Here is a 111,502-nt window from a genome sequence, read left to right on the forward strand (position 1 = left end):
GGCGCGCCGGCGAGCGGTGGCTGCGGGCGGGCGCGTCGGTGCCGCAGCAGCAGACCATCCGGGACTTCGCCAGGTCCCGGGCCAAGGCGCTCAAGGACATCGCTGCGGGCCTGCCGGTGCGGCGGCGGGCGGGGATGCCCGGTTCAAGAAGCGCGGTCTGGCCGATCCGACGCTGAATTACACCCGCCGCGGGTTCCGTCTCAGGGACGGGCGGCTGCATCTGGCCGGGGGTATCGCGGTGAGGGTGGTGTGGTCGCGGGATCTGCCCGCCGGCCCGTCCTCGGTGCGGGTCTACCGCGATTCGCTCGGGCACTGGTACGCCTCCTTCGTCGTCGCGGCGCAGGTGCAACTGCTGCCGGCCACCGGGCGGGTGATCGGCGTGGACTGGGGTGTAAGTGAGATCGCGACCACCACCAGCGACGAGCACGACCTCGCCGCACTCCGGGCACGGGGAGAAGGCCGCTGCACGGATCGGCCGGTACCAGCGGCAGATGGCCCGGCGCCGCGCTCCAAAGGGCAAGGCCCAGTCCAGGGGGTACCGGCGGGCGCAGAAGCGGGCGGCCAAGGCGCATAAGAAGGCCGCGCGGCAGCGGACCGACGACACCCGTAAATGGGCCAAGAAGGTCGCCCGCGACTTCGATGCGATCGCGGTCGAGGACTTCCGCCCCAAGTTCCTGGCCCGCTCCACGATGGCGCGCAAGGCCGCCGACGCCGCGATCGGCGCCACCAAGCGGGCCCTGGTCGAGATGGGCCGCAAGCATGGCCGGGACGTCCGGCTGGTGGACCCGGCGTACACCACGATGGACTGCGGTGACTGCGGTGCGAGAGCCAAGCATCGCCTCCCGCTGTCCGAACGCACATACACCTGCACCGCGTGCGGAGTCTCCCGGCCCCGGGACAAGAACTCCGCGCGTGTGATGCTGGTCCGGGCGGGTCTGGACCCGGACGGTGCCGATGGCGCAAGACCTCCCGCCCCGCCGGGGCGGAAGGCTGCCTGAGCCGTGAATCCCCGCCTTTCTCATGGCGGGAGGGGACATCGAGAATCCCCTCCCTTCAGAGAGGGGAGCAGTCAAATCTTGTTCGCCATCCCGCTGGCGCTCCGGACGCGGAACGTGAATGTTGGGAACCCCCTGCCGAGGAGAATCCAGGGTGATCATGAACATCGCCTTCCCCGTGTGCGGCGTCATGCTCACGATCGTCTTCCTCTACAAGCTGCGCTACCTGCGGCAACGCTGGAGCAGCGCCCGGGTGTGGGCACTGTGCGCCACCGTCTTCTGCTTCGCCGTCACCATGTGGTCCGCATTTCCGGCCAGCGTTAAGGTCATTAATCGCGCCACCGGAATTCCGAACGTCGCGGAACTGGTGGCCGCGGTCGGCCTGGCGGCGCTCGGCGGGCTGTTCCTCGTCCTGGCGCTGCTGTGGCGCTACTCGACGGCGCGGGCGTGGCCGCGGATCCGCTGGGTGATCCCGGCCTATTCCCTCGTGATCGCCAGCATGGTCGTGCTGTTCGCGTTGTCGGACGTGCCGGAGGAGCGGCCCGTCGACTTCACGTTCCACTACGCCGGGCAGCCGACCATCGCCGCGATGTACACGATCTACTACGCGGCGACGGTCACCGGGTCGACGATCCTGACCCGCTGGTGCCTCACCTGGGCGCGGCAGCCCGACTACGCCGACCTGCCCTACCTGCGCCGGGGCCTGCGGCTCTACGGCGGCGCCAGCCTCGTCCTGGTCGTCTACGCGCTGCTCCGCCTGCTGACGATGGCCGCGAACTGGCTGGGCTCGTCCGCACTGGACCCGATGGGCAACCTGGTGCCGGTCATCGCGTCGCTCACCGGCTGCTTCCTGCTGACCGCCGCCCTGGTGATCCCCGTCTGGGGGCCGCGCTGGTCCGCCGCCCGCCGCGCCCTCGGCCTGTGGTCGGCGTACTGGACGCTGCGGCCGCTGCACCGCGACCTGCGCGACGTCAACCCGAACGCCGTGTTCGTCGCGCCCGGCAGGCGGCTGGACGTCCAGCACCGGATCCGCCGGACGCTGATCGAGCTGAGCGACTGGCGGTGGACGCTGAGCCCGCTGTTCGACCCCGCCGTCCAGGAGGACGCCTGCCGGCTGGGCGAGCGCCACGGGCTCGCCGGGGAGCGCCTCACCACCACGGTCGAGGCCGCCCAGATCAAGGCCGCCCTGCACGCCTGGCGGGACGGCGTCCGCGCCGGCGACGCCACCGCCGCCGACCGGTACGGCGACGAGCGCGACGGCACCGACCTGCACTGCGAGCTCGCCTGGTGGCGCGAGGTGGCCGCCGCCTACCGGTCCGCCGCGGTGGCCGGGGTGCTCGCGCGGACCCGCCGGCCGGCCACCGCCCCTCCCTCCTGACGCACCACGGGCGGAGGCCGATCACCCCACGTCAACGCCCCTGCGTGCATGGAATGTCCTGAATAGGGCATATGGCCGCCCGTCCGGTGCGGAGAGGAGCGACATGAGGCTGCTGGGACGTTTCAGACGGCGGGGGACGAGGCACGCCGTGAAGCCGGCGCGGACGGGACGCCGCGTGCCGACCTTCCGGGAGATGCACGCCCGGATGCGGACCGAGCGCGCCGAGGCGGATCTCATGGCGACCGAGGCGCGCATCCACCAGGAGGCGGAACGCTACCGCCGCGGTATGCACCGTGCCGGCTGACGGCGAGCGGCGGCACCGCCCGGAGATCCGGAGGAGGACCCGATGGGGCTGTTCGACAAGCTGAAGAACAGGACGCAGCGCGGCAAGGGGCGCGCCAAGGAGGCCGCGGGGCGCGAGTCGCGCGATCCGTACCTGGAGGCCGAGGGCCGCAAGGACCGCATGGCCGGCGGCGCCAAGCAGGTCGGCGAGAAGGCCAAGGACGCGGTCCGCGAGGTTCGGCGCTCCGGCAGGCGGTGACGGATCCCGCTCCTGGGATCCGATTGGGGCTTGGCCCGGAGAAGCGGTCGGAAAGTGGCCGCTTCTCCGGGCATCGTTGGTTCCGGCCTGATCACGAGGAACCAGGGAGCCGACCATGCCCGTCCTGGACGACCGGGCGCTCAACCGCGCCGCGCTCGCCCGGCAACTGCTGCTCGACCGTTCGGACCTGCCGGCGTCCGACGCCGTCGCGCACCTCTGCGGCCTGCAGGCGCAGGAGCCGCAGGAGCCGTTCGTCGGGCTCTGGTCACGGCTCCGCGCGTTCGACCCGGCGGAGCTGTCGGACCTGCTGACCGGGCGGCGCGTCGTGCGCACGCACCTCATGCGCCGCACCGTCCACCTCGTCACCGCCGACGACGTCCTCGCGTGGCGGGCGCGGCACACCGCCATGCTGCGCCAGAAGGCACTCGGGGTCTACCGCCGCGACCTCGACGGCGTCGACCTCGACGAACTCGCCGCGGCGGGCCTGGCGGTGCTGGGCGACGGCCGCCCCCGCACGATGGCCGAGATGGTCGACGCGGTCGCCGGGCGCTGGCCGGACGTGCCGCGCCGGGCCCTGGGGGAGATGCTCGTCTCCGCGCTCCCCACGGCGCAGGCGCCGCCGCGCGGGGTGTGGCGGGAGAAGGCGGGGGTCCGCAACGTCCTGCTGACGTCCTGGCTCGGCCGGGAGATCGACCCGCTGCCCGAGGACGACACGGACCCGGTCGGCCAGGCGATGGTGCGGCGCTACCTCGCCGCGTACGGCCCCGCCACCACGGCCGACCTGCGCGCCTGGTGCGGGCTCGCCGGGCTGCGGGCCGCGGTCGCCGCCGTGCGCGGGGAACTGGTCGCCTTCCGGGACGAGCGGGGCCGCGAGCTGCTCGACCTCCCCGGCGCCCCGCGCCCCGACCCGGACACGCCCGCCCCCGTACGGTTCCTCCCCGCGTTCGACAACGCGATCCTCGGCTACAACGACCGCAGCCGCATCATCGACGACGCCCATCGCGGGATCTCCGTCGCCGGTGAACGCGCCGTCCTGGTCGACGGCCGGGTCTGCGCCACCTGGACCGTCGAAGCGGACACCGTCGTGGTCAGCCCCCTGAACCGCATCGCCAAGACCGACCGGCACGCCGTCGAGGAGGAGGGTGCCCGGCTGGCCTCCCTCCTCACCGGCGGGGACCGGGTGGAGATCATCAAGTCGCCGGAGCGGTAACCCGTTCATGGTCATCGAGCGTCACATCTGAGAAACGAGCTTCACCGCAAAGCCCCGCAGGGAAGGCGTTCATGACCAGATCTAGAAAGATCATGGGAGTGGTGGCGGCGGCCGCGCTCATCGTGCCGGTGCCAGCCGGGACGGCCGGCGCGGCCGCGGACTGCGACCTCGCGGCGGCGGTGGGCGACCCCGCCGCGACCGTGGACGGGAAGGCCGGCGCCGGTGCGGTCCACGTCCGGTGCGGCGACCGGTGGCTGACCCTGACGCAGGGCGCCGCCGGCATCGGCGACGAGCCCGAGGCGGGCGACTCGTTCGGCGCGGCGGTCGCCGTGGCCGACGTCAACGGGAACGGCGCCAAGGACCTGATCGTCGGCGTGCCGGGAGAGAACGCGGGCGGCGGCCTGGCGCACGTGGTCTTCGATCCGGGCCGGGACGCGCGGCCCGCGCCGCTCACGCTGGGCCAGGGCGCCGGCGGAGCGGGCGACAGGACCGAGGCGGGCGACGGCTTCGGCACGGCCGTGAGCGGGATGCGCGGCACGGTGCTCGTCGGCGCCCCCGGCGAGGACCTGGGAGACGGCGAGAGCAAGACCGACGCGGGCCTCGTCCACGTCCTGGGGGTCTACGGCGGCGAGGTCGAGGGCGTCACGCTGCTGCACCAGGACGTCCAGGACTTCGCCGGCACCGTCGAGGCGGGCGACCGGTTCGGCGCGTCGCTGGCGGGCGGCGACTTCGACAAGCCGACCGCGGTGATCGGGGTGCCCGGCGAGGACGTCGGCACCAAGAAGGACGCCGGGATGGTCCACATCGTCGAGGACCCGCAGGTCGCGATCGAGTCGGCCGGGATCGGCCAGGACTCCGCCGGCATCAGCGGCGCGTCCGAGGCGGGCGACCGGTTCGGCGCGAGCGTCTCCGCCGCCTGGCACCCGGCCCTGCCGATGCGCGTGGCGGTCGGGGTGCCCGGCGAGGACATCGGCGACGCGTCCGACGCCGGGATGGTGACCGTCCTCGGCTACGACGGCAGGCAGGTCAGCGAGGTGCTGGCCGTGCACCAGGGCGTCGCCGGGGTTCCGGGGGCCAACGAGTCCGGCGACGGGTTCGGCACCAGCGTGGCCGCCGGCGTCGTCGAGTCGGCCTCGGCGCCCCCGGAGGTGTCGGTGGCGATCGGCTCGCCCGGCGAGGACGTGGGCGGCCTGGCCGACGCGGGCCGGGTGCACGGGGCGCAGGTCGGGTCCGCCCCGCGGGTGGACGGCACCGTCAGCCAGGGGACCGACGGGTTCGGCGGCGAGCCGCTGGCCGGAGCGCGGTTCGGCGCCGCGGTGGCGTTCGGGCCCGGCGCCGCGGGCATCGTGGCCGGCGCTCCCGGGCACGACGGCAAGGGCGCCGCGCACGCGACGCCCTGGCGGGCGCTGTTCGGCACGCCGGTGGTGGCGGACAACTGGTTCGCCGGCCAGGACGGCGTGCCCACGGGCAGCCGGTTCGGCGCGAGCGTGGCCGGGAACACGGCCGGGTGACCCCGGCCTGATCCGCGATCGAGGACGGACCGCCGCCCCACGGGCGGCGGTCCGTTCCCGTCCGCGGCCGGATCTCCGCGAGATCGCTATTGCCGCGGTACGTGGCCAACTCTAGGGTGGACAGGTGTCCAGTCAGGTGCACAGCCTCCGTGCGGCACCGCCCCGGCCCGCGCGCCCCACCCGTCCAGGAGCACCCGTCCAGGAGAACCATGGCCATCCGCGTCCTCCACGTGGCGACCGGCAACGTCGGCCGCATCGCCCTGTCCCAGCTGATCGAGGATCCCCGCTTCGACCTGGCCGGGCTCGTCGTGTCGAACCCCGACAAGATCGGCCGGGACGCCGGTGAGCTCGCGGGCCTCGACGTGGTCACGGGCGTGCAGGCCACCGGCGACCTGGAGGCGGCGCTGGCCGCGCGGCCCGAGTGCACGGTGTACTGCGCCCTCGGCGAGATCCGGCTCACCAAGGCCCTCGGCGACATCCGGACGATCCTCGCCTCGGGCAGCAACGTCGTCGCCTCCTCACCGGTCCCCCTGATCTACCCGTGGGGCGTCCTGCCGGACGGCATGATCGACCCGGTCGAGGACGCCTGCCGGGCCGGCGGCACGAGCCTCTTCGTCACCGGGGTGGACCCAGGGTGGGCCAACGACCTGCTGCCCTTCGCGATCGCGAGCACCTGCCAGCGGGTGGAGCAGGTGCGCTGCCTGGAGATCGCCGACTACGCGAGCTACGACGGCAGCCCGGTCATCCTCGACTTCATGGGCTTCGGCCGGCCGGTGGGGGACCTGCCGAAGATGTTCCGGCCGGGCATGCTGGCGGCGTCCTGGGGCGTCAGCCTCCGGATGCTGGCCCGCGGCTTCGGCTTCGAGCTGGACGAGATCACCGAGTGGTTCGAGCAGGAGCCGGCGCCGGAGGCGTTCGACGTCGCCGCCGGGCACATCCCCGCGGGCGGGGTGGCGGCCGTGCGGTTCCAGATCCGCGGCGTCGTCGGCGGCAAGGAGGTCCTCGTCATCGACCACACGAACCGGCTCCGCGGCGACCTGCGCCCCGACTGGCCGCAGCCCGCGCAGGACGGCGGCTCCTACCGCGTCGAGATCGACGGCGAGCCCTCGTACCGCGTGGACGTCTGCCCGTCCAGCGCCCGCGGCGACCACAACTACTCCGCGATCGCCTCGGGCGCCGGGCGGATCGTCAACGCGATCCCCGACGTCGTCGCGGCGCCGCCGGGGCTCCGGACCCCGCTCGACCTGCCGTTCAACACCGCCCGCGGCGTCTTCGCGACGACCCTGCCCCGCTGACCGCCCCGCTGAAAACGCCTGACCGCTGATACCGAGCCGCTGAAAACGAGGAGGACCGGAACGATGGGACGTGTGGCCGGGAAGGTCGCCCTGATCAGCGGCGGCGCACGGGGCATCGGAGCGGCCGCCGCCCGCGCGCTCGCCGCCGAGGGCGCCGAGGTCGTGATCGGCGACATCCTCGACGAGGAGGGCGCGGCCGTCGCGGACGAGCTGGGCGCCGCCGCCCGCTACGTGCACCTGGACGTGACCCGCGCCGAGGACTGGACGGCCGCCGTCGAGACCGCCGTCCGCGAGTTCGGCCGCCTCAACGTGCTCTTCAACAACGCCGGGATCGTCAACGGCGGCGCCATCGGCCGCTTCAAGGAGGCGAAGTGGCGGGAGATCATCGACGTCAACCTCACCGGTCCCTTCCTCGGCATCCGCGCGTCCGCCGACGCGCTGATCGCGGCCGGCGGCGGCTCGATCATCAACAACTCCTCCATCGAGGGGCTGCGCGGCACCTCCGGCGTGCACGGCTACGTGGCCTCGAAGTGGGGCCTGCGCGGCCTGACCAAGTCGGTCGCCATCGAGCTGGCCCCGCACGGCGTCCGGGTGAACTCGTTGCACCCCGGCCTGATCCGGACACCGATCACCGAGGGCATCCCCGACGACATGATCCCGATCCCGCTGGGCCGTCCCGGGCAGCCGGAGGAGGTCGCCGCGTTCGTGGTCTTCCTGGCCAGCGACGAGTCCTCGTACGCCACCGGGACCGAGTTCACGATGGACGGCGGAGCCGTCAACCAGATCCCGCACAAGGGCTGACCGGCGCACCTTCCGCGTTGGTAGAACCTGTTCTACTATTGCCGGAACGCTGACTGGACAGGTGTCCGGAGGGAGTGAGCGAGCCGATGCTCCTGATCGAGGACGCCGACCGCGTCCGGACGTTGACGCTCGACCGCCCGGCGGCCCTCAACGCGTTCAACGAGGCCCTCTACGACGCGCTCACGGACGCGCTCCAGGAGGCCGCCGAGGACCCCTCGGTCGCGGTGGTGCTGCTGACCGGCGCCGGCCGGGCGTTCAGCTCCGGAACCGACCTGCTGGAGATGGGCGAGCGCATCGCGAACCCGGACTTCAAGCCCGGCCGGCACGGGTTCCTCGGCCTCGTCGACGCGCTGCGGGACTTCGACAAGCCGCTGATCCTCGCGATCAACGGGCTCGGCCTCGGCATCGGACTGACGATCATCGGCTTCGCGGACCTCGTGTTCATGTCCAGCGACGCGCGGCTCAAGACGCCCTTCACCAGCCTCGGCGTCGCGCCGGAGGCCGCGTCGAGCTACCTGCTGCCCCTCCTGATCGGCCGGCAGAACGCCGCCTGGGTCCTGCTCTCCTCCGAGTGGATCTCGGCGGCCGAGGCCAAGGAGATGGGACTGGTCTGGCGGATCTGCGAGCCCGGCGACCTGATGGCGGAGGCCCGGCGCGCCGCGGCCACGCTGGCGAGCCGCCCGATCTCCAGCCTGCGCGAGGTCAAGCGCGACATGACCGCCCCCCTGCGCGAGGAGATACGGCGGGCGCGGGAGCGGGAGAACGACGGTTTCGTCCGCCTCATGGGCGGCCCCGCCAACGCCGAGGCGCTGGCGGCGTTCGCGGAGGGCCGCGAGCCCGACTTCACATCGCTGCCGCCGGGCTGGTGACGCCCGGCGGGGACAGGAGGCTGTCGTGGACGCACCGACCACGACCCGGGACGAGCAACCGGTCAACGACACGATCAACCTGGTCAGCGGCGCGTTCTGGGGCCGCGACCCGCACGCCGAGCTCCGCTGGATAAGGGAGAACGCGCCCGTCTACTGGGACCCCCACGGCGAGGTCTGGGGCGTGTCCACCTACGCGGCGGTCAAGTACGCCTCCCGGCACCCCGAGCAGTTCTGCAGCAACCGGGGCATCCGCCCCGACGCCGACCCGCTGCCGATGATGATCGACATGGACGACCCCGAGCACAAGCTGCGCCGCAAGCTGGTCAGCGCGGGCTTCACCCCGCGACGGGTCGCCGGGCGCCGCGCGTACCTCGAACGGGTCTGCGACGAGATCATCGACGCGGTCTGCGAGCGCGGCGAGTGCGACTTCGTCGCCGACCTGGCCGCCCAGCTCCCGCTGATCGTGATCGGCGACGCCCTCGGCTTCGCGCCCGCGGACCGGCAGAGGCTGCTGGCCTGGTCCGACGACATGCTCCGGGCGCTGACCGGCGGCGACGACCCCGGCCTCCTCGTCCGCGCCACCGAGGCGTTCGAGGGCTTCAACGACTACGCCGCCGCCGTGGTGGCCGACCGCCGCCAGTGCCCCCGCGACGACCTCATCAGCGCCCTCACCCACGCGACCGTCGACGGCCACCGGCTCGACCACGACTCCCTGCTGCAGGAGTCCCTCCTCATCCTCATCGGCGGCGACGAGACGACGCGCCACGTCATCTCCGGCGGGATGTGGCAGCTGTTCCAGCACCCCGACCAGCGCGACGCCCTGATCGCGGACCCGTCCGGGATCCCCGCCGCGGTGGAGGAGATGCTGCGCTGGGTGTCCCCGATCAAGAACATGGCCCGCACCGCCACCCGCGACACCGTCCTCGACGGCCGGCGCATCGCCGCCGGCGACACGCTCCTGCTGCTGTACCCGTCCGCCAACCGGGACGCGAGCGTGTTCACCGACCCCGACACCTTCGACATCACCCGCCACCCCAACGACCACCTGGCCTTCGGCAACGGCCCCCACTTCTGCCTGGGCAACAGCCTGGCCCGCCTGGAACTCCAGGTGATGTTCACCAAACTCCTGACCCGCCTCCCCGACCTGCACCCCGTGACCCCCGACGAACCCTCCCACCGCCCCGCCAACTTCGTCTCCGGCTACGAATCGATGCCCGTCCGCTTCACCCCCACCCGCCCCAGCCGGCCGTAACACCGGCACTCGTCCGGCGGGCGAGTGATCGCCGCCGGGTGGGGTAGTCGGTGGGGGCGTTCAGTTGGCTTTGCCGTGGAGTTGGGCGACTATGAGTGGTTCTTCCGTGCCTGCGGGTGGACGGTCCGAGGTGCGGCCGGGGCGGTCGCTGGGGGCCGCCGCCCTGATCGGGGTGGCGCTGATGGCGGCGGTCGACGAGATCGTCTTTCACCAGTTGCTCGGCTGGCACCACTTCTACGACCGCTCCACTCCGGCGATCGGCCTGCTCACCGACGGGCTGCTGCACACGGCCGAACTGCTGGGTCTCGTGATCGGTTTCGTGTGGTGGGCCGATCTCCGGCGCGGCCGGGCATTGTCGGCGGCGCACGCCTGGGCCGGGCTGTTCCTCGGGCTGGGCGGCTTTCAATTGTTCGACGGCCTGATCGACCACAAGGTGCTTCGCGTCCACCAGGTGCGTTATGACATTCCCGATCTCCTGCCCTATGACCTGGCCTGGAATGGTGCCGGGCTGATGCTGCTGGCCATCGGCGCGGTCCTGGCCGTGCGTGCGCGCCGATCGGTCGGCCGGGAGCGGTGATGCACCACGAGCATGGCCCGGCCCTCGACGTCGGGCCGCCCTTGGCCGGGGCGTGCGCGTTGCTGGCCGTGGCCGTCTATCTTGTCGCCGCGCGGAGGCTGCGGAGCCGTGGAGACGCTTGGCCGTGGCGGCGGGACGCCTGCTTCGCCGCCGGTGGCGCCGCGTTGTTCGTCGCGGTCGCCGGGCCGCTGCCGGGCGGGGCGTTCACCGTCCACATGGCGCAGCACCTGCTGGCCGGGATGGTCGCGCCGCTGCTGCTGGTGCTCGCCCGGCCGCTGACGCTGGCGCTGCGGGTCCTGCGCCCCGGACGGCCGCGCCGGGCGCTGCTGGCGGCGGCGCACTGGCGCGTGTCCGGCTGGCTGCTGTTCCCGCCGGTCGCGGCCGTGCTCGACATGGGCGGGCTGTGGGTGCTGTACCGGACGCCGCTGCTGGCCGCCGCCCACGACCGGCCCGTCCTGAACGCGTTGGTACACGTGCACGTGGTGGCCGCCGGCGTGCTGTTCACCGCCGCGATCTGCCAGCTGGATCCGGTGCGGCGGCGCTGGGGCCTGCCGCTTCGCGGGGCGACGCTGCTGGCCGCCGGGGCGGCGCATGCCGTCCTCGCCAAGACCCTTTACGCCCTGCCCCCGCCCGGGACGGCCTTCGCGCCGGGTGACCTGCACGTCGCCGCCCAGTTGATGTACTACGGCGGCGACCTGGTCGAGGTCGCGCTGGCGGTGGTCATCGCCGTCCAGTGGTACGCCGCCGCCGGGCGCCGGCGGCGGACGCCGCGCACGCTCATGGGCGCATCGCACATTCCATAACCCACTCGGACAAATCGCTTCACCATCGGCATATCGGATCTTGCATTTCGGGGCAGATGTCGGGCTTTTTGTAGGTTGTCAACAGGCGGGTTTCCGGCTCGCCGCCTTTCTTCGCCCCGTCAGGTTTCGAGGTGACGACGGAGGTAAAAGCAGTTCTCGCGGCCTCGGTAAGAGGTGCCGTAAGACGTCGGCTCGATCATGTGTCTCCCCGCTGATCGCGCAGGCAGCACACGAAAAGGAGCGCCATGAGGGCGGGGGAGTGATGCCGATGGGTTTGTCCGAGTACGAGCGGACGGTGCTGCGGCAACTCGACGCCGAACTCCACCGGGAGGACCCGCGGTTGAGGCGGCGGCTGACCGAGTTCACCGCGCCGCCCGAGGACGCGCCCGAGGACGGGGACGTCACCTGGCGGCCGCCCCGGGCCGCGGTGGCCCTCGCGGCGGTGATGCTCGCCGCGGTCACCTTCATGATGGTGATGATCCCGCTGGTCATGCGGCAGCCCTGCCGCGTCCCCGCCACCGGTTCGCAGACCACCGCCGGCACCGTGGCGCCTTCGTCTGCGGGACCGCATCCCGGCTACCCCGCACGGGACGCCGGGGATCGTGCCGCCGAGCCCGGAGCCGGCCGGCCGTCCCCTTCGCCGACGTGCTGACACGGGGGGCGGCCCGTGTCCCGGCCGATCGCCTGATTCAAGGAGTGTTCTCGTGACCGACGTGCAACGGCCGGCCGGCGAGCCGACGACCTCACTGTCCGCGCCGGTACACGGCCAGAAGGGCAGGGTGCTGGTCGAGTGGCTGACCACCACCGACCACAAGAAGATCGGGTACCTGTACCTGATCGCCTCGTTCGGGTTCTTCTCGCTCGCCGGGCTGATGGCCATGGTCGTCCGCGGGGAACTGGCGCAGCCGGGGCTGCAGGTGGTGAGCAACGAGCAGTACAACCAGATGTTCACCATGCACGGCACGATCATGATGTTCTTCTTCGCGACCCCGCTGTTCGCGGGCTTCGCCAACGTCATCATGCCGCTGCAGATCGGGGCGCCGGACGTGGCGTTCCCGCGGCTGAACGCGCTGAGCTTCTGGCTGTTCTTCTTCGGCGCCCTGGTCGCCATCTCCGGTTTCCTGACCCCGGACGGCGGCCCCAGCTTCGGGTGGACCGCCTATGCGAACCTCTCGGACGACGCGCGTTCCCCGGGGGTGGGCGGGAACCTGTGGGTGGGCGGACTGATCATGTCGGGGTTCGGGACGATCCTGGGCGCCGTCAACTTCGTCACCACCGTCCTCACCATGCGCGCCCCCGGCATGACCATGTTCCGGATGCCGATCTTCACGTGGAACGTGCTGTTCACCTCGATCCTGGTCCTGCTGGCCTTCCCCGTTCTGGCGGCGGCCCTGGCCGCCCTGTGGGCGGACCGCATCCTGGACGCCCACATCTACGACCCCTCGCACGGCGGCCCGCTGATGTACCAGCACCTGTTCTGGTTCTTCGGGCATCCCGAGGTCTACATCGTCGCGCTGCCGTTCTTCGGGATCGTCACCGAGGTCATTCCCGTCTTCAGCCGCAAGCCCCTGTTCGGCTACGTCGGCATGGTCTTCGCCACCATCACCATCACCGGCCTGTCCATGACGGTCTGGGCGCACCACATGTTCGCCACCGGACGGGTGCTGCTGCCGTTCTTCTCCTTCCTGTCCTTCCTGATCGCCGTCCCGACCGGAATCAAGTTCTTCAACTGGGTCGGGACGATGTGGCGCGGGCAGATCGTGCTGCAGTCCCCGATGCTGTGGGCGCTGGGGTTCCTGGTCACCTTCCTGTTCGGCGGCCTCACGGGCGTCATCCTCGCCTCGCCGCCGCTCGACTTCCACACCCACGACTCGTACTTCGTCGTCGCGCACTTCCACTACGTGCTGTTCGGCACCGTGGTGTTCGCCATGTTCGCCGGATTCTCCTTCTGGTGGCCGAAGATGACCGGCAGGATGCTGGACGAAAGGCTGTCGAAGATCCATTTCTGGATGCTGTTCATCGGCTTCCACACGACCTTCCTCGTCCAGCACTGGCTCGGCGCCGAAGGCATGCCGCGCCGCTACGCGGACTACGCCGACGAGTTCTCCACCCTGAACCTGGTCTCGTCCGCCGGCGCCGCGCTGCTGGGCCTGTCGACCTTCCCGTTCCTGTGGAACGTCTGGCGCACCGCGCGCAAGGGCCGGGACGTGAACGTCGACGACCCCTGGGGCTACGGCAACTCCCTGGAATGGGTCACGTCCTGCCCGCCGCCGCGCCACAACTTCAACGCCGTCCCGAGCATCCGCTCCGAACGTCCCGCCTTCGACCTCCACCATCCCCACATCGGCGTCGGCCCCGCTCAGCCGGATCGACCGGCCGGCGACTGAGGCAAGGGCAGCCCGTCCTGACGTGCGAAAACGTTCGGCCGCCGATGGCCGCGACCGGGCCAAAGCGGAATAAAGATCTTGAAGTCTGCCCGCCGGAGATGTGCGGAGCGGGTCCTGACGGGTAGGCGCACCGAGCGTCATGGCGACGTGCAAGCGAGAGGAAGGACGAGCCTGGTGGCGTTCAATCCGTTCGAACACCGCGGTATCCCGATCGACGACCAGTTCCGCAACTGGGGCCAGCTCGACGTGGCCCCGGTCGACCCCGACAACTCCGACCCGTACACGAAGTGCCGCATCATCGCGCTGAACGGCCTCGAGGTGGAGGCCATCATGTACAGCCACCACTTCGCGCGGATGTGTCCCGACATCGAGACCAAGCGGCAGCTGGCCAAGGTCCGCTACGTCGAACAGCAGCAGCAGAAGGTCGTCAACTGGCTGCTGCCCGGCCAGGCGTCCGTCCTGGAGACCACCATCTCCTACGAGCAGGTCGCCACCGACCTGACCGGCTGGGTGGCCCGGATGGAGCCCGACCCGTACCTCAAGGCGTGCTACGAGTTCGGCCTCCTGGAGGACTTCGACCACCTGTACCGGTACGCCAACCTCTACGAGATGATCGAGCACCGCAAGGCGGAGAAGATCGTCGACGGGCTCACCGAGGTGATGCCGGGCCGCCCCACCTACCAGCAGCACCGCAACCCGGTCGACAACGTCCGCGAGCCCTACGACCGCGACGCCGCCGCGCCGCTGTCGAAGCTGCACGCGCTGACCATCATGGCGGCCGAGCAGCAGACGATGAACTTCTACATGAACATGGGCCCGCTCTACATGGAGCCCATCGCCCGGCAGCTCTACCAGGAGATCGGGATGGTGGAGGAGGAGCACGTCACCCACTACGAGTCCATGCTGGACCCGAACGAGACCTGGTACGAGCGCCTCGTCAACCACGAGTACAACGAGTGCTATCTGTACTACTCGTTCATGCAGACCGAGAGCGACCCGCGCGTCAAGGGCATCTGGGAGCTGCACCTGAACATGGAGCTGGAGCACCTGCGCCTCGCGTGCGACATGATGCGCCAGGCGGAGGGCCGCGACCCGGAGGCGATGCTGCCGCGGGAGCTGCCCGAGCCGGTCACGTTCGAGCCGAACAAGGCGTACATCCGCGAGCTGCTCGCCACGCAGATCGACTACACCACGCTCGGCACCGGCATCGTCTGGGAGGCCCACGAGCGGTTCGAGGCGATGCAGGACAAGATCAACGCCGAGCGGCCGTCGACCGAGGTCGTCATCGACGAGCACCGGCACAAGTTCGGCGACGAGTACCGCCTGCAGACCGAGGGCGCGCACCCGGTCCCGCGCCTGCGCGACAAGCCGTACGAGTAACGCCCGCGGCCCCCGGTACATCGCACCCCTGGCGGGTGGTCACGAACGACGAAGCGAGGGAACGGCAGTGAGCACCACCGAGAAGCAGTACTCGTCCACCGAGGATCTGATCGACCTGCTGAAGGCGCAGCACGGCCAGATCCGCGACCTGTTCGACGAAGTCATGCACTCCCAAGGGCAGGAGCGCAAGGAGGCGTTCCGCGCCCTGGTACGGCTGCTGGCCGTGCACGAGACCGCGGAAGAGGAGATCGTCCACCCGATGGCCCGCCGCATTCCGGGCGGGGACGGGATCGTGGACGACCGGCTCGCCGAGGAGCGCGCCGCCAAGGAGACGCTGTCCGAGCTGGACGGCATGGACACCGACGACCCCGCGTTCCTCAAGACGCTCGACAAGCTGCGGATGGATGTGCTGACCCACGCTCGTGCCGAGGAGCGCTACGAGTTCGAGCGGATCCAGGACGAGTTCAGCCCGGCGCAGCTGAAGGGGTTCGCGGCCGCGGTCCGCGCCGCCCAGGCGACCGCCCCCACCCGCCCGCACCCCGGGACCGAGAGCGCGACCAAGAACATGCTGATGGGCCCGCCCGTCGCGATCATGGACCGCGTCCGCGACATGATCCGCGAGGCCCGCGACAAGGGCTGACCGACCGCACCGCCGAGCCGGCCGGGCCCCGCCCGGCCGGCTCGCCACGTCCCCGGGTCTATGTCCGGGCGCCGTCCGGGCGGATCACCGCTCGCACGCAGTCGTCCTTCTTGTTCTTGAACATGTCGTAGGCGTGGGGCGCGTCGTCCAGGGACACCTCATGGGTGGCCAGGTGGCGGGTGCTCAGCTCGCCTTTCGCGACGCGCTCCAGCAGCATCGGGATGTAGCGCTGGCCGTGCATCTGCGCGCCGCGCAGGGTGAGGCCCTTGTTCATCACGGCTCCCAGCGGGAACTTGTCGACGACGCCGCCGAAGACCCCCAGGACGAACACCGAGCCGGCCTTGCGGCAGGCGTAGATGGCCTCCCGGACGGCGGTCGGCCGGTCCGTCTGCAGCCGGAGCTGCTGCTTGACCTGGTCGTAGGCGTACTCGGGGCCGGGGCTGTGCGCCTCCATGCCGACCGCCTCGATGCACACGTCCGGTCCGCGCCCGCCGGTCCGCTCGCGGAGCTCGGCGCCGACGTCGGTCTCGGTGTAGTCGATGGTCTCGGAGCCGATGTGCTCGCGGGTCATCGCCAGGCGCTCGGGGAACCGGTCGATGGAGATGACGCGTTCGGCGCCCAGCAGCATCGCGGCGCGGGCCGCCATCTGCCCGACGGCCCCGCAGCCCCACACCGCCACCACGTCACCCGGCCGGACGCCGCCCAGATCGGCGCCCATCCAGCCGGTGGGCGCGGAGTCGGACACGAACAGCGCGCTGTCGTCGTCCACGCCCTCGGGGATGGTGAAGGCGCCGTAGTCGGCGAACGGGACGCGGACGTACTCGGCGTGGCTGCCGCGCAGCCCCGTCGCGGCGTGGGAGTAGCCGAACACCGTGCCCGGCTCGTAGCCCCACATCGCCTGGGTGATACCGGGGTTGGTGTTGGAGTTGTCGCACAGCGACCACAGGTCGTTGGCGCAGTACCAGCAGCGTCCGCAGCCGACGAACGAGCTCACCACGACCCGGTCGCCGACCCGGTGCCGCCGGACGGCCGGACCGGTCTCGACGACCTCGCCGATGAACTCGTGGCCGATGACGTCGCCGGCGCGCATCGCGGGGATGTAGCCGCCGATCAGGTGCAGGTCCGAGCCGCAGGTGGTGCCGGCGGTGACCTTGGCGATGACGTCCTGGTCGTTGCGGAGCTCCGGCTCCGGGACGTCCTCGACCGCCAGCTTGTTGACGCCTTCCCAGCACAGTGCCTTCACAGCCGTCCCTCCCCTCCGGCGCGGCGGGTCGCCAGCCCTACCAGCTTCCCGCCCGGCGTGTCCCGGACGGTGGGCGGCGCGTCCGGCTTCATGACCTCGCCGGTCTCGACCAGCGACTTGGCCTCGCGCAGCGCCCGCCGGACGCGCTGCCGCGGATCGTCGCCGGTCAGCCGCTTGAGCGTGCCGGTCGCGTCGGTCTCGCGCAGCCGCGCGGCGAGTTCGGTGCCCTTGCCGCCGGGCGCCGGGGCGGTCCTGATCTCGACGTGGTCGGCGAGCCCGACCAGCGGGGCCGGGATCTCGCGGAGCCGCTCCGGCGGGCAGTTGACGGTGACCACCAGCCAGCGGTTCGGCTCGGTGCCGGACCCGGAGGCCCGGGACTTCAGGCGCCGGATGGCGACACCGGCGCCGACGAGCGCGGCGGCCGTTCCCAGGGCGCGTTTCATGGTCTCTCTCCAGTCGTGGTCGGGGCGCGCCGCTTCGGTCAGCCGCCGTCGCGGGCGCTACGGATCATGTCCCGGACGCGGTCCAGCACCGCGACGGGCGGGCCGAGCAGCATGTTCTTGGCGGCGCTCTCGGTGCCGGGGTGCGGGCGCGTCGGGGCGATGGCCTCGGCGGCGCGGACCGCGGCGGCGAATCCCCTGAGCTGGGTGGGGCTGAACTGGTCCCTGAGCCGGTCGAACTCGTAGCGCTCCTCGGCGCGGGCGTGGCTCAGGACGTCCATGCGCAGCTTGTCGAGCGATTTCAGGAACGCCGGGTCGTCGGTGTCCATGCCGTGCAGCTCGGACAGCAGCTCCTTGGCGGCACGCTCCTCGGCGAGCCGGTCCGCCACGATCCCCTTCCCGCCGGGGAGCCGCCGGGCCACCGGGTGGACGATCTCCTCTTCGGCGGTCTCGTGCACGGCGAGCAGCCTGACCAGCTCCCGGAAGGCGTCCCGCCGCTCGGTGCCCGCGGAGTGCATGACCTCGTCGAACAGGTCCCGGATCCGGCCGTGCTGCGCGCGCAGCAGGTCGATGACGTCCTCGGTCTTCGCGGCGTCGGTCTTCGCGGCGTCGGTCTTCGCGGCGTCGGTCTTCGCGGCGTCGGTCTTCGCGGCGTCGGTCTTTCGGGCCTCGGTCTTCTCGGTGGCGGCCTTCTCGGTGTTGGCGGCTGTGGTCCGCATGAGCCCTCCTCGCTTCCACGCCGGCCCCCGGCGGGCGGTGCGGGCGTCCCGTACCCGGGGCCGCGGGGGTTAAGCGAGGCCGCCGGGGGCACCGGACCGGACGCGCCGTGCCGTTTACGGGGGCATCCCCGGGTACGTGGGGGAGATGGCGACAAGTGAGACCCGAACGTTCCTGGCGATCTACCTGAACGATCATCTGGCCGGGGCCGCAGCCGGGGTCGAACTGGCCCGGCGGACCGCGCACGCGCGCCGGAACTCGGCCGACGCGGAACGGCTGGAGCGGCTCGCCGAGGACATCGCGGCCGACCGGGGCGCCCTGCTGGCGATCCTGCGGTCGCTGGAGATGCCGGTCCGCCGGTACAAGAGCGTGGCGACGTGGGCGGCCGAGAAGGCGGCGCGGCTCAAGCTCAACGGACGGCTGCGCAGCCGCTCGCCGCTGAGCGACCTCGTGGAGCTGGAGGCGCTGCGCCTCGCGGTCGAGGGCAAGGCCGCCGGATGGCGCACCCTGCTCTCCCTCGTCGATCGCGAACCGGCGCTGGACGTCGAGAAGCTGCGCACTTTGCTGGAACGCGCCGAAGCCCAGATCACCGTCCTCGAAGAGCTCCGCGTGAAGACGGTCGAGGAGGTGTTCGGCGACAGGACCGTCCGCGCCGCCACCGTGACGACGCCTTAGCGGCGCCGCGGCGCCGGCCGGCAGGGCTCCTGGCCGCAACAGGTCACGCGGTGGATCCGAAGATCGTGCCACTAAATACTGGCATTTGATCATCCGCCGGTCGAGGAGCCACCGTGACACACCGCCCCGCGAACCCCTCCCTGTCCCGCCGCGCGTTCACCCTCGGCGGCGCCGCACTGCTCGGCGCCGCCGCCACCGGTTCGCTGACCGGCACCGCGCGCGCCGCCGCCCCGCCGCCGGGCGGATGGGCCGACGTGCCCGTCCCGCCGCTCTCGGGCCCGGCCCAGCTGTTCGGCATCGCCGCGCCGGACCCCTGGCACGTCATCGCCGGCGGCACCGAGAACGCGTTCCAGCCGGACGCCGCCGCCGTGCTGCTGCACCGGGGCCTGCGCGGCTGGACGCGGGCACCGCTGCCCGAAGGGCTGGCCGTCGTCAACGACGTCCGCGCCCGGCACTTCGCCGACGCGTGGGCCGTCGCCTCTGGCCCGGACGCCTCGGCGCGCACCGACCTGCTGCACTGGAACGGCCGCCGCTGGAGCACGGCCGCGGGCCCCGCCGACCAGCAGCTCTACGCGATCGAGCTGGACGGCACCGGCGCGCTGTGGGCGACCGGGACCGGCGCGGACGGCGCGACGGTGTCGGTGCGGCGGCACGACCAGTGGACGAACACGCTCACCCTGCCCGACTCCCCGGGGCTGAACGCCATCGCCGCCGGAAGCCCCCAGGACGTATGGGTCGGCGGGTTCGGCGAGTCGACCGGCCCGACCCCGCTGTGGCACTTCGACGGCACCGAGTGGACGCGCATGCCGTGGGGGACGACCTACGCCCACTGGATCCTGCAGATCGAGCACGTCGCCCCCGACGACGTCTGGTTCTACGCGCTGGAGCAGCACCCGCTGTTCCCGCCGCCGACTTTGCACCACTGGAACGGCTCCGAGTTCACCGTGCACCGGCTCCCGGGCCCGTCGGACCCGGCGGGCGGGGTGCGCCCGATGTCCGCGATCGGCTTCCTCGGCTCGATCGCCTCCGACGGGCGGGGCGGCGTGTGGGTCTCCACCCCGTACGACACGTCCCACCTGCTGCACTTCGACGGCGCGTCCTGGACCCGCGAGACCCCGCCCATCGGGGTGACCGCGTACGCGATGACCCGCGTGCCGTACACCACCACCGTCTGGGCCGGCACCCAGGTCGGCACGGTCTGGCGCCGGTCCGCCCATCCCCTCCCGAGCGACCCGCTCACCGGCACGAAGTAGGCGCTACTAGAGGGTCAGGGCCAGGTCGCGGCGGCGGAAGAGCCACAGGCCGGCAGCCGCCAGGCCAGGCCCAGCGGGCTGAGCAGGGCGCGCGGGGCGGTGGCCGGCCCGCGGCGGACCGGCAGCATCCCGGTGCCCACTACGTGGTCATGCAGGACCTCACCACGCTGGCGCACGACCGCACGTTCCAGCACTACATCGCGCTGATCCAGCGGGTCCACGACGCGTTCACCGGCCCGTACCCGGACGTCGCCGTCCGGGTCCGCACGGTGCAGATCTTCGCGATGCTCGGCGACCCGGTGTTCCTGTGCCGCGACGTCCCGATCGACCGGCTGCGCGCGGAGATCCTGGCCGGCGTGTGGACGCTGCTGGACGATCCCGCGACGTCCGGCCTGGTCACGCGGGACGAGCCGGAGCGGCCCGCGCCCCGGACCGGCGCCCGGCGGCCCGGCCGCCCCCGCGCGCTGGGCGAGGCGAAGGCCGAGGCCGCCCGCCGCATGTACGAGGAGGGCGACCGCACCGTCGGCGAGATCGCCGAGCGCCTCGGCGTCTCCCGCGCCACGCTCTACCGCCACCTGACCGGCCGCGCACCCTCCGCGTAGTTCTGAGACATTTACGAGACAGTTGTGAGAGGGTTTTCGAGACACTGCCGCCGGTGGTCAGCCGTCGTCCCGGGACGTGCCGTCGAGGTCTAGGAGGCGTCCCCAGATGGCCTGCGCGGCGTCCTGGTAGTCCCTGGTCAAGGCCACCAGGCGCTCGTGGGGCCCGGGGTCGCAGAGGTCCTCGGGGAGCAGGGGGTCGTGCAGGATCGTCGCGATCGCCCGGCTGCCGAGCAGGAGGGACTCGCGGGCGAACTCCTCCGGGGTGAGGGTGCCGAGGCGTTCCCGGCTCCGGGTGAGTTCCTCCGCCGTCCGGTCCAGCCCGGCGGCGAGGTCGGCCGCGTCCCAGAGGCGGCGCAGTTCCCGGTCGGTGTCCGGGTCGAGCCGGTCGATCGCGAACACGACGGCGTCCGGGGCCATGCCCGTGTCGCGGAGGGTCCGGCGCAGCGCGTCCACGCCGCCGCGGAGGTTGTCGGGCCGGACGTGCAGCGCGCCGCGCCAGGCGTGGAACCCGAGGAGCCGAACGGCCCGGTCGTGGTGGCGCAAGACCGCGCGGTCGGTGCGGGCGGTGGCGGAGTTCTCGACCGCGGCCCAGCGTCCCGTCCACGGCACGCGGGAGCGGTGGCGGGTCGTCCACTGCTCGACGTGCGGGTAGGTGCGCAGCCGGGCGGGCCGCGGGAGGTAGACGCCGCGGCCGGCCCGCTCCAGCACCCCCTCCTCGTGGAGGCGCTGCGCGGCCATCCGGATGCTCGGCGCGCTCAGCCCCACGATCTCCCCGGCCCGGCACAGCGCGGCGATCGAGAACCGGGCGCGCGGACGTGCCGTGACCAGGTCCAGCAGGAGCTTGCGGGCGGTCGGCTCCGACATTTGTAACGGCTCCTAGACATATTCTTCCAAGGTACGTTATATGTGTAGCGGTCGTTGGGGCAGGACGCGGAGGTGACGATGGCCGACGTGCGAGTCGAGAAGACGGGCACGACCACCACGATCTGGATGGACCGGCCCGACCGGCGCAACGCCGTCGACGGGCCGATGGCCGCCGAACTCCGCGAGGCCTTCGCGGCGTTCGAGGCCGACCCGGGACAGCGCGTGGCGGTGCTCGCCGGGGCCGGCGGGACGTTCTGCGCCGGAGCCGACCTTACTGCGGTGGGCGACCCCGCCCGCCGCAACGAACTCGATCCCGAAGGCGGCGGCAGCGGCCCCATGGGCCCGTCCCGGATGGCGCTCGGCAAGCCGCTCATCGCGGCGGTGAGCGGCTACGCCGTGGCGGGCGGCCTGGAGCTCGCCCTGCTCGCCGACCTGCGGATCGTGGAGCGCGACGCGGTGATGGGGGTCTTCTGCCGCCGCTGGGGCGTGCCGCTCATCGACGGCGGCACGGTCCGGCTGCCGAGGATCGTCGGCCTGGGCCGGGCCCTGGACCTGATCATGACCGGACGGCCCGTCGAGGCCGACGAGGCGCTCGCGATGGGCCTGGCCAACCGGGTCGTCGAGCCAGGGCAGGCGGTGGACGCCGCCCGGGAACTGGCCGAGCAGATCGCGGCCTTCCCGTTCGAGTGCGTCCTGACCGACCGCGCCTCGACCTACGCCGGCCTCGATCTTCCCCTCGCCGAGGCGCTGCGCGCGGAAGGGGCCGCGGGGGTCCCCGTCGTGGCGCGCGAGGGCGCGGCCGGCGCTTCCAGATTCGTGGCCGGCGAGGGCCGCCACGGACGTTTCACCGGAGAGGACACCGCATGAGTCCCACCACCCGTGAGCTGATCGTCCGGGGTGCGCGGCAGCACACCGGCCGGATCGCCTTGGTGTTCGGCGAGCAGGAGCTGACGTTCGGCGAGGTGGACGAGCTGAGCAACCGGCTCGCCCACGCGCTGGCCCGGGAGGGTGCGGGCCACCACCGGCGCGTCGGCCTCCTGGTGAACAACGGCCTGCTGAGCGTGCCGCTCGACTTCGCCTGCGTGAAGGGCGGGATCAACCGGGTGCCGCTCAACTCCCGGCTGTCGGTCGCCGAGCACGTCACCATGCTCACCGACACCCGCTGCGAGCTCGTGGTGTTCGGCGCCGACCTGACCGACCGGGCCCGCGAGCTCGCCGCCGCACTTCCCGACGTGACGTTCCTTGGCCTGGAGACCAGCCTGGACGGCGAACCGTCCCTCATGGAGCGGGCGAAGGGCGTCCCCACCACCCTGCCCGAGGTCGAGGTCAGTCCCGAGGACGTGATCCTGACCCTGTACACGTCCGGCACCACGGGCACGTTGAAGGCGGCCCAGCACACTCAGGCGTCCTACGCGGGGATCTGCCGGAACGTGCTGCTCAACCTCCTCCCGGCCACGCGCGACGACGTCATGCTGCACGCGGCGAGCCTCATCCACGCGAGCGGGGTGTTCGTGCTGCCGCTGTGGCTGCGCGGCGGCCGCACCGTGATCCTGCCCGGCTTCGCGCCGGAGCAGTTCCTCGACGCCGTCACCCGGCACGGGGCCACGGCGATCAACCTGGTGCCGACCATGATCCAGATGCTGGTCGAGCACCCGGCCTTCGCGACCACCGACGTCTCCGCGCTGCGCCGCGTCATCTACGGGGCGTCGCCGATGCCGCGTCCCGTCATCGAGCGCGCGATGGACGCCTGGGGCCGGGAGCGCTTCTGGCAGTACTACGGGCAGACCGAGATCCCGCTGTGCATCGCGGTGCTCCGCCCTGAGGACCACACCGGTGACCGGCTCGCCGCGTGCGGTCAGGTCGCCGCCGACATCGACCTCCGGCTGCTGGACGAGGACGGCCGCCCGGCCCGCCCCGGCGAGCCGGGCGAGATCGTGGTGCGCGGGCCGTCGGGGTGCGCCGGGTACTTCAACGCCCCGGAGCTGACGGCGGACACCTTCCGCGACGGCTGGGTCCACACCCGCGACGTCGGCGTCCTCGACGAGGACGGCTTCCTGTTCCTCAAGGACCGGACGTCCGACATGATCATCAGTGGCGGCTACAACGTCTACCCGCGCGAGGTCGAGGACGTCCTGCTGGAGCACCCGGCGGTGCGCGAGGCCGCGGTCGTCGGCACGCCCGACGAGCGCTGGGTGGAGGCGGTCACCGCCGTCGTCGTCCTCGCCGAGGGCGCCGCGCCCGATGACGACCTGCGCGAGCGGCTGATCGCGCACGTGACCGAGCGGGTGGCCTCCTACAAGAAGCCACGCAAGATCATCTTCGCGGACGCCGTCCCGAAGACCGCCGTGGGCAAGCTCGACCGCAAGACCCTGCGCGCGAAGTTCGCCGACACCGCGACCACGTCCTGACCCAGGCGGGCGGTACCCGTCGCGGCCTGATCTACTTGGAACCAGACGTCCTCCGTTCCAAGGGGTGAGGCCGGTGCCGCGCCGTCCATCGCGCAGACCGCTGGGCCAGCTGGAGGCCGAGGTCCTCGCGGCGCTGGCGGGCCTCGGCGGCTCCGCGCGCACGGCCGAGCTGGTCGAGCGGCTGGACGGCGAACCCGCCTACACCACGGTGAACACCATCCTGCACCGGCTGCACGAGAAGGGCCTCGTCTCCCGGACCCGGGCCGGGCGGCACTACCACTACCGGCTCGCCGTGGACGAGTCCGAGCTGGTGGCGGGCCGGATGCGCGACCACCTCCGGCACGCGAGCGACCCGGTGAGCGTGCTGAACCGGTTCGTCCGGACGCTCAGCAGCGAGGAGGCGCGCCACCTGCGCGAGATGCTCGAAGGCCCCGGAGACCGCGGGTGACCTGGTTCACCCTCGCGCCGCCGGCCGTCATGCTGGCGCTCGGCACGCTGCTCGGCCGGGCGCCGCTGCCGCTGCACCCGTCCTGGACGGCGCGGCTGCTGGCCACCACCTGCGCCATGACGGTGGTGACGGCGCTGGGCACCGGGGTCTTCATGTCGATCAACTACGCGGCGACGCTGGCGCCGGCCGCCGCCGCGCTGGTCCCCGAATGGACGCTGTTCGGGGACGACCGGCCGGTCCCGCACCCGGTGGGCGTGCCCGCCGCGCTGCTGACGGCCGCCGGGGCACTGGTCGCCGGGCGGACGGCCGCCCGCTGGGCGGCGGAGCTGCGGACCGCGCGGATCCAGGTCCGCGAGCCGCTGGAGACCGACGTCCCGATCGCCGTCGCGGTCCCGGGCCGGCACGGCGGCGTCCTGCTGTCGCGGGGGATGCTCCGCGGGTTCACGGCGGGCGAGCTCCACGTGGTGCTCCAGCACGAGACGTCGCACCTGCGGCACCGCCACCACCGGTACACGGCGTCCGGCGCCATGGCCGGGGCGCTCCTGCCGCCGCTGCGGCCGCTGAGCGAGCGGCTGCGGCTCGCGGTCGAGCGGTGGGCGGACGAGGACGCCGCCGAGGCCGTCGGGGACCGGGCGTTCGTCGCCCGCACGATCGCGAAGGCCGCCCTCGCGCACCCGCCCGCCGCGGGCCCGCCCGCCGCGTTCGCCGAGTCGGGGGTCGTGCGGCGCGTCGAGGCGCTGCTGGACTCGGCGCCGGACAGGAACACGGTGACGGGTCCGCTGCTGTTCATGGGCAACGGCTTCGTCACCAGTTCACTGACCGGCGCGACCCTCCACCTGGACCACGCCGCCGCGGCCTTCCTGCTGTACCTGCTGTCACTGCGCTGACGGCCGGGCGGGCGGCCGAGCGCACGCGGTCAGAGCTCGAACTCGGCGGGCGCCAGCCCCACGGCGAGGCACGCCTCCCGGACGACGGCCTTCTCGTTCTCGTCGAAGTTCCCGTCGGCGCCGCCGATGACGATGCCGATCTGGATGACGGCGCGGGCCTCGGCGGGCTTCTTCTTCACCTTGGCGATGTCCTGCAGCACGCTGATCTTGCCGAAGGCGAAGTCGGCGGTGAGCTTGTCGACGTAGCCGTTGAACCGCCGCTGCAGGTCGTCGGCCGGGAAGTTCTGCAGGACCTCGTTCGAGGCGATCAGCGACGCGGTCCGCTGCCGCTCGGCCGGATCGACCGAGCCGTCGGCGGCGGCGACCAGCGCGCACATCGCCATGCTCGCGTCCCGGAAGGCACCGCTCTTGAGGTCGTTCTTCTTCGCCATGAGCTGGGTCTGCATGTTCTGGCTGGACTCGCGAAGCTTGTCCCAGAACGCCATCGAAGATCTCCCTTGCTGCCGCCGTACCCGGACGCCTGACTTCTACAAATGTAATAGTAGGCCCCCGCCCGGCGGCGGCAAGGCGCCCGCCGGAGCGCGCCTGCCTCAGATCCTCGTGAAGCGGGCGGACTGGGTGTCGTCGTGGGCGTAGCCGAGGGTGTCGACGACGTCCACCACGCCGTCCACGCGGCCGACCAGCCGGACGACGATCGGGATGAGGCTCTTGGTCTCGACGCGGCCGGTGAGATGGACGACGCCGTTCTCGACCCGGACGCCGAGCATGTCGGGGTCGTGCCAGAGCTGCTTGATCAGGACGTCCTTGACGACCTCGTCGCGGATCTCCGCGTCGAGACGCCGGAACACGCGCAGCAGGTCGCGGCGGGCCACGATGCCGGCGAGGCGGCCGTCCCCGCCGACGACGGGCAGGGCCCTGAACCCGTGCGCGGTCAGCAGCCGGGCGGCCTCGGCGGTCGGGGCGTCCGGGGCGACGCTGACGGCCGGGGCGGTCATCAGCCCGCGGGCGTCGACGGCCGCGGCCTTGGCCTCGGCCTGCGCGTCGCGCCGCAGCAGGGCCCGCAGCGCCCGGCGGCCGCTGTCGCCCGCCTTGTACTCCTCCTTGTGCAGCAGGTCCGACTCGGTGACGATGCCGGCGACGCCGCCCGCGTCGTCCAGGACGGGCAGCGCGCTGATGCGGTGCTCGGCCAGTACCTCGGCGATCTCGGCGAACGGGGTCTGCGGGGTCACCGTCACCACGTCCCTGGTCATCACGTCCTGGACAGTGCGGCGCTTCATGGTCTCCTCCTCGTGCTCGTCCTCGGGCTCAGGGAGGACACCGTGCAAGGCCCGTAACCCGTATCGGCGCCGCTCCCCGAGCCACTTCCAGCCTCCCGCGCGCGCGGGTGCGCGGATCAGAGCCGGCGGTCCCCGAACCTCGGGACCTTCGGCCTTTTCCGCGCGCCCGAACCGGCGCGGACGGGACGAGGAGCCCCGCGGTCAGCGGTAGTCGTTCTCCTTCAGCTCGACGACCCAGGCGCGGCGCTCGGCGATCTTGCCGTCGCGCATGACGAACACCTCCGCCATGGACATGCGCATCTCGCCGCCCGCGGCCCGCCGCACCGTCCCGGTCATCTCGGCCATGACGACGTCGTCCTGCTCGACCATGCGCACGACCTCCAGGTGCGGCGGGTTGAGCAGCTCCGGCGGCCCGTCGATGGCCTTGTCGTAGGCGTCCTTGCCGGTCAGGTGGAACCCGCCGAAGACGGTCCACTCGATGTCGTCGGTCAGGCAGGACAGGATCTGCGCGTGGTCGTTCTTGCGGAAGCCGTCCAGGTAGGTGGTGACGGTCTCGGTATTGCGTGACATGTCCGCTCCTTCGGATCGCGTGCCGTCCATCCGGAGCCGCCGCGCGAACCGGCGGCCCCGGATAGGTCGGAGCACCCGAAGCGTTCTCGACATCCCGCCGCGAAGAATCCAGCCCGGGGCGGTCACGCGGGCGAGGGCCTCGCGGCCGTCAGCGCGGGCGGCGGCGGTAGTCGAGGTCGGCGTAGTCGGGGTGCTTGGCCATCCAGCCCTGGACGAAGGGGCAGGTCGGCAGCACCGGGAGCCCCTGGGTGCGGACGTCGTCGAGGGCCGCGCGCACCAGCCGTCCGCCGAGGCCCTGCCCCTCGTACTCCGGATCGATCTCCGTATGGGTGAAGACGATCAGGTCCTTCGCCTTCTGGTAGGCGGCGAAGCCGAGCACGGCGCCGTCCCGGACGATCTCGTACCGGCTGCGTTCGGAAGCGTCGACGACCCTGTCGCCTGCCCTGCCGTCGCCTGCCCTGCCGTCGCCTGCCCTGCCGTCGCCTGCTCCGCTGTCGTCACTGGTCATGGCCGACGCTCACCTCCACGGGTACGACCGTACCGACCGGACGCTCATCGCGACAGCTCGCGCCCCTCCGCGCGGCCCGCGCCCGGCCGGTCGCGGTGCTCGCGCAGCCGGGCGGTCAGCTCGGCGGAGAACTGCTCGGCGTCCGACAGGCGGGCGCGGATCTTCGCGCACCGCTCCTCGACCAGCGAGCGGTAGACGGCGAGGCGCTTGACGAGGTCGTCGCGGGCGGGCTCGCCGGTGCCGGGGTGCTGGAGGCGGTCCAGGACGTCCAGCAGGTCGCGCATCTCTTCGAGGGTGAAGCCGAGCGGCTTCATGCGCTTGACGACCAGGAGGCGCGCGACGTCCTCGTCGGTGTAGAGGCGGAACCCGCCGCGGGTGCGGGCCGTGGGGAGGGCGACGCCGACCTCCTCGTAGTGGCGGATGGTGCGCAGGCTCAGGCCGGTCCGGTCGGCGACCTCGCCGATCCGCATGTGCCTGCCGTCCATCGGGTGCCTCCTCACGCCGCCCGGCCCGGGGCGAGCCGTCCCTAATCTTACGTAAGGGGAGAGTTCGGGGCTGTGCGGGCGACGTACACGGTGTTGGCCGAGGTGCCGCCCTGGACGGCGTTGGGGAACTCGACGACGTGCGCCGCGGCCTCGGCGAAGGCGCTGCCGAGCACGGCGGTGAAGTCGTCGTCGGGCGGGTCGTTCGACCACAGCGCGAAGACGCCGCCGGGGTGCAGGCGGGCGGCGAGCCGGCTCAGCGCTTCCTGCCGGTAGAACGCCTCGTGGGCCGGGTTGAGGACGTGGCTCGGCGAGTGGTCGATGTCCAGCAGCACCGCGTGGAAGCGGCCTTCGGACTCCTCCGCGGCCATGGCGAAGAAGTCGCCGTGGACCAACTGGCAGCGGTCGTCCCCGGCCAGCCGCTCCCCGAGCGGGACGAGCTTCGCCCGGTGCCACTCGATCACCTCGGCGAGCGTCTCGACCACGACCAGCGAGCGCACCCTGGGGTCGTCCAGGACGGCGCCGGCGGTGTAGCCGAGCCCGAGGCCCCCGACGACGACGTCGAGCTCGCCGCCGTCCACCGCGGCCAGGCCGAGCCGGGCGAGTTCGACCTCGCCGGCCGTCCACAGGCTGGACATGAGGAAGTCGTCATCGAGCTTGATCTCGTAGACGTCGACGCGGAGCGCGGGGTCCCGGCGCCGCCGCAGGCTGATGGCGCCCATCGGCGTCAGACGCCAGTCGAGCTCTTCGAACAACGCGCCCATGCGTTCCGTCCCCGTGGTCGGTGGCGGCCGGCGACCCGCGGCCTCGCGCCAAAGTACCCTAACGTGACGTCAGATCGGTCGGCCCACGTCGACCACGGGAGGGGGGCCGCGGTGAGCGGTGGCACGGGCACGGCGCCGGACGTGGCGGCGGAGGCGGCGCGGCGGCGGACGTTCGCGGTGATCAGTCACCCGGACGCGGGCAAGTCCACGCTGACCGAGGCGCTGGCCCTGCACGCGGCGGCGATCGAGCAGGCCGGGGCGGTGCACGGCAAGTCGGGGCGGCGCGGGGTGCGGTCCGACTGGATGGACATGGAGCGGGCGCGCGGGATCTCCATCACCTCGTCGGTGCTGCGGTTCGAGTACGGCGAGGTGCTCCTCAACCTGCTGGACACCCCGGGGCACGCGGACTTTTCCGAGGACACCTACCGGGTGCTGGCCGCGGTGGACGGCGCGATCATGCTGCTGGACTCGGCCCGCGGCCTGGAGGCGCAGACGCTCAAGCTGTTCGACGTCTGCCGGCACCGCGGCATCCCGGTGATCACGTTCGTCAACAAGTGGGACCGGCCCGGCCGCGAACCCCTGGAGCTGCTGGACGAGGTCGAGCAGCGCATCGGCCTGCGCCCGGCGCCGCTGAACTGGCCGGTCGGCGTCGCGGGGGACTTCCGCGGGCTGATCGAGCGCGACGGCGGCGCGTTCACCCGGTTCCGGCGCACCCCGGGCGGGGCCACCCGCGCGATCGCCGAGCACGTCCCCGCCGAGCAGGCCGCCGAGGAGGAGGGCGAGGCGTGGAGCACCGCGGTGGAGGAGCTGGCGCTGCTGGACGAGATCGGCGCCGCCCTCGACCCCGACGCCTTCGCGGCCGGGACGGCCACGCCGGTGCTGTTCGGGGCGGCGCTGCCGAACTTCGGTGTGAGCGCGCTGCTGGACACGGTGTGCCGGCTGGCCCCGGCGCCGTCCGCGCGCGTCGACGACACCGGAACCGAGCGCCCGGTGGCGGCGCCGTTCGCCGGGCAGGTGTTCAAGGTGCAGGCCGGGATGGACAGGGCGCACCGCGACCGGCTGGCCTTCGTCCGGGTCTGCTCGGGGCGCTTCGAGCGGGGCATGTCGCTGACGCACGCCCGGACCGGGCGCCCGCTGGCGACGAAGTACGCCCAGACGGTGTTCGGCCGCGACCGCTCGACCCTGGACGCCGCCTACCCCGGTGACGTGATCGGCCTGCCGAACGCCGCGGGCCTCACCGTGGGCGACACCCTCTACGTCAGGACCCCGGTGGTCTTCCCCCCGATCCCGGCGTTCGCCCCCGAGCACTTCATGGTGGCGCGGGCCACCGACAACAGCCGCGCCAAGCAGTTCCGCCGCGGCATCGACCAGCTCGACGGCGAGGGCGTCGTCCAGGTGCTGCGCAGCGACCTGCGCGGCGACCAGGCACCGGTGCTGGCCGCCGTCGGGCCCCTGCAGTTCGACGTGGTCACCGCCCGGATGGCCGAGGAGTTCGGCGCGCCCGTGGAGCTGACCCGGCTCGACTACAGCACCGCCCGCGTCACCGACAAGGAGTCCGCCGAGACCCTGAGCGGCCGGCGCGGCGTCGAGGTCCTCACCCGCTCCCTGGACGGCGCGCTCATCGCGGTGTTCGTGGACAAGTGGCGGCTCCGCGCCCTCGAACGCGAGCACCCCGGCATCACCCTCACCCGCATGCTCGCCGCGGGCGTCGCCGACTGACTCGTCCCACCGGTCATGCCGCCGCGCAAGACGGGGGCGGCGGGGCGTTGCGTGCGCGCTGAAAAGGGCAGAAGGGCCGTGTGGGAGTGGTCGGCCGCCTGGACGCCTACCAGCGGCGGCATCGCTGGGCGGGCCTGCCGCTGGCGGTCGTGTACAAGTTCGTGGACGACCAGGGCACGTACCTCACGGCGATGATCACCTACTACGGGTTCGTGTCGCTGTTCCCGCTGCTGCTGCTGTTCGTCACCGTGCTGGGCTTCGTGCTGGAGGGCAACCCCGGGCTGCAGCAGCGCGCACTGGATTCGGCGCTCGCGCAGATCCCGGTCATCGGGGACCAGATCGGCGCGAACATCGGGTCCTTCCGCGGCAACGAACTGGCGCTCGCCGCGGGCGTCGTGGGCAGCGTGTACGGCGCCTTGGGCGTCGTGCAGGCCGCGCAGAACGCCCTGAACAAGATGTGGGGGGTGCCGCGCGACTCCCGTCCGAACCCGGTCCTCGCCAGGGTGCGCAGCCTGGCGCTGCTGGCGGTCGGCGGCGTGGTGCTCCTGGGGACGGCGCTGCTGTCGGGGATCATCACGTCCAGCGGCGCCTTCGGTACCGGGGTGCGGGCGATGGCCATCGCGGCGGCGATCGCGATGAACGTCGTGCTGTTCACGGTGACGTTCCGGATGCTGACCGCCCGGCCGCTCACCATCGCGCAGGTGCGGACGGGGGCGATCGTCGCGGCGCTCGTCTGGCAGCTGCTGCAGTGGGCGGGCACCTTCCTGTTCGGTCACTGGCTCCAGGGCGCCAGCGCGACCTACGGCTTGTTCGGCATCGTGCTCGGCCTGCTGACGTGGATCTATCTGGGCGCGCTCACCTTCGTGCTGAGCGCCGAGATCAACGTCGTCCGGGAGCGGCGGCTGTGGCCCCGCAGCCTCCTGACGCCCTTCACCGACAAGGTCGAGCTGACCTCCGCGGACCGGCGCGCCTACACCTCCTACGCCGAGACCGAGCGCCACAAGGGCTTCGAGAACGTCGACGTCGACTTCGACCCGCCCCCGCGCGACGACCCGGACTGACACCCCGGACTGACACCCCGGGACGGCACCGCCGATCCAGGGCCGTCCGGTCTCGGGGAGGAGTGGACGGCCCTGGGCCACACCGGCGCAGCCCCCGAAGTGACCGGCCATCGGCAGTTTCCCGCCGACGACCCGATTGCGGACACAGGCGATCCATGCACACGCCATCACCTGCGCCGATGACCGCCCGGCCGGCAGGCGAAATATCCGTTCCGCACCGTTCACTCCGCTCATGACCTCCGCGCCGAGCTCGCCGCCTGACCGCCCCGCCCGGGCCCGGAGGCCGGCTCGGTCAGACCTGGCGTTCGTGGACGTAGCACCATCGCCAGGTGGGCCCCGATCCCACCGTGGCGGTGATCGGATGGTCGGTCTCCCGGTAATGCGCTCTCGCGTGCCGGTGCGGCGAGTCGTCGGAGCACGCCACCCAACCGCAGGTCAAACAGACCCGGAGGGCCTTCCAGCCTGCTCTCAGCGCTTCGCACACCCGGCAGCCGCGCGAGCGGGGCTCGACGGGAGTCAGCCCGTCCGCATGCTCGCAACGCGGTGCCGATCCGTTCGGGCTGATGGGCGCGCTCGCGGCCATGATGTGGACGCTCCTCCGGTGGTTCATCGTGAGTGCCGCTTACAGTTGACCTCCGATTCGAGCGGGCCGTGACGAGCGATTCGAGCTTGCTTGATCAGTTGGGGCGATGGCCGCCCGTGGTCCGGAGGAACCGTCTGGAGCGCGCCGCGATGTAGGCTCGGCAGGCAGGTCTCACCGTTCCCCTTGTAAGGCGAAGATGTGGAACTGCGCCAGCTCCGCTATTTCGTCGCCGTTTCCGAGGAGCTCAACTTCGGTCGCGCGGCGGCCCGCGAGCACATCGTCCAGTCGGCGCTGAGCCAGCAGATCCAGCGGCTGGAGCGGGCGCTGGGCGTGCGCCTGCTGGAGCGCACCACCCACTACGTCGCGCTGACCCCGGCGGGAGCGGCCTTCCTCGTCGAGGCCCGGCGGATCCTCGCGCTCGTGGAGCGCGCCGCCCAGGTGGCCCGGACCGCCGAAGGCGTATCGCCGGCGTTGCGGGTGGGCGTCATCGACGCCAGCTACGACTCGATGCCGCAGATCCTGCACGAAGCTCAGGCGCTCTTCCCGGACCTGGTGATCCACCAGGTGGAGGTCGGTGTCCCCGAGCAGTACCAGCAACTCGTCGCCGGGCGTCTCGATATCGGCATCGGACGCGCGGTCCTGGCGCCGAGGGGCATCGCCTCTTACCTGTTCCGCCGGGATCGTCTCGGGGTCCTGGTCCCCCGGGGCCATCGGTTCGCGGCGCTGGACGCGGTGCCCGCCGAGGCGCTGGCCCGCGAGCCCCTGCTGCTGGCCGAGGAGATGAAGGCCCCGGAGTTCAACCAGTTCACCGTCGAGATGTGCCGTGCCGCGGGCTTCACCCCGACCGTGTACGAGGGGACCGTGGACAGCGTCCACGCCGCATCAAGCCTCGTCGACCAGGGCCGCTGCCTGTACTGCGTCCCCTCATCCTGCATCTCGGCGCTGCCGGGGACCCTCTGGCGGCCGCTCACCGAACCCGTGTCCTTCTACCCCTGGTCGCTCCTGTGGCGCGCGACCGACGACTCCGACCATGTGCGCACAGTCGTGGCCTGCGCCCGGAACATGTCCGAGCGGCTCGGCTGGCTGACCGCCGCGGACCATACAACCGGCTGACCGCGGTCCGGTGAATCCCCTGCGGCGCAGCGTCGTCGGCGGGTTCAGGCGCGGCCCGGACGGTAGGGGGCGAGCTCCGGCGCCGCGTCTCCGCGGATCTCCCGCTCGATCAGCAGCGCGAGATGCGGGCCGAGCGTGATGCCGCTGTGCGTCACCGCGGTGTACAGGCCGGGGCGCTGGAGGCCGATGAGCGGATACCCGTCCACGGGCAGCGGCCGAGTGCACCGCCGGACCCCGGCGACGCCCGCCCTCAGCTTCGGGACGAGGGCGCGCGCACGAGCGAGGAGCTCGGCGCCGACCGTCCGCATCAGCGCGGGGGAGGCCGCCTCGTCGACCCCGGCGTCCAGGTCCCCGGCCTCCAGGACGAGCCCCCCGTCCGGCGCGGGCCGGGCGGAGAGACCGGGGGCGTGGACGAGGCCGTTGATGGCGCCCTCGGCCGCCGTGGTGGTGGCGACGAGACAGGGCGCGGGCGAGCCGGGTTCGGACGGGTCGACCAGCGGAAGGGCGGCGTCGGCCGTGGCGAGGAGCGCGGGACTGTGCCGCCCCGCCGCGCAGATCGTGAGGTCGGCGTCCAGATCCCTGCCGTCGTCCAGCCGCACACCGGTCACGCGGTCACCGCCGGTGTTGAGGCCGACCGCGCGACGCCCCGTGACGATCTCGGCTCCCGCGTCCCCCGCCCGCCGGACCAGAGCCTGTGCCACGGCGCCGCCGTGCACGTAGCCCTCATCGGGATAGTGCGCGATGAGCGCGTCCTGCGGAGCCCGGACCCGCGGCTCCAGCTCCCTCAGCCGCCCGATGTCGATCAGCTCGGCGGCGTAGCCCAGCTCGCCGAGGCGCGCGACCCGGTCCGCCAGCTCGGCCTTCGCGTCCTCGGTGACCGCCCACGTCGTGTTGCCCGCCTCCCGGTACCAGGCCGGGTCACCGAACCCGGCGGCCAGCTCCCGCCAGGTCGACATCGCCGCGGTCCGCAACCGGTGGTAGGCGGGATCAGCGGGATCGTTGGCGTTGACCCATGCGTAGCTGGTGCCCGAGGTCCCGGCGCCGGGCGCGTCCTCCTCGACCACGACGACCTCGTCCTGCGAACGCGCGGCGAGCCGGTCCGCCAGGGCGGCACCGATGATCCCCGCACCCACGACCACTATCCGCATGCCCTCAGAATGACAGCCGCTCCCACACGTGGCGAGACACGCAAGACGGACACCTGTGCGTGATCTACGAAAGCTACGGTGACGCGGGTGTCCATCGTCATACCGGTCATCGCCGCGGCTTCGACGGGGCTCGCCGGGGGCTTCCTGCTCCGGCCCGCCTTGGATCGAGTGCTGCGGCGCCGCCCCTCGCTCCGGTCGTTCCGCCGCGAGCTGACCGGCCCGCGCCCCGGCCTGGCCTTCTACGTCATCCCGCCCGGCCTGGGCGACACCGACGAGATCGTGGCCGAGCTGACCGCCGGACGCCGCCCCCGCCTCTGCCTGATCGGCAGGCTGTGCGGCCCCCTGCCGTACGACGAGGGCGTCGTGCACGACAACGTGCTGCAGCGCGGAGCCCTGTGGGTCGCCCGCGGCCTCCTGATGTTCGACCCGCGCGGCGACGCGGAGATGAGCGTCCTGGAAGCGCCCTACGGCGTGGACGCACGAGAACCGATGCGCACCGAGGCGGGCAGGCAGGTCCTCACCCTCGACCTGGGCGACGGCGTCCTGGTCTTCGAACCCGCCCCCGACACCGACCTGGAACACGCCTGGAGCCGGATCCGCTCCGTCCTGGAGGAGACCACCCCCTGACCGGGCGCCCCGGCCGGCCGGGGAAGCCGATCTGAAGCCGGGATGAAGCCGGTCCGGGGTTCACTCTCATCCGCTGCCTTGCTCGCCGGGGTCGGGCAGGGTGACGAGTGAATGGAGAGTGGTATGGCGCGAAATGCCTCCAGACCGGGTCTCAAGCGGGCGGCGATGATGCTCGCCGCTACGGGTGCCCTCGGGGCCTCGGTCATCGCCGCCGCGCCGGCGCAGGCCGCGCCGGTTCAGCAGGCGGCGGCGCCGCAGGCGTCGGTGCAGCAGGCCGCGGCGCAGCAGGCGGTGGGGAAGCGGGCGGCGGATCGGATCGTCTGGGTCTATGTGTGGGCCACCAATGTGAACGTTCGCAGGGGCAACACCGGGGCGTGCACCGACTATCCGTCCACGGGCAACTGCCCGATCATCATCCGGAAGGTCTCCAAGCAGGAGATCGGTGTGTACTGCCAGAAGCGGGGGCAGATGGTCTCCGACTCGGGGTACTCCAGCGAGTGGTGGTCGTACACCTACAACGGTGGTGACCAGCCCAGCGGCTTTGTGAGCAACGTCTACATCCGCGGGAAGGCCCACCTCGACGGGGTGCCCGACTGCGCGTGGTGAGCGGTCAGGACTGGGCTTCCAGGGTGAAGGCCAGGAGGGCGGCGGCGAAGTCGCCGGGGGCCCGCAGGTGCGGCTGGCCGGGGAGGCCGGGGAGGACGACCAGGCGCGCGTCGCGGGCCAGGTCGAGGGCGAGGGCGTCCTTGGGGGCGAGCCTGTCGAACTCGGCGTTGAGGAGGAGGACGGGGACGTCCGCCGCCGCGAGGGCGTCCGAGGGGTCGAAGCGGAACGCCGCCTGGTAGCCCCACTCGTAGCGGTCCGCCACGCGCATCAGTTCGACCACGGCGAGGTGGAGGAGGTCGCGGGGGACGTCCGGGCCCCAGCTCCGCAGGTAGCGTTCGACGGCCCAGCCGAACTGGGAGCCCTTGCCGTCGAGGGGGGCTTCGGGCGTCCATCCCGAGAGGAAGCCGGCCCGCTCTTCCGGGGTGAACAGCGGGACGCCGCTCAGGGCCAGGCCGCGGGGGGGGGGGGCAGGTGCGCGGCGGCCGCGAGGGCGAGGGACGCTCCGCTGTGCACGCCGGCGAGGACGGGCCTCTCCATCCCGATCCCGGCCGCCGCCTGCGCCAGCACCCGGCCGTAGTCGGGGATCTCGCAGCCCGGTCCGGGGGGCGGGTCGGACGCGCCGTAGCCGGGGGTGTCGAAGGCGACGGCGCGGGTGCGGCGGCCGAGTAGGGGCAGGACGTCCTCGTAGACGCGGGACGACAGCGGGGATTCGTGGAACAGGGCGATCCAGGGGCCGGAGTCGCCGGTGGCGCGGTAGTGGACCTGACCCCATTCGGTGTCGACGTAGCCGCCCCTGGTCATCGGTGAATGGGTCATCAGTGCTCGCGGAGCAGGGAGCCCGCGCCGTACACGCGGTCCTCGATGCCGTTGTCGCGGAGGGCCATCCACCACGTCGCGGCATTGATGGCGATGACGGGGAGGCCGAGCCAGCGTTCGGCCTCGTCGGCCGTGGCGACCATCGACAGGTTGGTGCCGCACTGGACCAGCGCGTCGACCTCGCCGGTGGCCAGCTCGCGCAGCGCGGCGCGCAGCTCGGCGTCGGTGACGTGCGCGATCGACACGGCGGTCGGGCACTTCAGCCCGATGATGCGGTCGACCTCGAAGCCGAGCTCGGTGAAGAACCGCCGGACGTTGGCGTCGCCGACCGGCTGGTACGGGGTGACGACGCCGATCCGCCGCGCCCCGTAGATCTGCAGCGCCCGCTCGCACGCCTCGGCGCCGGTCGCGACCCGCAGGCCCGTGATGTCGTGGATCTGCTTGACGAACTGCTTGTTGCCCTCGATCCCGCCCCAGAACGTCTCGGCGGACATGCCCATCACCATGTAGTCGGGCTCGCAGGTCAGGACCCGCTCGCAGGCCGCGCCGATCTCGTCGCGGATCTGCGCGAGGAGCCGCTCCATGCCCTCGTCCCCGGCCATGTCCTGGTCGCGGATGTGGATGCGGGAGAAGTGGGACGTCACGCCGGGGACGCCCATCCGGTGGAAGTCGGGTTCGACGATGGTGTTGGTGGACGGCGCGATCACCCCGAACTTGCGCCGCCAGCCGAGTGCGTCCGTCACGCCGCCGCCCTTTCCTCGGTCCGTTCCGTTGGGGTACGTGTCGTTCTGGTGAGGTGCCAGGCGGCGAACGCGAAGGCCGCCTGGGCGAGGGTGTTGCAGGACTGCTCCACCCATTGGAGGGGGATGGACTGCTCGGCGCGCGCCGCCAGGGGGCCGAGCAGGTACTGCCCCGCCAGCCAGAGGCCGAAGAGCGTCGCCGCGATCGGGTCGCCCGCCCGCGCGGCGGTCCGCGCCAGCAGGACGGCGGCGACCGTCACCGCGACGATCGTCCACAGCAGTGCGGGCCAGGTGTCGCGCAGGACGGCCGACAGGGCCAGCGCAGCGAGCAGCGGGACCGCGAGCACGGGAACCGCGAGCACGGCCGGATGCGGCGGGCGGCGCGACTCGCGGGCCAGCGCGTACGCGAACGCCGTGAAGCCGATCGCCAGCAGCGGGAACAGGGCGCCGCGCAGCCAGGGCAGGTCCGGGCCGCCGAGCGCGACGATCAGCTTCCAGGCGGCCTTGCCGAACCCGCCCGCCACGACCAGCGCGGCCGCCGCGGGCACCAGCGGGTGCCGGTGCCGCAGCATCGCCATGCCCAGCGCGGTCAAGGCCACCGGCACGAAGTCCTCGGCGGCGAGCGCGACCGGGTAGTCGGTCATGCGTCCTCGCCGAACAGGTCGCGCCTGCGGAACCGGGCCAGCATGAACCGGCCCATGATCTTGGGCGTGGTGAGCCAGGCGACCGTCCCGCCGTTCTTGGTCCCGGCGAGGATCCTGTCGGCCAGCCAGGGCGTCACCGTCTCCACCCGGTCGGCGAGGATGTTGAAGATCTTCTTCGCCTTGGCCAGCTCGTCGGGGGAGTAGTCGCGGAGCAGCAGGTCGGTGACGACCATGCCGGGGGACAGGTGCGCCACCTTCACTGGGCTGTCCTTGACCTCCTTGGCGAGGCCGGTGGTGAGGTAGTCGGTGCCGCGCTTGGTCGCGCCGTACGCGATGAGGCCGGGGACGGTCCGGCCGTCGCTGCCGAGCCCCGCCATGTTCCACACGGTGCCGCCGCCCTGGGCGGTCATGCCCCGCACCGCGACGGCGCTGCCGTGCATCACGCCGAGCAGGTTGGCCGACACCACGGTCTCGAGCTGGTCGGGCGGCAGCTCGGTGAGGGGGCGGCGGGAGGTGGACACCCCGGCGTTGTTGATCCAGTGGTCGATGTGCCCGAACGCCTCGGCCGCCGCGTCCCAGAGGGCCTGCACCTGGTCCCGGTCGGCCATGTCGCAGACCACGCCGACCGCGCCGTCGCCGAGTTCGGCGAGCGCCTTGCCGACCGACTCCTGCGACCGGCCGCAGATCGCGACGCGGACGTCGCGGGCCAGGAACTCCGCGGCGAGGCCGAGCCCGATGCCGCGGGTCCCGCCGGTGATGACGACCGCCCGGCCCGTCATACCCCGGCCTCCCAGGCCAGGACGCCGTGCAGCACGGCGTGCAGGACGTTGCCCCTGAACAGCTCGTACACGACGGTGAGGGTCTCGCCGGCGGTCATCCCGGGGGTGGCGTCGACCATGAACTCGCGTCCCTTGACCTTCCACACGTCGTCGGAGAAGTGCAGGACGGGGTAGTTGGCCCGGCCGAACGCCTGCGCGTTGCCCCAGGCGTCCGGGCCCTCGTAGAAGGAGCGGGTCCCGTCCCGGCGGGCCTCGACGGTGTAGTCCCGGTCGAGGGCGCCGGTCCAGGTGACGTGGTGGCGGGTCCGCAGCAGGTCGAGGGGCTCCAGCCGGATCGACACCGTGACCTCGCCGGCGGGTTTCTGGTCGGCGCCCCACAGCTCGCACGTCCCGCTGTACGCGCCGCGCTCCTTGGTCGGCAGGATGAACGGGATCGGGCCGTGCCGGGTCTCGTCGGCGAGGAACCGTTCGATCGCGTCCCTGGTCGCGGGGTTGGCGTCGTAGTCGGTGCTGCGCTTGTAGACGCCGTTGAAGCAGCCCACGACCGCCCAGCCCTGATACAGGGTGGACGAGTACACCTGCGTCTGGCCGTCGGGCAGGACGTGGTTCCAGGTGTTGAGGTCCACCTGCCAGCCAGGCCCGTAGTAGTGCGCGTCGACGAACCCGCCGTAGGGCTGCCCGGTCCCGTGGAAGTCGGGGCCGGTGTAGATGCGGTCGCCGTCGGAGTCGACCACGCCGAACGCGAACGGGGCGCCGAGCCGGAACCGTCCCGCGAGGGGACCGCCGCCTTCGAGCCCGCCGTCCATGTAGTACGTGGTGACGCCGTCCTCGAAGACCGAGGAGCGGCGGATGTCCTCGTAGCCCTGCCAGGTGCCTGCGGCGTCGAACAGGGACGGGCGGCCGTGCCACTCGCCCTCGATGCGGCGCTGCCACTCGCTCGGCTCAGCCATCGGCGGAGCCTTCACCTCGCAGGTCGTTGGAGAGCAGTTCGGTCCGCAACTCCTCGGCCTGTCGGTCGCCGAGCAGCCGGGCCACGTTCGCCCACACCGGGTCCACCTCCGGGCTGAACAGCGCGGCGCGGTTGCGGGCGTCGCGTGCGGCGAGGTCGGTTCCGGTGAGCGTGCCGAGGACGTCGTCGGGGACGCCTTTCACCAGCAGGTCGCGCCAGTGCTCGAAGTAGCGGTCGAGGTAGGCGCCGATCTGCGCGAAGTGCTCGTCGTCGGCCCTGTTGACGAGCATCCAGGGCGACATCATGGCGTGCTGCCGGGGGCCGATCGCCGCCGTGGACGGCCCGAACCGCTCCTTGACCTCCTCGTACACCGGTGTCAGCGGCTGGAACACCGCGTTGACGTACGCCAGGTGCGCGCCGAGGTCGACCCGCGGGACGAGGTCGATGTGGTAGGCGAGCTGCCCGCCCGCCAGCACCGAGTCGAGCGTGAAGTGCGGGACGGCCGAGTCCGCGGCGGTGAACGCGAAGATCATGTGGCTGTCCATGCCGATCTGCGGGACGGTCAGCCCGATGCAGACGACCTTGGCGATCCGCTCGCCGCGCAGGACGTGCAGCGTGCCGACCGGGTCCGGGGACATGGGGCTCATGAGCGCCTTCTCGCGGACCGTCTCCAGCGGCTCGACGCCGGCCAGGGCCGCCAGCGTCCGGTCGTTCAGCGCCTTGGGCGCGGACACGCTCACTCGCTCTCTCCTTCGGTGACGGTCCTGTCGAGGGGCACCGGGTCGCCGCCCTGTCGTCCGGCACCGCGGGGGCGGTGCTGCCAGGCGCGGGCCAGTTCCGGGTTCTCCCGGCGGGCCGGGGACGGGATCACGGTGGCGCTGCCGCGCTTGCCGTTGACCGGCAGCTCCTCGTGCTCGCCGAGCCACCAGCCGTCGGCCATCAGCTTCTGGCGGCGCCGCCGGTAGGCGACCTGGAGGGCGTCGGAGCGCAGGTGCAGCTCGCCCGGCAGGTCGTAGGGCAGCAGCTCCGGACGCTGGGTCTCCACGACCACCTTGTCCTGCAGCAGGATGCTGCGGATCCGCTTGCGGGCGTCGCTGTCGGCCCACTTGCCGGTGAAGAAGTTCCGGTAGCCGACGATCTTGACGAGGGTGCGGTTCCGGTCGAGCGGCACGTTGTGGTCGTAGAGGATCATGTCCCCGAACGGCAGCCGGACGTGCAGCTTCACGATGTTCGGCAGGTACCAGCCGTTGGTGACGACGACCTCCTCCGGCCGCCCCTTGTACAGCCGCTTCCACAGGCCGCCCGCCGGCGGCGGGCTGAGCCGGATGTCGGCGGTCGCCGACCACTCGTCCTCGGTGACGTCGTAGTCGGGGATCTCCGGCTTGTCCGGGTTGCCGAACCGGGTGCCGTGCACGAACGGCGTGTGCGCGGCGTCCACGACGTTCTCGAACGTCCGCTCGTAGTTCGCCTCGATGACCATCTCGACGTACACGGTGCGGAACGCGGGGTCGTCGTGCTCGGGGAAGTGCGGGAGCGGCGGGCGCTCGTCCTCGGGCAGGTCGCCGAGGAACGCCCAGATCATCCCGTACTGCTCCCGGACCGGGTAGGAGTCGACGCGGGCCCGCTTCGGGATGCCGCGTCCCTCCGGGTTGGCGGGGATCCTGCTGCACGCGCCGTCCGGCTCGTACTGCCACCCGTGGTACGGGCATGCGATCTTGTCGTCGACGAGGGTGCCGCCGGACAGCGCGGCGCCGCGGTGCGCGCACAGGTCGGACAGGCAGACCACGCCGCCGTCGCGTTTGCGGTAGAGGACGAAGTCCTGGCCGAGGCAGGTCACCCGCTTCGGGGCCCGGGTGACCGCGTGCGCGAACTCGACCGCGTACCAGAAGTTCTTGAGCATGAAGGGCTCTCCCTATCGTCGCCGCAGGTCGATGAGCGCCGGGTCGGCGGACGGTGCGGCGTCCTCCCCGCGCACGTGGGCGCGCAGGAAGGCGGCCACGAGGTCCGTGAAGGCGCGGCGTGCCTCGGCGGGGTCGGTCTCGGGCGGCAGGTCGAGGAACGCGCGGGCCGCGGTCGGGTCGACCGGGTCCGCGACGGCGAAGTGGTTGGCGCCCCGCACGACCGCGAGCAGGTCGCGCGGATCGTGCAGCGCCTCGGTGAAGGTGCGGGTGACGGGGTCGGACGGCGCGTCCTGCCCGTACCGGTCGGAGCTGCCCGTGATGACGCCGTCGCGCGTGCCGACGCCGAGCAGCACGGGGCAGTCGACCTGCGCGGGCAGCACGGTCCCGGGCGGCCAGCCGAGCATGGTGGCGACCATGGTGTGCGTCCCGTAGGCGAAGCAGGCCCGGACGCCGGGGACGAACCGGGCGGACTGCAGCACCACGGTGCCGCCCGCCGAATGCCCGCCGAGCGCGATCCGGGTGCGGTCGAGCGATCCCTTGAGCAGGTCGATGCCGTCCAGCGCGTCCAGGACGGCGGGCAGCGCGGGGCAGGTCGGCCGCGTGCCGTAGCCGTCGGGTCTGGCCGCGTCCAGGTCGACGCCCGGGGTGAGGCCGTACCGGCCGCCGAACAGCTCGGCCACCCGGTCGAACGTCACGACGACGAATCCGGCGGCGGCGATGCCGGTCGCCAGCGGCCGGTAGACGGCCTGCTCCACGTTCACCCCGGAGCAGAACACGACCACCGGGTAGGGGGCGCCCCGCGGGTCGACCGGGATCTCTCCCGACAGCCGCTCGGCGGCGGTGCCCTCCGCGCGGGCCGGGTAGTACACCTTGAGGTGCGCGGTGCCGAACGGCGCGGGGCCGCCGGTGTCCGCCGACCACCACAGCGACCGGACGCCCGTAGCCGCGAGCGTCTCGGTGGTGCGGGTCTCGGTGGTCATGGCCGGGGCAGCTCTCGGTCGCCGCCCCACAGGGCGCGGACGAGGCGGTCGGTCATCTCCTGGCCGAAGTACCGGACGCCCATCACGTTCGCCGGGTCGCGCTCGGCGATGTTGCGGCGCGTCGCCAGGTCGGCGGCGGCGAGCGCGGCGCGGTCGGCCTCGGGGACGGGCCCGGCCTCGTCGACCCAGCCGAGCCAGCGGTCCACGTGCTCGGTGAGGAGCCGCTCGACCAGGTCGACGTTCTTCTCCTCGCGGGGGAAGGAGTGGCAGTGGGCGGTGGGGGACAGGCTCGCCCGGATGAACCCCGCGCGGCTGGTGAACCACTCCAGCTGCGGGTTCTCCTCCCGGACCGCCAGCCACTCCGCGTTGAGGGGCTCGTAGTAGGCGTCGTAGTACGCGCCGTCCGCGAGCAGGTTGGCGCGGGGCACCGAGTCGACGTAGAACCAGCCTTCCGGCCAGACGAGCAGCGCGACGCCGAGGTGCGGCACCCGGATCTGCGGGCCGAGCCACACCGTCAGGTGCAGGTTCGCGAACCCGGCCGTCGGGTTGCCGAGCCAGGAGTGGACCATCCAGTCGACCTCGGGCCCGCTGTAGGCGGCCAGGCGCCCGCCGGGGCTCTCGGGCGGGTTCCCGTACGACTCCAGGTCCTCGGTGGACGGGTCGCGCGCCAGCTCGAACCGGTCGTCGATCCTCGCCTTGAGCCGGTCCAGGATCGTCCCGAACCGGTGGAAGGTGTCGGTCACGTCGATGACGGGGGACTCGTCCACCATCTGCTCGACGTGCTGCAGTGTTTCCTTCAAGGCAGGGTCTCCTTCAACGGCGGGGTCTCCTTCAACGGGGCGCTCCGCTCGGTGCTTCGTCGGCCAGTGCGGCGACCGCGTGCGCGGGGCGCCCGCCGACCAGGTCGGTGTTCTTGGACACGAGCCGGTTCACGGCCTGCGCGGGATGGACGGCGGCCACGGTGACCGGCCCGGTCGCGCGGGTGACGAGGGGGTGGCTGATGCGGCCCTCGAACGGCCCCTCCCAGGACGTCCACAGGGTGAAGTCGGCGGGCAGCGCGAGGACGACGCCGTCGTCCGGCCCGGAGGCGACGACGTTCAGCCGGTTCTCCGCGGCCCGCTCCGGCAGGCCGAGGGCGATCTCCCAGTCCTCGGCCGGGGTGAACGGGACCGCGACGGCGTCGGCGTCGGCGATGGCCGCGAGCCGGAAGACCTCGGGGTAGAGGGCGTCGTCGCCGGTGACGAGCGCGAGCCGGCCCCAGGGGAGGGTGAAGACGGCGAGCCGCTCGCCGTACTCGGTGGCCCAGCCGGAGTGCCGCGCGCTGGCGTGCAGCTGCGGCTGGCTTCCGGCGAGGCCGCCGGCGTTCACCAGGTAGGCGGCGTGCGCGGCGCCCGCCCGCACGCTCGTCACCGCGTGCGCCGTGGTGCCCTGGAGCGCGGCGGCCAGCGCGAAGACGACGGCGCCGGGGTCCGCGTCCGCGCCGAACGCCAGCTCCGGGAGGACGACCAGCTCGGCGCCCGCCCGCGCGGCGTCCCGCACCGAGCCGGGCGAGCGGACGGCGGCGACGTCCACCTTCGCGTCGCCGGGCGGCGCGGCGCGGGGACGCGGCGCCGCGACTATCGGGGCGTACAGGCGCGGCCTGCGGGCGGCGAACAGGTCGGTGCCGTCCGGGCGGGTCTTGCGGTCGGCGAGCGCGGGGTCGATGTCGGCGACGACGACGGCCTCGCCGGTGCGCGGCCCCTTCGCGACGACCGTCCCGTCGGGGGCGACGATCTGGCTCTCGCCCGCCCCGTCCAGCAGGCCCGCCGGGACGCCGAGCCGCTCGGCGATCGCCGGCAGGAGGTCGGTCGGCAGCAGCGGGCCGACCTTGTTGGCCGCCACCATCCACACCCTGTTCTCCGCCGCGCGGACGGGGACGTGCAGGCCGGCCTCGTCGGTGGCGAACGAGTTGAGGCTGTTCAGCAGCACCTGCGCCCCGCGCACGGCCAGGTCGCGGGGGACGTCGCTGGTGACGCCCTCCATGCACGCGTACATGCCGAGCCGGCCGAGCGGGGTGGCGACGACGGGGCCGGCGGCGGTGCCGGGGTCGAGGTGGTCGCCCTCGGCGCCCATCAGCGTGAGCTTGTCGGAGCGGCCGAGGAGCGCGCCGTCCGGCCCGTACAGCAGGCTGCTGACGGTGACCCGGCCGCCGCCGGAGAGGGTCACGTTGACCTTGACGTACGCGCGGTGCGCCGCCGCCCGTTCCCGGATCGCCGTGAGGAACGGGCCGTCGGGCGTGCAGGCGTGCCGGAGGGCCTCCGCCCTGTCCGCGTACCAGGACAGGCGGTTGCAGAACTCCGGCAGGACGATGATGCTCGCACCCTCGGCGGCGGCGCGGTCCACCATGCGCAGGCAGGTGGCGAGGTTGCCGGGCACGTCCCGGCCGGCCGCGAACTGCGCGGCGGCCACGCGGACCGGACCCATCGGGCCTCCCGGTTCCTCTAGCGAAACACTGTTTCCAAGACACTACAATCGCGGTCCCGGGTCCGCCAGAGCCCGGGGGCGGAAACTTCCCGCTCACGGGCCCCGGCGGTCACCGGGAAGGGGCCGTTCCGGGGGGTGTGGGGGCTCGGCCCCCCACCGGTGGTCGGGCGTCAGGAGGCGCCGGCCAGGGTCTGGATCCTGCCCGCGCCCAGTTGCGTCTGGAAGTAGGAGCCTCCGGGCAGGTAGGCGGGGGTCTGCGTGCCCTTGAAGGCGTCCGTGGCCCAGGCGACCGCGAACGTCTGCAGGACCGCGATGTTCTCCGCCTTCGGCGTTCCGCAGGCGATCGTCCCCACCGCGTCGGTGCTCGCGCCCTCGGCGTCGGTGTGCGCGCCGCCGGGCAGCCGGACGCCGACGAACGGTGCGTGCACGCCCGCCTGGACGGCGTCGGTGCCGCTGCCGCCGTTGTTGCAGGTGCCGTCCGGCGCGGAGATCGTGCGGACCATGCGGCCGGTGCCGTCCACCGCCCGCAGCCCGGTGCCGAGGTTGTCGCCGAGGAACGACTTCACCGGGTCCAGCAGGACGAGGCCGCGCAGCCGGGCCCAGCCCGCCGCGCTGTCGGTGCGCAGGCGCCCGGCCACGTAGCTGACGGCCTCGCCGCCCGCCGAATGCCCGGAGAAGACGAGGGAGCCGGGCAGTGCGAGGCCGGGGCGTCCCGCTTCGGCCTTGGCCCTGGCGAAGCTGCGGCCGAGCTTGTCGGACGGGTCGCCCATCTTGGCGAACAGGTCGGCGACGTTGCCGAGGAAGGCGGTGTTGTTGCCGATGTTCTGGAGCGTGCAGCCGAACAGGTTGGCGCTGGGCAGGGTCGGGGCGAAGACGAGGTAACCGGCGGCGGCGTACCGGGACGCCAGGTCGGCGACGTGGTCGTTGGCGCGGGCGAAGCCGTGCTGCAGCCACACGAGGCCCTGCGGGGAGCCGGAGGGGAAGTACCAGTCGGCGCTCTGGTTCAGGGTCGTGAACGCGCAGCGGATCTCGACGGTGGTCTGGACGCGGGAGACGGCGGCGTGGGCGGGGGCGAGGGGGCCGAGGGCGGTCAGGGCGAGGGTGGCGGCGCTGGCCGCGGCCAGGGTCCGGACGGCGCGTACGGGGCGCATGCTGCCTCCGAGGAGCGGGCACTGTTTCGGCTAGGGAAACAGAGTTTCCAATATGACCATCTCCATTAAGCACGCCGGGACGCGGGAAGGCAATGGGCCGGTGCCGCGGATCGGGCGGCGGAAGAGCCTGGAGGGGGGTCAGGAGGGGGTCAGGAGGGGTAGGCGCCAGCGCTCATTCCGGGGCCGTCCGCGCGGAACGCGGCGGGGGCGTGGATCGCGCACGTCTGCGCGTACTCCAGCAGGCCCTCGGTGCCGTACTCGCGGCCGTGCCCGCTGCGCTTCACGCCGCCGAACGGCGCGCGCAGCGCCATCCCGGTGCGGTTGTGGGTGTTGACGAAGGTGAAGCCCGCGTCGAAGCGGCGGGCGAACGCGAACGCCCGGTCCTCGTCGGCGGACCAGACCGACGCGCCCAGGCCGAGGTCGCCCGCGTTGGCGCGCGCGACCACCTCGTCCTCGTCGTCGTAGGCCAGCAGCGGCACGACCGGGCCGAACTGCTCCTCGGCCACCACCGGCGCGTCGTCGGCCACGTCCGTGACCAGGGCGGGCCGGACGAAGTGCCCGCGTCCCATGTCGGCCGTGACGGCGCCCAGCTCGGTGACGGTGCCGCCCCGCCGCCGCGACTCGGCGACCAGCGCGCGGACGCGGTCCGCCGCCTCGGCGGAGATGACCGGGCCGACCGTGGTCCCGGCGTCGAGGGGGTCGCCGAGCACCAGCGTCCGCGCGGCCGCCGCCAGGTAGGCGTCGCGGACCTCGGCCAGCCGCGCCCGCGGGACGTACAGGCGCTTGGCGGCCATGCAGACCTGGCCCGCGGTGGCGAAGGACGCCATGACCAGCCGGTCCATCGCCGCGTCCGAGAGGTCCGCGTCGTCGAGCAGCACGACCGGGTCGTTGCCGCCGAGCTCCAGCAGCGCCGGCGTGATCGCCTTGGCGGCGGCCGTCCCGATGGCGCGGCCCGCCTCGGCGCCGCCGGTGAACGCGACGCGGTGCACGCGGGAGTGGCCCGCGAGCGCCCGCGCCGTACCGGCATGGCCGTGCACGACCCGGACGAGGCCCGGCGGGAACGCCGCCATGACCCGGGTGACCGCCAGCGGCGCGAGCGGCGACGGCTTGACCACCACCGTGTTCCCGGCCGCCAGCGCGGGACCGGCCTTCAGCATCGTGAGGATGACGGGCGCGTTCCAGGGCGTGATGGCCGCCACGACCCCGTAGGGGCGTTGGCGCAGGACGAGCCGTCCGGCCGCGTCGTCGGTCTCGCGGTCCGCGAGCACCTCGGGCGCCCGCTCCGCGGCCCAGCGCAGGTACGCGGCGGCGAACCGCAGCTCCCCGGCGCAGTCGGCCCGCGGCTTGCCGGACTCGCGGGCCAGCAGCTCCGCGACGCCGGGCAGCGCGTCGACGGCGTCGGCGGTCCGCAGCAGCGCGGCGGCCCGCTCCGCGACCGGCACGCGGCACCAGGCGCGCTGCCGGGACCCGGCCTCCCGGACGGCCCGGTCGACCCCGGCCTCGTCCGCGACCGGCACCCGGCCGACGACCTCGTCCAGCCGGGCCGGGTTCTCCCGGACGATCTCACCCGGCATCAGGCGACGTCCCGCAGCGAGGCGATCATCGACGTGCGCAGCAGGTACCGGCGGGCCTCGGCGGGGTCTCCGGCCAGCCTCCGGAGCTCGTCCCGGTACCCGGCCGGATCGCGCATCCGTTCCCAGTTGGCGTGGGTCAGCCGGCCGACGAACGACCGCGCGACGTCGCGGCGGGCGGCGGCGGCGTCGTCGAGCGCGGCCTCCGGGCCACCGGCCAGGACGTCCGCGAGCGCGCCCGCCAGCAGGACGGCGTCGTGGATGCCGCTGTTCATGCCCATGCCGCCGAGCGGGTTGTTGACGTGCGCCGCGTCCCCGGCCAGCAGCACCCGGCCGGTCCGGAACGTCTCGGCGACGCGCTGGTGCACCCGGTACAGGCTGGCGTGCGCGATGTCCCAAGTGGCGTCGGCGACCCCGCGCAGCCGCTCGGGCAGCCGCGCCAGCTCCTCGGCGTCGGGGGTGCCCTCCGGGGTCGGGAACAGGACCCGCCAGTGGTCGGGGGTGCGCAGCAGCACCAGCCACTCGCCGGGGTCGAAGACGTAGTTCACCGCGGCGATGCCGGGCAGCAGGTCCTCGACGGCGGTCCGGGTCGACGCGACCAGGAACCGCTCCGGGTAGGTCATGCCCTCGAAATCGATGCCGAGGTCCTGCCGTACCGCCGAGCCGGCGCCGTCCGCGCCGATCAGCCAGGCGCCGCGGACCCGGTCGCCGGCGGACGTCGCCACCACCACCCCGTCCGGGCCGGGCAGGACAGTGCGCACGGCCGCGCCGAACCGGACCTCACCGCCCGCCGCCACCAGGTGGTCGCGCAGGATCGGGGTGAGCTTGCCCTGCTCGCACTGGACGCGGAACGGGTACGGCGTGTCGCCCGCAAGCACCGCCAGGTCCAGCTCGGCGACGACGCCGCCGCGCCGTTCCCGGTACTGGAACGTCCGGGAGACCAGGCCGCGCTCCAGCAGCGGGTCGAGCACCCCGAGCCCGTCGAGCATCTCCAGCGAAGGCGGATGGAAGGTGGACGCGCGCGACTCAGCGGCCAGCTCCGGTTCCGCCTCCAGCACGGTGACCGGGACGCCGCGGCGTGCCAGGGCCAACGCCGCGGTGAGGCCCACGGGACCCGCCCCGGCCACCAGCACCGGCCCAAGCACGGGCGCCATCACGGTTCCCGGGAGTGCAGGGCGAATCCGTCCTCGACGCCGACGACCCGCGGGTTGGTGAAGAACCGCAGGGTCTCGGCCGTGCCCTCCTCGCCCAGCCCGGACGCCCCCCACGCGGGGCGGGGCGCGAACAGGTGCAGGCTCAGCACGCTGGAGCCGTTGACCTTCACCTCCCCGGCGCGGACGCGTCGCGCCACGGCGAGGGCCGCCTCCTCGTCGGTGCCGGCCACGTATCCTTCGAGCCCGTACGCGGTGCCGTTGGCCAGGGCCACGGCCTCGTCCAGCGTCCGGTAGGTGTGGACGGTGGCGACGGGCCCGAAGATCTCCTCGGTGGCGTCGCCGGGGTCGACGTCCGTGACGAGCGCGGGGGCCAGGTAACTGCCTTCGTCCGGGACCTTGGTCGTGGAGAGGACGCGGCCGCCGAGCGCGTCCCGCCGGGCGGCGACCAGGTAGCGGTGGCGCGAGTGCACCAGCGGCCCGAGGTCGGTGTCCTCGTCCAGCGGCGGGCCCGCGCGCAGCGCCGCGAGCCGTTCGCCGGCCGCCTCCAGCAGCGCGTCCCGGAGGGGCTCGGGGACGATGAGCCGGCCGAGCGCCCGGCACCACTGGCCGTTGAGGGTGGTGAGCAGGTCCACGGCGGCCCGCGCGGCCCGGCCGACGTCGGCGTCCGGCATCACGATCAGCGGGTTGTTGCCGCCGAGCTCCAGCTGGACGGGCTTGATCCCGGTGGCGCAGGCGGCGGCGACCGACCGGCCGCCCGCGGCGCCGCCGGTGAACGAGACCGCGCGGATCCGCGCGTCGGCGGTCAGCCGCGCGCCGGTCTCCCCGGTGCCGTGGACGAGCTGGAAGACCCCGCCGGGGACGCCCCGGTCCGCGAGCACGGCGCCGACGACCTCGGCGAACCGCTGCGCCCCGTACGGCGCGTACTCGCTCGGCTTGAGGATCGCGGGGCAGCCCGCGGCCAGCGCGCTGGCCGCCTTGTGCGCGGCCATCGGGGCGGGCGCGTTCCACGGGACCAGGCACAGCGCCGGACCCCACGGCAGCCGCCGCACCTCGGCCTCCCGGCCGTCCTCGCGGGTGAAGGACGCCGCCAGCCCGCCGCCGCGCAGCTGCTCGGCCGCCAGCCGGAACGACCCCGACACGATGACGCCGAGCGGGACCGCCTGCCGGATCGGGACGCCGGTGGCCGCCGCCTCCAGCGCGGCGATCTCCCCGGTCACCGGTTCGAGGGCGGCCGCGACCGCGTCCAGCAGCTCGGCGCGCTCGGCGGCCGGGCGCGCCGCCCAGCCCTCCGCCGCGTCGTCGGCCGCGGCCATCGCCCGTTCCAGCCGCTCGGGGCCGGTGACGGGGGCGGGCCCGGCCTCCGCGCCGGTGGCCGGGTCCTCCAGGACGGGCCCGCCGCCGGGCGCCGCCGCCCATTCCCCGGCCACCAGGTCCCGGTGCGGGGGGTTCACTGCCGGACGCTCGCGAACAACTCGTTCTCCTTGTTCTCCGTGATGACCTGGGCGGCCTCCAGCCGGCCGCGCTCCGCCGGGAAGGTCATCACCAGTCCCATCGCGAGGTCGCGCAGCGCCCGCCCGATCACCCCGTCCATCGTGGCGGCGGAGGTGCCGCACGCCTTGAACGCGCCCAGCACGACCTGGAAGCACGCCTCGGTGATGTCGCCCTTGGCGATCCGCCACTGGCGGTACACCTCGGGCTTCGGCAGCAGCGGCGGCTCGGAGGTCTCCAGCTCCAGCTGGCGGCGGATCCACAGGTAGGCCGTCTCCAGCCGCTCGGTCATGTCCCCGATGATGACCTGGTGCATCGGCGAGGACGCGATCGGCCGGCCGGAGTCGGCGAAGGTCCGCTTGGTGAGCCGCTCGACGGCGAAGTCGTAGACGTTCTGCGTCGCGCCCAGGTAGCAGGCCGCGATCGCGAGCTGGTTGCCGACGAAGCTGCCGCGGCTCATCCGCAGCATCCGCACGAACGCGCCGGGGACGGTGAGCGCCTCCTCCGCCGGGACGAACACGTCGGTGAGCGTCACGCCGTGGTTGTTGGAGGCCCGCATCCCGAGCCCGTTCCACGGCTCGCGGGAGACGACGCCGGGCGCCTCGCGCGGCACCAGGAACAGCGCCAGCCCGTCCGCGCCGGCGGTGCCGTCGAGCCGGGCGGTCACCAGGTAGGTGTCGGCGACGCCGGTCGCGCAGCCGAACGACTTCACGCCGTTCAGCAGCCAGCCGCCCTCGGCGGGGGACGCGGTGGTGGCGATCGCGATGTTGGCGCTGGAGGACTTGACCTCCTCGCTGGCGAAGTTGGCCATCCACGTCCCGGCGGCCATCCGGTTCAGCACCTTCTCGGCGAACGCCCGCACGGGCTTCACCTCGTCGTCGCCCTCGAACAGGCCCGCCTCGATCGCCTCCAGCGGCAGCAGGCCGCGCGAGGCGCTGGTGTTGTGGAAGAAGTACGACAGCGCGGTGGACGGGCAGGCCGTGCCCATCGCGTAGGTGGCGGCGGCCAGGTCGCGCAGGCCGCCGCCGAGCCCGCCGTACTCCTCGGGCACCACGAGGCCGAGCAGCCCGGCGTCGCGCAGCAGCGCCACGTGCCCGGACGGGAACTCGGCGGCGGCGTCCGCGGCCGCGGCGGCCTCGCGCAGCCGCGGCAGCACCGCCTCCACGCGCTCCGCCCGCGCCCGCTCGGCGTCGGTCATCTGCTCCACGAGCCGTGCGCCGGTCGGCGTCCTCGGCTGGGTCATCGGCTGCATTCCCTTCGAACTGGTCAGGAGGCGGCCCGGTAGGTGCGGCCCGGCAGGGCCGACCCCCAGAGCGCCTCCAGGTCCGCGGCGGCGGCCACCAGGGCGGCCCTGTCGATCGGGGTGGCGACGTCGAGCCGGTCGGCCAGGAACAGCAGGTCCTCGGCGCACAGGCCGCCGTCGATGCCGCCGAGCGTCACGTCGAAGCGGCGTACGCCGCTCTTCATCGCGGTGAGCGCGTTGGCCAGGCCGAGCCCGTACGCCTCGCGCAGCCGGACCCGCAGCGGCACCGGCCGGGCCCGCGCCACCGCCTCCTGCAGCACGTTGCGGACGAGCAGCGGCGACGCGGCCTCGGCGCCCTCGTCGAGCGCGATCTCGGCGCACCCGGCGGCGGCCAGCCGGTCGACGGCGGCGAGCACGGCGGCCTCGCGGGCGGGCGCGAAGACGTCGCTCACCCGGCCCACCACGGCCAGGCCCCGCGCGCGGGCCGCCTCGATCAGGCGGGGCGCGTCCGGCCCGTCCACGATCTCGGCCGTCACCGGCGAGTCGCGGGGGACCTGCGTCAGGGACACCGCGTCCTCGACCAGGACCGACCACGACGGGCACCGGGCGGGCCCCGTGCCGTTCAGTTGCGCGCCGTTCATTTGCGGGCCGGGCGGGACCGGGGTCCGGACCCGGACGCCGGCCGCGCGGACCGCGTCCAGCAGCCGGGCGGCGCCGGCCCGGGTGACGCGGGCGGGCGCGCTGCCGGACGCGGTGACCCTGCGGTGCAGCGCGGCGGCCAGCCCGGTGTCGGCGATCGTCACCTCGTCCGGCAGCGGGTCGGCCAGCTGGCCCCAGGCGCGGGAGTGGAACAGCAGCGGCGCGGTGCGCCGCGGCGTCTCGGCGGTCTGCACCTCGCCCACGAAGATGGTGTGGTCGCCGCCCGGATACGCGTACGCCACCCGGCAGTCGAGCCAGGCGACCGCCTCCGCCAGCACGGGCGCACCGGTGGGTGCCGGGGCCCAGGTGCCGCGCGCGAACCGGTCGCCGCTCTCGCGCCCGGCGAACCGGTGGCCGATGACGGCCTGGTCCTTGCCGAGGAAGCTGACCGCGAAGACGCCGCTGCGCTCGATGAGCGCGTGCGTGTGGATGTCCCGGGCCAGGCAGACCAGCACCAGCGGCGGGTCGAGGCTGACGCTGCAGAACGAGCCCGCGGTCATGCCGTGCCATCCGTCCCCGGAGGTGGTGGTGACCACCGCGACACCGGTCGGCCACTGGCCGAGCACCGAACGGAAGGTCTGTGCGTCGACCGCCACGGCACCGCGCCCTTCGTTTCGCTAAAGGAAACACCGTCCCACTCACGGTAACGATGCTGCGGAGCGGGTGTCAACGCCGGCGGCGGTGACGAGTGTTCCGTCACGGGAAACGCGATGCCCTAGACTGCGGCTGACCCCACCCCGTCGGAAGGAACCGCCGTGTCGCGCAACGCGACCTCCCGGACCGTCTCCGCGTCCCCCGCCGAGGAGGGCGAGGGGCAGAGCCGGTCGATCGCCGCCGTCGAGCGCGCGATGGACGTCCTGCTGCTGTTCGGCCGCAGCGGCCGGCCGGACCTCGGGGTGACCGAGATCGCCACCGAGCTGGGGCTGACCAAGGCCGCCGTGCACCGCATCCTGACCGCGCTGCGCAGCCGCGACCTGATCACCGTCGACACGGTGACCCGCCGGTACGCGCTCGGGCACGCCGCGATCGCGCTCGGCCGGGCCTACCTCGCCCGGATGGACCTGCGCGCGCTGGCGGCGCCCGAGCTGCGCCGCCTCGCCCAGCAGCTCGGCGAGACCGCCACCCTGTCGATCCGCCGCGGCGACACCCGGCTCTACGTCGACCAGGTCGTGCCGCCGCACGAGCTCCGGGTCGAGGTCAGCCTCGGCATCCCGTACCCGCTGCACGCCGGCAGCTCGTCCAAGGCGATCCTGGCCTTCCTCGACGAGGCCGAGGTCGGCGCGCTGCTCGGCCGGCACGGGCTGGAGGCGCTGACCGACCGGACGATCGTGGACGAGGAGCGCCTGCGCAAGGAGCTCGCCACCGTCCGCAAGCGCGGCTACGCCTCGTCCCAGGGCGAGCGCCAGGAGGGGACCGCCTCGATCGCCGCGCCGGTCTTCGACCACGACGGCCGGGTGATCGCGGCGCTGAGCGTGGCCGGCCCGCTGACCCGGTTCCGGCCCCGGCTGGCCGAGTGCGCGCCGCCGCTGATGGAGGCCGCGGCGCGGGTGTCCGGCAAGCTCGGCCACGGCGGCGGCTGACACTGCTGCGGCCGGCACTGGGGCGGCCGGCACTGGGGCGGCCGGCACTGGGGCGGCCGGCACTGGGGCGGCTGGCACGGGGCCGGCCGGGTCAGAGGTCGGCGCCGGGCTTGAGCACGCCGAGCACCGCGGCGCCCAGGACGGACGCCCAGATGCCGAACACGTACGGCAGGCAGCCGTCCACGGCGCGCTTGAGCGTGCGCTCGACCTCCGGGGTGGAGCCCCCGCTCATCAGCGCGCCGAACGCCGGCCCGAAGGGGCGCAGCGTGAGCCGGATGCCGAGCCCGCACGCGATGGCGGCGGTGTAGAGCGCGACCTTGCCGCCGAGCCAGCGCGGGTCTGTGGTGACGCCGAACGGCCGGTCGGCGAGCAGCGTGTACGCGGACAGCGCGGCGAGCGCGGCGATCAGCCCGATCCGGACCGCCCAGTCGGCGCGGCGCACCCACGGGAAGCGCCCGTGCGTGCGGTGGTCGGCGATCGTGGCGGCCAGCCAGGCCAGGGCCAGCACCCACACGAGCACGACCTGCCACCAGCCGAAGACGGCCATCCCGAACAGCTCGGCGCCGTGCGGGTCCAGCGCCATGAGCGTCACCCCGCTCGGCAGGAACAGCACCAGGCAGATCTTCGGGCCGAGGTCGAGCCCGCTCATCACGCTGAGCGCGGTGGTGCGCGCCGCGGGGGTCAGGTCCGGCTTGAGGACGAACCGGCTGGAGTAGAACACCCCGAGGTCGCCGCCCAGCCAGAAGACGAAGAGCACCAGGTGCAGCAGGATCCACCAGCCGTGCGCGTGCGCTCCCACGACACCCTCCTAATGGAAACAGTGTTTCAACCTGGGGAACGGTAGCACGGCGGGTCAGGCCGCCGCGGTGCGCGCCCGGCGTCCCGCCAGCTCCGCGAAGACGACGAGGCGGTAGGCGGCGGAGAACTTCGGATGGCAGGTGGTGAGCGTGAGCATCGCCTTCTTGGGCCTGCGTCCCGGCTTGCCCGGCACCGGTGCGGTCACGTCGGTGCGGCCCGGCCGCACCACGATGCGGTGCGTCACCCGGTAGACGAAGGTCGTCGCGGCGGTGTCGATGAGGATCTCGTCCCCGCGGGCCAGCTCGCCGTTGCGCTCGAAAGGCCCGCCGTAGGTGGTGCGGTGGCCGGCGATCGCCATGTTGCCGACCTGGCCCGGCCCGGCCGTCCCCGGATAGTGCCCCGGCCCCTTGCGCAGGTCGGCCGTGCCCACGCCCTCAACCACCGCGTACCGGTAGGACGACCCGAACTTCGGGACGCGGATCAGCGCGTACGCCTGCCCTGCCTCGGCCACGGGAACGGCGGCCTCGCGCCCGCGCCGCGGCCCCGACGCCGCGAGCTTGCGCGTCTGGGTCGCGTTCCACCGCCGCTCCAGCTCGCTGTGCAGGTCGCCCTGCTGCCGGTGCGTGTACTCGCCGGTGCCCCACGACAGGTAGCCGACGAACATCGCGAGCACGAGGCCGGCCGTCATCGACAGCTCCGCCAGGCTCCGCAGCACCGTGCGCATGGTCGGAAACCGTAACCCTTCGGTAGGGAAACGGCGATCCCCTGAGTGAAACGATTGTGTTGCCGCCCGCGCCCGGCCCTTGACAGCGCCGCTCCGTTGCGGTTTCGCTATGTCCGTCTTGCGAAACTTCGTTTCCCTCTGAGAAACGAACCCGCGCAACGGCCGGCAGTGAGGAGCAGCGGCAGATGAGACGCACACGCACGGCCCTGCGCGGAGCCGCCGCGGTGATCACCGCGGCGGGCGCCGTCGCGGCTCCCGCGATGGCGGGCACCGCGCACGCCGCCACGGGCCAGGTTCCCTACCAGTGCCAGATCTTCGGCTCGGTGTTCGACTACGACGCGACCGTGACGGTCACCGCGCCCGCCTCGGCCGCCGCCGGGGACGCGGTCACCGTCGAGGCCGACTTCTCCGACCTGCCCGGCGTGGCGCCGCTGCCGGTCAACTCCTGGACCACGTCCGGGACGCTCACCGTCTCCGGTGCGCAGTCCGGGTCCGTGCCGATCAGCGCGCCGAAGCGGACCGGGCCGATCCCGGCGTACGGCGAGCTGCCGATCGGCAAGGTGTCCGGCGAGCTCACGCTCACCGGCGCCGGCGAGGTGCGGATCGCCCCCGCCGGGCTGACGGTCGTCGCCGAGGCCGGGGCGCAGGCCACCATCACCTGCACGCCCAAGAGCACCCCCGGGAGCCTCGCCACGATCAACGTCACCGAGGGCGGGCCGGGAGCGTCGGTCAGCCCGCCGAGCGTCGTCCAGGGCGGCACCGTCACCCTCACCGGCGCGGGCTGGCAGCCGGGCGCCGTCGAGGTCGTGCTGTGCGACGCCGCCGGGGCCGCGTGCGAGCCGGACGACCTGACCGCCGTCACCGCCTCCGCCGACGCCGCCGGGAAGCTCACCGGATCGGCGACCGTCGCCGAGTCCGCCGCCCCCGGCGCCCGCGCGATCGTGGTCTCCCAGGGCGAGGCGAGCACACGCGTGGCGCTGACCGTCACCGAGAAGACGCCGCCGCCCACCGGCGAGTGCGAGGGCCAGGACGCGGACCGGTGCGGCGAGCAGCAGATCAACGTCACCGTCAACGGCGGGCCGCTCACCATGTCCCGCGAGGCGGGCGAGGTCGACCTCACCCCCGTCACGCTGAACGGGACCGAGCAGTCCGCCACCGGCTCGCTGAAGCGGGTCGAGGTCATCGACGCGCGCGGCGGCACCACCGGCTGGTCGCTCACCGGCACGCTCACCGACTTCACCTCGTCCGCCGGCACGAAGATCCCGGCCGGGAACCTCTCCTGGACGCCGGCGTGCACCGCCGCGCCCGGGGCCAGCGCCGTCACGCCCGGCAGCGCGGGACCGCTCGACACGACCACCGCCGCGACGCTGTGCACCGCGCCCGGCGGCACCGGGCAGGTCGTCGGCGGGACGTTCTCCGCGGGGGCCGGCCTCGACCTCACCGTTCCTCCGGTGACCGGCGCCGGGCGCTACACCGCCGTCCTGACCCTCACGCTGTCCTGACCGCCCCGAGCCCCGCGGCCGGGCGGCGCGCACCACCGCCCGGCCGCACGAGGTGATCGATGAGTCCCCTGCTCCGGATCGCCGCCGCGGCGGTGGCGACGTGCCTGGCCGCCGCGGCGGCGCTGACGGGCACGGCCGCCGTCGCGGCCGCGCCCGGCGCCGCGGCGGCGCCCGGCCCCGCCACCGGGAACGGCGCCTGGTCGGTGGGACCCGCGAACCGCAGCGCGGCCCCGGCCGCGCGCCCCTTCTTCTCGTTCGAGGCACCCGCCGGCGCCACCGTCAGGGACGTCGTCCGGATCACCAACATGACCAAGGCGCCCATCACCTTCAAGGTGTACGGGACGGACGCCTACAACACCCCCCGCGACGCCGGGTTCGCCTTGCGCGGGGCGGAGGAGGAGCCCCGGGACGTCGGCGCCTGGATCTCGCTGAAGGCCGCGTCGCCGAAGATCCCCGGCGGGAAGGCCAGGGAGATCCCGTTCACGCTGAAGATCCCCGATGGCGCGACGCCCGGCGAGCACATCGGCGGCATCGTCGCGCTGAACACGGCGATCGAGAGCGTCCAGCGGAGCGGCGGCGCCCGCGTCGGGATCAGGCGGGCCGTCGGCGCCCGGGTGTACCTGCGGGTCACCGGGCCGCTGACGCCGGGCATGCGCGCCGACGGGCTCGGCGTCGCCCGCACCGAGCCGCTCGTCCCGTTCGTGCGGAGCGGGCGCGGGACGGTCCGCTACACCATCGTCAACACCGGCAACCAGCGGATCTCCCCGACCGCCCGCGTCCGGGCCACCGGCGTGTTCGGCCGCGAGGTCAAGCGGTGGCCCGACCAGCGCATCCCGGAGATCCTGCCCGGTGAGCGCACCGAGATCACGCTGCCGTGGAACGGCCCGCCGGCCCTGGACAAGGTCACCGTCCGGGTGGAGCTGACGGCCGCCGGGGGCATCGACGTCCGCGCGCAGACCGGGTTCACCGCGGTGCCCTGGGCGGCGCTGCTCGTCCTCGCGGGCACCGTGTTCGCGGTGTGGTCCGTCCTGCCCCGGCTGATCCGCCGCTGGCGGGAACGGGCGGGCCTGACCTCCGGTGAGACGGGGGTGTTCATGTGAGGGCCCGGTCGATCACCGTCCTGCTGGCCGCGGCCCTGGTCGTCCAGCCGGCACTCTCCGCCGCGCCGGCGGCCGCCGCCCCGGTGCGCGCGGCGGAGCCAGGAGTGACCGTCGAGCCGGGAGCCGCCGCCGCGGGCACGACCGCCCGGGTGCGCGGCAGCTCCTGGACGCCGGGCGCGACCGTGCAGGTCCAGGTCTGCGGGGCGAACGCGGTGCACGGGTCGGCGGACTGCGACACCGAGCGCGGCGTCACCGCGATGGTCGCGCCCGCCGGGACCTTCGAGGCTGGCCTCACCGTGGGCGCGCCGCCCGCGGCGTGCCCCTGCGTCGTCCGCGTCGGCACCCTGCCCGGCGGGACGGGCCCGCCCGCCACCGCGACGGCGCCGTTCACCGTCGAGGGGCACCCCGTCGAGCGGATCGTCCGGGACGTCGTGCCCGTCCGCGCGGACGTGGTCGGCCTGGAGGTCGTCGGCGGCGGGGACCGCGCCGAGCTGTTCGGCGGCAGGCCGCGGCGGACCCTGGTGCTCCGGATCCGCAACTCGGGCGCCGAACCCATCGAGAACGCCCCGCTGGTCGTCGGCTGGGGCGCCGAGGACACCCCCGACAGCCCCCTCGACGCGCCGCGGACCGGCACCCTGCGACCAGGCCAGACCGCCACGTACCGGATTCCGGTGGTGCTGCCGCCGGCGGCCTTCGGCCAGTTCGTGGTCGGCGGGCGGTACGCCGGGTCCGTCCCGTTCGAGACGACGTTCAGCGCCTACCCCTGGGGGCTGATCGGGGCCAACGCGCTCGCCGCGCTGCTGCTGCTCTTCGGGATCCGGCTGGCGCTGGGCCGCTGGGCCGCGGCGCGGCGCCGGCGGCGCCGAGCGGCAGTGGCGTCCCCCGTCCACCACCAGGTGGCCGCGAGCGCCGCCCCGGCCGTGGAGCTCACCGACGTGCTCGGCTACCTGGACTCGGTGGCGCCGTCGCCGAGCGGCGCGTACGTGGTCGACCGCGCCGAGCTGATCGGCTACCTGGAGCGGCGCACCGGCGAGGTCCTCGAACCCGTCGACGCCGAGGCGCTGGACCGGTTCCTCGCCCCGCCGAGGGGAGGGGCGGCATGACGACCGTTCCGCTCCCGCCGGTTCCCCGGCACGCCGCCGCCGCCGGGCCGGTGGTCCTGGCCGCCGCCGGGCCGCTGGCGGGCGGGACCGTGCTGCTGCTCACCGACGCGCTCGGCGGCGTCGTGAAGGTCCCCGGCGACGTGGTGACCTACATGGCGCTCACGGGCCTCCTGCTCGCCTGCGCGGGCGTCTTCCCGCTGCTGCGGACGGCCGGACGGTCGCGCCCCCACCGGGCGGCCGCGGCCTGCGGCGCGCCGGCCGGCCTCGCCATCGTGCTGGCGGGGCTCATCCCCGCGATCCCCGTCTTCGCCACCGCGCTGATGGCGGCGGGGATCCTCGCGGGGCCGCTGCTCGCCGTGCCGAGGGCGGGCGCCGTCCGGTCGGCCGGCGGGCCCGCGCGCGGGCAGGCCGCCGCGCTCGCGGGCCTGGCCGCGGCCGCCTGGATCGCGGTGCTCCGGTCCGCCGATCCCGGGTCGGCGCTGCTGGTCGCGGGCGGCTGCGCCGCGGCGCTCGCCGCGGCGGCCGCCCTGCTCTCCCGCGACGTGCCGGGGGAGTCCGGCCGGTCCGTCGCGCGGGTGCGGGACGTGGCCGTCGCCCGCGAGGTCAAGGCGTCCCTCCCCGTGTACCTGCTCATCGGCTGGACGGTGGGAGCGCCGCTCATGGGCGGGCTGCACCTGCTCACCTTCCGCTGGGACCTGATCGGCGACGAACCCGTCCGGCACCTGGCGTGGGCGCTGCTCCCGGCGGTCGCGCTCGTCGTCCTCGGGCGCCGGACGGCCGGCACGGCGCAGACCGTCCCCTGGCTGCTGCTCGCGGGCGCCGCCGCGCCGGTGCTGATGGCGAGCGCGCCCGGTCCGGTCGCGCTCGCGGCCGGTTTCGCCGTGGCGCTGCCCGCCGCGTGCCTGGCCGTCGCCGCGCTCGACGCCACCGTGCTCCGGCCACTGCCAGAACCGCGCCGTCTGGCGGTGGCCGGCCTCACCGGGATCGCGGCGGCGGGCGGCGGGCTCGCCGGCTTCGGCTGCGCGGCGGCCCTGCGCTCGGTGCTCGCCGAGGGGTCCGCGCTGACGCTCACCGCACTGCCGCCGATCCTCGGCGCGCTGCTGGCGCTGCGCGTGCGCGGCCCCCGGAGCACGGAGCCGGCCCCTTTCCTCGACGTCCGGGACCTGTCGGTCCCGCGCGGCCCGGCCCCGCTGCGCCGGATCGGGCTGCGGATGGCGGCGGGCGAGGTCGTCGCCCTGTCCGGCCCCGGCGCGGGCACGCTCGCCGCCGCGCTCGCCGGCCGGACGCCCTGCAGGGGCAAGATCGTGCTGGGCGGCGCCGACCTGACCGCGCTCGACGCCTACCAGCGCATGGCGCTGGGGCTGTGCCACCACGCGGGCCCGGAACCGCGCGCCCCCGGGGAGTCGCCAGTCGCGGCGGGATTGGCGGCGCACGCCCGCGCGATGGGCCACGCCGACCCCGATGCCGCCGCCCGCTCCGTCCTGGACGTCTTCCCCTCGCTCCGCAAGCTCGGCGGCGAACCCGCGCAGGCGCTCGCCACCGCGCCGAAGGGGCTGCTCTCGCTCGCCGAGGCGCTGCTCACCCGGCCCCGGCTCCTGCTGGTGGACGGCATCGCGGGCGGCCCGTGCGCCACCGCCGTCCACGCCGTGCTGGCCCGGCTCGCCGCCACCGGCACCGCCGTGGTCGTCGCCGGACCGGCCACGCCGGAGATCCTCGCGCTCGTCCACCGCGCCTACACCGTCGAGCCCGGCCGCATCGCCGAGATTGCCGTCCCGGCGCCCGGCGAGCCGCGCCCGGCGGCCGTGGCCCGCACCGGAGGTCCAGTCACGTGATCCCCCACGCGCTCGCCGCGCTGGCGCTGTCCCCACTGGCCCTGTTCCCGCTCGCGCCGTTCCCGCTCGCCGCCGGGACGGCCGCGCCCGAGCTGCACGTCAGCCGTTCCGCCGACCTCACCCCGGGCGAGACGATCACCGTCACCGGGTCCGGGTTCCGTCCCGGGCTGAAGGCGGTCGCGGTCGGGCTGTGCCGGGAGGGCTACACCAACGGGCTCAAGGACTGCGACCTCGGCGGCGGCTCGACCTTCGTCAACGTCGACGCGGAGGGCAGGCTCCCCGAGGTCCGGCTCAAGGCCCGTCCCGAGTTCAGCGGCATCGACTGCATGACCCGCCAGTGCGTCATCGGCGCCGGGCCGCTGCCCGGGACCGTGCCGGACGCCGTCTACGACACCAACACCGCGGTCGTCCGCGTGGGCTTCAAGGGGTCGTCGTTCAAGGGCGGTGCCGCCGTGCGGACCTCCGCGGCGCCCGCCGCCGCGACCGGGCCGGGCACCGGCGGCCCCTCGACGCCGCTCTGGGCCGCCACCGTCGCGCTGCTCGTCCTCGCCGGGGGAGTCGTCACCGTCGTCCAACGCCGCAGCAGATAGGCAGCAGACAATAAGAAGGAGCGATCGTCGTGACCGTCAGTATTTCCCGAGGGGGGGCGACCCCCCATACCCCCCGGACCGGCTTCGCCGGACTTGTGAGACGCGCCGGCGCCGTCGTGGCACTAGCCGGGGCATGCGTCCTGGCGGTCGCGCCGCCCGCGCTGGCCGCACCGAAGATCAACGCGAGCAAGACCACCGGGGTGAAGGCCGGGGACACGATCACCGTCCAGGTGACCGGCATGACCCCCAACGAGACCTTCGTGACGCTCGGCCAGTGCAAGCCCGGCCCCAAGCTCCCCAACGACTGCGCGGCGCAGGACACCGGGGGAGCGATCCTCGGGGCCACCGACGCCGAGGGCAACTTCGTGACCAAGGACGGCTCCAAGGACGCCAAGATCAAGCTCGTCGCCGAGGCGGGCGGGGCCGACTGCGCCGCCAAGGCCGGCGCCTGCGTCATCGCCGTCACCGCGCCGGGCAACCAGGGACCGAACTCCGCCGAGATCCCGCTCACCTTCGCCGGCGGTGGCGGCGGCGGGGACGGTGACGGCTCGGGCGGCGGGTCCGGCGACGGCGGCGGTACGGGCGGCGGCGGTACGGGCGGCGGCGGTACGGGCGGCGGCGGCTCCGGGGACCTGCCGAACACCGGCAGCCCCGACGGCCTGCCCACCTACGCCATGATCGCCTCCGCCCTGGTCATGGCCGGCGGAGCCGCCCTGCTGATCATCCCGCGCCGCCGCAGGGACCACTAGTAGACCGACCGCTACGCCTCCTAGCGGTCCCGTTGACTTGCGGCGTGTTGTTGTTATTCCGCCTTCCATAACAACAACACGCCGCAAGTCAACGGCTTGGTCGGCCGGGCGGTCACATGCCGTCGGCGTCCCAGCGGCCGGTGGAGCGGCTTCGGACGGGGAGGCTCGACAGGATGGGGGCGGGGACCGGGTCGCCCTCCCGCCAGGGGCGGCCGGCGCCCCAGTTGTGGCGGAGGCGGTCCGTGCGCTCGTCGGCGTGCTCCAGCGCGGCGGGGTCGGTGCCCCAGTCCAGGGCCGCGTGGTCGTGGTCCTGGTCGTCGTGGTCGTGGTCGTCGTGGCCGTGGCCGCCTTGGAGGCGGGCCGCGTCCAGGGCCTTGGCTATGGCGAGGACGCTCTTGTCGGTTCCGTGGCCGTGCTGGATGTAGTCGTCGTCCGTCTCGCCCTGCTCGCGCTGGTAGAGCACGGCCTCCTGGAGTTCCTTCAGGTCGCGCTCGGAACGTCCCGCCGTCCCGCGGCCGAGGTCGTGCGACGCCATGGACCAGCGCATCCGGCCGCCCTCGGGTCCGTAGTTGACGGCCTCGCCGCCCCAGCGCACCCACTCGTTCTGCGTGTACCAGTTGACGAGTTCGCCGTCCGAGCGCAGGAGCCACGTCGCGCCGCCCTCCTGGGTGGTGAAGTGCCCGTGCTTCACCCGTGCGGGACGGAAGAAGTAGGTGCCCAGGTCGAGGGTGCCGAAGTTGTACTCCATGTGGCCCTGGACGGTGTACGCCTCCTCGTAGCACGGGTGGTGCGCCAGCCGGTGGTCCGTCCAGCCCTCCTGCGCGTGCACGAGCCTGGTGTAGAAGCCGCTGACCGGGTCGACGTGCAGGTACTTGATGAACAGGCCGGGCATAGGGCCGGCCTTAGGCACCGCGTCCCATGTCATGGCCTCGCTGTCGATGACGATGACGTCCTCGTAGGCGTCCTTCCACCGGGGCGCGTTCAGCCCGTCCACCGGGTCGAACCCCGCGTCGCCGTACTCGCGGTAGTGCAGGACGCGGGTGCCCTCGGTGAAGGTGATGGCATCGGCGGGGACGCCCTTGGGCGCGTACACGTACCCGCCCTTGCCGATCTCGCGTCCGCCGTAGGTCATCGAGCCTTCGAGCACGTAGTACTCGGTGTTGGCGTGGTGGATGCCTGGGCCGCGTCCCCAGTCGGTGTGGAAGTCGAGCCGCAGCGAGGACGAGCCGTCCTCCTCGTCCACCGACAGCCGGCGCTCGCTCGCCCTGCCCTCCCCGCCCACCAGCTCGGCCGCGTGCCAGACGTAGTCGTCTTCCTGGATCAGCTCGACGTGGGGTCGCACGTGCTCGTCTCCGTTCACCCGGTCTGTTTCGCTATAGGAAACATCGTTTCACTCATACGGGCAAGAGGCCGGGCACCTTGACCGGTCCCCGAACCTAAGGAAACACTATTTCCCACAGCGGAACATCGGAGGTCGCCATGGGGTTCGACGTGATCGTCGCCGGCGCCGGGCCGGGCGGGCTGGCCTGCGCGATCACGGCGGCGGGCGCCGGTGCGCGGGTGCTGGTCCTGGAGAAGCCCGCCGACGTCGGCGGCGCGCTGCCGTACTCCGGCGGGCACCTGTCCGCGGGCGGCTTCTCCGCCCAGCGCGAGCGCGGCATCGCCGACGACCCCGGACGGCACCTCGCCGACATCCTGCGGATCAGCCGGGGCACCGGACGCGAGGACCTCACCCGGCTCTCGCTCGCGGAGCAGCCCGCCGTCCTGGAGTGGCTCTTCGCGGCCGGCTACGAGATCGACCCGGCCACCCCGCGCATCGTGTACGGGCACGAGCCCTACACGACGCCGCGCACCGTCCACGCGGCCGAGACGCCGGGCGGCCCGGCGATCCTCCGGGCGCTGCGCCGCCTGCTGGAGCCGCTGACCGGGGACGGGCGCGTCACCCTGCGGACCGGCGTGCGCGTCACCGGGCTCCGCACCGAGGGAGAGGCCGTCACCGGCGTGGCCACCGAGGACGGCCGCGCCCTGCGCGCACCGGCCGTCGTCCTCGCCACCGGCGGTTTCGGCCACGCCCCCGACCTGTTCGCCGAACTGGAGGGGGCGCCGCTGACGACCTCGGCCGCGCCTACGTCGACCGGTGACGGCCTGCGCATGGCGCGGCGGATCGGCGCCGGGCTGCAGGGCCTCGGCCAGTACATCCCCACGTTCGGCGGGCTGCCCCCGGAGGGCGACGACCCGCGGGTGGACTGGCTGAACCGCCCGCAGCTCGTGGCGGCCGAGCGCCCGCCGTGGGAGATCTACGTGGACCGCCGCGGCCGCCGGTGGATCGCGGAGGACGAGCCCAGCATCGACCGCAAGGAGCGCGTCCTGACCGGCGTCGACCGGATGACGTTCTGGATGGTCTTCGACGCGAGGGCGCTGCGGGAGTCCCGTCCCATGGTGCACGGCTGGACCCCCGGCGACCTGGACGCCCGCTGCGGCCGCAGGCGCGGCCTGCACCGCGCCGCCGACCTGGCCGAGCTGGCGAAGCGCGCCGGCATCGACGCGGCCGGCCTCACCGCGGAGGTCGCCCGGTACAACGCCGCCGTCGCCGCGGGGACCGACCCCGCGTTCGGCCGCCGGCACCTGCCCGCGCCGATCGCCGAGCCGCCGTTCTACGCCGTCGAGAACCACCCCGTCACCCTGATCACCTTCGCGGGCGTCGACGTCGACGCCGACCTGCGGGTGCGCCGCGCCGACGGCCGCGCCGTCCCCGGCCTGTACGCGGTGGGGGAGGTCATCGGCTCGGCCGCCGTCAACGGCAACGCGTTCTGCTCGGGCATGTGCCTCACGCCCGCGCTCGCCTTCGGCCGCATCGTCGGGCGGCACCTGGCAGCGGTGTCGCGCGCCTCAGTGCGCGAACGCGAACCCGGCGGCGCGTAGCTTCGCCGAGCTCACCGGCACCGCAGGCGTCTCGATCTCGCCGCGGTAGGTCAGCTCGGGCAGGCCCTCGGCCTTGCAGATCTCCCCGAACGCCTCCGCGTTCGTCGGCGGCACCTCCGCGTCCGGGAAGGCGTTGTAGACGCCGGTCAGCCCTTCGGTGACCACGAAGTCGAGGGCGGCGGCCGCGTCCCGGTAGTCGATCCGGTACAGCAGCGCCCCGGCCGCGAACGGGACGCTCCCGCCGAGCCTCTCGTGGGCGAACCGGACCCGCGCCGGGTAGTCGATGTCGCGGGGGTGGCCGTACACGTCCGGGATGCGGACCACCGCTCCGCCCGGCGTGGCCAGCACCGCCTGCTCGGCCGCGATGAAGTTGCGGGGCGAGGCGTCCGCGTCGTCGGTCGTGGGGCTGGCCTCGTCGATCACCGTTCCGGTGCCCGCGCCGTAGACCGACGTCGAGCTGGTGAACACGACCCGCGGATGGACGGCGGCGGCCGTCTGCGCGCTCCCGGCGAGCGTGTCGGCGTACTCGGCGACCCGCTGTTCGGCGTCGAAGGAGTGCGACAGCCGCGGGCTCACGGTCAGCACCACCGCGTCGGCGCCGCGGACGGCCTCGGCAAGGGCCGCCTCGTCCGAGCCGCGCAGGACGGCGGCGTCCGAGCAGACCTCGCGCACCTCGTCGACCCGCCCGGGGGACGTGGTCGTCCCGATGACCGTGTGCCCCCGCTCCGTCCAGCGCCGCGCGAGCTCCATCCCGACGTTCCCGCACCCGACGACCACGTACCGCACAGGGGGCCTCCCAGCAGTGGGCCCGACGGCGGGCCTCGTAATGGAAACGCTGTTTCCCTACTCTGGCACATATCGTCGGCCGCCCGCAGAGGAGAAGCTTCGGATGATCGCCCGTTCCTACCTGTACGTGCCGGGAAACGCGCCGGAGATGCTCGCCGGGGCGTCCGGCCGCGGCGCGGACGCCCTGATCATCGACCTGGAGGACGCCGTGCCCCAGGCGGCGAAGGAGAGCGCCCGCGCCGGGGTGGCCGCCTGGCTGGGCGGGCTCGGGCGCCCGGCCGGCGGTCCGCGGATCTGGGTGCGGGTCAACCCGGGCGAGGCGGGGCACCTGGACGCGCGGGCCGTGATCGGCCCGGCCGTCACCGGCTTGTGCCTGGCCAAGGCCGAGAGCGCCGACGACGTGGCCGCGCTCGAACGCGTGATGGCCGAGGCCGAAGAAGCGGCCGGACTGCCCGCCGGCGGCCTGCGGATCATGCCGCTGCTGGAGTCGGCCGCCGCGCTGCTGGACGCCGCGCGGATCGCCCGCTCCCCCCGGGTGGCGCGGCTGCAGCTCGGCGAGGCCGACCTGGCCGCCGACCTCGGCGTGGTCCCGGGCCCGGACGGACGCGAACTGCTCTGGGCGCGCTCGACGGTCGTCGCGGCCAGCGCCGCCGCCCGGATCGCCCCGCCCGTCGCCCCCGTCAGCGTCGATATCCGGGACCTGGAGCTGCTGCGGGAGTCGACCCGCGCGCTCTTCCGGATGGGCTTCCTGGGCCGCGCCTGCATTCACCCGGCGCAGATCCCGGTCGTCCACGAGGTCTTCACCCCGAGCCCCGGCGCGCTCGCCGAGGCGCGGGACGTCGTGGAGCGCCACGAGCGGGCGCTGGCCGAGGGCAGCGCGGTGTCCGTGGACGACCGGGGCCGGCTGGTGGACGAGGCCGTGATCCGCTCGGCCCGCCGCGTCCTGGAGCTGGGCCGATGACCCCTGCCCGCCCCGCCCCCGGCGGCGGGTCAGGCGAGCGCCGCGTCCCGGGCCCGGACGATCTCCGCGGCGGCGGCGCGGACCAGGCCCCGGTACCGGTCGATCTCCTCCGGGGTGAAGCGGTGCAGCGGGCCGCACACGCTGATCGAGCCGTGCACCGCGCCGTCCGGGCCGGGCAGGGGCGCGGCGACCGAGGCGGCGTCGGGCAGCCGCTCGCCGAGGGACACCGCGGTCCCCTCCGCGGCGATCGCGGCCAGTTCGCCGCGGAGCTCGGCCGCGCCGGTGACAGTCCGGGCGGTGAGGGCGGCGCGGGGCCGGGCGAGGACGGCCTCCCGGCGCTCCTCCGGCAGGAACGCGAGGATCGCCTTCCCCGACGAGCCCGCGTGCAGCGGGAACCGCCGCCCGACTTCGACGGTCATCCGGACCTCGTGCGGGCTCTCGAACTGGTCGAGGTAGACGCGCTCGTCCCCGACCAGCCCCGACAGCGTGGTGGTCTCGCCCGTCTCGTTCCGCAGCCGGCGCAGCACCGGCGCGGCCGCGTCCCGGACGTTGGAGCCGCGCAGCGCGCTGACCCCGAGCGCCACGGCGGCGGAGCCGAGCCGGTACCGGCCCGTGCCGGGGTCGTCCTCCAGCATCTCCCGCGACACCAGCGAGCGCAGGATGCGGTGCACGACGGCCTTGGAGACGCCGAGCTCGCGGCTGATCGCGCTGACGCCGAGGCTCCGCGGCCCGCCCGCGAACAGCAGCAGCACGTCGGCGACGCGCCCGGCCACCTCCGTACCCGCGTTCGCACCGGCGTTCGCGGCGGCACTCGCACCGGGGTTCCGGCTCCGGTCGCTCACGGCATCGATCCTAGGGACGCCTCAGCGTCCCCGAGGCACGTAACGGCCGACGGGCGCGCCGGTGACCTCGCCGCCGGAGCAGACGCGGTGGCCGCGGACGAAGGTGTCGGTCACCCGGGCCGTCATGGCGAAGCCCTCGAACGGCGTGTACTCCTGCGCGGACTCCGATGCGGCGGCCCGGACCGTCCAGGCGGCGTCCGGGTCGACCAGGGCGATGTCGGCGTCGTGCCCCTCGGCGATGTCGCCCTTGCCGGCCAGGCCGTAGCGGCGGGCCGGGTTCCAGGACGTCAGCCGGGCGATGCGCTGCAGCGACAGCCCCCGCTTGGTGCCCTCGCCGACGAGGCCGGGCAGCAGGTACTCCGCCCCGCCGAACCCGGACTTGGCGAGGAACACGTCGTCGCGATCGGCGCCGAACTTCATCTCGTCGCGGCAGCAGGCGTGGTCGCTGACGACCCAGTCGACCTCGCCCGCCAGGACGTGCCCCCACAGCGCCTCGACGTCGGCGCGCTCCCGCAGCGGCGGGTTGACCTTGCCGCCGAGCCCGTGGGCGGTGTCGACGTCGGCGAGCAGGTGCCCGATGGTGACCTCGCGGCGGAAGTCGATGTGCGGGAACGCGTCCGCCATGGTGAGGGCGGCCGACAGCGCCTTCCCGGACGACAGGTGCAGCAGGTTGATGCTGGGCAGGCCCGTCTCGTGCGCGAGGTAGGACGCGATGGTGACCGCGAGCCCCTCCGAGTGCGGCGGGCGGGAGGCGCTGTACGCGCGCAGGCCGCTGAGCGTCCCCTCCCGCTCGACCATCGCCGTGTAGGCGGTCATGATCTCGGCGGTCTCGCAGTGCAGCGACAGCGACACGTGCGGGGCGTATTCGGTGAGCTTCTCGCGAGCACGCTGGATGCCCCGCATGACGAACTCGAAGTGCGCGAGGTCGTAGCTCTCGCCCGGCGGCGTCATCAGGAAGTCGCTCTGCGAGCTGGACCGGCCGTGCAGCCCGTGGCCCCCGTAGAACATGAAGATCTTGAACGAGGTGACGCCGAACTCCTCGATGAGGTGCGGGATCTCCGTGATGTGCTCCGCCGTCATCGGCGCCAGGTGGAACGCGTAGTCGACGTAGGCGTTGCCCTTCGCGGCGCCGAGCACCTCCGGGAAGAACTCCCGGTACGGCCCGCTCTTGTTGAGGTAGTACTGGCCGGTGCGCATGTAGGTCAGGGACGTGGTGACGCCGCCCTGCGCGCAGGCGCGGCTCTCGGTGCGGGTGTCGGTGGCGAGGTCGTTGTAGATGCCCCAGTGCTGGTGGGCGTCCACGACGCCGGGGAACGCGAGCAGGCCGCCGCCGTCGACCACGGTGGCCGCGTCGTCGTCCGGCAGGGCGGGCGCCACCCGGGCGATGACGCCGTCGTCGACCGCGATGTCGAGGAGCGGGGGCGGGTCGCCGTCCGGTGCCTCGGGACGGACCACCCGGACGTTCTTGATCAGCAGTTCGGTCGTCGCCATGGTCGCCTCTCCCGTCCGGGGATGCCGAGAGCTGTTCCGCTGAGAGGAACAAGAGTCTGTCGCTCCAGCCTGACGTTCCTGCCTTCTGAGGTCAATGGTCGCGTCGCACTTGACCTGAATCGGCTCGCCCTGCCAGGTTGAAGCAAGGTCATTGTTCCTCTGATCGGAACGGCCGGAAGGTGGTGGGGGATGACCGACGCCCTGTCCGGGGTCCGCGTGCTCGACGCGGCCACCCTGTTCGCGGGTCCGCTCGCCGCCACGCTGCTCGCCGACTTCGGGGCCGAGGTCATCAAGATCGAGCACCCGAGGGGCGACCCCGTCCGCGGCCACGGCGCCCAGCGCGACGGCGTCGGGCTGTGGTGGAAGATGCTCGGCCGCGGCAAGAAGGCCGTCACCCTGTACCTGGGCTCCCCCGAGGGGCAGGAGCTGTTCCGGCGGATGGCCGCCGACGCCGACGTCGTCATCGAGAACTTCCGGCCCGGCACCCTGGAGCGCTGGGGCCTCGGCTACGACGCGCTGCGCGAGATCAACCCGCGGCTGGTGCTGGCGCGCGTCACCGGCTTCGGGCAGACCGGGCCCTACGCCGGCCGTCCCGGCTTCGGCACGCTCGCCGAGGCGATGAGCGGGTTCGCCGCGATCACCGGGGAGCCGGACGGCCCGCCGACCCTGCCGCCGTTCGGCCTCGCGGACGGGATCGCCGCGCTGGCCACCGCGTACGCCGTGCTGACGGCGCTCCGCGCGCGGGAGGCCACCGGCACCGGGCAGGTCGTCGACCTGGCCATCATCGAGCCGATCCTGACGCTGCTCGGCCCGCAGATCATCGCCTACGACCAGCTCGGCGAACTGCAGGCCCGCACCGGCAACCGGTCCCACAACAACGCGCCGCGCAACATCTACCGGACGCGGGACGGCGGCTGGGTCGCGATCTCCACCAGCGCCCAGTCGATCGCGGAACGGGTGATGCGGCTGGTCGGCCGGCCCGAGCTGATCGACGAGCCGTGGTTCGCGACCGGCGCGGACCGCGCCCGGCACGCCGACGAGCTGGACGAGGCCGTCGGCTCGTGGGTCGCCGCCCGCGACCGCGCCGAGGTCGTGGCGGCGTTCGAGGAGGCGCAGGCCGCCGTCGCGCCCGTCTACACCGCCGCGGACGTCATGGACGACCCCCAGTTCCAGGCGCTCGGCACGATCGCTACCGTCCCGGACGACGAGCTGGGGCCCGTCCGGATGCAGAACGTCCTGTTCCGCCTTTCGCGGACCCCGGGCCGGATCGACTGGGCCGGTCCGCCGCTCGGCGCGCACACCGCCGAGATACTCGCCCGGTACGGGGCAGATGAGGCGGAACAGGCGCTGCTGCGCGCCAAGGGAGTGATCCGTTGACCGCCCGCCCGACCGACCCGCTGCTCGCCGCGATCGCCGGCGGGGTCCGGCTGATCGAGCTGGGCCACCCGTTCTTCACCGGCATGCCCTGCTCGCCCAACCACCCGGGCTTCCGGATGACGCTGATCCGGCGGCACGGCGACATGAAGCGCCTGGACGGCGGCTCGGCCGCCAACGAGATCATCGTGACCGGCGGCCACGTCGGCACGCACATCGACGCGCTGTCGCACGTCAGCCACGACGGGCTGCTGCACGGCGGGGCGGACGCGGCCGAGGCGCAGCTCGGCGGCGAGTTCACCGTGCACGGCGCCGAGAACCTGCCGGGGCTGCTGCGGCGCGGAGTCCTGCTGGACGTCGCCGCCGTCCACGGCGTCGAGACGCTGCCGCCCGGATACGGCGTGACCGCCGACGACCTGGATCGCGCCGCCGAGCGCGCGGGCACCGAGCCCGGCGCGGGCGAGGTCGCGCTGATCCGCACCGGCTGGGCCCGCCTCTTCGGGGACGCCACCGCCTACCTCGGCCGGGAGAGCGGCGTCCCCGGCGCGACGTCCGAGGCCGCGCTGTGGCTCGCCGAGCGCGGGGTCGTGGCGACCGGCGCCGACACGACCGCCTACGAGCGGATCCGGCCCGGCGCCGGGCACGCCGTCCTGCCCGTGCACCGGGTCCTGCTGGTGGAGTCGGGCGTCTTCATCATCGAGCACCTGAACCTGGAGGAGCTCGCCGAGGCGGGGCTGCACGAGTTCGCGTTCCTGCTGGCGCCGCTGCGGATCAGGGGCGGCACCGGCTCGCCCGTCCGCCCCCTGGCGGCGGTGACGGCGTGACCGCCGAGCAGAAGACCCCGGTCCAGCGGCTCGCCGCCCTCGCCTACCGGGTGCGGCGGGAGGGCCTGCCGCCCGAACTGCGGGCCGATGCCGCGCGCCGCGTCCTCGACGTGCTGGGCAACAGCCTCGCCGCCACCGCGCAGCCCCCGGCCCGCGCCGTCGGCGAACTCGTCGCCGAATGGGGCGGGGCGGAACGGGCCACCGCGATCGGCACCGGCACCCGCCTCCCCGAACCGAGCGCGGCGCTGCTGAACGGCACGCTCGCGCACTCCCTCGACTTCGACGACACGCACCTGCCGTCCGTGCTGCACCCCTCCGCGTCCGTCGTGCCCGCCGCGCTCGCGGTGGCCGAGGCGCGCGGCGCCTCCGGGGCGGCGCTGCTGGACGCCGCCGGCGCCGGCGTGGAGATCACCGTCCGGCTCGGCATGGCCGGCTACGACCGGGAGCTCGGCAACTCGGTGTTCTTCGAGCGCGGCCAGCACGCGACCGCGATCTGCGGCGCGCTCGGCGCCGCGGCCGCCGCCGCGATGCTGTCCGGCCTGGACGCCGGCGGCATCGCCGACGCGCTCGGCATCGCCGCCAGCATGGGCTCGGGGATCCTGGAGGCCAACCGGACCGGCGGCACCGTCAAGCGCGTCCACTGCGGCTGGGCCGCGCACGCGGGCGTCACCGCCGCCGGGCTCGCGCGCACCGGGATCACCGGCCCGCCGACCGTCCTGGAGGGCCGCTTCGGGCTGCTCCAGGCGTTCTGCGGCGACCGGGCCGACCCCGGCGCGATCACCGACCGCCTCGGCGAGCACTGGGAACTGCCCGGCGTGTTCTTCAAGCCGTACCCGTGCAACCACTTCACCCACGCCGGGATCGACGCCGCCCTCCGGCTCCGCGAACGCGGCCTGGACCCGGCCGACATCGCGGACATCGAGCTGGGCGCGCCCGCCCCCGTCCTGCGGACGATCGGCGAGCCCGCCGAGGACAAGGCCCGGCCGGAGTCGGGGTACCACGCGGCGTTCTCCGGCCCGTACACCGTCGCGGCGGCGCTGCTGGGCGGCGGCGGGCTCGGGGTGTCCCACGAGGACTTCACCGACGAGGCGGCCGCCGACCCCGCCCGGTTCGCGCTGGCGGCGAAGGTCCGCTGCGTCCCCGACGCCCGCTGCGACGCGATCTTCCCGCACCGCTTCCCGGCCGTCCTGCGCGTCCGGACACGCGCGGGCGCCCTCCTGGAAGAACGCGTGGACACCAACCGGGGCGGCCCGGACAACCCGCTGTCACCGGACGAACTGGCCGCCAAGTTCGAGTTGAACGCCACCCGCCGCGTCACCCCGGCCGCGGCCGCCCGGATCACCGAACTGACCTACGACCTCGCGGCCCTGGACAAGCTGGACGCCCTGACGTCGCTGCTCCGCTGATCCGCCGTCAGGTCCAGAAGACGGCCACGCCGACGTTGACGACGGCCAAGGCTCCGATGGCCATGAAGACCGGCGTGCTGAGGGGGCGGCGGCGTCCCAGCAGGATGAGGACGAGCGCGGCCAGCACCACCCCGAGCTTGACGGTGATCTTGACGTTGTTCACCTCCTCGTCCAGGGCGCCCTGGAGCACCCCGACGAGGGCGATGCCGGTCACGAGCTGGGTGAGCGCGCCGTGCAGCATCCCCGTCGCGGGACGGACCGGGCCGCGCCGCGCCTCGGCCAGCTGGGCGAGGAAGCCGCCGATGAGGACCGCGAGGCCGACGAAGTGGAAGAACAGCAGCAGGTGCCGAACGAACTCCAAGGGGGACCTCCGGGAGGAACAGCGGCGAATCGACCGAATACTACGAGCTGTAGTACTAGCACAGACCCCTGCATACCGCCTATACCGAAGCGCCGGTGCGGCGGGCGCGGGCCAGGGCCAGCCCGCCGAGGGCCGTGGCGATCAGGCCCAGGACCAGGGCGACGAAGGCTCCGCCGAGACCGTTGCCGGTGCCGACGCTGCCGCCGGAGGTGACGGCGACCAGCCCGCCGAGGACGATGCCGGCCAGCCCCGCCGCCAGGGCGGCGAAGGCCCCGTTCCGCCCGTTGCGAGTGCCGAGACGACCGGCGGGACGGGCCAGTGCCAGCGCGCCGATCACAATGCCGGCCAGCCCCGTCAGCCCGGCGACGGAGGACCCGAGCCGCCCGGCGCTCATGGCGTAGGCGTCGACGAGGGCGACTGCGTACTGGATGGACATGTCGTGCTCCTTAGACCCTGCGAGTGGATGTCCAGCCGATGATGTCCGCCGAACCCCTCGCAGGTCGTCCAGCAGGCGCGGACACTTTTCGCTGCCGCAGAAGCCGTAACCGGTTACCCCGCACGCCGTAGGACGGGCCGCGCCTACCGCGCGCGCGGTAGCAGCCCGATCGTCCGCGCGCAGGAGTCGCGGGAACGCGCATCCGGTCTAGGGTGCGCAGCATGGGTACCGGACGGCCCGGCGTGCGAGCCGCTGCCATCGACTGGGGCATTGCCGGCTGCATGGCCGCGGCGCTCCTGGTCACCGGGCTGTCCGAACGTCACTCCGCCGCGGGCCCGGACCTGCTCGGGTACGCGCTGCTGGTGGCCGGGGGCCTGGCGCTGGCCCTGCGCCGCCGCGCGCCGGTCCCGGTCCTCGTGGTCACCGGGCTGTGCGCGGTGGGGTACCAGGCGGCCGGTTTCGACGTGCCGGCCGTGGCCTTCCTGTTCGCGGTGTACGCCGCCGTCCGGGCCGGGCACCGGGTCGTCACGGTGGCGGCGAGCGTGCTGCTGCTGGCCGTCCTGCCGGTCGCGGCGCTGGCCTCCGGGCCCCACGACACGGGCGAGGCGTTCGCGCGGGCCCGGGGCGCGCTCGAAGTGGCCTGGCTGGTCGCCGCCGGCGCCGCCGGCGAGGCGCTGCGGCAGGCCGAGCGGCGGGCGGCGGAGGCCGAGCGGACCCGGGAGGAGACCGCGCGGCGCCGCGCCGACGAGGAGCGGCTGCGCATCGCGCGGGAACTGCACGACTCGCTCACCCACCAGATCTCGATCATCAAGGTGCAGTCCGAGGTGGCCGTGCACGTGGCCCGCAGGCGCGGCGAGCGGGTGCCGGACGCTCTGCTCGCGATCCAGGAGGCCGGCCGGGAGGCGTCCCGGGAGCTGCGCGCGACCCTGGAGGCGCTGCGCGACGACGACACGGCGCCGCCGCGCGGGCTCGAACACGTCCCGGAACTGGTGGCACGGGCCCGCGCCACCGGACTGGACGCGACGCTGACGATCGAGGGGCAGGGGCACGACGTCCCGACCGCGGTGGACCGGACCGTCTACCGCATCGTGCAGGAGTCGCTCACCAACATCCTGCGCCACTCCGACGCGGCCACCGCGACGGTCCGGATCGACCGCCGTCCGAAGACCTTGCTGATCCGCGTTGACGACGATGGAAAGGCGGTGCCGGACGCCGCCGCGACCCCCGGCGTCGGGCTGCAGGGCATGCGCGAGCGGGTCGCCGCGCTGGGCGGCCGGTTGCGCGCCGAGCCGCGCGGCGAGGGCGGCTTCACCGTCCAGGCCGAACTCCCCGTGGACGGGACGTCATGATCCGGGTCCTCCTGGTCGACGACCAGCAGCTCATCCGCAGCGGGTTCCGCGCGCTCCTCGACCTGGAGGACGACATCGAGGTGGTGGCCGAGGCCGCCGACGGGCGCGAGGGCCTGGCGCTGGCCCGCGAGCACCTGCCGGACATCGCGCTCATCGACATCCAGATGCCCGCCGTGGACGGCATCGAGGCCACCCGCCGCATCGCCGCGGACCCGGCCCTGGCCGGGGTGCACGTGGTCATCCTGACCAACTACGGCTTGGACGAGTACGTCCTGGACGCGCTGCGCGCCGGGGCCGCCGGATTCCTCGTCAAGGACATCCAGCCGGAGGACCTCGTCCACTCCGTCCGCGTGGCCGCCCGCGGCGACGCGCTGCTGGCCCCGTCGATCACGCGCCGCCTGATCGACCGCTACGTCGCCCAGCCGCTCACGGCGTCCGGCACGGGTCTGCAGGAGCTGACCCAACGGGAGCGCGAGGCCGTCGCCCTGGTCGCGCACGGCCTGTCCAACGACCAGATCGCCGCCCGCATGGTGATCAGCACCGCGACGGCCAAGACCCACATCAACCGGGCCATGACCAAACTCCACGCCCGCGACCGCGCCCAACTGGTAGTCCTGGCCTACGAATCAGGTCTCGTAACCCGCGGTTAGTGGGTGGCCGGTGCGGGTTCGGCCGGGTGGTGGGCGGGTTCGAAGAGTTCGATGAGGTTGCCCGCGGGGTCGGTGAGCAGGATCTGGCGGCCGCCGGGGCCTGCGACGATGTCGGTGCGGAAGGTCAGGCCGGCCGCGCGGAGCCGGTCGATCTCGGCGTCGAGGTCGTCCAGGACGAGGTGGATGCGGTTGCGGCCGGGCTCGGCCGGGTCGGGCGTCGCGCGGGCGCCGGAGCTCGCCGGGCCGGACAGCAGCAGCCGCAGCGGCCCGCGGACCACGTCGGCGAAGGCGGGCGCTGCGCTCATGCGGACCGTGAAGCCGAGGTGGGCCGTGTAGAAGTCGACGGCGGCCTGGACGTCGTCCACGATGTAGCGGACGCCGACGAACTGGTCAGGTGTGGTCATGGCCGGATCTCCTGTTCCGGTTGGGCGAGCCGAGGTATCAGGTAGCCGATTCGTGCGTCGATCTCGGCCGCCGTGCGGGCGAAGGCCGCCTGGAATTCGTCGGCAGGGCCTTCGCCGACCGCGGCGGGGTCGGGGATGCTCCAGTGGATCCGCCGGGGGTGGCCGCCGAAGTCGGGGAAGACCTCGCGGACCTTGTCGCACAGGCTGATCACGTGGCTGAAGCCGCGGTCGGCGAGGTCGTCCAGGCGCCGCGGGCGCCGGTCGGCGACGTCGATGCCGTACCGCTCGCGCAGCACGCGCACGGCGGCGGGGTGCAGTCGCGGCTTGGGATGGCTGCCGGCGCTCGCCACCTCGACCCGGCCGCCGGTGCGGCGGCGCAGCAGGGCCTCCGCGATCGGTGAGCGGGCGCTGTTGCCGGTGCAGGCGAACAGCACGCAGGCGGTGGCTTCTCTTGGCGCGGGCGGGGCTGGGACCGGACCGAGCGCGGGGTGGAGGGCGGCGCCGGTGGCGGCCAGCCCTTGCCCGAGGCGTTCCAGGTCCAGGTGGTAGTAGCTGTCGCGGCCGTCGTGGCTGCTGCGGCGCACGGTGACGAGCCCGCCCGAGCGCAGCAGCCGCAGGTGGTAGGACACCAGGTTCTGCGGCTGCTCGACCAGGGCGACCAGCTCCCGCACGCGCAGATCGCTGCGCGCCAGCTCGCTGAGGAGCCGCCAGCGCACTTCGTGGGCCACCAGGCCGATGAACGGCGGCGGGGCCGCTTGACCGGACCGCGACATACCCGCAGGATACATCAAGAGGGTTTGATGCATCAATCTTGCTTGATGCGTCTCGAAGATGTGGGAGGGCGCTGATGACCCCGCGACGCGCGGATCCCGAGCCGGGGCCGACCGAGCCGGGCGCTCCCGATCGCCTCGCGCGCCGGCTGGGCACCGGGGACGCGGTCGTCATCGGCCTGGGCTCGATGATCGGCGCCGGGGTGTTCACCGTGTACGGCCCGGCCGCCGCGGCGGCCGGCACGGGCCTGCTGCTCGGGCTGGCGCTGGCGGCGGCCGTCGCCTACTGCAACGCGGTGGCCTCGGCGCAGCTCGCGGCGGCCTATCCGACGTCGGGCGGCACCTACGTCTACGGCCGCGAACGGCTCGGCCACTGGTGGGGATTCGCCGCGGGGTGGGGGTTCGTGGTCGGCAAGACCGCCTCGTGCGCGGCGATGGCGCTGACCTTCGCCGCCTACGCCGTCCCCGGCCCGGAGTGGGCGCGGCGGGCGGCGGCGATCGCCGCCGTGGCGGGCCTGGCCGCGCTCAACTACCGCGGCGTGGCCCGGACCGCGCTCGCCACCCGCGTCCTGGTCGCCACCAGCCTGACCGCACTGGCCGCCGTGGTGATCGCGATCGTCGCCGGGGACGGCGCGGGCGTGGACGGCCTCGGCGGCTGGTCCGCGCTGGGCACCGGTGGCGTCCACGGCGTGCTGCAAGCGGCCGGGCTGCTCTTCTTCGCCTTCGCCGGCTACGCGCGCATCGCCACACTGGGGGAGGAGGTGCGCGACCCCCGGCGGACCATCCCCCGCGCCATCCCCATCGCCCTGTTCCTCACCGTGGCGGTCTACGCGGTCGTGGGCGTGGCCGTGCTGGCGGCGCTCGGCCCGGACCGGCTCGCGGGGGCGACCGCGCCGCTGACCGCCGCCGTCGAGGCCGCCGGCGCCGGTGCGCTGACCCCGGCGGTCCGCGCCGGAGCCGCGCTCGCGGCGCTCGGTGCGCTGCTGGCCCTGATCGCCGGCGTCGGCCGCACCGGGCTGGCGATGGCCCGCAACCGCGACCTGCCCGGCCGGCTCGCCGCCGTCCACCCCCGCCACCGGGTGCCCCATCGCGCCGAGATCGCCGTCGCCGTCGCGGTCGGCGCGCTGGTCGCGGTCGCCGATCTGCGCGAGGTGATCGGGTTCTCCTCGTTCGGCGTGCTGGTCTACTACGCCATCGCCAACGCGGCCGCCTTCACCCAGCCCGCGAGCGACCGGCGCTGGCCGCGGGCGCTGAACGTGCTCGGCGCCGCGGGCTGCCTGACCTTGGCCGTCACCCTGCCGTGGAGTTCGGTCCTGGGCGCGACGGCCATGTTCGCCGTCGGCCTCATCGGCCGCAAGATCGTCCTGGTGCGGCGCGCCCGATCCGTGTGAACGCCCTCAGGACGGCGCTCCGTAGCGGGCGGCGATCGCGGCGGCGCGGTCGCGCAGGGCCGTGCGCAACCACTCCGGCTCCAGGGCTTCCGCGTCCGCGGCGAGTTGCCACAGCGCCCATCTGGCGTGCCGCGCGTCCTGGAAGGCCACTTCGAGCCGCAGCCGCCCGTCCGCGTCGGTGTCCTCGGCCCGGACGGCCAGCGCCGTGCCCGCCAGCTGCTCCCGCCGCGCCGGATCCAGCCGTACCAGGACGACGACCTGGTCGCCGCCGGTGCGGAACCGCGTGCTGCGCTCCTGCCAGGCCCGGTCCAGATCGACCCGGTCCGGCCGCTCGGCGGGTTCGTCGAGTTCCTCGGCGGCCAGCACCCGGGACAGCCGGTAGGTGCGGTCCGCGCCGGACCGCGTGGCCAGCAGGTAGCCCTGCTCGCGCACGGTGACCAGGCCGATCGGGTCCACCGTGCGCCACTTCGGGGCCTGGCCGACGGCCGCGTAGTGGACGCGCAGCTTGTGCCCGGCGAACACCGCGCGCCGGATCTCGGCCACGACGGCGTCGGACACGTCCTCGGCGCCCTGCCGGCGTGAGAGGAGGTCGGTCTCGGGGTCGATGAGCAGCCGCTCGACCGCGCCGGCGGCGGTGTCCCGGTGGCCTTCGGGCAGCGCGTCCACCACCTTGAGCATGGCCGAGGCGAGCGCCGAGCCGAGCCCGAACGCCTGCGCGCCGCGCCGCGACCCGGCGACCAGCAGGGCGAGCGCCTCGTCGTGGTTCAGTCCGGTGAGCTCGGTCTGGAACCCGGGCAGCAGCGCGAAGCCGCCGTGCCGGCCCCGTTCGGCGTAGACGGGGACGCCCGCCGCGGACAGCGCCTCGATGTCGCGCAGGACGGTGCGCGTGGACACCTCCAGCTCGCGGGCCAGCGCCGCCGCCGACAGCCGCCCGTGCCGGCGCAGCAGCAGCACCAGCGAGACCAACCGGTCGGCGCGCATGCCAGAAAGCTATCGAATACATGACAGAGGATGTCGTGATTCGTTGGGAGGCTCATCACGCGACCGGAGCCGACGGGGTGATCGGCGCGCACTCACCGAATGGAGCGGATGTGGCGATGGAGCGAACCGCGGTCAACCCGTGGGAGTGGTCGGCGGAGATGGGCTACAACCAGGGCGAGGTCGTCTCCGGGCACACCCGGACGCTGTACTGCGCCGGGCAGACCGCGATGAGCGACGAGGGCAAGCCCCAGCACGCCGGTGACATGGCGGCGCAGGTGGCGCTGAGCATCGACAACCTGGAGGCCGTGCTCGGCGAGGCCGGCATGTCCCTCGGGAACCTGGTCCGGCTCAACGTCTACACGACCGATGTCGATCTGCTCTTCCAGCACTACGGCGTCCTGGCGTCGCGGCTGGGCGCCGCGGGCGTGGCACCGCCCACCACGATGCTCGGCGTGACACGGCTGGCGCTCCCCGACCTGATGGTCGAACTGGAGGCGACCGCCGCCGCCTGACGCCCCCGCCGCCTCCGGCGACCCGCCGGAGGCGGCCGGTCAGGCATTCGTGCGTGCGAGCCGGGCGGGGAGGTCGGTGAGCCGTTCGATGCGGAGCACCGTCCCTTCCGCCGCCGGTGACGGCCCCCCGGTGACGAAGTCGATCCCGCGATCCAGCCAGATGCCGGTGAGCCCGGCGCGGGCGGCGGCGTTGACGTCGCTCTCCAGCATGTCGCCAACGTTGACGGCGTGCGCCGGGTCCGTCCCCATCGACCGGCAGGCGGCGGCGTAGGCGGCGGGCTTGGCCGCACCCAGCTCGGACGGCGTCAGGACGGCCTCGAAGAAGCCGAGCAGGCCGAAGCGGGCGAGCTTGGCGCGCTGCTGCTCAGGGTCACCGTTGGTGAGCACGGCCAGGCGCGGCCCTCCGGGAAGCCGTGCCAGAGCATCCAGGCAGGGCCGGACGTCGGGATAGCACCGCCAGGACTCCTCGAACACGCCGAGGTAGCGCTCGGCGATCCAGGCGTCCAGGAGGCCGGGGCTCTCCGGAACGGGCTCGCCGAGCATCGGCAGGAATGAGCGGACCCTGCGCCGGTGGTGCTCGGCGAAGGAGCACTCCCCGGCCAGGTACTCGCGCATGTGGCGGCCCTCCAGCGTCCACCACAGCGCCATCAGCTCCTCCGGCGGAGCCGCCGCGTCGGGCGCCGACCGGACGATCCGCCCGATCGCCTCCCACACCGCGCTCCGATGGTCGACCAGGGTGCCGTCCAGATCGAAGAAGACCACCTCTGCCACAGGACGATCATCTCGTGCCGCGATCCGCCGGCCGAGACCGACCATGGCACGAAGGGGGCGCCGGGTGAGTATCTGAGTAGGAGTACTCAGCCGCACTGAGTAGCCGTGCTCATGCGTCGCGAGCCGATCGGGGACATCGTCTGTGCATGAACCGGCAACCGCCCAGCGAGGGCGTCCGCCTGCTGCTGACGGCGGGGGCGATCGTGCTGGCGGTCATCCTGGTCGTCACCGGGCTGGCGGTCATCGGCGGCATCCTCATCGCCGTCGCCGCCATGTCCAATCTCGGGAGCAACAAGTGATCGCGCGCCCGCTCCTCCTCGTCCGCATGGCCCGCCCGCCGGTCATCGTCCTGCTGGGGATGTTCACCGCGACAGGGATGGCGCAGACGGGCCATGGCGAAGACCGCTTCCTGCTGGCCCGGGCCCTGGTCGTGGTCTTCGGGTTCCTGGTGTTCTCGGTGGCCTGCAACGACATCGCGGACGTGCTCGTCGACCGGGTGAACCTGCCCGGCGATCCGGGACGCCCCCTGGTGACCGGCACCGCGCATCGCCGCGACATGGTCCTGGCCGGTGCCACCGCCGCCGCCCTGGCCTTGGCGGCGACCCTCACGCTGCACTGGCCCGCCACCCTGGTGACGGTTGCGGGCCTGGCCATCGGCGCCGCCTATTCGCTTCGCCCGCTCCGACTGGCCGCCCGCGGCGTGGTGGCGCCGCTGGTACTGCCGGCCTGCTACGTCGCCGTGCCCTATCTGGTGGGCATCTTCGCCGTGCGGGATTCGCTGCGGCCGGAGGACGTGCTGCTGCTCACCGGACTGTACGTCGGCTTCATCGGCCGGATCCTGCTCAAGGACTTCCGGGACGTCCGCGGCGACGAGATGTTCGGCAAACGGACGTTCCTGGTCCGGCACGGCCGCGGCTGGACCTGCTCGTTCAGCGCCTTCTGCTGGACGGCCGGAACGATCCTGCTGCTGGCGGCCGTCCGGCACCCCACGATCGAGCTGATCGCGGTCAACGCCGCATACCTGGCCGTCGCGCTCCTGCTCCTGCGCGCCCTGTCGACCGAGCGCGGCGCGCGCCGCGACGAACACCTCATCGCCGCGATCGCCATCGTCGGCCGGGGGATCGTCCTCTCCGCCCTGGTCCACCTGGCCCTCACGAACGCCGGATGGCCCACCCCGCAGTACGCCGCGGTGATGATCACGCTCTCGGCCTGCCTGCTCGGGCTGGCGGCCGCGATGGCCCGCCGAGGCCCCCTGGCCGCCCCCTCCGGACGCGCGTCCGAGGCGGTCGGTGAGCGGAGGGTGGCCATCCGGAGTTAGCGCTGGAATGCCGGGGGTGCAGGGGTGGTTGGCTCTGGTGTGAAGAGCATCGGGTTTCTCTCGTTCGGTCACTGGAGCGACAGCGCGGGCTCGCGGACGCGGTCGGCGGCGGACGCGCTGCTGCAGTCGATCGACCTGGCCGTGGCCGCGGAGGAACTGGGCGCCGACGGCGCGTATTTCCGGGTTCACCACTTCGCCAGGCAGCTCGCGTCGCCGTTCGCGCTGCTGTCGGCGATCGGCGCGAAGACCTCGCGCATCGAGATCGGCACCGGCGTGATCGACATGCGGTACGAGAACCCGATGTACTTCGCCGAGGACGCCGGAGCGGCCGACCTGATCTCCGGTGGACGGCTGCAGCTCGGCATCAGCCGCGGGTCGCCGGAGCAGGTCATCGACGGCTGGCGGTACTTCGGGTACGAGCCGGCCGAGGGCGAGACCGACGCCGACATGGCGCGCAGGCACACCGAGGTCCTGCTCACGGTGCTGCAGGGCAAGGGCTTCGCCAAGCCCAACCCGCGGCCGATGTTCCCCAATCCGCCCGGACTGCTGCGCGTCGAGCCGCATTCGGAAGGGCTGCGCGAGCGCATCTGGTGGGGCTCGGGCTCCAACGCCACCGGCGTGTGGGCGGCCGAGCTCGGGATGAACCTGCAGAGTTCCACGCTCAAGGACGACGAGACGGGCGAGCCGCTGCACGTCCAGCAGCGCAAGCAGATCGAGGCGTACCGGCAGGCGTGGAAGGAGGCCGGTCACGAGCGCGAGCCGCGCGTGTCGGTCAGCCGCAGCATCTTCGCGCTGACCAGCGACCTGGACCGCGCCTACTTCGGCCGGAACACCGACGACAGCGACCACATCGGCATGATCGACGAGAAGACCAGGGCGATCTTCGGGCGCTCGTACGCGGCCGAGCCGGACGTGCTGGTCAAGCAGCTCGCCGAGGACGAGGCCATCCAGGCGGCGGACACGCTGCTGCTCACCGTCCCCAACCAGCTCGGCGTGGACTACAACGCGCACGTCCTGGAGAACATCCTGACCCACGTGGCGCCGGAGCTCGGCTGGCGCTGACCCGGCGCCGGAGGCGTCCCGCCGGTCAGGCTTTCCGGGCGGTCAGGCTGTCCGGGCGGAGCCGGTGTCCGGGGCGCGGTAGAGCAGGCGCCGGAGCATGTCGGTGATGGTGACGACGCCCAGCACCGACTCGCCCTCGGTGACCAGGGCGAGCTGGTTGCCGGTCCGGCGCATCCGGGCCAGCGCGGTGTAGACCGGGGTGTCGGCCTCGACCACGTGGGCCGGCCTGGTCAGGTGCGCGATCCCGGAGGTCTCGGGCTCGGTGAGGGTGTCCCGTACGTGCACCACCCGCCAGGCCGTGCCGGGCCCGGGCACCAGGATGCGCAGGTGGCCGGAGGCGTGGCCGGTGGCCTGGACCTCGGCCACGGTCGCGTCCGGGGGCACGGTGGTCGGTTCGGTGCCCGGTCTGACCAGGTCCCCGATGCGCAGGTTGCTCAGATCGAGGGCCTCGGACAGCTGGGCCGAGTATCCGGCGTCCAGGGCGCCGACGTTGGCCGAGTGCTCGACCAGGTGGCGCAGCGCGTCCGGGTCCTGCCCCGACTCCACCTGGTCGGCGGACTCGACGCCGACCTTGCGCAGGCACCAGTTCGCCGACTCGTTCAGCGCGCGCAGCAGCGGCCGGGTCAGCCGCATGAAGCCGCGCATCGGCAGCGCCAGCATCGTGGCCGACCGCTCCGGATGCGCGATCGCCCAGGACTTCGGCGCCATCTCCCCGACCACGAGATGCAGGAACGTCACGATGACCAGCGCCAGCGCGAAGCCCGCCGCGTCGGCGAACCATCCCGGCGCGTTCCACGAGCTGATCAGGGGAGTGAGCCAGTGGTGCACGGCCGGCTTGGTGATCGCGCCCAGGGCCAGCGTGCAGATCGTGATGCCGAGCTGGGCGCCGGCGAGCAGCACCGTCAGCTCGGACGCGCTGCGCAGCGCCGCCCGAGCCGACCGGCTGGTGGGCGCGGCGTCCTCCAGCCGGTGGCGTTTGGCGGCGATGAGCGCGAACTCCACCGCGACGAAGAAGGCGCTGAGCGCGATGATGGCGACGGTGACGCCCAGGACCGCCCATGGGTTGCTCATCGGTCCGTCTCCTCACGGCCGGCCGCGGCCCCGGTGGGCTCGGTGGTGACGTGCAGCCGGATCGATGAGGGCACGTGGTTGTCGACTTCGAGCACCGTCACGTGCACGAACCGGACGGACGGCTCGTCGCTGTGCGCGAGGTCGGCCGGGTCGGGCGGGAGTTCGATGTCCAGTTCGGCGCCGACCTCGGGAAGCGCGCCGTACTCGGCGATCACCAGGCCGGCGATGGTCTCGTAGTCGCCCTCGGGCAGCCGGTGGTCGATGGTGCGCTCGACCTCGTCGATGTGGAAGCCGCCCGGGATTATCCAGGCCGCCCCGTCGGCGAGCGCCGCGGGTTCGGCGACGTCGGCGTCGTGCTCGTCGGTGATCTCGCCGACGAGTTCCTCGGCGAGGTCCTCCAGGGTGAGGATGCCGGCGAAGCCGCCGAACTCGTCGATGACGCAGGCCAGCTGGGTGCTGTCGTCCGCCAGCCGGTCCAGTGCGGTCGGCAGCGCCATCAGCGTGGGCACGACGGTGGCCGGACGCATGATCGAACTGATCGGGGCCGCGGGATCGGCGGCGGTCAGCACGTCGTCCAGGTGCGCGACGCCGGCCACGTGCTCCTCGCCGTCCAGGACGGGATAGCGCGAGTGCCCGGTGCTCATCGCGCGCCTGACCTCGCCGATGGGCGTGGTGTCGTCCACGGTGTCGACCTGCGCTCTGGGGATCATGGCGTGCTCGACGTCCCGGCGCGGGAAGTCCAGGATGCGGTCCAGCAGGATCGACAGGTCCGCCGGCAGGTCGCCGCTGCGCCGGGAGTCGGCGACGATGTGCGCCAGGTCCCGCTCGGTCGCCGAGTGCTCCACGTCGTGCACCGGCTCGATCCGCAGCACCCGCAGCAGCAGGTTCGACGACTGGTCGAACACCCAGATGAGCCAGCCGAACACCTTCAGGTAGAGGAGCGTCGACCGCGACAGCCATCGCGCGACCGGTTCGGGGCGCGCGATGGCCAGGTTCTTGGGGAACAGCTCGCCGAACACCATCTGCACCAGGGTCGACAGCCCCAGGGCCAGCACGGTGCCCGCGGCCACGCCCACGCCGGTGGAGACGCCGGCCCCGCCGAGGATGTCGCCGAAGGCCCGGCCGACCAGCGGTTCGGCGACGTAGCCGACGAGCAGCCCGGTCACCGTGATGCCGAGCTGCGCGCCGGACAGCATGAACGAGGTGCGGCGGGTGACCCGCAGCGCACGGGCGGCGCCCCCGTCACCGGCGCCCGCCCGCGCCTGCAGGCGGGACCGGTCCACCGCCATGTAGGCGAACTCCTGGGCGACGAAGTAGCCGGTCAACGCGGTGATGAGCAGGATCACCGCCACGCCCAGGACGAGTGACAGCAGAGTGATCAACTGTGTCCCGCCCGCGGGTCACCGACCAGGGCCGTGACGGGATCGAAATTGTGGTTCATGGGCCTCTCTGGGGCGGATCATCTCTCCCAACGACGAACTACCTGGTCAGGTTCCGGTTCAAACGTTTCACCCGCGGGGGAGGCCCGGCCGGTCTCACAGGAGGAAGAGGAGCATGGCGGCGACCGCCACGTCCAGGACCCCGCAGGCTTCGGCGTACGAGCGGGACACCACCCTGTCGAGCTTCAGGTGCACGGCGTCCCAGATCCCGTGGAGGAGCCAGCCCGCCGCCACCAGGTAGCGGCCCAGGTCGGGGTCCACGGCCATGGCCACCAGCGCGATCGCCCCGAACCCGAGCATTCCCGCGGCCTGGATCCCGAAGGAGCCCCGCCCGTTCGCCGTCCCGGTGACGGTCCCCCACACCAGCAGGACCAGCGCGGCGGCGACGGCGACGGTGGTCAGGTCGACCACGTCCAGCAGCTCGATCACGAAGACGGCCGCGACCATGCCGCCGATCACGGGCCAGGACGCCTCACGCCGGCCGATCTGGTTGAGGATCAGGTACTCCAGAGCCAGCAGGAGCACCACGGGCCCGAGCCCGGACACCGCGTCGGCCGCGTCGCCGAGGCCGCCGCCCCAGACGAGCACCGCGGCCGCCAGGGCCACCGCCGTGGGCCAGCGGCGCGCCAGCTTCCACAGCGGCCCCTGGCGCTCACCCGCCACGGCGGTCATCGCGAGACCTTCGGAGACCGGTGGGCGAACTCGTCGCGGCGGCGGAGCATGACCAGGAGCATGAGCGGGAGCATCAGCACGTGTTCGAGCATCATCAGGGAGTCGGTGGTGATGACGCCCAGCCACAGGAGGGGGAGGAGGACGGCGAGGGGGGCGAACATCGCCGCGCACATCTCCAGGGACCCGGCCCAGGCGTGGCCGCGGACGCGCATCCAGATGAGCATCCCGGCCGACATGTCGAACGCCATCTCCAGGGACGCCAGTTCGGGCTGCCGCTCCATGGACAGCTCCCCTCCCGTGAGCGCCAGAACGCCCCGGACGGCGGCGCCGAAAATCAGCATTCCGGCGGCCATCGCTAGGAGCATCTCCACATAGTGCTGCGCGAAATGCCCCCAGCCACCGTGACGGCGTGCGCCGGCCTCGGGGGTGAGCGTGATGTCGGGCTGAGGTTGCATGGCGGTCCTTCCTCTTTGTGCGGTCGGGCCTTCCGACGTCCTCAGCCTGCGAGAAGGCGACGTCCCCCAGTAGTGACGGACCGGCACCGGCGCGCATGACATCTGTCATGCGCATTCCTCACAAATGACATAAGGCGCGCATGGTGCGCTGCTGGAACAATGACCGCGTGACTGACCGGGCGCACGAGGGCGGGACGGGCCTCGCGGGTTTCCGCCGCTACACCTGGTGGGCGGTCCCGGGGACCAACGTGGCCCTCCTCGTCCTGTTCACCGGCGAGTGGATCCTGGACGGCGACGTGCCGATCCAGCCGCGGGTCCTCAGCGCCGCCGCGCTGGTCGTCGAGGTGGCCGCGGTCGTGGTGCTCCTCAACGGCCGCATGTCGGCCGGCGGGCGCTCGTCCCGTCCCCGCCCGCCGGCGGGATGGCCGGCCGCGGGGATGCTGGCCGCGCTCGTCCTCGCCGCCTGCCCGCTGGCGCTGCGCAACTACGGGCTGTGGCCCATCGCGCCGGCGATCATGACGGCGGTCGCGGCCACCTACCTGGACGGACGCCCCCGGCGGTGGCTGATCATCGGCGCGGTGGCCCTCGCGGCGCTGCCGGGCGGCGCCGTCAGCCTCGCGGCGGGGGACGGCCGGCTGGTGTACGCCGCGCTGTTCCCGCCCGGGATCACGGCCTTCGTCGTCTGGGCGATACTCGGCCCCCTCTGGGCCTGGGACATCACCGGACGGCTGGACGAGGCGCGCCGCCTGTCGGCGGAGCTGGCCGTCAAGGACGAGCGGCTGCGGTTCGCCGCCGACCTGCACGACATCCAGGGCCACCACCTCCAGGTCATCGCCCTGAAGAGCGAGCTGGCCGCCCGGCTCGCCGAAGCCGACCCGGAACGCGCCACGGCCGAGATGAGGGAGGTGCAGCGGCTGGCGACGGACGCCCTCCGCGACACGCGCGCGGTCGTGCGGGGCTACCGCCGCACCAGCCTGGACGACGAGATCGCCAACGCCACCCGCATCCTGGCCTCGGCGGGCATCGACGCCCGCACGACCGCGGACCCGGCCGCCGTCACCGATGCCGCTCGCCACCTGCTGGGACTGGTGATGCGGGAGGCGACCACCAACCTCCTCCGCCACAGCCGGGCACGCCACGCGACGATCGACTACCGCGTCACCGATGGCGTCGCGCGGCTCCGGGTGAGCAACGACGGCGTCTTCGACGCCGCCGGTGACGCCTCGTCCGGCACCGGTCTGCGCTCCCTCGCCGATCGTCTGGTCTCCGCGGGCGGCGCCCTCACCTGGACCCGTGACGGCGGCCGGTTCGAGGTCGCGGCGTCGCTGCCCGCCGACGAGGCCGACCAGGTGGGGGCGGCCGCGCCCCTGGAGGAGCGCCGATGATCCGCCTGCTGATCGCCGACGACGAGGAGATGCTCCGCAGCGCCTTGGCGGCCCTGCTCGCGCTCGAAGAGGACCTCGTCGTCGTCGCCGAGGCGGCCACGTCCACCGACGCGGTCCGCCTCGCCCGCGAGCACCGCCCGGACATCGCGGTCCTGGACCTGGAGATGCCGCCCACCGACGGGCTCCGCGCCGCCGAGGAGATCGTGGCCGGGGTGCCGACGCAGATCGTCCTGGTCACCCGGCACGCGCGTCCCGCGGTGCTGCGCCGGGCCCTCGCCGCCGGGGTGCGCGGCTTCGTCCCCAAGACGACCCCCGCCGCCCGCCTCGCCGAGATCATCCGGGACGTCGCCGCCGGCCGCCGCTACGTCGACCCCGACATCGCCGCCTCCGCCCTCACCGAGGACGAGTGCCCCCTCACCGACCGCGAGCTGGAGGTCCTCCGCGCGGCCCGCACCGGCGCCTCCGTCAACGAGATCGCCGCCCAGGTCCACCTGGCCCCGGGCACGGTCCGCAACTACCTGTCCGCCGCCATGACCAAGCTCCACGCCTCCACCCGCCACGCCGCCGCCCACCACGCCTGGCAGCAGGGCTGGATCTGATCTCCGCGAGGGCGTGACCGCCGGCGGTGCCACGGCGAAAATGCAACCGATGGTTGCGAATCCGGCCGCCGCACGGCTAGATTGATATGCAACCAAAGGTTGCAGGAGGAGTCATGGAGTTCGGGACGATCCAGCGCGAGATCTATGTCGAGGCGGCGCCCGAAGTCGTGTTCGAGGTGGTCAGCAGCCCCGAGCACGTCACGGAGTGGTGGCCGGACGAAGCCCGGTACGAGGCGGTCCCCGGGAGCACGGGAGAGATCGTCTTCGGTGAACGCGACGCCGGCGGAACGGTCATGGGGTTCACCGTCGTCGACGCACGGCCGCCGCGGACGTTCTCGTTCCGCTGGACGCACCCGGTCGGTGAGACCGCGGTGGAGGGCAACTCGCTGCTCGTCACCTTCGAGCTGACCCCGTCCGGCGGCGGCACGCTGCTGAAGATGACCGAGAGCGGCTTCCGCGAGATGGGCTGGGAGGCCGCGGTCCTCGAAGAGCAGTACAAGGAGCACATCAGCGGGTGGGACCTCCATCTCCCGCGGCTGGCGCCCCACGCCGAGACGCTGGCGGCCGGGTCGTGAACGCTCCGGCGGCCGAGCAGGTCGACGACGATCTGTGGTCGGCGATCGGTGATCCGACCCGGCGCCGGATGCTCGACCTCCTGCTCAGCGAGGGCGAGGGAACCGCGACGACGCTGAGCCGGCGGCTGCCGGTCACGCGCCAGGCGGTGGCCAAGCACCTCGTCGTCCTGGACCGCGCCGGCCTGGTGCGGGGCAGGCCGGCGGGACGCGAGAAGCGGTACCAGGTGGACGACGCCCAGCTCGCCCGAGCGGTGGCCCAGCTCTCGTCGGTCGGCGCGGCGTGGGACGCCCGCCTGCAGCGGATCAAGCGGATCGCCGAGACGGTCCAGCGCACTCGGCGGGACCCGAAGCACACACAGGATCAACAGGATTAAGGAGACGGGCAGATGGTGGACATCCTGCACAGGATCGGTATCGAGGGCGCCACGCCGGACGAGGTGTACCAGGCGCTGACGACCGTCGAGGGCCTCGCGGGCTGGTGGACGGCCGCCGCCCGATCGCCGCACCGGACGCGACCGGCGCTCAGCGGCCCTGGCTCAGAGACGGGCAGACGTCGCGGTAGCCGATGCCGGGCGCGACGTACTGGGCCCATTCGGCGCGGGTGAGCGTGCGTCCGGCTATGGAGCAGGCGATCGCCGCGGGGTCGGCGGGCCTGGCGATGTTCCACCGCCGCAGGGTCGCCTCGTCGTCGCTGGTGGTCAGGGTCGTCATGGCCGCGTCGAAGACCAGTGAACGCACCGCCCCGGTGTGGCCCGCGAGCGGCGCACCGATCCGGCTCTGGTCGGTGACGTTCCAGAGGTTGACGAGATGGTCGTCCCCGCCCGTGGCCAGCGTCGACCCATCGCGGCTGAAGGCCAGGGCCGTCACCCGCCCGGAGTGGCCGGTGATCGGTGCGCCGATCTGGCGCCGGGCGCGGACGTCCCAGAGCACGGTCGTGTTGCCGGTGGCCATCGCGAGAGTGCGGTTGTCGGGGCCGAAGGCGAGCACCGCGGCCTGGTCGGTGATCCCGCTGATCGGCGGGGTGAGCTGCCTGCGGTCGGAGACGTTCCAGAGCCGGACCGTCCGGCCGATCCCGGCGGCCAGGGTCTCGCCGTCGGGGCTGAAGGCGAGCGCCGACACCTCCGTGCCCGAGGAGAAGAGCGGCCGCTCGGTGAGCAGCGTGCGCGTGCGGAGGTCCCACAGTTGCACCTTGCCGTCGACGGACACCTCGGTCCCCTGGCTCTTCTCACCCCCTCCGGTGGCCAGGATGCTCCCGTCCGGGCTGAGGGCCATGGCGCTGATACGGCCTTCCGGACCGTCCTTCAGGGTGAACCCGCGTCGAGCCGCGGGATCCCAGATCGTGAGCTGACCGTAATGGTTGCCGGTGACGAACGACCGTCCGCCCGGGGCCACCGCGATCAGGTCAGGAAGGTCGGCCAGCGGCGGTGCACCCGCCGCCGACAGGGGGACGGGCTTTCCTGTCTCCCGCCCGGCGGTGACGTCCCACGTCCGGAAGCCGGGAGGCCCGTCGGACATGGTGTTGTCGGTGACGAGGGCCCGTCCGTCCGCGCTGACGCCATGGACGAGGTCGCCATCGGGGTGTCCGACGCGCAAGGGACGGTGACCGGGCTGGTGGACGCTGACGTCCCACAGCCGCACCGCTTGCGGGGTACCGTCCTTGCTCAGGGAGACCACGGTGTCCTCGCCGGCGAACGCGGCGACGCTGAGCGAGCCGCCGACGTCCGCGCCGATCGAACCGACGTGGGTGCCGCCCACCTCCCACAGTTGCGCGCCGATGGCCACGACCCGCCCGTCGGGACTGAACGGTCCCACGTCATCTGAATGGGACGTGGAAACGGCGCGGCCTCGCTGCCGGCCGGTCCGCACGTCATACAGCCGGACATCGGAGCGATCGGCCGATGGCAGGTCCTGGGCCGGCAGGACCTCCGCCGTGACGACGGTCCGTCCGCCGGGGCCGAGCGCCACCACCTTGCCCCGCACGGGGAAGGACGCCGTGCGCCGCCCCGTCGTGAGGTCCCACAACTCCGCGTCGGACGGGCCGTCGCCCGTCTCCTCGCCGATGGCCACGGTCGTGGCGCGAGGGTCGATCACAACGGAGACGTCGGGGTTCTCCTCCTGCGCGTGGGCCACTGCGGGACCGCTCCGCCGCCGGGTCCGCACGTCCCACAGCGCGACCTCCGCACCGTTGTCGACGGCCACGCTCCTCCCATCGGAGGTGAAGACCACCGAACCGGGCCGGTCCGATACGGGCAGGTCGCCCAGCGGCCGGCGGGTGCGCACGTCCCAGAGCCGCACCGCCCGGTTCACCACGGTCTCGCCGTCGTCGTCGACCGCGGTCCCGGCGGCGGCCAGCGTCCGGCCGTCCGGGCTCAGCGCCACCGACATGGCCACCCACGGGCCGGAGGGTCGGAACAAGCGCAGGAAGTCGCCGATCTGCCGCTGCTTCCGCACATCCCACAACGCGATGGTGTGGTCTTCGTTGCGGATGGCGAGCAGCCGTCCGGCACGGTCGGCCGTGACCGAGACGGGGGTGCCCCGGTAGTCGCGCAGCACCCCGCGGGCCGGGTTGGCGGCGATGTTCAGCAGCGCGGCGCGGCTCTCGCGGGTCTCTCGGACGTCGTGGGCGGCGGCGGCCAGCAGGGCCGCCTTGTCCGGGGCGGTGCCGGCGAACTGCCGGCTCTGCGCGGCCAGTTGCCGCGAGGCCGCGATGTCGCGCTGTTCGACGCTGGTCCGCTGCGCCCGGATCGCCCACCCGGTGGCCGTCAGCGACACCACCGTGGTCACCGCGAGCACGGCGGCGGCGGCGCGGATGCGGCGGCTGCGGGCGGTCCGGGCGCGGGTGCTGGCGTCCAGCAGTGCGCGCTCCAGCCGGTTGAGGGTCTGGTGGCGGCCGGCGAGCGTCGCCCAGTGCACGGCCTCGTCCAGGTGCGCCCCGGTCAGCACGTCGCCGCCGCGCCGCCCGTGATCGGCCCAGGTGCGGGCGGCCTGCCGGATGCGATGGTGCACCCCCAGCCCGTCGCGCTCGTCCTCGACCCAGCTCCGCAGCCGCGGCCAGGCCCGCAGCACCGCCGGGCGCGCCAGGACGATCTGCTCGTCCGGGTGCTCGCCGGTCACCGCGAGCAGCGGCCGGAACGCGTGCACCACCTGCTCCAGCGCCCGCGCCTCGGCGGGATCGTCCCGGTCCGACAGCTCCGCGGCCGGTACCGGGCGGGTGGCCAGGCTCCCGTCCTCACCGGCCACCACGCAGCGCAGGAACACCTCCGGGACCAGGCTCTGCGCACGCGGCGGCAGGCCGGTGTAGGCGTCCTCGGCGAGCTTGCCCAGCGCCGGGTCGCCCGGTTCCCAGCGGGACCGCAGCCCCGCCTGCGCGGCCCCGGCGGCCACCAGGTCCTCCAGGTCGCCGGCCCCTTCCCGCGGGTCCCGGGTGAGCGCGGCCAGGATCGCCCGCGCGGACGGGCGGACCAGCGGGTCCTTGGCCAGCGCAGCCGCCACCAGCGGGCGCAGCGCGTCGGGCAGCGCCGTCAGGTCCGGGTCGTGGGTGCGGATCGCATGGGCGATCTCCGGCAGCGCGCCGCCCTTGAACGCGTGCTCGCCGGTGGCCGCGAACACCATGATCGCCCCCCAGGCGAACACATCGGCCTCGGCCCCGGCGCGCTGCCCCGCGTACACCTCCGGTGCCATGTACCGCAGCGTCCCGGCGAACCCGCCCCCCTCGGTGGCCGAGTGGGTGTCCAGCACCCGCGCGATCCCGAAGTCGATCAGCCGTGGCCCGTCAGGGCCCAGCATCACGTTGCCGGGCTTGAGGTCGCGGTGCACGACTCTGGCCTGGTGGATCGCCGCGAGCGCGGTGGCGATGCCGATCCCGAGGCGGTGCAGATCGTCCCCGGCGAACCGGCGGCCCGGCCTCCCGCCCGTGCCGTTGACGGTGTCCTGGAGGCTCAGCCCGTCGATGTACTCGCTGACGATGTAGGGCCGCGGCGGTTCCAGCCGCACCTGGAGGATCGTGGCGGTGCAGAACGAGGCGACCCGCTGCGCGGCACGCGCCTCGGCGGCCATCCGCGCCAACTCCCGGGGCGACTCCTGCGCCCCGTGCAGCACCTTGACCGCCACCCGGCTCCCGTCCGGCCCGTACGCGTCGTACACCACACCCTGCCCGCCCGCGCCCAGCCGTCCCGACAACCAGAACTCACCGATCTGCTGAGGATCTCCCGGCTCCAGCCGATCCGGCATTCCCGCCCCCGCTCGTATCCCGCTCGTGATCAACTTGTGGACGTCTACTGGGACGGTACAAAACGACGCCTGGTTCGGCAGAGTATTCAGGAGTCGCGGATCGAAAAACGGAATGTTCCGCCGGGCCGTCTGCTTATGGGACCCCTACACGACAAATGGTATGCAGGTCATTGATTTTCGGCTGTCGGTGCTTTCCGGCGCTGTGAAGTCAGGGCACGGGCAGGCGAACACCGTGGGCTCCCCGCACGTCTACGGATATGAGGCGTGATCACTCACGAGCAGGAGAAGCGATGCGGATCCGCTGCGGCCGGAAAGAGGTCGGGTGCCATGGTTGAAGGACGAGTCCGGGCGGCGCGGTACGAGCGAACGGCCTTTCGCGTCGCGCGGCGTGCGAGTAAGCGCCGTGCACCGGCGCCCGCATCGGCCCTCGCCAGCGCCGCGGCCCCCATCGGGTTGGTGGTGTCAGTCCTGATCCTCTGGCTGCGGGAATATGACGCGGAAGGCGCCTTCCCGTCGTGGGGGTTGGTGGCCGTCCCCGCCGCAGTGCTGATCATTATCGTGGTCGCCTACACGACCGCCCGCGAAATGCCCGCTCTCGTCGGTATCCGGCGGGCCTGGCGGCGGGCGGAGCATGGGGAGGTGGTGCGCGTCGTGCGGGGTGTGGCGCTGCGGCAAGGGCGGTCGGTGGGCGACGTCCCGGTGCGGACCGTCGTCGCTCCCGTGGACGGGCGGTTGCGTTTCGTCCGGCTGGCGTTCGCACGCGTCGAGGACGCTGCGAGGCTGCCCGCGGGCCCGGTTCAGGTCGACCTGTTCGACGCCCCCGCGGTACGGGGCCCGGCACGGCTCCGACCCGTCCGCGGAGGCGGTCTCGGGGAGCCGGTCTGGGCGTTCGCGGTGCGGAAGGGCGACGCCGCCGAGCCGGAGGCCGCGCCATGGACGGTCGAGAACGAGCAGTCGGACGGCTGGCCGGACGAGGACGGCGCCGCGGACGGCGAAACGGGCTGGCCCGGCGACGGGGACGGCGACGGCGACGGGGACGGCGACGGCGGGGAGTAGCCGGCCGTCCGCCGGTGGCGGCACCGCGCGAAGGCCGCTCCGCCGCCCGGACCGTCGTACGCTGTTCGGCGATGGCTACACGAGGCGTGGAGGGCGCGTATCAGGGTGCGCTCCGGGCGTTCCAGAACCCGATGCTCGACCTGCTCCACCGGACCTACGCGCCGTTCGTGGTGACGGTGCTGGCGATGATGTTCACGCCGGAGCGGCCGGCGGTGGCGGTGGCGGACGCGCACGCGGAACTCGCCGACGCCCTCGACCGGCTGCGGGCCGCGGGCTACGGCCACGAGGGCGACCAGCCGCTGCCGGCGGGGAACCCCCGTGACCTGTGCCGGCAGTGGGTGCAGGCGGGCTGGCTGGTGCGGCAGGTCTCCGACGACGTCGAGGTGTACCGGCTGTCCGCGCACGGCGTCGGCGCGCTGGAGGTGGCGGGCCGGGTCGGCGGGGCGCGGACGCGGGTGTCGGAGTCCCGGGTCCGGACGCTGCTGGAGGCGGTCGAGCGGCTCGCGCAGGACGCCGACCCGGACGTGATGGCGCGGATGGCGCGCCTCCAGACGGAGATCGACCAGCGCCGCCGCGAGCTCGCGCGGCTCGAACGGGGCGGCGAGGTCGAGACCGTCGGCGACGACCAGCTGCTGGAGGCGGCGGAGAACGTGCTGCATCTGGCGCGGGAGCTGCCCGCCGACTTCGCCCGCGTCGCCGAGTCGATCAAGGCCATGCAGCGGGACGTCGTTGCCGACCTGCGGCAGGACGTCCGGCCGACCGGGGAGGTGCTGCGCGAGTACCTGGAGCGCGGCCGGCAGATCATGGACGCGACACCGGAGGGCCGCGCGTTCGCCGGGGCGCTGCGCCTGATCGGCGACCCGGCGCGGATCGACGACCTGTGGGGGCTGCTGCGGACCGTGCTGCGGCACCGGTTCACCGAGCAGATGCCGGAGCAGCAGCGCCGGGAGCTCGCCGAGATCGCGCGCCGGATCGAGCAGGGCGTCAAGGAGGTGCTGGCCGCGCAGCGGCAGGCGTCGCACGTCATCACCACCCAGGTGCGCAACCACGACCCGATGCGGGACCGCCAGGTGGACGAGCTGCTGCGGGACGTGATGTCCGGCTTCCACAGCTGGGTGCCCGGGTCGCGCCGCGGCGCGACCGTGGACCCGCTGCGCCGCCTGCCCGTGGCCGACGTAGGGCATCTGCGGCAGACGACCAGCGACCCGCGTCCGCCCCAGCCGCCCACGCCTCTACAGGAGTGGGACGAGGCAGAGGACGTGCCGTCCGCCGACACCCGGGCCTGGGGCGGCCCCCAGTACGCCGAACTGCGCACGCACCTTGCCGAGTTCGCGGGGGACGAAGGCGAGGTGGACGTCGCGGAGGCGTTCCGCGCGGCGGCGGAGCGGATACGGCGGCCGGTGGATCTGCTCGGCCTGCTGGAGATCGCGCACGACCTCGGCATGACCGACACCGCCGAGGTCGCGGTGGTCGACGCGGTCCGGCCGGACGGGACCGGGCGGCGGCTCGCGTTCGGCGGCGTGCTGGCGGCGAACCCGGCACCCGCCGGCGCAGCGGACGGGACGGCGGGAGACGGCGATGAGTGAGACGGCCGCCCCCGACGACGAACGGACGTCCGACGCGGCGGCCGGCTTCATCGAGCCGGTCCCGATGGAGGACGACCCGTCCGAGCTGTTCGCCGGTGACACCGGCACGCTGGACGTGGACGTCCGGCGCGTCCTGGTACGGCTCCTCCAGCGCAGGTTCCTGCTGGCCGAGAAGCACCCGGCGCAGTGGCGCACGCTGCTGGAGAACCAGCAGATCATCGAGTCGCGGCTGCACGACCTGTTCGTCCGGCTCGTGGTCGACCACGACCGGGGCATCGCCTACAAGCAGCAGGTGCGCTCGGCGGAGCTGGAGGTTCCGATCCTGCTGCGCGACGACCCCTACAACCGGGCCGAGACCCTGGTGCTGGTCCACCTGCGGACCGTCTTCCAGCGGGAACGCGGCGCCGGCGAGACGTCCGCGCGGGTCGACATCGAGGAGCTGGAGCAGACCGTCCTGACCTATTTCGATCCGGACGACCACAACCTCGCCCGCAGCCAGCGCGAGATCCAGAACGCGGTGCAGCGGCTGGTCACCGAGGGGCTCCTCACCGAGGAGTCCGCGGGGCGGTACCGCATCACGCCGCTGGTCGAGGTCGTGCTGAGCATCGAGAGGCTGACCGAGCTTAACGACTGGCTGCGGGAGCGGAACGGGGCCGCGTCATGAGCATGATCGACACCTTGTTCGGGCTGATCCCGGCGGCGTCGCGCGGGCAGCAGTGGGTGGCGCGGGACCTGCAGCTCGTCAACTGGGGCGGGTACGACGGGTACCACCGCGTCCGGTTCGCCCCCGGCGCGACCCTGTTCAGCGGCGGCTCCGGGTCGGGCAAGTCGACGCTGATGGACTCCTACATCGCGCTGCTGATGCCGCACACCACGCCGTTCAACGGGGCGTCCAACGGCGGGGTGGTCGGCCGGCCGCGGGGCAAGGACCAGCGCAACATCCTCTCCTACGCGCGCGGGAAGCTCGACGAGTCCCGGGCGGACGGGGAGACGCGGCTGCGGGTGCTGCGCGGGGACGGCCGCGACACCTGGTCGGCGATCGCGATGACCTGGGCCGACCAGAGCGGGGCGATGTTCACCGCGCTGCGGGCCTGGTACGTGCCGTCGTCCGCGCGGACCCTCGACGACGTGGTCCCCGTCCGCGCCACCCGGGACGACGCCTACGACCTGCGCGACCTGGACGGCCCCGCGGGCAGCAGGCTCTCCCGCGCCGCGGTGACCGCGACGGGCCTGACCTGCTTCGACACCGACCGCGACTTCACCGCCCGGCTGCACACCGCGCTCGGCATCGGCGCCGCCGGGGACGGGCACAAGGCGGTCGGCCTGCTCGGCAGGATCCAGGCCGGGCAGCAGATCACCACGGTCGACGCGCTGTACAAGACGATGGTCCTGGAGGAGCCGTCCACGCTGGCCACCGCGGACGAGGTGGTGCAGCAGTTCGACGAGCTGTCCGGCACCCGGGAGCGGATGATCACCGCCCGCCGGCAGGTGCGGGCGCTGACCCCGATCCGCGACCACCGGGACGCCGCCGACCGCGCGGCTGACCGGCTGCGGGTGATCGAGGACGTGGGGTCGTTCGCCGACCCGGCGTCCCCCGCGGCGCTGTGGCGGCACGAGCGCCGGCTCGACCTGCTGCGCGCGGCCGAGCAGGACCTGACCGGGCGGCGCCGCCGCGCCGAGCAGGAGGTGCAGGAGACGGCCGCGGCGATCACGGCCGCGGAGTCCCGGCGAGAGGCGCTCATCGGCACCCTGCGCGCTTCCGGCGGCGACCGGCTGGACACCGCGCTCCGCGAGATCCGCAACGTGGAACGGCGGCTGACCGAGGTCGAACGCGCCCGGCAACGGCTCGACCGCGTCCTCGGCACGATCGGCGCCACCGTCTCGACGAGCGAGGACTTCGCCGCGCTGGTCGACACGGCCCGCAAAGCCCTGGGCGACTCCCAGGCGCGCAAGTCCGCCCAGAACGAGTTCGCCGAGGCGACCGCCGAGCTCAAGGCGGCCGAACGCGAACTGGCCGACCTGCGCGCCGAGCAGAAGGCGGTCAAGGCCCGCCGCGGCAACATCCCCACCGACCTGCACACCGCCCGCGACCGGCTGGCCGAGGCCGCCGGGCTCACCCCGGACGACCTTCCGTTCGTCGGCGAGCTGATCGAGGTGCGCACGGAGTACGAGACGTGGCGCGAGGCGTTCAACCTGGCGCTCGGCGGGTTCGCCACCCGGATGCTGATCGACGCCGCCCACCTGGACGCGTTCCGCGAGGCGATCAACGCGGTCAAGCTCCCCCGGCGCATTCACTTCGAGGGCGTCAACACCGGCATGCGCGACGAGATCGGGCTGGACGACAAGCGGCTCCCCGGCCGGCTCGACTACCGCCCGTCCGTGTTCACCGCCTGGCTGAAGAGCGAACTCGTCCGCGGCTTCGACTTCGTCTGCGTCGAGACGCCCAAGCTGCTCGGGCAGTACGGCAAGGCGCTCACGATCACCGGCCAGACGTCGCAGCGGGGCCGGGGCGCGCACGGCGGCCACGGCCGCGCCAACCTCCTCGGGTTCAGCAACAACCGACTGCTCGCCGACCTCGACACCCGAATCGGCCGCGCCCGCGACCGCCACGAAGACGCCGTCGCACGCGCGACCCAGGCGGAGCAGGCCCTCAACTCGTTCGAGGAGAGACGCACCGCCTACCGGACCGTCACCGAACTGTCCTGGGACCAGGTGGACGTCGAATCCGTCGTCGCCGAGCGGAAACGCTGGGAAGAGGTCGTCACCGAGGTCCGCGAGGGCAACCCCGAGATCGACCGTATGCAGCGGGAGTCGGACGAGCTCAAGGAGCAGATCAGGCAGCTCACCGAGAAGGTGGGCGGTCAGAAGCAGCAGGTGGAACGGCTCGTCCGGGACTGGGAGAAGATCGTCGACGAGGTGGACGGCGCCCAGCACGCCCTGGACACCGCCGCGGCGTCCGGCACCGAAGTCGGCGCCGACCACCGCGACTACCTCGCCGGCCTGTTCGGCACCGCCCCCGCCGGCGCCGATCCCGCGACCGCGCTGGCCGACTTCGACGCCGCGCACCGCCGCGGCGTCGAGCGGATGAACGACGACCGGAAGTCGGCGGAGGAGGAGATCGGCCGCTCCCGGAAGGCGCTGCAGGACACGTTCTCGATGTTCGTCGAGCGCTGGCCGAACCCGAACCTCGGCACCGACCCGGACGCGTCCTACCGCGACTTCGACCGCCTGCTCACCGACCTGGAGACGAGCGGCCTGCACGAGCTGGAGTCGGAGTGGCGCGACAGCCTCCTCAAGCTCTCCGGCAACGACCTGACCAGCCTGGACAGCGAGCTCGCCGCCGCGGTCCGCGAGATCCGCGACCGGATCGACCCGGTGAACCGCATCCTCGCGGAACTGCCGTTCGCCGACGACCACCACCGGCTGCGCATCGACCCGCAGGAGAGCCACTCCGCCGTGCGCGCCCGGTTCCGCAAGGAGCTCCGCGACATCCGCGCCCTGATCGACAAGGCCGCCACGGACACCGACCGCGAGCGCGCTTACCACCGGATGGCCAAGGTCATCGACCACATCCGCCGCACCGCACCCGACTTCGCCGACCTGGTCGACGTCCGCAACCACGTCCGGATCAGCGCGGAGAAGTGCGACCTCGCCGGCGCGCACGTCGCGGTGTACGACCACATCGGGGAGAAGTCGGGCGGCGAGTCCCAGGAACTCGTCGCGTTCATCGTCGGCGCCGCACTCCGCTACCAACTCGGCGACGCGGGCGCCGAACGCCCGCGCTACGCCCCCGTCTTCCTCGACGAGGCCCTGATCAAGGCCGACGCCCACTTCACCGGCCGCGCCATCGGCGCCTGGCGCGGCCTGGGCTTCCAGCTCATCATCAGCGCCCCCAACGACAAGCACAGCGCGATCGAACCCCACGTGGACGCCGAATACCTGATCCTCAAGAACCCCGAGGGCCGCTCCTGGGCCAAACCCATCGTGGCGGTCCCGGACGCATGACCCCCCGGGTTGATCACCCCGGCCGACGCGGCTCGGCTACCCCCTGGAACGAATGGCGCCTGAGCTGCCGCAGCTCACGGACGCCGCGAGCCGCCTGCTGGACGTTCTGCCGAAGCCTCTCCTGTGACCGGGTGATCTGCTCGTGTGCCGCCGGGGAGGCGGATCGTGGCGAGGAGGCCGCCGGTGGGGCGGGGGGTTAGGTCGAGGGTGCCGTCGTGGGCGCGGACGACGCTGTCCACGATCGCCAGCCCTAGGCCGACGCCGGCGTGCTCGTCGGTGCGTGCGCGCTGCGTTCCGCGCTGGAACGGTTCGGTGATCGTCGCTACCAGGTCCGCGGGGACCGGCCGGCCGGTGTTCTCGACCCGCAGCACGCTCTCGTCCGGCCGCGCTTCGGTGCGGACCGTCACGGTGCCGCCGGCGGGGAGGTTGTGGACGATGGCGTTCTGCACGAGGTTGCTCACCATCCGCAGGAGGAGTTCCGCGGAGCCGAGGACCTCCGCCGCCTCCCCGGTGACATCGAGCGTGATCTGCCGCTGCTCGGCATGGGGGAGCAGCGTCTCGGCGGCCTCCTCGGCGATGAGGGACAGGTCGACCGCCTCGCGGGTGAAGCTCTTGCGGCCGGCGCGGCTGAGCAGCAGGAGGGCCTCGGTGAGGTCGATCGCCCGCGTGTTGATCGTTTGGAGGCGCTCGACGAGCTCGCCGTGTTCCCGTGCCGGGTCGCTGCGGGCGGCGTCGAGAAGGGTCTTCGAGATGGCCAGCGGGGTGCGCAGCTCGTGGGAGGCGTTGGCGGCGAACCTCTCCTGCTCGGCGATGTGGGCTTCGAGCCGGTTGAGCATGGCGTCGAACACGTCCGCGAGCTCGCGGAACTCGTCCTCGCGGCCCGGGAGCCGGATCCGGTGGGACAGTGATCCGCTCGCGGCCATCCGGGCCGCTTCCGCGATCCGGGTGAGCGGCGCGAGCATCCGGCCGGCGAGGATCCATCCGCCCACGAGGCCGAACACCAGCAGGAAGGCCAGTGCCGCGGCCGCGGCGGGCGCGAAGCCCCGCAGGAGGTCGGAGCGGTTCGGCCCGGTGATGACCACGGCGCCGAACCGCTGCTGGATGCGGCCGGGTTCCACCTCGGGTAGCCAGCGCAGGACGAACACCCAGACCACGGCCAGCAGGAGAGTGCCGGCCAGCAGGAGGAATCCGGCGTAGCTGAGGGTGAGCTTCAGCCGGGCGCTGAGCCCCGGGCGCCTATTCACCGGTGCCGCCGGGAGGGACGGGGCCCGTGTCGATGCGGTAGCCGACGCCGGGCACCGTGGCGATCAGCCAGGGCTCGCCCAGTCGCTTGCGCAGTGCGGAGACGGTGATGCGCACGGCGTTGGTGAAGGGGTCGGCGTTCGCGTCCCAGGCCCGCTCCAGCAGCTCTTCGGCGCTGACGACACCGCCCTCGGCCGCGACGAGGACTTCCAGCACGGCGAACTGCTTGCGGGTGAGCGCGACATAGCGCCCGTCCCGGAACACCTCCCGGCGGAAGGGATCTAGCCGCAGGCCCGCGATCTCGCTGACCGGCGGCCGGGCGTGCGCGCGCCGGCGGGCCAGGGCCCGCAGCCGCATGACGAGTTCGCGGAGCTCGAACGGCTTGGTGAGGTAGTCGTCGGCGCCCAGCCGGAATCCCGATGCCTTGTCGTCGATCCGGTCTGCGGCGGTGAGCATCAGGATCGGCATGCCGCTGCCGGACGCGACGATGTGCTCCGCGATCTCGTCACCGGAGGGACCGGGGACGTCGCGGTCGAGGACGGCGATGTCGTAGGCGTTGACGCTCAGCAGCTCCAGCGCCGTGTCGCCGTCACCCGCGAGGTCGGCCGCGATCGCCTCCAGGCGGAGGCCGTCGCGGACGGCCTCCGCCAGCAGAGGTTCGTCCTCGACGATCAGCACCCTCATGCTCTCGATGTTAAGAGCCGGTGCGTATCGCCGGCGTATCGAAAACCGCATACGCAGCGGCAACACCGTTCTGCCTTGACTGAGCGGTATGAATCCGTCCCCATCGCCGGCGCGACCGAGGACCCGCCGGATTCGCCGGGTCCTCGCCGTCGCGCTGCTGCTCGCCCTGGCCGCCATCGCCGCGGCTCTCGGCTACCGATCGCAGGACGCGTCCTCGCCCCCGCCCGAACCCTTGTGGTCCTCGTCGCCGGCATCGCCCTCGCCATCCTCGTCCGCACCACCTTCGAAGGCACCGTCCTCGAAGGCACCGCCCAAGCGGCGGGCCGCGATCGGCGAGGCCGACGGTGTCGTCCCCTACGGCGTGACGGTCTTCAACGACGCGGTTCCGGCCGTGGCCAACCTCGGTCCGCACCTCCTCGCCGCGCTCCGCCGGGCCGCGACCGACGCCGCCGGCGACGGGATCGAGTTCTACGTCAACAGCGGCTGGCGCTCCGCCGCGTACCAGGAGCGGCTGTTCCGCCGGGCGGTCTCCGAGTACGGGTCCGAAGCCGCCGCCGCCCGCTGGGTGGCCACCGCGGACACGTCCCTCCACGTGGCGGGAGAGGCCGCCGACATCGGGCACTCCGACGCCACGTCGTGGCTGTCCGATCATGGTGCCCGGTACGGGCTGTGCCAGATCTACAGGAACGAGCCCTGGCACTACGAGCTGCGCACCGACGCGGTCCATCGCGGCTGCCCGCGCATGTACGCCGACCCCACCCATGACCCGAGGATGCGCCGGTGACCGGCGGCGAGCGAGGAACAATGGCACACCCGGACACGGTGGGGTTCGGTCAGGACGGCGCCGACCGCCCGACCACCGGTTCCCGCACCCGGCACACGGGCATCCGCGTCGTCTTCGAGCCGGAACCGTGGAGGCGCGGCCTGGTCTTCGCGGCCATGGCACTGCTGCTGGGCCTGCTCATCTCGCTGCACGCGAAGATCCCGAACCGGATCGGGAGCCTCGGCAGCCTGGTGGAGACCGTCCTGCCATGGTTCGGCCTGTTCGTCCCGGTGCTGCTGGCCGGCGCGCTGTGGCGCCGCTCCGCCGCCGCGACGGCCGCGCTGCTCCTGCCGGTCGTGGCCTGGCTGAACCTCTTCGGCGGGCTGCTCATCGACAGGTCCACCCCGGGCGGCGACCTCACCGTGGCCAGTCACAACGTCGGCGCCGACAACCCCGAACCCGTCCGCACCGCCCGCGAGCTGGTCGCCTCCGGGGCGGACGTGCTGGCCCTGCAAGAGCTGACCCAGCAGGCCAGGGGCACGTACGAGAAGGAACTGGCCGAGGCGTACCCGCACCACACGGTGCAGGGCACGGTCGGGCTGTGGAGCAAGCTCCCGCTGTCGGACACCCGGCCGGTCGACATCCAGATGGACTACGGGCCGCTGGCGGCCACCAAGCCGGCCGAGATCAAGATGAGCTACAACCGGGCGCTGCGCACCACGGTGACCACGGACCACGGCCCGCTGGCGGTGTACGTGGCCCACCTCGGGTCCGTGCGCGTGAACCCGAGGGCGGGCTTCTGGACGACCCACCGGGACAGGGGCGCGAAGGCCCTCGGCGAGGCCGTCGCCGCCGAGCGGAACGAGCGGGTGGTGCTGCTCGGCGACCTGAACGGCAGCGTGGGCGACCGCGCGTTCGGCGACATCACCTCGCGGCTGCGCTCGGCCCATGACGCGGCCGGGGACGGCTTCGACTTCACCTGGCCGGCGACGTTCCCGCTCGTGCGGATCGACCACATCCTGGTGCGCGGCGTGGACCCGGAGAGCGCGCGGGTGCTGCCGCCCACCGGCAGCGACCACCGGCCCGTCGCGGCCGGGATCAGCTGGTCCGGGTGAAAGCTGTGGAAGGCGGGTTGAGCGTGGGGGAGCGCAGCCGTTTCAATGCGGGTGAAAGCGCTTTCTAGATTCGGTTCGAGGTGAGTGCCGTGCTGATCCGCTCCTTGGTGCCGCGCCGTTGGCGCGCTCGCGTCGTCATGCTCGCGGTGGCCGTCCCGATGGCGTCGGGAGCGGTGGTGGGGGTCTCGGTGCCGCCCGCGGCCGCCGCGTGCGGGGACCGTTCGTCCTACAACGCCGAGGCGGTGCAGAACGGCGGGACGTGGACCGCTCGCAACGGCGGCCGGACCGTGTACAGCGGCGGCGACATGCGGGCGGCCGTGCAGGCCGCGATCGACAGCCTCTCCTCGGGACGCACCTCCAAAGAGTGGGTGGTCGTACGCGGCAACGGCTCGATGAGCGCCGGCTCGCGGATCTCGATGCGGAGCTACACCGGGATCGACGTGTGCGGCACCGTCAACGTCACCGGTTCGGGCTCCGGTGACCAGGCGCCGATCTACGCGCGGGGGGCACGCGACATCGAGGTGCGCTACCTGTACCTCACCGGAAGCCCGCTGTACGGGATCTTCATGCGGAACGTCGAGAACGTCGTCCTCGGTGACATCCAGATGCGCCTGTCGAGCGGGCTGGGCGTCCGCATCGACAACCACGGCGACCGCAGCGTCCGGTCCCGGAACATCGCCATCGACCAGGTGTACGTCTCGGGGAGCAGCACCCACGGCGTGGAGACCTACGGCGTCGACGGCCTCACCGTCAACCGGGTGACGGCGCGGAACACCGGCGGCTCCGGCCTGCTGCTGAACGACACCGTCAACGCCTCCGTGACCCGGGTCGACGCGGACGGCGCCGGTACCGGCACCGGCTACGCCGCGCTGCGGTTCGCCAACCGCAACGGCCGGGTGGGGGACGGCTATCCGGCCAACATCCGCGTGGGCAGCGTCAAGGCCCGCGGCGGCGGCCGCGGCGTCTTCTGCGTCTCCGAGAGCGGCGGCGCCGTGATCGACCAGGTCGACCTCGCCTACACCGGCAACAACGCCGTCCTGCTGGAGAACTGCTACAACATGACGATCTCGTCGGGCACGATCGACGGCGGCGGCGAGGTCCGGATCGCCGCGCGCTCCGAGTTCCCGCCGTCCCGCGACATCACCCTGCAGAACCTGCATGTGGCGAACACCAACATCAGGTGGAGTCCCTGCGCTGGAAGCAACATCGTCCTCCGCAACGTGACCCGCACGAACTCGAACCTCTACTGGTGCTGACCGGAGCCGGGACAGAAGCCTTCCGGCCAGCACCAGCAGATGGAACGGGCACCGCGGCGGGTGGCCGAGACGCTCAGCCGCCGAACCAGCGGGAGAGGTGGGCGTCCAGGTCACGCTGGTCGCCGCCGAGCCAGGCGACGTGGCCGTCCGGGCGCAGCAGGACGCACGGGACGTCGAGTGCCGCCGCGGGGTCCGCGACGTGGTCGACGCGGTCCGCCCAGCCGCCGGCGGTCAGGCGTCCGGTGCGGTCCAGCAGCAGACCGCGGCCGCGATGCAGCAGACCGTAGAGGTTCCCGTGTCCCGTCTCGATGTCGGGGAGGCGGCGGCCGAGCAGGTCGGGGCCCTCCCCGAAGTCGTAGCGGATGCCGATCGCGGTGATCTTCTCGGTCAGATGGCGGTTCACCTCGTTGAAGTCCATCAGCTCGGTGAGGAGCCTGCGGACGGCCTGCGGGCCCGGTTCGGCGGACGTCAGTTCCGTCTGCGCGCGGGTGTTGTCGAGCACGTCCGCGGCGACGGGCTGACGTTCGGCCTGGTAGGTGTCCAGCAGTGTCTCCGGCGCCCAGCCGCGGACCTGCGCGGCGAGCTTCCAGCCGAGGTTGAACGCGTCCTGAACGCCGAGGTTGACGCCCTGACCGCCGATCGGCGGATGAATGTGCGCCGCATCGCCGGCCAGCAGCACCCGCCCGACCCGGTAGCGCTCGGCCAGCCGGGTGGCGTCCCCGAAACGGGACAGCCAGCGCGGGGAGTGGACGCCGAAATCGGTTCCGGCGACGGCGCGCAGCTGCCGCCGGAAGTCCTCCAGGGTGGGCGGTTCCGCACGATCGCTGACTTCCGCGGCGGGAACGACGACGCTGTACACCGCCTCCCCGAAGGGCCTGAGCCAGAACCGGCTGCCGGTCCCGCCGACCTCGGCCACCCTGGCGGAGATCTCCTCCTGCGGAACACCCGCTTCCATCTCGCCCATCAGCGTCTCGTTCCGCGAGGGCTCGCCGGGGAATCCGACGCCGAGCAGTTTGCGGACGGTACTGCGGGCGCCGTCACATCCGACGAGGTAGCGCGAACGCAGCCGTTCCCCGTCGTCCAGCTCGACGGTCACGCCTTCGTCGTCCTGCTCGAACCCGGCCACCGCGCGACCGTGCCTGACCTGCGCACCCCGCTCGATCGCGTGTTCTTCGAGCAGCCGGACCAGCGCCCGCTGCGGGATGCCCAGCAGGTAGGCGTGCGCGGAATCCAGGCCCGTCGGCGCGGGCTTGGTGATGGCGGCGAAGAATCCGGCGGCCGGACGCCGCCTTCCATGAGGGAGGATCCGCTCCAGCATTCCGCGCATGTCCATCAGTTCGAGACTGCGAATGTGCAGCCCGAGGACGCGGACGAACGGCACGGGCTCGGTTTCCTTCTCCAGGACGAGTACCCGCACGTCGTGCAGCCGCAGTTCGGCCGCCAGTATCGCGCCGGTGGGCCCGCACCCGGCGATGATGACGTCGTGCTCGGTTGTGGTGTTCGCCGACGGGTCGGGGGTGAAGTGCGATGAGCGCATCGGTGCTGCCTTTCAGGAGTGCCTTATCGCGAGGCGCTCCCGGCGACACCTACCTCAATCGCCGACCGTGACGGGAAGGGGGAGCACCCACTTCGCTGCAACGTTCATGGGTCTCACCTCCTCAAGCGATGTCACGTCGACCGAAACCTATAAGCCCGCGCTTCCCGCGTCCAACCCTTTTCCCGCGAGGCCGGCCGGGACCACGGCACCGCCGCCGAACCCTCGGCGGGCCCGGCGGCGGTCGGTGGTGATCCTCAGCTGGAGAACGTGAACCAGTTGAGGTTGACGAAGTCGGCCGGCTGGCCGCTGCTGAACGTGATGTAGACGGTGCGGGTGCCGGTCACGCCCGAGATGTTGGCGGGTATCGTCCGCCAGCTCTGCCAGCCGCCGGTGTCGCCGACCGCGAAGCCGCCGAGCACCGGGCCCGTCGGGCTGTCCAGCCGGACCTGCACCAGACCGCTCACCCCCGCTGACGCGCCGGAGGCGACCCTCGCCTTGAACTGCGTCGCCGCGGTGCCGCCGAAGGCGACGTCGTCGTAGCGCAGCCAGTCGCCGTTGCCGATGTAGCCGACGTTCTGGCCGCCGCCGGAGTCGGTCGTGGTCTCGAGCTGCGTGCCCGACTGGGCCTGCCGGCTCTCGGCCTGGATGATCGAGCGCGCGTCGACGGGGTCCCCCGGCTCAGGGGTGGTGCCGCCGCCGCTCTGCCAGACCGCGACGTAGTCGACGAGCATGGGGCGCCCCGAGACGGTGTCGGCGGTGGGCGTGCCGTGCCCGGCGACGCCGTTGGGGAACGCGCCGCCCATGGCCACGTTGAGCAGCAGGAAGTACCCGGCGTGCTGGGTCATGTTCGCCCACGTGGTGGCGTCGAGCTGGCTCTGGCTGACGCTGTGGTACTGCTGGCCGTCCACGTACCAGCGCAGCTGGTTGGGGCTGGCGCTGCGGTCCCACTCGAAGCGGAAGGTGTGCATCGCCGACTGGCAGGTCGACCCCGGGCAGGTGCGGCTGGCGCCGATCCCGGTGGACTCGTTGCACGCCCCGCCTGGGTTGGTGCCGCAGTGCAGGACGCCCCAGACCGAGTTGATCCCGTTGACGTTCTCCATGATGTCGAACTCGCCGATCGCCGGCCAGTTCTGGTAGTTCCCCCGGTACGGGGAGCCGAGGGCCCAGAACGCCGGCCAGTAGCCGAGGGCCTGGCTGCCGGTGACGTTGGGCATCTGGAGGCGTCCCTCGATGCGCAGGACGCGGCCGTCGGCGGGCTTGAAATCGGTGCGCTGGGTCTCGATGCGCGCCGACGTCCACTCGCCCGAGGAGGACTTGACCGGGGTGATCCGCAGGTTGCCGCCGCCGTCCAGGCCGATGTTGGCGGGGTCGGCGGTATAGCGCTGGATCTCGCCGGTGCCCCAGTTCGCGGGGCCGCCCGGATAGCCGTGGCCGGTGTCGATGATCCAGTTCGCGGACGAGGGGCGCGCGCCGGCGGGGCCGTCGAAGTCGTCGCTCCAGACCAGGCTCCAGCCGTCCGGGGGCGGTGGGACGGATGCGCCGGCCGGCGGGGCCGGCGCGGCGGTCGCGACCGCCGCGGGGAGCGCGGCGGCGGCCACGGCGAGAGCGCACCTGCGCCAGAGGCGTGGACGTCTCGATGGGGTCATGGCGGGGGCCTCCAGAGTTGGGGTGGAGCAGGCGCGGGGGTGCCTGCCCTCTGGTGGGGCCAATGTCGTTCGTCCACGCGGAGCCGTCAAGGGCTAGAGAGCGCTCTCTTTCATGTTCTGGAACGCACAACACCTCTGAACAGGCACTATGTCCAGCGACTTCTTCGGCCGTTTCCATCTGGAGCGTCGCTCTCTTGACAGTCCTGGCAGGTGAAGCCATTCTCTGCGAGAGCGCTCTCTCAGCCAACCAGGTTGGTCCCGAAACCTTCCCCCGAGGACAGCCATGCGCAGATCTCACCGCCGTCTCGTCTCCGGCCTCGCCTCCGTCGCCGTCATGGCGCTCGGCCTCTCCGCCTGCGGAGACGCGGGCTCCGACGCCGGCTCGGACGGCACCGTCACGCTCACCGTCGACACCTTCAGCACCTTCGGCTACGAGGAGCTGTTCAAGCGGTACGAGGCCGACCACCCCGGCATCAAGATCAAGCACCGCAACGTGGTGCAGCTCGACGAGTACCTGCCCCGCCTGGAGCAGTGGATCGCCGCGGGCAGCGGCGCCGGCGACGTCGTCGCCATCGAGGAGGGGATCCTCACCAAGTTCATGGCCAGCCCCGACAAGTTCGTGAACCTGCTCGACCACGGGGCGGGCTCGCTCAAGGCCGGATTCCTCGACTGGAAGTGGAGGCAGGCGCTCAGCCCCGACGGCAAGTACCTGGTCGGCCTGGGCACCGACATCGGCGGCCTCGCCATGTGCTACCGCACCGACCTGTTCGAGAAGGCGGGCCTGCCGACCGACCGCGCCGAGGTCGGCGAGCTCTGGCCGACCTGGGACGCCTACATCGACACCGGCCGGAAGTACGCCGCCGAGGTCAAGGACTCCAAGTTCGTCGACGGCTCGGTGAACCTCTTCAACACGATCCTCGCCCAGACCGCGAGCCAGAGCGCCGGCTACACGTTCTTCGACACCTCCGGCAAGCTCGTGGCCGACAGCAACCCCCCGGTCAGGAGCGCGTGGGACACGACCCTGCGGATCCAGCAGGCCGGGCTGTCGGCCGGGCTGAAGTCGTTCGAGCCCAGCTGGGGCTCCGGGTTCAAGCAGGCCAAGTTCGCGACCATCGCGTGCCCGTCCTGGATGCTGGGCGTCATCAAGGAGAACGCGGGTGCGGAGGCGTCCGGCAAGTGGGACGTCGCGGCGATCCCGGGCGGCTCCGGCAGCCGCGGCGGCTCGTTCCTTGCGGTGCCGAAGCAGAGCCGGCACGCCGCGGAGGCGGCCGAGCTGGCCAAGTACCTGACCGGCGTGCAGAGCCAGATCGCCGCGTTCAAGGCGCGCAACAACCTGCCCTCGTCCCCGCAGGCGCTGGACGACCCCGCGGTGACGTCGTTCAAGAACGAGTACTTCAACGACGCCCCGGTCGGGCAGATCTACGCCCGCGGCGCCAAGGCGATCAAGCCGCTCTACCTCGGGGCCGACACCAACCCGGTGCAGCAGCGCTTCGAGGACGCGCTGCTCGCGCTGGAGCAGGGCAGGCTGGCGCCCGACGCGGCATGGGAGAAGGCCCTCGACGACGCCGAACGCGAGGCTCGATGACGGTCTCCATCGGCTCCCGCGCGGGAGCCCGGGCGGTCCGTCCGCCCGGGCCCCCGCCCCCGCGGCGCGGGGCGCGCACCGTGCTCGCCCGGTGGGACGTGAAGCTCTCGCCCTACCTGTTCATCTCCCCGTACTTCCTGCTCTTCTTCCTCTTCGGGCTCTTCCCGATGGGCTACACGGTCTGGGTGGCCCTGCACGACTGGGAACTGCTCGGCACCCGCGAGTTCGTGGGCCTGGAGAACTTCCGGCTCGTCCTGACCGACCCGCAGTTCTGGAACGCGGTCCGCAACACCCTCGGCATGTTCGTCATCGCCACCGTCCCGCAGCTGCTGCTCGCGCTGGTGCTGGCGAACGCGCTCAACCAGCGGATGCGCGCGCGGACGCTGGTGCGCATGGGGGTGCTCGTCCCGATGGTCACCTCGATCGCCGCGGTGGCGATCGTCTTCGGGCAGCTGTTCAGCCGGGACTTCGGCATGGTCAACTGGGTGCTCGGCTGGTTCGGGGTGGAGAACCTCGACTGGACCGCGCGGCGCTGGACGTCCTGGCTGGCGATCTCGGTGATGGTCGACTGGCGCTGGACGGGCTACAACGCGCTGATCTACCTGGCCGCGATGCAGTCGATCCCGCGCGACCTGTACGAGGCCGCGGCGATCGACGGCGCCTCCCGCGCCCGCCAGTTCTGGTCGATCACGCTGCCGATGCTGCGGCCGACCATCATCTTCACCGCGATCGTCTCCACGATCGGCGGGTTCCAGCTGTTCACCGAGCCGCTGCTGTTCGGCAACGGCGACATGGCCGGGGGATCGCTGCGGCAGTTCCAGACGGTCACGATGTACATGTTCGAGAACGCCTTCCGGCGGTTCGACTACGGCTACGCGTCCGCCGTCTCCTGGATGATCTTCATGCTCATCCTGCTCGGATCCCTCCTCAACTTCGTGTGGCTGCGCCGCATGGGAGGAACCAAATGATGATCCAGAAGACGCCCGGGAGGCCCCGGGCGCGGCGCGGCGGCGCCGTCGCGGGGCTGTGGAACGCCGGGCCCCTCACCCGGATCACGCTGCTGGCGACGATCGTGCTGTCGGTGTTCCCCATCTACTGGATGCTCGTCGTCGCGACCCGCACGAACGACGTCGTCGGCTCGACGCCGCCGCCGCTCGTCCCGGGCGGCGAGCTCGGCCGCAACCTGTCCCGGCTGTTCGGCAACGAGCAGGCGCACTTCACCCTCGGGCTGGTCAACTCCGCCATCGCCGCCACGACGGTCACCGTCTCCACGCTGCTGTTCGCCTCGCTCGCCGGCTTCGCCTTCGCCAAGCTGCGCTTCCGCGGCCGCGGCGCGCTGCTCCTGGTCATGCTGGCGACGATGATGGTGCCGGTGCAGATGGGCATCATCCCGCTGTACATGCTGATGGCCGAGATCGGCTGGACGGGGGAGCTGCAGGCCGTCATCGTGCCGTTCCTGGTGACCGGGTTCGGCGTGTTCATGATGCGGCAGTACACGATGCAGGCCCTCCCCGACGAGCTGATCGAGAGCGCCCGCATCGACGGCTGCTCGACCTTCCGCATCTACTGGAGCGTGGTCCTGCCCGTCATGCGCCCGGCCATGGCCGTCCTCGGCCTCTTCACGTTCATGCAGACCTGGAACGAGTTCATCTGGCCGCTGGCCGTGCTCGACCCCGACAACCCCACCGTCCAGTACTCCCTCAACCTGCTGAACGGCGCCTACTACACGGACTACTCGCTGATGTTCACCGGCACCGCGGTGGCAACGCTGCCGCTGCTCGCCGTCTTCGTGCTGTTCGG

At 73.2% G+C, this 111,502-nt stretch carries 111 protein-coding genes (1 of these 111 cut by a window edge); 61 read left to right on the forward strand and 50 right to left on the reverse strand.

The genetic code is table 11. The annotated features are described in order from the left end of the window. Positions 1–395 precede the first annotated feature (395 nt). The 16 genes from IEZ03_RS19685 to IEZ03_RS19760 all read left to right on the forward strand — a co-directional run bounded on the left by IEZ03_RS19685 (position 396) and on the right by IEZ03_RS19760 (position 15,639). Positions 396–998 carry an RNA-guided endonuclease TnpB family protein gene (locus tag IEZ03_RS19685; RefSeq protein WP_229808419.1) on the forward strand — a complete coding sequence of 201 codons (603 nt, stop codon included), beginning with the start codon at positions 396–398 and terminating at the stop codon, positions 996–998. Between the two features lie 157 nt (positions 999–1,155). Continuing rightward, on the forward strand, positions 1,156–2,373 hold the full coding sequence (locus IEZ03_RS19690; protein ID WP_308427989.1) for an MAB_1171c family putative transporter: 1,218 nt from the start codon (positions 1,156–1,158) through the stop codon (positions 2,371–2,373). 103 nt (positions 2,374–2,476) lie between these two features. Further along, the gene (locus IEZ03_RS19695; protein WP_184880108.1) at positions 2,477–2,677 is read left to right on the forward strand and encodes a hypothetical protein; all 201 of its coding nucleotides are present in this window, start codon (positions 2,477–2,479) and stop codon (positions 2,675–2,677) included. A 42-nt stretch (positions 2,678–2,719) separates the two neighbouring features. Further along, positions 2,720–2,914 (forward strand): CsbD family protein, encoded by a 195-nt coding sequence (locus IEZ03_RS19700; RefSeq protein WP_132051812.1) that lies wholly within the window; start codon positions 2,720–2,722, stop codon positions 2,912–2,914. 115 nt (positions 2,915–3,029) lie between these two features. After that, a complete protein-coding gene (locus IEZ03_RS19705) occupies positions 3,030–4,124 on the forward strand; it encodes a winged helix DNA-binding domain-containing protein (RefSeq protein WP_184880110.1) in 1,095 nt (364 codons plus the stop codon). A gap of 71 nt (positions 4,125–4,195) precedes the next feature. Beyond that, on the forward strand, positions 4,196–5,635 hold the full coding sequence (locus IEZ03_RS19710; RefSeq protein ID WP_184880112.1) for an FG-GAP repeat protein: 1,440 nt from the start codon (positions 4,196–4,198) through the stop codon (positions 5,633–5,635). A 209-nt stretch (positions 5,636–5,844) separates the two neighbouring features. After that, a complete protein-coding gene (locus tag IEZ03_RS19715) occupies positions 5,845–6,930 on the forward strand; it encodes an NAD(P)H-dependent amine dehydrogenase family protein (protein WP_184880114.1) in 1,086 nt (361 codons plus the stop codon). A gap of 63 nt (positions 6,931–6,993) precedes the next feature. Further along, on the forward strand, positions 6,994–7,731 hold the full coding sequence (locus IEZ03_RS19720) for a glucose 1-dehydrogenase (protein ID WP_184880116.1): 738 nt from the start codon (positions 6,994–6,996) through the stop codon (positions 7,729–7,731). Positions 7,732–7,805: 74 nt separating this feature from the next. Further along, positions 7,806–8,600: an enoyl-CoA hydratase/isomerase family protein gene (locus tag IEZ03_RS19725; protein ID WP_221480548.1), complete on the forward strand. Its 795-nt coding sequence runs from the start codon at positions 7,806–7,808 to the stop codon at positions 8,598–8,600. A gap of 25 nt (positions 8,601–8,625) precedes the next feature. After that, positions 8,626–9,852 (forward strand): cytochrome P450, encoded by a 1,227-nt coding sequence (locus IEZ03_RS19730; protein WP_229808420.1) that lies wholly within the window; start codon positions 8,626–8,628, stop codon positions 9,850–9,852. 91 nt (positions 9,853–9,943) lie between these two features. Then, positions 9,944–10,429 (forward strand): DUF2243 domain-containing protein, encoded by a 486-nt coding sequence (locus tag IEZ03_RS19735; RefSeq protein ID WP_184880118.1) that lies wholly within the window; start codon positions 9,944–9,946, stop codon positions 10,427–10,429. Then, positions 10,429–11,232, forward strand: a complete 804-nt coding sequence (locus IEZ03_RS19740) for a cytochrome c oxidase assembly protein (RefSeq protein ID WP_184880120.1) — start codon at positions 10,429–10,431, stop codon at positions 11,230–11,232. The genes IEZ03_RS19735 and IEZ03_RS19740 overlap by 1 nt, the downstream gene beginning before the upstream one ends. 268 nt (positions 11,233–11,500) lie before the next feature. Beyond that, entirely contained in the window at positions 11,501–11,884 is a 384-nt protein-coding gene (locus tag IEZ03_RS19745) for a DUF3040 domain-containing protein (RefSeq protein ID WP_184880122.1), read from the forward strand. A gap of 94 nt (positions 11,885–11,978) precedes the next feature. Next, positions 11,979–13,619, forward strand: coding sequence for an aa3-type cytochrome oxidase subunit I (gene ctaD / locus IEZ03_RS19750; protein WP_221481046.1), 1,641 nt, complete (start codon positions 11,979–11,981; stop codon positions 13,617–13,619). 174 nt (positions 13,620–13,793) lie between these two features. Then, positions 13,794–14,999 carry a hypothetical protein gene (locus tag IEZ03_RS19755; protein ID WP_184880124.1) on the forward strand — a complete coding sequence of 402 codons (1,206 nt, stop codon included), beginning with the start codon at positions 13,794–13,796 and terminating at the stop codon, positions 14,997–14,999. A gap of 67 nt (positions 15,000–15,066) precedes the next feature. Next, a complete protein-coding gene (locus IEZ03_RS19760; protein WP_184880126.1) occupies positions 15,067–15,639 on the forward strand; it encodes a hemerythrin domain-containing protein in 573 nt (190 codons plus the stop codon). Positions 15,640–15,697: 58 nt separating this feature from the next. Here IEZ03_RS19760 and IEZ03_RS19765 read toward each other — a convergent pair whose 3' ends face one another. Genes IEZ03_RS19765 through IEZ03_RS19775 form a run of 3 tightly spaced genes read right to left on the reverse strand, consistent with a single transcriptional unit; the run spans position 15,698 to position 18,041 of the window. Further along, a complete protein-coding gene (locus IEZ03_RS19765) occupies positions 15,698–16,882 on the reverse strand; it encodes a zinc-dependent alcohol dehydrogenase (protein ID WP_184880128.1) in 1,185 nt (394 codons plus the stop codon). Next, entirely contained in the window at positions 16,879–17,325 is a 447-nt protein-coding gene (locus IEZ03_RS19770; protein WP_184880130.1) for a hypothetical protein, read from the reverse strand. The genes IEZ03_RS19765 and IEZ03_RS19770 overlap by 4 nt, the downstream gene beginning before the upstream one ends. 38 nt (positions 17,326–17,363) lie before the next feature. Next, positions 17,364–18,041, reverse strand: coding sequence for a hemerythrin domain-containing protein (locus tag IEZ03_RS19775; protein WP_184880132.1), 678 nt, complete (start codon positions 18,039–18,041; stop codon positions 17,364–17,366). A 145-nt stretch (positions 18,042–18,186) separates the two neighbouring features. Between IEZ03_RS19775 and IEZ03_RS19780 the strand changes: the two genes are divergently transcribed. The 3 genes from IEZ03_RS19780 to IEZ03_RS19790 all read left to right on the forward strand — a co-directional run bounded on the left by IEZ03_RS19780 (position 18,187) and on the right by IEZ03_RS19790 (position 20,569). Then, a complete protein-coding gene (locus tag IEZ03_RS19780; protein WP_184880134.1) occupies positions 18,187–18,714 on the forward strand; it encodes a hypothetical protein in 528 nt (175 codons plus the stop codon). A gap of 113 nt (positions 18,715–18,827) precedes the next feature. After that, positions 18,828–19,967, forward strand: a complete 1,140-nt coding sequence (locus IEZ03_RS19785) for a hypothetical protein (protein ID WP_184880136.1) — start codon at positions 18,828–18,830, stop codon at positions 19,965–19,967. A 149-nt stretch (positions 19,968–20,116) separates the two neighbouring features. After that, a complete protein-coding gene (locus IEZ03_RS19790) occupies positions 20,117–20,569 on the forward strand; it encodes a helix-turn-helix domain-containing protein (protein ID WP_184880138.1) in 453 nt (150 codons plus the stop codon). A gap of 57 nt (positions 20,570–20,626) precedes the next feature. Here IEZ03_RS19790 and IEZ03_RS19795 read toward each other — a convergent pair whose 3' ends face one another. Further along, a complete protein-coding gene (locus IEZ03_RS19795; RefSeq protein WP_184880139.1) occupies positions 20,627–21,433 on the reverse strand; it encodes a hypothetical protein in 807 nt (268 codons plus the stop codon). Between the two features lie 78 nt (positions 21,434–21,511). On the opposite strand from IEZ03_RS19795, the gene IEZ03_RS19800 reads away from it, so the two are divergent. The 4 genes from IEZ03_RS19800 (at position 21,512) to IEZ03_RS19815 (ending at position 25,176) form a co-directional block, all read left to right on the forward strand. Then, the gene (locus IEZ03_RS19800; RefSeq protein ID WP_184880141.1) at positions 21,512–22,300 is read left to right on the forward strand and encodes a crotonase/enoyl-CoA hydratase family protein; all 789 of its coding nucleotides are present in this window, start codon (positions 21,512–21,514) and stop codon (positions 22,298–22,300) included. After that, the gene (locus IEZ03_RS19805) at positions 22,297–23,841 is read left to right on the forward strand and encodes an AMP-binding protein (RefSeq protein WP_184880143.1); all 1,545 of its coding nucleotides are present in this window, start codon (positions 22,297–22,299) and stop codon (positions 23,839–23,841) included. Before IEZ03_RS19800 ends, IEZ03_RS19805 begins: the two co-directional genes overlap by 4 nt. Before the next feature lie 73 nt (positions 23,842–23,914). Beyond that, positions 23,915–24,289: a BlaI/MecI/CopY family transcriptional regulator gene (locus IEZ03_RS19810; protein WP_184880145.1), complete on the forward strand. Its 375-nt coding sequence runs from the start codon at positions 23,915–23,917 to the stop codon at positions 24,287–24,289. Then, positions 24,286–25,176: a M56 family metallopeptidase gene (locus IEZ03_RS19815; protein ID WP_184880147.1), complete on the forward strand. Its 891-nt coding sequence runs from the start codon at positions 24,286–24,288 to the stop codon at positions 25,174–25,176. The genes IEZ03_RS19810 and IEZ03_RS19815 overlap by 4 nt, the downstream gene beginning before the upstream one ends. A gap of 29 nt (positions 25,177–25,205) precedes the next feature. On the opposite strand, the gene IEZ03_RS19820 is transcribed toward IEZ03_RS19815, so the two are convergent. The 6 genes from IEZ03_RS19820 to IEZ03_RS19845 form a co-directional block, all read right to left on the reverse strand. Continuing rightward, positions 25,206–25,661 carry a tellurite resistance TerB family protein gene (locus IEZ03_RS19820; protein ID WP_184880149.1) on the reverse strand — a complete coding sequence of 152 codons (456 nt, stop codon included), beginning with the start codon at positions 25,659–25,661 and terminating at the stop codon, positions 25,206–25,208. 105 nt (positions 25,662–25,766) lie between these two features. Further along, positions 25,767–26,453 (reverse strand): CBS domain-containing protein, encoded by a 687-nt coding sequence (locus tag IEZ03_RS19825; RefSeq protein WP_184880151.1) that lies wholly within the window; start codon positions 26,451–26,453, stop codon positions 25,767–25,769. Positions 26,454–26,654: 201 nt separating this feature from the next. Further along, positions 26,655–27,023, reverse strand: a complete 369-nt coding sequence (locus tag IEZ03_RS19830) for a nuclear transport factor 2 family protein (protein ID WP_229808422.1) — start codon at positions 27,021–27,023, stop codon at positions 26,655–26,657. Between the two features lie 148 nt (positions 27,024–27,171). Further along, on the reverse strand, positions 27,172–27,531 hold the full coding sequence (locus IEZ03_RS19835) for a GNAT family N-acetyltransferase (protein WP_184880155.1): 360 nt from the start codon (positions 27,529–27,531) through the stop codon (positions 27,172–27,174). A gap of 44 nt (positions 27,532–27,575) precedes the next feature. Next, positions 27,576–28,016 carry a MerR family transcriptional regulator gene (locus IEZ03_RS19840; RefSeq protein ID WP_184880157.1) on the reverse strand — a complete coding sequence of 147 codons (441 nt, stop codon included), beginning with the start codon at positions 28,014–28,016 and terminating at the stop codon, positions 27,576–27,578. A 47-nt stretch (positions 28,017–28,063) separates the two neighbouring features. Beyond that, on the reverse strand, positions 28,064–28,777 hold the full coding sequence (locus tag IEZ03_RS19845) for a spermidine synthase family protein (protein WP_184880159.1): 714 nt from the start codon (positions 28,775–28,777) through the stop codon (positions 28,064–28,066). A gap of 111 nt (positions 28,778–28,888) precedes the next feature. On the opposite strand from IEZ03_RS19845, the gene IEZ03_RS19850 reads away from it, so the two are divergent. Then, positions 28,889–30,496: a peptide chain release factor 3 gene (locus IEZ03_RS19850; protein WP_184880161.1), complete on the forward strand. Its 1,608-nt coding sequence runs from the start codon at positions 28,889–28,891 to the stop codon at positions 30,494–30,496. Between the two features lie 80 nt (positions 30,497–30,576). Further along, positions 30,577–31,557, forward strand: coding sequence for a YihY/virulence factor BrkB family protein (locus IEZ03_RS19855; protein WP_184880163.1), 981 nt, complete (start codon positions 30,577–30,579; stop codon positions 31,555–31,557). A 292-nt stretch (positions 31,558–31,849) separates the two neighbouring features. Here the strand turns inward: IEZ03_RS19855 and IEZ03_RS19860 are convergent, their stop codons facing one another. Beyond that, positions 31,850–32,167: a UBP-type zinc finger domain-containing protein gene (locus tag IEZ03_RS19860; RefSeq protein WP_308427987.1), complete on the reverse strand. Its 318-nt coding sequence runs from the start codon at positions 32,165–32,167 to the stop codon at positions 31,850–31,852. Between the two features lie 171 nt (positions 32,168–32,338). Here IEZ03_RS19860 and IEZ03_RS19865 point away from each other — a divergent pair, with 171 nt between their 5' ends. After that, the gene (locus tag IEZ03_RS19865; protein WP_184880167.1) at positions 32,339–33,253 is read left to right on the forward strand and encodes a LysR family transcriptional regulator; all 915 of its coding nucleotides are present in this window, start codon (positions 32,339–32,341) and stop codon (positions 33,251–33,253) included. A gap of 44 nt (positions 33,254–33,297) precedes the next feature. Here the strand turns inward: IEZ03_RS19865 and IEZ03_RS19870 are convergent, their stop codons facing one another. Next, entirely contained in the window at positions 33,298–34,401 is a 1,104-nt protein-coding gene (locus tag IEZ03_RS19870; protein WP_184880169.1) for an NAD(P)/FAD-dependent oxidoreductase, read from the reverse strand. 87 nt (positions 34,402–34,488) lie between these two features. On the opposite strand from IEZ03_RS19870, the gene IEZ03_RS19875 reads away from it, so the two are divergent. Together IEZ03_RS19875 and IEZ03_RS19880 are read left to right on the forward strand one after the other, a co-directional pair. Next, entirely contained in the window at positions 34,489–35,028 is a 540-nt protein-coding gene (locus tag IEZ03_RS19875) for a hypothetical protein (protein ID WP_184880171.1), read from the forward strand. A gap of 123 nt (positions 35,029–35,151) precedes the next feature. Then, entirely contained in the window at positions 35,152–35,634 is a 483-nt protein-coding gene (locus IEZ03_RS19880) for a hypothetical protein (RefSeq protein ID WP_184880173.1), read from the forward strand. A gap of 4 nt (positions 35,635–35,638) precedes the next feature. On the opposite strand, the gene IEZ03_RS19885 is transcribed toward IEZ03_RS19880, so the two are convergent. The 17 genes from IEZ03_RS19885 to IEZ03_RS19965 form a co-directional block, all read right to left on the reverse strand. Then, entirely contained in the window at positions 35,639–35,902 is a 264-nt protein-coding gene (locus tag IEZ03_RS19885) for an alpha/beta fold hydrolase (protein WP_184880175.1), read from the reverse strand. A gap of 173 nt (positions 35,903–36,075) precedes the next feature. Then, positions 36,076–36,450, reverse strand: coding sequence for an alpha/beta fold hydrolase (locus tag IEZ03_RS19890; RefSeq protein WP_184880177.1), 375 nt, complete (start codon positions 36,448–36,450; stop codon positions 36,076–36,078). Further along, on the reverse strand, positions 36,450–37,193 hold the full coding sequence (locus IEZ03_RS19895) for a maleate cis-trans isomerase family protein (protein WP_184880179.1): 744 nt from the start codon (positions 37,191–37,193) through the stop codon (positions 36,450–36,452). The genes IEZ03_RS19890 and IEZ03_RS19895 overlap by 1 nt, the downstream gene beginning before the upstream one ends. Beyond that, positions 37,190–37,834 carry a hypothetical protein gene (locus tag IEZ03_RS19900; RefSeq protein ID WP_184880181.1) on the reverse strand — a complete coding sequence of 215 codons (645 nt, stop codon included), beginning with the start codon at positions 37,832–37,834 and terminating at the stop codon, positions 37,190–37,192. Before IEZ03_RS19900 ends, IEZ03_RS19895 begins: the two co-directional genes overlap by 4 nt. Beyond that, entirely contained in the window at positions 37,831–38,613 is a 783-nt protein-coding gene (locus IEZ03_RS19905) for an SDR family oxidoreductase (protein ID WP_184880183.1), read from the reverse strand. Before IEZ03_RS19905 ends, IEZ03_RS19900 begins: the two co-directional genes overlap by 4 nt. Next, on the reverse strand, positions 38,610–39,563 hold the full coding sequence (locus IEZ03_RS19910) for a hypothetical protein (RefSeq protein ID WP_184880185.1): 954 nt from the start codon (positions 39,561–39,563) through the stop codon (positions 38,610–38,612). The genes IEZ03_RS19905 and IEZ03_RS19910 overlap by 4 nt, the downstream gene beginning before the upstream one ends. Then, positions 39,556–40,302 (reverse strand): hypothetical protein, encoded by a 747-nt coding sequence (locus IEZ03_RS19915; RefSeq protein ID WP_221480550.1) that lies wholly within the window; start codon positions 40,300–40,302, stop codon positions 39,556–39,558. The genes IEZ03_RS19910 and IEZ03_RS19915 overlap by 8 nt, the downstream gene beginning before the upstream one ends. Continuing rightward, a complete protein-coding gene (locus tag IEZ03_RS19920) occupies positions 40,299–41,462 on the reverse strand; it encodes an aromatic ring-hydroxylating dioxygenase subunit alpha (RefSeq protein WP_184880187.1) in 1,164 nt (387 codons plus the stop codon). Before IEZ03_RS19920 ends, IEZ03_RS19915 begins: the two co-directional genes overlap by 4 nt. Positions 41,463–41,474: 12 nt before the next feature. Next, positions 41,475–42,443, reverse strand: a complete 969-nt coding sequence (locus IEZ03_RS19925; protein ID WP_184880189.1) for an alpha/beta hydrolase family protein — start codon at positions 42,441–42,443, stop codon at positions 41,475–41,477. After that, complete coding sequence (locus tag IEZ03_RS19930; protein ID WP_184880191.1) at positions 42,440–43,243, reverse strand: oxidoreductase; 804 nt, start codon at positions 43,241–43,243, stop codon at positions 42,440–42,442. Before IEZ03_RS19930 ends, IEZ03_RS19925 begins: the two co-directional genes overlap by 4 nt. A 31-nt stretch (positions 43,244–43,274) precedes the next feature. Beyond that, positions 43,275–44,906 carry a nitrilase-related carbon-nitrogen hydrolase gene (locus IEZ03_RS19935; protein WP_184880193.1) on the reverse strand — a complete coding sequence of 544 codons (1,632 nt, stop codon included), beginning with the start codon at positions 44,904–44,906 and terminating at the stop codon, positions 43,275–43,277. A 170-nt stretch (positions 44,907–45,076) separates the two neighbouring features. Further along, positions 45,077–46,057, reverse strand: a complete 981-nt coding sequence (locus IEZ03_RS19940) for an alpha/beta fold hydrolase (protein WP_184880195.1) — start codon at positions 46,055–46,057, stop codon at positions 45,077–45,079. Between the two features lie 149 nt (positions 46,058–46,206). Next, the gene (locus tag IEZ03_RS19945) at positions 46,207–47,631 is read right to left on the reverse strand and encodes an aldehyde dehydrogenase family protein (protein WP_184880197.1); all 1,425 of its coding nucleotides are present in this window, start codon (positions 47,629–47,631) and stop codon (positions 46,207–46,209) included. Further along, entirely contained in the window at positions 47,631–48,782 is a 1,152-nt protein-coding gene (locus IEZ03_RS19950; protein WP_184880199.1) for an FAD-dependent oxidoreductase, read from the reverse strand. The genes IEZ03_RS19945 and IEZ03_RS19950 overlap by 1 nt, the downstream gene beginning before the upstream one ends. After that, entirely contained in the window at positions 48,782–50,233 is a 1,452-nt protein-coding gene (locus IEZ03_RS19955) for an aldehyde dehydrogenase family protein (protein WP_184880201.1), read from the reverse strand. Before IEZ03_RS19955 ends, IEZ03_RS19950 begins: the two co-directional genes overlap by 1 nt. Further along, complete coding sequence (locus tag IEZ03_RS19960; protein ID WP_221480551.1) at positions 50,230–51,513, reverse strand: acyl-CoA dehydrogenase family protein; 1,284 nt, start codon at positions 51,511–51,513, stop codon at positions 50,230–50,232. Before IEZ03_RS19960 ends, IEZ03_RS19955 begins: the two co-directional genes overlap by 4 nt. Before the next feature lie 23 nt (positions 51,514–51,536). Continuing rightward, positions 51,537–52,808 carry a flavin reductase gene (locus tag IEZ03_RS19965; RefSeq protein ID WP_184880203.1) on the reverse strand — a complete coding sequence of 424 codons (1,272 nt, stop codon included), beginning with the start codon at positions 52,806–52,808 and terminating at the stop codon, positions 51,537–51,539. 159 nt (positions 52,809–52,967) lie between these two features. On the opposite strand from IEZ03_RS19965, the gene IEZ03_RS19970 reads away from it, so the two are divergent. Then, positions 52,968–53,792 carry an IclR family transcriptional regulator gene (locus IEZ03_RS19970; protein ID WP_229808423.1) on the forward strand — a complete coding sequence of 275 codons (825 nt, stop codon included), beginning with the start codon at positions 52,968–52,970 and terminating at the stop codon, positions 53,790–53,792. A gap of 91 nt (positions 53,793–53,883) precedes the next feature. On the opposite strand, the gene IEZ03_RS19975 is transcribed toward IEZ03_RS19970, so the two are convergent. After that, positions 53,884–54,591, reverse strand: coding sequence for a hypothetical protein (locus IEZ03_RS19975; RefSeq protein WP_184880206.1), 708 nt, complete (start codon positions 54,589–54,591; stop codon positions 53,884–53,886). Positions 54,592–54,645: 54 nt separating this feature from the next. Further along, complete coding sequence (locus IEZ03_RS19980) at positions 54,646–55,314, reverse strand: class E sortase (protein ID WP_184880208.1); 669 nt, start codon at positions 55,312–55,314, stop codon at positions 54,646–54,648. 185 nt (positions 55,315–55,499) lie between these two features. Here IEZ03_RS19980 and IEZ03_RS19985 point away from each other — a divergent pair, with 185 nt between their 5' ends. The 6 genes from IEZ03_RS19985 (at position 55,500) to IEZ03_RS20010 (ending at position 62,190) form a co-directional block, all read left to right on the forward strand. Further along, positions 55,500–56,816, forward strand: coding sequence for a WxL domain-containing protein (locus IEZ03_RS19985; protein ID WP_184880210.1), 1,317 nt, complete (start codon positions 55,500–55,502; stop codon positions 56,814–56,816). Between the two features lie 59 nt (positions 56,817–56,875). After that, on the forward strand, positions 56,876–57,916 hold the full coding sequence (locus IEZ03_RS19990) for a DUF916 domain-containing protein (RefSeq protein ID WP_184880212.1): 1,041 nt from the start codon (positions 56,876–56,878) through the stop codon (positions 57,914–57,916). After that, a complete protein-coding gene (locus IEZ03_RS19995; RefSeq protein WP_184880214.1) occupies positions 57,913–59,019 on the forward strand; it encodes a hypothetical protein in 1,107 nt (368 codons plus the stop codon). Before IEZ03_RS19990 ends, IEZ03_RS19995 begins: the two co-directional genes overlap by 4 nt. Then, a complete protein-coding gene (locus tag IEZ03_RS20000) occupies positions 59,016–60,851 on the forward strand; it encodes a P-loop NTPase family protein (RefSeq protein WP_184880216.1) in 1,836 nt (611 codons plus the stop codon). The genes IEZ03_RS19995 and IEZ03_RS20000 overlap by 4 nt, the downstream gene beginning before the upstream one ends. Beyond that, positions 60,848–61,441: a neocarzinostatin apoprotein domain-containing protein gene (locus IEZ03_RS20005; protein WP_184880218.1), complete on the forward strand. Its 594-nt coding sequence runs from the start codon at positions 60,848–60,850 to the stop codon at positions 61,439–61,441. The genes IEZ03_RS20000 and IEZ03_RS20005 overlap by 4 nt, the downstream gene beginning before the upstream one ends. Positions 61,442–61,557: 116 nt before the next feature. Beyond that, the gene (locus IEZ03_RS20010; protein WP_184880220.1) at positions 61,558–62,190 is read left to right on the forward strand and encodes a neocarzinostatin apoprotein domain-containing protein; all 633 of its coding nucleotides are present in this window, start codon (positions 61,558–61,560) and stop codon (positions 62,188–62,190) included. Positions 62,191–62,302: 112 nt separating this feature from the next. On the opposite strand, the gene IEZ03_RS20015 is transcribed toward IEZ03_RS20010, so the two are convergent. Next, on the reverse strand, positions 62,303–63,532 hold the full coding sequence (locus IEZ03_RS20015) for a DUF4437 domain-containing protein (RefSeq protein ID WP_184880222.1): 1,230 nt from the start codon (positions 63,530–63,532) through the stop codon (positions 62,303–62,305). Between the two features lie 137 nt (positions 63,533–63,669). On the opposite strand from IEZ03_RS20015, the gene IEZ03_RS20020 reads away from it, so the two are divergent. Further along, positions 63,670–65,112, forward strand: a complete 1,443-nt coding sequence (locus tag IEZ03_RS20020) for an FAD-dependent oxidoreductase (RefSeq protein WP_189241221.1) — start codon at positions 63,670–63,672, stop codon at positions 65,110–65,112. On the opposite strand, the gene IEZ03_RS20025 is transcribed toward IEZ03_RS20020, so the two are convergent. After that, complete coding sequence (locus tag IEZ03_RS20025; protein WP_184880226.1) at positions 65,080–65,898, reverse strand: NAD-binding protein; 819 nt, start codon at positions 65,896–65,898, stop codon at positions 65,080–65,082. The two genes, IEZ03_RS20020 and IEZ03_RS20025, sit on opposite strands and share 33 nt — an antisense overlap. Positions 65,899–66,001: 103 nt before the next feature. Here IEZ03_RS20025 and IEZ03_RS20030 point away from each other — a divergent pair, with 103 nt between their 5' ends. Then, entirely contained in the window at positions 66,002–66,859 is an 858-nt protein-coding gene (locus IEZ03_RS20030; RefSeq protein WP_184880228.1) for an HpcH/HpaI aldolase/citrate lyase family protein, read from the forward strand. Between the two features lie 29 nt (positions 66,860–66,888). Here IEZ03_RS20030 and IEZ03_RS20035 read toward each other — a convergent pair whose 3' ends face one another. After that, positions 66,889–67,701: an IclR family transcriptional regulator gene (locus tag IEZ03_RS20035; RefSeq protein ID WP_184880230.1), complete on the reverse strand. Its 813-nt coding sequence runs from the start codon at positions 67,699–67,701 to the stop codon at positions 66,889–66,891. A gap of 21 nt (positions 67,702–67,722) precedes the next feature. Continuing rightward, positions 67,723–69,192 carry a dihydroorotase gene (locus IEZ03_RS20040; RefSeq protein WP_184880232.1) on the reverse strand — a complete coding sequence of 490 codons (1,470 nt, stop codon included), beginning with the start codon at positions 69,190–69,192 and terminating at the stop codon, positions 67,723–67,725. Positions 69,193–69,381: 189 nt separating this feature from the next. On the opposite strand from IEZ03_RS20040, the gene IEZ03_RS20045 reads away from it, so the two are divergent. The 3 genes from IEZ03_RS20045 to IEZ03_RS20055 are packed head-to-tail and all read left to right on the forward strand — an operon-like array spanning position 69,382 to position 72,796. Next, complete coding sequence (locus IEZ03_RS20045) at positions 69,382–70,569, forward strand: CaiB/BaiF CoA transferase family protein (protein ID WP_184880234.1); 1,188 nt, start codon at positions 69,382–69,384, stop codon at positions 70,567–70,569. Beyond that, positions 70,566–71,390 (forward strand): cyclase family protein, encoded by an 825-nt coding sequence (locus IEZ03_RS20050; protein WP_184880236.1) that lies wholly within the window; start codon positions 70,566–70,568, stop codon positions 71,388–71,390. The genes IEZ03_RS20045 and IEZ03_RS20050 overlap by 4 nt, the downstream gene beginning before the upstream one ends. After that, on the forward strand, positions 71,387–72,796 hold the full coding sequence (locus IEZ03_RS20055; RefSeq protein WP_184880238.1) for an MmgE/PrpD family protein: 1,410 nt from the start codon (positions 71,387–71,389) through the stop codon (positions 72,794–72,796). The genes IEZ03_RS20050 and IEZ03_RS20055 overlap by 4 nt, the downstream gene beginning before the upstream one ends. 7 nt (positions 72,797–72,803) lie before the next feature. On the opposite strand, the gene IEZ03_RS20060 is transcribed toward IEZ03_RS20055, so the two are convergent. Further along, entirely contained in the window at positions 72,804–73,157 is a 354-nt protein-coding gene (locus IEZ03_RS20060; protein ID WP_184880240.1) for a hypothetical protein, read from the reverse strand. A 79-nt stretch (positions 73,158–73,236) separates the two neighbouring features. Further along, positions 73,237–73,593 (reverse strand): DUF6223 family protein, encoded by a 357-nt coding sequence (locus IEZ03_RS20065; RefSeq protein WP_184880243.1) that lies wholly within the window; start codon positions 73,591–73,593, stop codon positions 73,237–73,239. A gap of 221 nt (positions 73,594–73,814) precedes the next feature. Between IEZ03_RS20065 and IEZ03_RS20070 the strand changes: the two genes are divergently transcribed. Together IEZ03_RS20070 and IEZ03_RS20075 are read left to right on the forward strand one after the other, a co-directional pair. Then, positions 73,815–74,942, forward strand: a complete 1,128-nt coding sequence (locus tag IEZ03_RS20070; RefSeq protein WP_184880245.1) for a sensor histidine kinase — start codon at positions 73,815–73,817, stop codon at positions 74,940–74,942. Beyond that, a complete protein-coding gene (locus IEZ03_RS20075) occupies positions 74,939–75,592 on the forward strand; it encodes a response regulator (RefSeq protein ID WP_184880247.1) in 654 nt (217 codons plus the stop codon). Before IEZ03_RS20070 ends, IEZ03_RS20075 begins: the two co-directional genes overlap by 4 nt. Here the strand turns inward: IEZ03_RS20075 and IEZ03_RS20080 are convergent. Together IEZ03_RS20080 and IEZ03_RS20085 are read right to left on the reverse strand one after the other, a co-directional pair. Next, positions 75,589–75,996 (reverse strand): VOC family protein, encoded by a 408-nt coding sequence (locus IEZ03_RS20080; RefSeq protein ID WP_184880250.1) that lies wholly within the window; start codon positions 75,994–75,996, stop codon positions 75,589–75,591. The genes IEZ03_RS20075 and IEZ03_RS20080 overlap by 4 nt on opposite strands. Continuing rightward, positions 75,993–76,769, reverse strand: coding sequence for an arsenate reductase/protein-tyrosine-phosphatase family protein (locus IEZ03_RS20085; protein ID WP_184880252.1), 777 nt, complete (start codon positions 76,767–76,769; stop codon positions 75,993–75,995). The genes IEZ03_RS20080 and IEZ03_RS20085 overlap by 4 nt, the downstream gene beginning before the upstream one ends. 74 nt (positions 76,770–76,843) lie before the next feature. On the opposite strand from IEZ03_RS20085, the gene IEZ03_RS20090 reads away from it, so the two are divergent. Beyond that, on the forward strand, positions 76,844–78,157 hold the full coding sequence (locus tag IEZ03_RS20090) for an APC family permease (RefSeq protein WP_184880254.1): 1,314 nt from the start codon (positions 76,844–76,846) through the stop codon (positions 78,155–78,157). A gap of 6 nt (positions 78,158–78,163) precedes the next feature. Here the strand turns inward: IEZ03_RS20090 and IEZ03_RS20095 are convergent, their stop codons facing one another. Then, positions 78,164–79,138, reverse strand: a complete 975-nt coding sequence (locus IEZ03_RS20095) for a helix-turn-helix transcriptional regulator (protein ID WP_184880256.1) — start codon at positions 79,136–79,138, stop codon at positions 78,164–78,166. Between the two features lie 116 nt (positions 79,139–79,254). Here IEZ03_RS20095 and IEZ03_RS20100 point away from each other — a divergent pair, with 116 nt between their 5' ends. Further along, positions 79,255–79,650: a RidA family protein gene (locus IEZ03_RS20100; protein ID WP_184890326.1), complete on the forward strand. Its 396-nt coding sequence runs from the start codon at positions 79,255–79,257 to the stop codon at positions 79,648–79,650. Positions 79,651–79,689: 39 nt separating this feature from the next. Here IEZ03_RS20100 and IEZ03_RS20105 read toward each other — a convergent pair whose 3' ends face one another. Continuing rightward, complete coding sequence (locus IEZ03_RS20105) at positions 79,690–80,421, reverse strand: HAD family hydrolase (RefSeq protein WP_184880258.1); 732 nt, start codon at positions 80,419–80,421, stop codon at positions 79,690–79,692. A 146-nt stretch (positions 80,422–80,567) separates the two neighbouring features. Here IEZ03_RS20105 and IEZ03_RS20110 point away from each other — a divergent pair, with 146 nt between their 5' ends. The 3 genes from IEZ03_RS20110 to IEZ03_RS20120 are packed head-to-tail and all read left to right on the forward strand — an operon-like array spanning position 80,568 to position 82,801. Beyond that, positions 80,568–80,720, forward strand: coding sequence for a hypothetical protein (locus tag IEZ03_RS20110; protein ID WP_184880260.1), 153 nt, complete (start codon positions 80,568–80,570; stop codon positions 80,718–80,720). Beyond that, positions 80,717–81,739 carry a UbiA family prenyltransferase gene (locus tag IEZ03_RS20115; RefSeq protein WP_184880262.1) on the forward strand — a complete coding sequence of 341 codons (1,023 nt, stop codon included), beginning with the start codon at positions 80,717–80,719 and terminating at the stop codon, positions 81,737–81,739. Before IEZ03_RS20110 ends, IEZ03_RS20115 begins: the two co-directional genes overlap by 4 nt. A gap of 39 nt (positions 81,740–81,778) precedes the next feature. Further along, the gene (locus tag IEZ03_RS20120; protein ID WP_184880264.1) at positions 81,779–82,801 is read left to right on the forward strand and encodes an LLM class flavin-dependent oxidoreductase; all 1,023 of its coding nucleotides are present in this window, start codon (positions 81,779–81,781) and stop codon (positions 82,799–82,801) included. Between the two features lie 42 nt (positions 82,802–82,843). Here the strand turns inward: IEZ03_RS20120 and IEZ03_RS20125 are convergent, their stop codons facing one another. From IEZ03_RS20125 to IEZ03_RS20140, 4 genes are all read right to left on the reverse strand, one after another. Next, positions 82,844–83,872, reverse strand: coding sequence for a hemolysin family protein (locus IEZ03_RS20125; RefSeq protein WP_184880266.1), 1,029 nt, complete (start codon positions 83,870–83,872; stop codon positions 82,844–82,846). Further along, positions 83,869–85,254, reverse strand: a complete 1,386-nt coding sequence (locus IEZ03_RS20130; RefSeq protein WP_184880268.1) for a hemolysin family protein — start codon at positions 85,252–85,254, stop codon at positions 83,869–83,871. The genes IEZ03_RS20125 and IEZ03_RS20130 overlap by 4 nt, the downstream gene beginning before the upstream one ends. Positions 85,255–85,407: 153 nt before the next feature. Continuing rightward, a complete protein-coding gene (locus IEZ03_RS20135) occupies positions 85,408–85,983 on the reverse strand; it encodes a hypothetical protein (protein ID WP_184880270.1) in 576 nt (191 codons plus the stop codon). Beyond that, on the reverse strand, positions 85,980–86,438 hold the full coding sequence (locus tag IEZ03_RS20140; protein WP_184880272.1) for a hypothetical protein: 459 nt from the start codon (positions 86,436–86,438) through the stop codon (positions 85,980–85,982). The genes IEZ03_RS20135 and IEZ03_RS20140 overlap by 4 nt, the downstream gene beginning before the upstream one ends. 167 nt (positions 86,439–86,605) lie before the next feature. On the opposite strand from IEZ03_RS20140, the gene IEZ03_RS20145 reads away from it, so the two are divergent. The 4 genes from IEZ03_RS20145 to IEZ03_RS20160 all read left to right on the forward strand — a co-directional run bounded on the left by IEZ03_RS20145 (position 86,606) and on the right by IEZ03_RS20160 (position 89,371). After that, complete coding sequence (locus IEZ03_RS20145) at positions 86,606–87,823, forward strand: sensor histidine kinase (RefSeq protein ID WP_229808424.1); 1,218 nt, start codon at positions 86,606–86,608, stop codon at positions 87,821–87,823. Continuing rightward, positions 87,820–88,422 carry a response regulator transcription factor gene (locus IEZ03_RS20150; protein ID WP_184880276.1) on the forward strand — a complete coding sequence of 201 codons (603 nt, stop codon included), beginning with the start codon at positions 87,820–87,822 and terminating at the stop codon, positions 88,420–88,422. The genes IEZ03_RS20145 and IEZ03_RS20150 overlap by 4 nt, the downstream gene beginning before the upstream one ends. A gap of 113 nt (positions 88,423–88,535) precedes the next feature. Next, positions 88,536–88,997, forward strand: a complete 462-nt coding sequence (locus IEZ03_RS20155) for an SRPBCC family protein (RefSeq protein WP_184880278.1) — start codon at positions 88,536–88,538, stop codon at positions 88,995–88,997. Next, positions 88,994–89,371: an ArsR/SmtB family transcription factor gene (locus IEZ03_RS20160; RefSeq protein WP_184880280.1), complete on the forward strand. Its 378-nt coding sequence runs from the start codon at positions 88,994–88,996 to the stop codon at positions 89,369–89,371. Before IEZ03_RS20155 ends, IEZ03_RS20160 begins: the two co-directional genes overlap by 4 nt. A gap of 148 nt (positions 89,372–89,519) precedes the next feature. Here the strand turns inward: IEZ03_RS20160 and IEZ03_RS20165 are convergent, their stop codons facing one another. Beyond that, complete coding sequence (locus IEZ03_RS20165; RefSeq protein ID WP_184880282.1) at positions 89,520–93,227, reverse strand: WD40 repeat domain-containing serine/threonine protein kinase; 3,708 nt, start codon at positions 93,225–93,227, stop codon at positions 89,520–89,522. Positions 93,228–93,686: 459 nt separating this feature from the next. On the opposite strand from IEZ03_RS20165, the gene IEZ03_RS20170 reads away from it, so the two are divergent. The 4 genes from IEZ03_RS20170 (at position 93,687) to IEZ03_RS20185 (ending at position 99,874) form a co-directional block, all read left to right on the forward strand. Further along, the gene (locus IEZ03_RS20170) at positions 93,687–94,283 is read left to right on the forward strand and encodes a hypothetical protein (protein ID WP_184880284.1); all 597 of its coding nucleotides are present in this window, start codon (positions 93,687–93,689) and stop codon (positions 94,281–94,283) included. Positions 94,284–94,354: 71 nt separating this feature from the next. Continuing rightward, entirely contained in the window at positions 94,355–95,869 is a 1,515-nt protein-coding gene (locus tag IEZ03_RS20175; protein ID WP_184880286.1) for a DUF3375 domain-containing protein, read from the forward strand. Beyond that, positions 95,862–96,533: a DUF4194 domain-containing protein gene (locus tag IEZ03_RS20180; RefSeq protein ID WP_184880288.1), complete on the forward strand. Its 672-nt coding sequence runs from the start codon at positions 95,862–95,864 to the stop codon at positions 96,531–96,533. Before IEZ03_RS20175 ends, IEZ03_RS20180 begins: the two co-directional genes overlap by 8 nt. After that, positions 96,530–99,874: an ATP-binding protein gene (locus tag IEZ03_RS20185; RefSeq protein ID WP_184880290.1), complete on the forward strand. Its 3,345-nt coding sequence runs from the start codon at positions 96,530–96,532 to the stop codon at positions 99,872–99,874. Before IEZ03_RS20180 ends, IEZ03_RS20185 begins: the two co-directional genes overlap by 4 nt. A 74-nt stretch (positions 99,875–99,948) precedes the next feature. Here the strand turns inward: IEZ03_RS20185 and IEZ03_RS20190 are convergent, their stop codons facing one another. Together IEZ03_RS20190 and IEZ03_RS20195 are read right to left on the reverse strand one after the other, a co-directional pair. Further along, complete coding sequence (locus IEZ03_RS20190) at positions 99,949–101,118, reverse strand: sensor histidine kinase (RefSeq protein ID WP_184880292.1); 1,170 nt, start codon at positions 101,116–101,118, stop codon at positions 99,949–99,951. After that, positions 101,111–101,800, reverse strand: a complete 690-nt coding sequence (locus tag IEZ03_RS20195) for a response regulator transcription factor (RefSeq protein WP_184880294.1) — start codon at positions 101,798–101,800, stop codon at positions 101,111–101,113. The genes IEZ03_RS20190 and IEZ03_RS20195 overlap by 8 nt, the downstream gene beginning before the upstream one ends. A gap of 88 nt (positions 101,801–101,888) precedes the next feature. Here IEZ03_RS20195 and IEZ03_RS20200 point away from each other — a divergent pair, with 88 nt between their 5' ends. The 3 genes from IEZ03_RS20200 to IEZ03_RS20210 all read left to right on the forward strand — a co-directional run bounded on the left by IEZ03_RS20200 (position 101,889) and on the right by IEZ03_RS20210 (position 104,934). Continuing rightward, a complete protein-coding gene (locus tag IEZ03_RS20200; protein WP_184880296.1) occupies positions 101,889–102,584 on the forward strand; it encodes a D-alanyl-D-alanine carboxypeptidase family protein in 696 nt (231 codons plus the stop codon). Between the two features lie 155 nt (positions 102,585–102,739). Further along, entirely contained in the window at positions 102,740–103,678 is a 939-nt protein-coding gene (locus IEZ03_RS20205) for an endonuclease/exonuclease/phosphatase family protein (RefSeq protein WP_373293668.1), read from the forward strand. Positions 103,679–103,758: 80 nt separating this feature from the next. Then, positions 103,759–104,934, forward strand: a complete 1,176-nt coding sequence (locus tag IEZ03_RS20210; protein WP_229808425.1) for a hypothetical protein — start codon at positions 103,759–103,761, stop codon at positions 104,932–104,934. A gap of 73 nt (positions 104,935–105,007) precedes the next feature. Here the strand turns inward: IEZ03_RS20210 and rox are convergent, their stop codons facing one another. Then, positions 105,008–106,471 (reverse strand): rifampin monooxygenase, encoded by a 1,464-nt coding sequence (rox, locus tag IEZ03_RS20215; protein WP_184880300.1) that lies wholly within the window; start codon positions 106,469–106,471, stop codon positions 105,008–105,010. A 254-nt stretch (positions 106,472–106,725) separates the two neighbouring features. Then, positions 106,726–108,069 (reverse strand): glycoside hydrolase family 16 protein, encoded by a 1,344-nt coding sequence (locus IEZ03_RS20220; protein WP_229808426.1) that lies wholly within the window; start codon positions 108,067–108,069, stop codon positions 106,726–106,728. Positions 108,070–108,400: 331 nt separating this feature from the next. Between IEZ03_RS20220 and IEZ03_RS20225 the strand changes: the two genes are divergently transcribed. The 3 genes in view from IEZ03_RS20225 to IEZ03_RS20235 are tightly spaced (each overlapping or abutting the next) and all read left to right on the forward strand, a layout consistent with a single transcriptional unit that may run on beyond the window. Beyond that, a complete protein-coding gene (locus IEZ03_RS20225) occupies positions 108,401–109,702 on the forward strand; it encodes an ABC transporter substrate-binding protein (RefSeq protein WP_184880305.1) in 1,302 nt (433 codons plus the stop codon). Beyond that, positions 109,699–110,670: a carbohydrate ABC transporter permease gene (locus IEZ03_RS20230; protein WP_184880307.1), complete on the forward strand. Its 972-nt coding sequence runs from the start codon at positions 109,699–109,701 to the stop codon at positions 110,668–110,670. The genes IEZ03_RS20225 and IEZ03_RS20230 overlap by 4 nt, the downstream gene beginning before the upstream one ends. Continuing rightward, a protein-coding gene (locus IEZ03_RS20235; protein ID WP_229808427.1) for a carbohydrate ABC transporter permease crosses the window boundary here: on the forward strand, positions 110,667–111,502 show its 5' portion. The gene runs 46 nt beyond the window's last position; the window shows 836 of its 882 coding nt (coding positions 1–836); it begins with the start codon at positions 110,667–110,669; its stop codon lies beyond the right edge, outside the window. Before IEZ03_RS20230 ends, IEZ03_RS20235 begins: the two co-directional genes overlap by 4 nt.

The organism is Actinomadura livida, assembly GCF_014648675.1.
Lineage (GTDB): Bacteria > Actinomycetota > Actinomycetes > Streptosporangiales > Streptosporangiaceae > Spirillospora > Spirillospora livida.

Excerpts from the sequence above, each read along its gene's own strand:
- IEZ03_RS19700 (WP_132051812.1), top strand. The coding sequence starts at position 2,720 with ATGGGGCTGTTCGACAAGCTGAAGAACAGGACGCAGCGCGGCAAGGGG.
- IEZ03_RS19900 (WP_184880181.1), bottom strand. The coding sequence starts at position 37,834 with ATGACCGACTACCCGGTCGCGCTCGCCGCCGAGGACTTCGTGCCGGTG.
- IEZ03_RS19905 (WP_184880183.1), bottom strand. The coding sequence starts at position 38,613 with ATGACGGGCCGGGCGGTCGTCATCACCGGCGGGACCCGCGGCATCGGG.
- IEZ03_RS19720 (WP_184880116.1), top strand. The coding sequence starts at position 6,994 with ATGGGACGTGTGGCCGGGAAGGTCGCCCTGATCAGCGGCGGCGCACGG.
- IEZ03_RS19805 (WP_184880143.1), top strand. The coding sequence starts at position 22,297 with ATGAGTCCCACCACCCGTGAGCTGATCGTCCGGGGTGCGCGGCAGCAC.
- IEZ03_RS20125 (WP_184880266.1), bottom strand. The coding sequence starts at position 83,872 with ATGAGCAACCCATGGGCGGTCCTGGGCGTCACCGTCGCCATCATCGCG.
- IEZ03_RS19885 (WP_184880175.1), bottom strand. The coding sequence starts at position 35,902 with ATGCGCGTGGCGGACCGCTACGAGTGGGGCTACCAGGCGGCGTTCCGC.
- IEZ03_RS19920 (WP_184880187.1), bottom strand. The coding sequence starts at position 41,462 with ATGCTCAAGAACTTCTGGTACGCGGTCGAGTTCGCGCACGCGGTCACC.
- IEZ03_RS20230 (WP_184880307.1), top strand. The coding sequence starts at position 109,699 with ATGACGGTCTCCATCGGCTCCCGCGCGGGAGCCCGGGCGGTCCGTCCG.
- IEZ03_RS19950 (WP_184880199.1), bottom strand. The coding sequence starts at position 48,782 with ATGGCGCCCGTGCTTGGGCCGGTGCTGGTGGCCGGGGCGGGTCCCGTG.
- IEZ03_RS19695 (WP_184880108.1), top strand. The coding sequence starts at position 2,477 with ATGAGGCTGCTGGGACGTTTCAGACGGCGGGGGACGAGGCACGCCGTG.
- IEZ03_RS19820 (WP_184880149.1), bottom strand. The coding sequence starts at position 25,661 with ATGGCGTTCTGGGACAAGCTTCGCGAGTCCAGCCAGAACATGCAGACC.
- IEZ03_RS20110 (WP_184880260.1), top strand. The coding sequence starts at position 80,568 with ATGAACCGGCAACCGCCCAGCGAGGGCGTCCGCCTGCTGCTGACGGCG.
- IEZ03_RS20205 (WP_373293668.1), top strand. The coding sequence starts at position 102,740 with ATGGCACTGCTGCTGGGCCTGCTCATCTCGCTGCACGCGAAGATCCCG.
- IEZ03_RS19910 (WP_184880185.1), bottom strand. The coding sequence starts at position 39,563 with ATGGCTGAGCCGAGCGAGTGGCAGCGCCGCATCGAGGGCGAGTGGCAC.
- IEZ03_RS19710 (WP_184880112.1), top strand. The coding sequence starts at position 4,196 with ATGACCAGATCTAGAAAGATCATGGGAGTGGTGGCGGCGGCCGCGCTC.
- IEZ03_RS19780 (WP_184880134.1), top strand. The coding sequence starts at position 18,187 with ATGGCGACAAGTGAGACCCGAACGTTCCTGGCGATCTACCTGAACGAT.
- IEZ03_RS19790 (WP_184880138.1), top strand. The coding sequence starts at position 20,117 with ATGCAGGACCTCACCACGCTGGCGCACGACCGCACGTTCCAGCACTAC.
- IEZ03_RS20070 (WP_184880245.1), top strand. The coding sequence starts at position 73,815 with ATGGGTACCGGACGGCCCGGCGTGCGAGCCGCTGCCATCGACTGGGGC.
- IEZ03_RS19980 (WP_184880208.1), bottom strand. The coding sequence starts at position 55,314 with ATGCGCACGGTGCTGCGGAGCCTGGCGGAGCTGTCGATGACGGCCGGC.
- IEZ03_RS19945 (WP_184880197.1), bottom strand. The coding sequence starts at position 47,631 with ATGCCGGGTGAGATCGTCCGGGAGAACCCGGCCCGGCTGGACGAGGTC.
- IEZ03_RS19985 (WP_184880210.1), top strand. The coding sequence starts at position 55,500 with ATGAGACGCACACGCACGGCCCTGCGCGGAGCCGCCGCGGTGATCACC.
- IEZ03_RS19860 (WP_308427987.1), bottom strand. The coding sequence starts at position 32,167 with ATGAACCACCGGAGGAGCGTCCACATCATGGCCGCGAGCGCGCCCATC.
- IEZ03_RS20075 (WP_184880247.1), top strand. The coding sequence starts at position 74,939 with ATGATCCGGGTCCTCCTGGTCGACGACCAGCAGCTCATCCGCAGCGGG.
- IEZ03_RS20135 (WP_184880270.1), bottom strand. The coding sequence starts at position 85,983 with ATGACCGCCGTGGCGGGTGAGCGCCAGGGGCCGCTGTGGAAGCTGGCG.
- IEZ03_RS20180 (WP_184880288.1), top strand. The coding sequence starts at position 95,862 with ATGAGTGAGACGGCCGCCCCCGACGACGAACGGACGTCCGACGCGGCG.
- IEZ03_RS19740 (WP_184880120.1), top strand. The coding sequence starts at position 10,429 with ATGCACCACGAGCATGGCCCGGCCCTCGACGTCGGGCCGCCCTTGGCC.
- IEZ03_RS20100 (WP_184890326.1), top strand. The coding sequence starts at position 79,255 with ATGGAGCGAACCGCGGTCAACCCGTGGGAGTGGTCGGCGGAGATGGGC.
- IEZ03_RS20185 (WP_184880290.1), top strand. The coding sequence starts at position 96,530 with ATGAGCATGATCGACACCTTGTTCGGGCTGATCCCGGCGGCGTCGCGC.
- IEZ03_RS20020 (WP_189241221.1), top strand. The coding sequence starts at position 63,670 with ATGGGGTTCGACGTGATCGTCGCCGGCGCCGGGCCGGGCGGGCTGGCC.
- IEZ03_RS19925 (WP_184880189.1), bottom strand. The coding sequence starts at position 42,443 with ATGACCACCGAGACCCGCACCACCGAGACGCTCGCGGCTACGGGCGTC.
- IEZ03_RS19940 (WP_184880195.1), bottom strand. The coding sequence starts at position 46,057 with ATGCGCCCCGTACGCGCCGTCCGGACCCTGGCCGCGGCCAGCGCCGCC.
- IEZ03_RS19735 (WP_184880118.1), top strand. The coding sequence starts at position 9,944 with ATGAGTGGTTCTTCCGTGCCTGCGGGTGGACGGTCCGAGGTGCGGCCG.
- IEZ03_RS20165 (WP_184880282.1), bottom strand. The coding sequence starts at position 93,227 with ATGCCGGATCGGCTGGAGCCGGGAGATCCTCAGCAGATCGGTGAGTTC.
- IEZ03_RS20225 (WP_184880305.1), top strand. The coding sequence starts at position 108,401 with ATGCGCAGATCTCACCGCCGTCTCGTCTCCGGCCTCGCCTCCGTCGCC.
- IEZ03_RS19990 (WP_184880212.1), top strand. The coding sequence starts at position 56,876 with ATGAGTCCCCTGCTCCGGATCGCCGCCGCGGCGGTGGCGACGTGCCTG.
- IEZ03_RS20095 (WP_184880256.1), bottom strand. The coding sequence starts at position 79,138 with ATGCGCGCCGACCGGTTGGTCTCGCTGGTGCTGCTGCTGCGCCGGCAC.
- IEZ03_RS19775 (WP_184880132.1), bottom strand. The coding sequence starts at position 18,041 with ATGCGGACCACAGCCGCCAACACCGAGAAGGCCGCCACCGAGAAGACC.
- IEZ03_RS19845 (WP_184880159.1), bottom strand. The coding sequence starts at position 28,777 with ATGGGCGCGTTGTTCGAAGAGCTCGACTGGCGTCTGACGCCGATGGGC.
- IEZ03_RS20045 (WP_184880234.1), top strand. The coding sequence starts at position 69,382 with ATGACCGACGCCCTGTCCGGGGTCCGCGTGCTCGACGCGGCCACCCTG.
- IEZ03_RS19960 (WP_221480551.1), bottom strand. The coding sequence starts at position 51,513 with ATGACCCAGCCGAGGACGCCGACCGGCGCACGGCTCGTGGAGCAGATG.
- IEZ03_RS19705 (WP_184880110.1), top strand. The coding sequence starts at position 3,030 with ATGCCCGTCCTGGACGACCGGGCGCTCAACCGCGCCGCGCTCGCCCGG.
- IEZ03_RS19840 (WP_184880157.1), bottom strand. The coding sequence starts at position 28,016 with ATGGACGGCAGGCACATGCGGATCGGCGAGGTCGCCGACCGGACCGGC.
- IEZ03_RS19825 (WP_184880151.1), bottom strand. The coding sequence starts at position 26,453 with ATGAAGCGCCGCACTGTCCAGGACGTGATGACCAGGGACGTGGTGACG.
- IEZ03_RS20150 (WP_184880276.1), top strand. The coding sequence starts at position 87,820 with ATGATCCGCCTGCTGATCGCCGACGACGAGGAGATGCTCCGCAGCGCC.
- IEZ03_RS19835 (WP_184880155.1), bottom strand. The coding sequence starts at position 27,531 with ATGACCAGTGACGACAGCGGAGCAGGCGACGGCAGGGCAGGCGACGGC.
- IEZ03_RS19770 (WP_184880130.1), bottom strand. The coding sequence starts at position 17,325 with ATGAAACGCGCCCTGGGAACGGCCGCCGCGCTCGTCGGCGCCGGTGTC.
- IEZ03_RS20080 (WP_184880250.1), bottom strand. The coding sequence starts at position 75,996 with ATGACCACACCTGACCAGTTCGTCGGCGTCCGCTACATCGTGGACGAC.
- IEZ03_RS19880 (WP_184880173.1), top strand. The coding sequence starts at position 35,152 with ATGGCGCGAAATGCCTCCAGACCGGGTCTCAAGCGGGCGGCGATGATG.
- IEZ03_RS19715 (WP_184880114.1), top strand. The coding sequence starts at position 5,845 with ATGGCCATCCGCGTCCTCCACGTGGCGACCGGCAACGTCGGCCGCATC.
- IEZ03_RS20090 (WP_184880254.1), top strand. The coding sequence starts at position 76,844 with ATGACCCCGCGACGCGCGGATCCCGAGCCGGGGCCGACCGAGCCGGGC.
- IEZ03_RS20195 (WP_184880294.1), bottom strand. The coding sequence starts at position 101,800 with ATGAGGGTGCTGATCGTCGAGGACGAACCTCTGCTGGCGGAGGCCGTC.
- IEZ03_RS19800 (WP_184880141.1), top strand. The coding sequence starts at position 21,512 with ATGGCCGACGTGCGAGTCGAGAAGACGGGCACGACCACCACGATCTGG.
- IEZ03_RS20040 (WP_184880232.1), bottom strand. The coding sequence starts at position 69,192 with ATGGCGACGACCGAACTGCTGATCAAGAACGTCCGGGTGGTCCGTCCC.
- IEZ03_RS19795 (WP_184880139.1), bottom strand. The coding sequence starts at position 21,433 with ATGTCGGAGCCGACCGCCCGCAAGCTCCTGCTGGACCTGGTCACGGCA.
- IEZ03_RS20200 (WP_184880296.1), top strand. The coding sequence starts at position 101,889 with ATGAATCCGTCCCCATCGCCGGCGCGACCGAGGACCCGCCGGATTCGC.
- IEZ03_RS20000 (WP_184880216.1), top strand. The coding sequence starts at position 59,016 with ATGACGACCGTTCCGCTCCCGCCGGTTCCCCGGCACGCCGCCGCCGCC.
- IEZ03_RS19830 (WP_229808422.1), bottom strand. The coding sequence starts at position 27,023 with ATGTCACGCAATACCGAGACCGTCACCACCTACCTGGACGGCTTCCGC.
- IEZ03_RS20085 (WP_184880252.1), bottom strand. The coding sequence starts at position 76,769 with ATGTCGCGGTCCGGTCAAGCGGCCCCGCCGCCGTTCATCGGCCTGGTG.
- IEZ03_RS19870 (WP_184880169.1), bottom strand. The coding sequence starts at position 34,401 with ATGCGGATAGTGGTCGTGGGTGCGGGGATCATCGGTGCCGCCCTGGCG.
- IEZ03_RS20155 (WP_184880278.1), top strand. The coding sequence starts at position 88,536 with ATGGAGTTCGGGACGATCCAGCGCGAGATCTATGTCGAGGCGGCGCCC.
- IEZ03_RS19890 (WP_184880177.1), bottom strand. The coding sequence starts at position 36,450 with ATGACCCATTCACCGATGACCAGGGGCGGCTACGTCGACACCGAATGG.
- IEZ03_RS20140 (WP_184880272.1), bottom strand. The coding sequence starts at position 86,438 with ATGCAACCTCAGCCCGACATCACGCTCACCCCCGAGGCCGGCGCACGC.
- rox (WP_184880300.1), bottom strand. The coding sequence starts at position 106,471 with ATGCGCTCATCGCACTTCACCCCCGACCCGTCGGCGAACACCACAACC.
- IEZ03_RS20065 (WP_184880243.1), bottom strand. The coding sequence starts at position 73,593 with ATGTCCATCCAGTACGCAGTCGCCCTCGTCGACGCCTACGCCATGAGC.
- IEZ03_RS19745 (WP_184880122.1), top strand. The coding sequence starts at position 11,501 with ATGGGTTTGTCCGAGTACGAGCGGACGGTGCTGCGGCAACTCGACGCC.
- IEZ03_RS19690 (WP_308427989.1), top strand. The coding sequence starts at position 1,156 with ATGAACATCGCCTTCCCCGTGTGCGGCGTCATGCTCACGATCGTCTTC.
- IEZ03_RS19935 (WP_184880193.1), bottom strand. The coding sequence starts at position 44,906 with ATGGGTCCGGTCCGCGTGGCCGCCGCGCAGTTCGCGGCCGGCCGGGAC.
- IEZ03_RS20030 (WP_184880228.1), top strand. The coding sequence starts at position 66,002 with ATGATCGCCCGTTCCTACCTGTACGTGCCGGGAAACGCGCCGGAGATG.
- IEZ03_RS20175 (WP_184880286.1), top strand. The coding sequence starts at position 94,355 with ATGGCTACACGAGGCGTGGAGGGCGCGTATCAGGGTGCGCTCCGGGCG.